General features: G+C 67.7%; 114 protein-coding genes and 1 pseudogene. 79 read left to right on the top strand and 36 right to left on the bottom strand.

Going from position 1 to position 95,884, the window contains the following annotated elements; translation table 11 throughout:
• The first annotated feature begins 674 nt into the window (after positions 1-674).
• Both ABZ195_RS21595 and ABZ195_RS21590 read left to right on the top strand, forming a co-directional pair.
• Positions 675-1,160 (top strand): DNA-binding protein, encoded by a 486-nt coding sequence (locus ABZ195_RS21595; RefSeq protein WP_355221374.1) that lies wholly within the window; start codon positions 675-677, stop codon positions 1,158-1,160.
• Between the two features lie 291 nt (positions 1,161-1,451).
• On the top strand, positions 1,452-1,622 hold the full coding sequence (locus tag ABZ195_RS21590; RefSeq protein WP_355221372.1) for a hypothetical protein: 171 nt from the start codon (positions 1,452-1,454) through the stop codon (positions 1,620-1,622).
• 22 nt (positions 1,623-1,644) lie between these two features.
• Here ABZ195_RS21590 and ABZ195_RS21585 read toward each other — a convergent pair whose 3' ends face one another.
• The 8 genes from ABZ195_RS21585 to ABZ195_RS21550 form a co-directional block, all read right to left on the bottom strand.
• Positions 1,645-2,079 carry a hypothetical protein gene (locus ABZ195_RS21585; RefSeq protein WP_355221370.1) on the bottom strand — a complete coding sequence of 145 codons (435 nt, stop codon included), beginning with the start codon at positions 2,077-2,079 and terminating at the stop codon, positions 1,645-1,647.
• Between the two features lie 10 nt (positions 2,080-2,089).
• Positions 2,090-2,404: a hypothetical protein gene (locus ABZ195_RS21580; RefSeq protein WP_355221369.1), complete on the bottom strand. Its 315-nt coding sequence runs from the start codon at positions 2,402-2,404 to the stop codon at positions 2,090-2,092.
• Between the two features lie 142 nt (positions 2,405-2,546).
• A complete protein-coding gene (locus tag ABZ195_RS21575; protein WP_355221367.1) occupies positions 2,547-2,840 on the bottom strand; it encodes a hypothetical protein in 294 nt (97 codons plus the stop codon).
• Positions 2,837-3,049, bottom strand: coding sequence for a hypothetical protein (locus ABZ195_RS21570; RefSeq protein WP_355221365.1), 213 nt, complete (start codon positions 3,047-3,049; stop codon positions 2,837-2,839). Before ABZ195_RS21570 ends, ABZ195_RS21575 begins: the two co-directional genes overlap by 4 nt.
• 75 nt (positions 3,050-3,124) lie before the next feature.
• A complete protein-coding gene (locus tag ABZ195_RS21565; RefSeq protein ID WP_355221363.1) occupies positions 3,125-3,406 on the bottom strand; it encodes a hypothetical protein in 282 nt (93 codons plus the stop codon).
• Positions 3,407-3,552: 146 nt separating this feature from the next.
• Positions 3,553-4,815, bottom strand: a complete 1,263-nt coding sequence (locus ABZ195_RS21560) for a hypothetical protein (RefSeq protein ID WP_355221362.1) — start codon at positions 4,813-4,815, stop codon at positions 3,553-3,555.
• Positions 4,816-4,820: 5 nt separating this feature from the next.
• Positions 4,821-5,810, bottom strand: coding sequence for a hypothetical protein (locus ABZ195_RS21555; protein WP_355221360.1), 990 nt, complete (start codon positions 5,808-5,810; stop codon positions 4,821-4,823).
• 379 nt (positions 5,811-6,189) lie between these two features.
• Positions 6,190-6,609, bottom strand: coding sequence for a hypothetical protein (locus tag ABZ195_RS21550; RefSeq protein WP_355221358.1), 420 nt, complete (start codon positions 6,607-6,609; stop codon positions 6,190-6,192).
• Between the two features lie 287 nt (positions 6,610-6,896).
• On the opposite strand from ABZ195_RS21550, the gene ABZ195_RS21545 reads away from it, so the two are divergent.
• A complete protein-coding gene (locus ABZ195_RS21545) occupies positions 6,897-7,088 on the top strand; it encodes a hypothetical protein (RefSeq protein WP_355221356.1) in 192 nt (63 codons plus the stop codon).
• Positions 7,089-7,115: 27 nt separating this feature from the next.
• Here ABZ195_RS21545 and ABZ195_RS21540 read toward each other — a convergent pair whose 3' ends face one another.
• From ABZ195_RS21540 to ABZ195_RS21530, 3 genes are all read right to left on the bottom strand, one after another.
• The gene (locus ABZ195_RS21540; RefSeq protein WP_355221354.1) at positions 7,116-7,547 is read right to left on the bottom strand and encodes a hypothetical protein; all 432 of its coding nucleotides are present in this window, start codon (positions 7,545-7,547) and stop codon (positions 7,116-7,118) included.
• 275 nt (positions 7,548-7,822) lie between these two features.
• On the bottom strand, positions 7,823-8,671 hold the full coding sequence (locus ABZ195_RS21535; RefSeq protein WP_355221352.1) for a hypothetical protein: 849 nt from the start codon (positions 8,669-8,671) through the stop codon (positions 7,823-7,825).
• A gap of 930 nt (positions 8,672-9,601) precedes the next feature.
• Positions 9,602-10,024 carry a hypothetical protein gene (locus tag ABZ195_RS21530; RefSeq protein WP_355221351.1) on the bottom strand — a complete coding sequence of 141 codons (423 nt, stop codon included), beginning with the start codon at positions 10,022-10,024 and terminating at the stop codon, positions 9,602-9,604.
• A 1,076-nt stretch (positions 10,025-11,100) separates the two neighbouring features.
• On the opposite strand from ABZ195_RS21530, the gene ABZ195_RS21525 reads away from it, so the two are divergent.
• The 4 genes from ABZ195_RS21525 (at position 11,101) to ABZ195_RS21510 (ending at position 15,575) form a co-directional block, all read left to right on the top strand.
• A complete protein-coding gene (locus ABZ195_RS21525) occupies positions 11,101-11,622 on the top strand; it encodes a helix-turn-helix transcriptional regulator (protein ID WP_355221349.1) in 522 nt (173 codons plus the stop codon).
• 1,227 nt (positions 11,623-12,849) lie between these two features.
• Positions 12,850-13,020: a hypothetical protein gene (locus tag ABZ195_RS21520; RefSeq protein ID WP_355221347.1), complete on the top strand. Its 171-nt coding sequence runs from the start codon at positions 12,850-12,852 to the stop codon at positions 13,018-13,020.
• Positions 13,021-13,059: 39 nt separating this feature from the next.
• Complete coding sequence (locus ABZ195_RS21515) at positions 13,060-13,773, top strand: hypothetical protein (RefSeq protein WP_355221346.1); 714 nt, start codon at positions 13,060-13,062, stop codon at positions 13,771-13,773.
• Positions 13,770-15,575 carry a hypothetical protein gene (locus ABZ195_RS21510; protein ID WP_355221344.1) on the top strand — a complete coding sequence of 602 codons (1,806 nt, stop codon included), beginning with the start codon at positions 13,770-13,772 and terminating at the stop codon, positions 15,573-15,575. The genes ABZ195_RS21515 and ABZ195_RS21510 overlap by 4 nt, the downstream gene beginning before the upstream one ends.
• 46 nt (positions 15,576-15,621) lie before the next feature.
• Here the strand turns inward: ABZ195_RS21510 and ABZ195_RS21505 are convergent, their stop codons facing one another.
• From ABZ195_RS21505 to ABZ195_RS21495, 3 genes are all read right to left on the bottom strand, one after another.
• Positions 15,622-16,302, bottom strand: coding sequence for a hypothetical protein (locus ABZ195_RS21505; protein WP_355221342.1), 681 nt, complete (start codon positions 16,300-16,302; stop codon positions 15,622-15,624).
• Between the two features lie 29 nt (positions 16,303-16,331).
• Positions 16,332-17,480, bottom strand: coding sequence for a hypothetical protein (locus ABZ195_RS21500; RefSeq protein ID WP_355221340.1), 1,149 nt, complete (start codon positions 17,478-17,480; stop codon positions 16,332-16,334).
• Between the two features lie 98 nt (positions 17,481-17,578).
• On the bottom strand, positions 17,579-18,364 hold the full coding sequence (locus ABZ195_RS21495) for a hypothetical protein (protein ID WP_355221338.1): 786 nt from the start codon (positions 18,362-18,364) through the stop codon (positions 17,579-17,581).
• A 764-nt stretch (positions 18,365-19,128) separates the two neighbouring features.
• Between ABZ195_RS21495 and ABZ195_RS21490 the strand changes: the two genes are divergently transcribed.
• From ABZ195_RS21490 to ABZ195_RS21400, 19 genes and pseudogenes are all read left to right on the top strand, one after another.
• On the top strand, positions 19,129-19,362 hold the full coding sequence (locus ABZ195_RS21490; protein WP_099025044.1) for a hypothetical protein: 234 nt from the start codon (positions 19,129-19,131) through the stop codon (positions 19,360-19,362).
• Between the two features lie 6 nt (positions 19,363-19,368).
• The gene (locus ABZ195_RS21485) at positions 19,369-20,337 is read left to right on the top strand and encodes a conjugal transfer protein (RefSeq protein WP_355221336.1); all 969 of its coding nucleotides are present in this window, start codon (positions 19,369-19,371) and stop codon (positions 20,335-20,337) included.
• 31 nt (positions 20,338-20,368) lie between these two features.
• Positions 20,369-20,686 (top strand): hypothetical protein, encoded by a 318-nt coding sequence (locus ABZ195_RS21480; protein WP_355221334.1) that lies wholly within the window; start codon positions 20,369-20,371, stop codon positions 20,684-20,686.
• Positions 20,683-21,084: a hypothetical protein gene (locus tag ABZ195_RS21475; RefSeq protein WP_355221332.1), complete on the top strand. Its 402-nt coding sequence runs from the start codon at positions 20,683-20,685 to the stop codon at positions 21,082-21,084. The genes ABZ195_RS21480 and ABZ195_RS21475 overlap by 4 nt, the downstream gene beginning before the upstream one ends.
• 45 nt (positions 21,085-21,129) lie before the next feature.
• Positions 21,130-23,571 (top strand): ATP-binding protein, encoded by a 2,442-nt coding sequence (locus ABZ195_RS21470; RefSeq protein WP_355221330.1) that lies wholly within the window; start codon positions 21,130-21,132, stop codon positions 23,569-23,571.
• Entirely contained in the window at positions 23,571-25,787 is a 2,217-nt protein-coding gene (locus ABZ195_RS21465; RefSeq protein ID WP_355221328.1) for a hypothetical protein, read from the top strand. The genes ABZ195_RS21470 and ABZ195_RS21465 overlap by 1 nt, the downstream gene beginning before the upstream one ends.
• The gene (locus ABZ195_RS21460) at positions 25,784-26,776 is read left to right on the top strand and encodes a hypothetical protein (RefSeq protein ID WP_355221326.1); all 993 of its coding nucleotides are present in this window, start codon (positions 25,784-25,786) and stop codon (positions 26,774-26,776) included. The genes ABZ195_RS21465 and ABZ195_RS21460 overlap by 4 nt, the downstream gene beginning before the upstream one ends.
• Positions 26,773-28,164: a DUF4226 domain-containing protein gene (locus ABZ195_RS21455; RefSeq protein ID WP_355221324.1), complete on the top strand. Its 1,392-nt coding sequence runs from the start codon at positions 26,773-26,775 to the stop codon at positions 28,162-28,164. Before ABZ195_RS21460 ends, ABZ195_RS21455 begins: the two co-directional genes overlap by 4 nt.
• A 1-nt stretch (position 28,165) precedes the next feature.
• Positions 28,166-30,514 (top strand): FtsK/SpoIIIE domain-containing protein, encoded by a 2,349-nt coding sequence (locus ABZ195_RS21450; protein ID WP_355221323.1) that lies wholly within the window; start codon positions 28,166-28,168, stop codon positions 30,512-30,514.
• A gap of 111 nt (positions 30,515-30,625) precedes the next feature.
• Positions 30,626-30,961, top strand: a complete 336-nt coding sequence (locus ABZ195_RS21445; protein WP_355221321.1) for a hypothetical protein — start codon at positions 30,626-30,628, stop codon at positions 30,959-30,961.
• Positions 30,962-31,681: 720 nt separating this feature from the next.
• Positions 31,682-32,080 (top strand): annotated as a pseudogene (locus ABZ195_RS21440) (hypothetical protein); the annotation flags it as partial.
• 63 nt (positions 32,081-32,143) lie between these two features.
• A complete protein-coding gene (locus ABZ195_RS21435; RefSeq protein WP_355221319.1) occupies positions 32,144-34,498 on the top strand; it encodes a hypothetical protein in 2,355 nt (784 codons plus the stop codon).
• A 33-nt stretch (positions 34,499-34,531) separates the two neighbouring features.
• Complete coding sequence (locus ABZ195_RS21430) at positions 34,532-35,323, top strand: hypothetical protein (protein WP_355221317.1); 792 nt, start codon at positions 34,532-34,534, stop codon at positions 35,321-35,323.
• 23 nt (positions 35,324-35,346) lie between these two features.
• On the top strand, positions 35,347-35,976 hold the full coding sequence (locus tag ABZ195_RS21425) for a type VII secretion target (RefSeq protein ID WP_355221315.1): 630 nt from the start codon (positions 35,347-35,349) through the stop codon (positions 35,974-35,976).
• Between the two features lie 9 nt (positions 35,977-35,985).
• A complete protein-coding gene (locus ABZ195_RS21420) occupies positions 35,986-36,363 on the top strand; it encodes a hypothetical protein (RefSeq protein WP_355221313.1) in 378 nt (125 codons plus the stop codon).
• Positions 36,364-36,373: 10 nt separating this feature from the next.
• Positions 36,374-38,353 (top strand): hypothetical protein, encoded by a 1,980-nt coding sequence (locus ABZ195_RS21415; protein WP_355221311.1) that lies wholly within the window; start codon positions 36,374-36,376, stop codon positions 38,351-38,353.
• A gap of 23 nt (positions 38,354-38,376) precedes the next feature.
• Positions 38,377-38,712: a hypothetical protein gene (locus ABZ195_RS21410; RefSeq protein WP_355221309.1), complete on the top strand. Its 336-nt coding sequence runs from the start codon at positions 38,377-38,379 to the stop codon at positions 38,710-38,712.
• A 2-nt stretch (positions 38,713-38,714) separates the two neighbouring features.
• Positions 38,715-39,353, top strand: a complete 639-nt coding sequence (locus ABZ195_RS21405; protein WP_355221307.1) for a hypothetical protein — start codon at positions 38,715-38,717, stop codon at positions 39,351-39,353.
• Positions 39,354-39,382: 29 nt separating this feature from the next.
• Entirely contained in the window at positions 39,383-39,586 is a 204-nt protein-coding gene (locus ABZ195_RS21400; protein ID WP_355221305.1) for a hypothetical protein, read from the top strand.
• Positions 39,587-39,601: 15 nt separating this feature from the next.
• Here ABZ195_RS21400 and ABZ195_RS21395 read toward each other — a convergent pair whose 3' ends face one another.
• A complete protein-coding gene (locus ABZ195_RS21395) occupies positions 39,602-40,288 on the bottom strand; it encodes a hypothetical protein (RefSeq protein WP_355221303.1) in 687 nt (228 codons plus the stop codon).
• Between the two features lie 205 nt (positions 40,289-40,493).
• On the opposite strand from ABZ195_RS21395, the gene ABZ195_RS21390 reads away from it, so the two are divergent.
• Complete coding sequence (locus ABZ195_RS21390) at positions 40,494-40,832, top strand: hypothetical protein (protein ID WP_355221302.1); 339 nt, start codon at positions 40,494-40,496, stop codon at positions 40,830-40,832.
• Between the two features lie 14 nt (positions 40,833-40,846).
• On the opposite strand, the gene ABZ195_RS21385 is transcribed toward ABZ195_RS21390, so the two are convergent.
• Entirely contained in the window at positions 40,847-41,917 is a 1,071-nt protein-coding gene (locus ABZ195_RS21385; protein ID WP_355221300.1) for an ADP-ribosylglycohydrolase family protein, read from the bottom strand.
• A 201-nt stretch (positions 41,918-42,118) separates the two neighbouring features.
• Here ABZ195_RS21385 and ABZ195_RS21380 point away from each other — a divergent pair, with 201 nt between their 5' ends.
• The 5 genes from ABZ195_RS21380 (at position 42,119) to ABZ195_RS21360 (ending at position 45,901) form a co-directional block, all read left to right on the top strand.
• Entirely contained in the window at positions 42,119-42,862 is a 744-nt protein-coding gene (locus tag ABZ195_RS21380; protein ID WP_355221298.1) for a hypothetical protein, read from the top strand.
• A gap of 296 nt (positions 42,863-43,158) precedes the next feature.
• Positions 43,159-44,199 carry an ImmA/IrrE family metallo-endopeptidase gene (locus ABZ195_RS21375; RefSeq protein ID WP_355221296.1) on the top strand — a complete coding sequence of 347 codons (1,041 nt, stop codon included), beginning with the start codon at positions 43,159-43,161 and terminating at the stop codon, positions 44,197-44,199.
• Positions 44,200-44,212: 13 nt separating this feature from the next.
• Complete coding sequence (locus ABZ195_RS21370; protein ID WP_355221294.1) at positions 44,213-44,371, top strand: hypothetical protein; 159 nt, start codon at positions 44,213-44,215, stop codon at positions 44,369-44,371.
• On the top strand, positions 44,364-44,978 hold the full coding sequence (locus ABZ195_RS21365) for a hypothetical protein (protein ID WP_355221292.1): 615 nt from the start codon (positions 44,364-44,366) through the stop codon (positions 44,976-44,978). Before ABZ195_RS21370 ends, ABZ195_RS21365 begins: the two co-directional genes overlap by 8 nt.
• Positions 44,975-45,901, top strand: coding sequence for a hypothetical protein (locus ABZ195_RS21360; protein WP_355221290.1), 927 nt, complete (start codon positions 44,975-44,977; stop codon positions 45,899-45,901). The genes ABZ195_RS21365 and ABZ195_RS21360 overlap by 4 nt, the downstream gene beginning before the upstream one ends.
• A gap of 18 nt (positions 45,902-45,919) precedes the next feature.
• Here the strand turns inward: ABZ195_RS21360 and ABZ195_RS21355 are convergent, their stop codons facing one another.
• From ABZ195_RS21355 to ABZ195_RS21330, 6 genes are all read right to left on the bottom strand, one after another.
• A complete protein-coding gene (locus tag ABZ195_RS21355) occupies positions 45,920-46,144 on the bottom strand; it encodes a hypothetical protein (protein ID WP_355221289.1) in 225 nt (74 codons plus the stop codon).
• A 143-nt stretch (positions 46,145-46,287) separates the two neighbouring features.
• Positions 46,288-47,232, bottom strand: a complete 945-nt coding sequence (locus ABZ195_RS21350) for a nucleotidyl transferase AbiEii/AbiGii toxin family protein (RefSeq protein WP_355221287.1) — start codon at positions 47,230-47,232, stop codon at positions 46,288-46,290.
• Between the two features lie 158 nt (positions 47,233-47,390).
• Positions 47,391-47,771, bottom strand: a complete 381-nt coding sequence (locus ABZ195_RS21345) for a helix-turn-helix domain-containing protein (RefSeq protein ID WP_355221285.1) — start codon at positions 47,769-47,771, stop codon at positions 47,391-47,393.
• The gene (locus ABZ195_RS21340) at positions 47,764-48,159 is read right to left on the bottom strand and encodes a hypothetical protein (protein ID WP_355221283.1); all 396 of its coding nucleotides are present in this window, start codon (positions 48,157-48,159) and stop codon (positions 47,764-47,766) included. Before ABZ195_RS21340 ends, ABZ195_RS21345 begins: the two co-directional genes overlap by 8 nt.
• 42 nt (positions 48,160-48,201) lie before the next feature.
• Entirely contained in the window at positions 48,202-48,870 is a 669-nt protein-coding gene (locus tag ABZ195_RS21335; protein ID WP_355221282.1) for a type IV toxin-antitoxin system AbiEi family antitoxin domain-containing protein, read from the bottom strand.
• Between the two features lie 80 nt (positions 48,871-48,950).
• Positions 48,951-49,343: a hypothetical protein gene (locus tag ABZ195_RS21330; RefSeq protein WP_355221280.1), complete on the bottom strand. Its 393-nt coding sequence runs from the start codon at positions 49,341-49,343 to the stop codon at positions 48,951-48,953.
• 158 nt (positions 49,344-49,501) lie between these two features.
• Between ABZ195_RS21330 and ABZ195_RS21325 the strand changes: the two genes are divergently transcribed.
• The 4 genes from ABZ195_RS21325 to ABZ195_RS21310 are packed head-to-tail and all read left to right on the top strand — an operon-like array spanning position 49,502 to position 51,568.
• Positions 49,502-49,891, top strand: a complete 390-nt coding sequence (locus ABZ195_RS21325) for a DUF2510 domain-containing protein (RefSeq protein ID WP_355221279.1) — start codon at positions 49,502-49,504, stop codon at positions 49,889-49,891.
• Positions 49,892-49,912: 21 nt separating this feature from the next.
• Positions 49,913-50,152 carry a hypothetical protein gene (locus ABZ195_RS21320; protein WP_355221277.1) on the top strand — a complete coding sequence of 80 codons (240 nt, stop codon included), beginning with the start codon at positions 49,913-49,915 and terminating at the stop codon, positions 50,150-50,152.
• A complete protein-coding gene (locus tag ABZ195_RS21315) occupies positions 50,152-51,036 on the top strand; it encodes a hypothetical protein (RefSeq protein WP_355221275.1) in 885 nt (294 codons plus the stop codon). The genes ABZ195_RS21320 and ABZ195_RS21315 overlap by 1 nt, the downstream gene beginning before the upstream one ends.
• 58 nt (positions 51,037-51,094) lie before the next feature.
• The gene (locus ABZ195_RS21310; RefSeq protein ID WP_355221273.1) at positions 51,095-51,568 is read left to right on the top strand and encodes a transcriptional regulator; all 474 of its coding nucleotides are present in this window, start codon (positions 51,095-51,097) and stop codon (positions 51,566-51,568) included.
• 590 nt (positions 51,569-52,158) lie between these two features.
• Here ABZ195_RS21310 and ligD read toward each other — a convergent pair.
• From ligD to ABZ195_RS21295, 3 genes are all read right to left on the bottom strand, one after another.
• Complete coding sequence (gene ligD, locus ABZ195_RS21305; RefSeq protein ID WP_355221271.1) at positions 52,159-53,082, bottom strand: non-homologous end-joining DNA ligase; 924 nt, start codon at positions 53,080-53,082, stop codon at positions 52,159-52,161.
• 149 nt (positions 53,083-53,231) lie between these two features.
• Complete coding sequence (locus ABZ195_RS21300; protein WP_355221269.1) at positions 53,232-53,705, bottom strand: hypothetical protein; 474 nt, start codon at positions 53,703-53,705, stop codon at positions 53,232-53,234.
• Positions 53,706-53,709: 4 nt separating this feature from the next.
• Entirely contained in the window at positions 53,710-54,498 is a 789-nt protein-coding gene (locus ABZ195_RS21295; RefSeq protein WP_355221268.1) for a hypothetical protein, read from the bottom strand.
• A gap of 513 nt (positions 54,499-55,011) precedes the next feature.
• Here ABZ195_RS21295 and ABZ195_RS21290 point away from each other — a divergent pair.
• Positions 55,012-56,736, top strand: a complete 1,725-nt coding sequence (locus tag ABZ195_RS21290; RefSeq protein ID WP_355221266.1) for a hypothetical protein — start codon at positions 55,012-55,014, stop codon at positions 56,734-56,736.
• Between the two features lie 163 nt (positions 56,737-56,899).
• On the opposite strand, the gene ABZ195_RS21285 is transcribed toward ABZ195_RS21290, so the two are convergent.
• Positions 56,900-57,208: a hypothetical protein gene (locus tag ABZ195_RS21285; protein ID WP_355221264.1), complete on the bottom strand. Its 309-nt coding sequence runs from the start codon at positions 57,206-57,208 to the stop codon at positions 56,900-56,902.
• 305 nt (positions 57,209-57,513) lie between these two features.
• On the opposite strand from ABZ195_RS21285, the gene ABZ195_RS21280 reads away from it, so the two are divergent.
• The 8 genes from ABZ195_RS21280 to ABZ195_RS21245 all read left to right on the top strand — a co-directional run bounded on the left by ABZ195_RS21280 (position 57,514) and on the right by ABZ195_RS21245 (position 65,565).
• Positions 57,514-58,518: an FtsK/SpoIIIE domain-containing protein gene (locus ABZ195_RS21280; RefSeq protein WP_355221262.1), complete on the top strand. Its 1,005-nt coding sequence runs from the start codon at positions 57,514-57,516 to the stop codon at positions 58,516-58,518.
• 218 nt (positions 58,519-58,736) lie between these two features.
• Positions 58,737-59,180: a hypothetical protein gene (locus tag ABZ195_RS21275; RefSeq protein ID WP_355221261.1), complete on the top strand. Its 444-nt coding sequence runs from the start codon at positions 58,737-58,739 to the stop codon at positions 59,178-59,180.
• Positions 59,180-61,063, top strand: coding sequence for a hypothetical protein (locus ABZ195_RS21270; protein WP_355221260.1), 1,884 nt, complete (start codon positions 59,180-59,182; stop codon positions 61,061-61,063). Before ABZ195_RS21275 ends, ABZ195_RS21270 begins: the two co-directional genes overlap by 1 nt.
• Before the next feature lie 109 nt (positions 61,064-61,172).
• Positions 61,173-61,625 carry a hypothetical protein gene (locus tag ABZ195_RS21265; RefSeq protein WP_355221258.1) on the top strand — a complete coding sequence of 151 codons (453 nt, stop codon included), beginning with the start codon at positions 61,173-61,175 and terminating at the stop codon, positions 61,623-61,625.
• A complete protein-coding gene (locus tag ABZ195_RS21260) occupies positions 61,613-62,632 on the top strand; it encodes a hypothetical protein (RefSeq protein ID WP_355221257.1) in 1,020 nt (339 codons plus the stop codon). The genes ABZ195_RS21265 and ABZ195_RS21260 overlap by 13 nt, the downstream gene beginning before the upstream one ends.
• Positions 62,625-62,933, top strand: coding sequence for a hypothetical protein (locus tag ABZ195_RS21255; protein WP_355221255.1), 309 nt, complete (start codon positions 62,625-62,627; stop codon positions 62,931-62,933). Before ABZ195_RS21260 ends, ABZ195_RS21255 begins: the two co-directional genes overlap by 8 nt.
• Complete coding sequence (locus ABZ195_RS21250; protein WP_355221253.1) at positions 62,917-63,318, top strand: hypothetical protein; 402 nt, start codon at positions 62,917-62,919, stop codon at positions 63,316-63,318. Before ABZ195_RS21255 ends, ABZ195_RS21250 begins: the two co-directional genes overlap by 17 nt.
• A 270-nt stretch (positions 63,319-63,588) precedes the next feature.
• Entirely contained in the window at positions 63,589-65,565 is a 1,977-nt protein-coding gene (locus ABZ195_RS21245) for a hypothetical protein (protein WP_355221251.1), read from the top strand.
• Positions 65,566-65,640: 75 nt separating this feature from the next.
• Here the strand turns inward: ABZ195_RS21245 and ABZ195_RS21240 are convergent, their stop codons facing one another.
• Positions 65,641-66,729, bottom strand: coding sequence for a hypothetical protein (locus ABZ195_RS21240; RefSeq protein WP_355221249.1), 1,089 nt, complete (start codon positions 66,727-66,729; stop codon positions 65,641-65,643).
• 34 nt (positions 66,730-66,763) lie between these two features.
• Here ABZ195_RS21240 and ABZ195_RS21235 point away from each other — a divergent pair, with 34 nt between their 5' ends.
• Positions 66,764-67,012, top strand: coding sequence for a type II toxin-antitoxin system prevent-host-death family antitoxin (locus tag ABZ195_RS21235; RefSeq protein ID WP_355221247.1), 249 nt, complete (start codon positions 66,764-66,766; stop codon positions 67,010-67,012).
• On the top strand, positions 67,009-67,389 hold the full coding sequence (locus tag ABZ195_RS21230; RefSeq protein ID WP_355221245.1) for a type II toxin-antitoxin system VapC family toxin: 381 nt from the start codon (positions 67,009-67,011) through the stop codon (positions 67,387-67,389). Before ABZ195_RS21235 ends, ABZ195_RS21230 begins: the two co-directional genes overlap by 4 nt.
• A 44-nt stretch (positions 67,390-67,433) precedes the next feature.
• Here the strand turns inward: ABZ195_RS21230 and ABZ195_RS21225 are convergent, their stop codons facing one another.
• Positions 67,434-67,817 carry a hypothetical protein gene (locus ABZ195_RS21225; protein ID WP_355221243.1) on the bottom strand — a complete coding sequence of 128 codons (384 nt, stop codon included), beginning with the start codon at positions 67,815-67,817 and terminating at the stop codon, positions 67,434-67,436.
• A gap of 137 nt (positions 67,818-67,954) precedes the next feature.
• Between ABZ195_RS21225 and ABZ195_RS21220 the strand changes: the two genes are divergently transcribed.
• From ABZ195_RS21220 to ABZ195_RS21200, 5 genes are all read left to right on the top strand, one after another.
• Positions 67,955-68,224, top strand: a complete 270-nt coding sequence (locus tag ABZ195_RS21220) for a hypothetical protein (RefSeq protein WP_355221241.1) — start codon at positions 67,955-67,957, stop codon at positions 68,222-68,224.
• A gap of 11 nt (positions 68,225-68,235) precedes the next feature.
• A complete protein-coding gene (locus ABZ195_RS21215; RefSeq protein WP_355221239.1) occupies positions 68,236-69,720 on the top strand; it encodes an RNA-guided endonuclease TnpB family protein in 1,485 nt (494 codons plus the stop codon).
• Positions 69,721-69,939: 219 nt separating this feature from the next.
• Positions 69,940-70,947 (top strand): hypothetical protein, encoded by a 1,008-nt coding sequence (locus ABZ195_RS21210; RefSeq protein ID WP_355221237.1) that lies wholly within the window; start codon positions 69,940-69,942, stop codon positions 70,945-70,947.
• Positions 70,948-71,104: 157 nt separating this feature from the next.
• Entirely contained in the window at positions 71,105-71,974 is an 870-nt protein-coding gene (locus ABZ195_RS21205) for a DUF2637 domain-containing protein (RefSeq protein WP_355221235.1), read from the top strand.
• 222 nt (positions 71,975-72,196) lie between these two features.
• Positions 72,197-72,859 carry an HNH endonuclease family protein gene (locus ABZ195_RS21200; protein WP_355221234.1) on the top strand — a complete coding sequence of 221 codons (663 nt, stop codon included), beginning with the start codon at positions 72,197-72,199 and terminating at the stop codon, positions 72,857-72,859.
• A gap of 426 nt (positions 72,860-73,285) precedes the next feature.
• Here ABZ195_RS21200 and ABZ195_RS21195 read toward each other — a convergent pair whose 3' ends face one another.
• A complete protein-coding gene (locus ABZ195_RS21195; protein WP_355221232.1) occupies positions 73,286-74,200 on the bottom strand; it encodes a hypothetical protein in 915 nt (304 codons plus the stop codon).
• Positions 74,201-75,985: 1,785 nt separating this feature from the next.
• Complete coding sequence (locus ABZ195_RS21190; RefSeq protein ID WP_355221230.1) at positions 75,986-76,546, bottom strand: hypothetical protein; 561 nt, start codon at positions 76,544-76,546, stop codon at positions 75,986-75,988.
• Between the two features lie 416 nt (positions 76,547-76,962).
• Between ABZ195_RS21190 and ABZ195_RS21185 the strand changes: the two genes are divergently transcribed.
• The 13 genes from ABZ195_RS21185 to ABZ195_RS21125 all read left to right on the top strand — a co-directional run bounded on the left by ABZ195_RS21185 (position 76,963) and on the right by ABZ195_RS21125 (position 82,861).
• Positions 76,963-77,856 (top strand): MPT63 family protein, encoded by an 894-nt coding sequence (locus tag ABZ195_RS21185; protein ID WP_355221229.1) that lies wholly within the window; start codon positions 76,963-76,965, stop codon positions 77,854-77,856.
• 33 nt (positions 77,857-77,889) lie between these two features.
• Positions 77,890-78,111, top strand: a complete 222-nt coding sequence (locus ABZ195_RS21180) for an antitoxin (protein WP_355221227.1) — start codon at positions 77,890-77,892, stop codon at positions 78,109-78,111.
• A 5-nt stretch (positions 78,112-78,116) separates the two neighbouring features.
• Positions 78,117-78,491: a type II toxin-antitoxin system VapC family toxin gene (locus ABZ195_RS21175; RefSeq protein WP_355221381.1), complete on the top strand. Its 375-nt coding sequence runs from the start codon at positions 78,117-78,119 to the stop codon at positions 78,489-78,491.
• 20 nt (positions 78,492-78,511) lie between these two features.
• Positions 78,512-78,733, top strand: coding sequence for a hypothetical protein (locus ABZ195_RS21170; protein WP_355221225.1), 222 nt, complete (start codon positions 78,512-78,514; stop codon positions 78,731-78,733).
• Positions 78,734-78,739: 6 nt separating this feature from the next.
• Positions 78,740-79,246 carry an NUDIX domain-containing protein gene (locus ABZ195_RS21165; RefSeq protein WP_355221223.1) on the top strand — a complete coding sequence of 169 codons (507 nt, stop codon included), beginning with the start codon at positions 78,740-78,742 and terminating at the stop codon, positions 79,244-79,246.
• Between the two features lie 90 nt (positions 79,247-79,336).
• Positions 79,337-79,933: a hypothetical protein gene (locus ABZ195_RS21160; protein WP_355221222.1), complete on the top strand. Its 597-nt coding sequence runs from the start codon at positions 79,337-79,339 to the stop codon at positions 79,931-79,933.
• 2 nt (positions 79,934-79,935) lie between these two features.
• On the top strand, positions 79,936-80,367 hold the full coding sequence (locus ABZ195_RS21155) for a hypothetical protein (protein WP_355221220.1): 432 nt from the start codon (positions 79,936-79,938) through the stop codon (positions 80,365-80,367).
• On the top strand, positions 80,351-80,623 hold the full coding sequence (locus ABZ195_RS21150; protein ID WP_355221218.1) for a hypothetical protein: 273 nt from the start codon (positions 80,351-80,353) through the stop codon (positions 80,621-80,623). The genes ABZ195_RS21155 and ABZ195_RS21150 overlap by 17 nt, the downstream gene beginning before the upstream one ends.
• Before the next feature lie 23 nt (positions 80,624-80,646).
• Positions 80,647-81,009, top strand: a complete 363-nt coding sequence (locus ABZ195_RS21145; protein ID WP_355221216.1) for a hypothetical protein — start codon at positions 80,647-80,649, stop codon at positions 81,007-81,009.
• A 26-nt stretch (positions 81,010-81,035) separates the two neighbouring features.
• Complete coding sequence (locus ABZ195_RS21140) at positions 81,036-81,329, top strand: hypothetical protein (protein WP_355221214.1); 294 nt, start codon at positions 81,036-81,038, stop codon at positions 81,327-81,329.
• Positions 81,322-81,864: a hypothetical protein gene (locus tag ABZ195_RS21135; RefSeq protein WP_355221212.1), complete on the top strand. Its 543-nt coding sequence runs from the start codon at positions 81,322-81,324 to the stop codon at positions 81,862-81,864. The genes ABZ195_RS21140 and ABZ195_RS21135 overlap by 8 nt, the downstream gene beginning before the upstream one ends.
• Before the next feature lie 317 nt (positions 81,865-82,181).
• Complete coding sequence (locus tag ABZ195_RS21130) at positions 82,182-82,445, top strand: type II toxin-antitoxin system VapB family antitoxin (RefSeq protein ID WP_355221211.1); 264 nt, start codon at positions 82,182-82,184, stop codon at positions 82,443-82,445.
• A gap of 5 nt (positions 82,446-82,450) precedes the next feature.
• Positions 82,451-82,861 carry a type II toxin-antitoxin system VapC family toxin gene (locus tag ABZ195_RS21125; RefSeq protein ID WP_355221209.1) on the top strand — a complete coding sequence of 137 codons (411 nt, stop codon included), beginning with the start codon at positions 82,451-82,453 and terminating at the stop codon, positions 82,859-82,861.
• A 96-nt stretch (positions 82,862-82,957) separates the two neighbouring features.
• Here ABZ195_RS21125 and ABZ195_RS21120 read toward each other — a convergent pair whose 3' ends face one another.
• Positions 82,958-83,122 (bottom strand): hypothetical protein, encoded by a 165-nt coding sequence (locus tag ABZ195_RS21120; protein WP_355221207.1) that lies wholly within the window; start codon positions 83,120-83,122, stop codon positions 82,958-82,960.
• Here ABZ195_RS21120 and ABZ195_RS21115 point away from each other — a divergent pair.
• Positions 83,109-83,591: a hypothetical protein gene (locus tag ABZ195_RS21115; protein ID WP_355221205.1), complete on the top strand. Its 483-nt coding sequence runs from the start codon at positions 83,109-83,111 to the stop codon at positions 83,589-83,591. The two genes, ABZ195_RS21120 and ABZ195_RS21115, sit on opposite strands and share 14 nt — an antisense overlap.
• 143 nt (positions 83,592-83,734) lie before the next feature.
• On the opposite strand, the gene ABZ195_RS21110 is transcribed toward ABZ195_RS21115, so the two are convergent.
• The 5 genes from ABZ195_RS21110 to ABZ195_RS21090 are packed head-to-tail and all read right to left on the bottom strand — an operon-like array spanning position 83,735 to position 87,902.
• Positions 83,735-84,418, bottom strand: coding sequence for a Crp/Fnr family transcriptional regulator (locus ABZ195_RS21110; RefSeq protein WP_355221204.1), 684 nt, complete (start codon positions 84,416-84,418; stop codon positions 83,735-83,737).
• Positions 84,419-84,425: 7 nt separating this feature from the next.
• Positions 84,426-85,826 carry a cytochrome P450 gene (locus tag ABZ195_RS21105; RefSeq protein ID WP_355221202.1) on the bottom strand — a complete coding sequence of 467 codons (1,401 nt, stop codon included), beginning with the start codon at positions 85,824-85,826 and terminating at the stop codon, positions 84,426-84,428.
• A gap of 2 nt (positions 85,827-85,828) precedes the next feature.
• A complete protein-coding gene (locus ABZ195_RS21100) occupies positions 85,829-87,025 on the bottom strand; it encodes an MAB_1171c family putative transporter (RefSeq protein ID WP_355221200.1) in 1,197 nt (398 codons plus the stop codon).
• Positions 87,022-87,501 (bottom strand): hypothetical protein, encoded by a 480-nt coding sequence (locus tag ABZ195_RS21095; protein ID WP_355221379.1) that lies wholly within the window; start codon positions 87,499-87,501, stop codon positions 87,022-87,024. The genes ABZ195_RS21100 and ABZ195_RS21095 overlap by 4 nt, the downstream gene beginning before the upstream one ends.
• Positions 87,502-87,527: 26 nt before the next feature.
• Positions 87,528-87,902: a helix-turn-helix transcriptional regulator gene (locus tag ABZ195_RS21090; protein ID WP_355221376.1), complete on the bottom strand. Its 375-nt coding sequence runs from the start codon at positions 87,900-87,902 to the stop codon at positions 87,528-87,530.
• A gap of 284 nt (positions 87,903-88,186) precedes the next feature.
• On the opposite strand from ABZ195_RS21090, the gene ABZ195_RS21085 reads away from it, so the two are divergent.
• The 13 genes from ABZ195_RS21085 (at position 88,187) to ABZ195_RS21025 (ending at position 95,683) form a co-directional block, all read left to right on the top strand.
• Entirely contained in the window at positions 88,187-88,462 is a 276-nt protein-coding gene (locus ABZ195_RS21085) for a hypothetical protein (RefSeq protein WP_355221198.1), read from the top strand.
• A gap of 288 nt (positions 88,463-88,750) precedes the next feature.
• Positions 88,751-89,302, top strand: coding sequence for a hypothetical protein (locus tag ABZ195_RS21080; protein WP_355221196.1), 552 nt, complete (start codon positions 88,751-88,753; stop codon positions 89,300-89,302).
• A complete protein-coding gene (locus tag ABZ195_RS21075; RefSeq protein WP_355221194.1) occupies positions 89,299-89,832 on the top strand; it encodes a hypothetical protein in 534 nt (177 codons plus the stop codon). The genes ABZ195_RS21080 and ABZ195_RS21075 overlap by 4 nt, the downstream gene beginning before the upstream one ends.
• Positions 89,825-90,571: a hypothetical protein gene (locus tag ABZ195_RS21070; protein ID WP_355221192.1), complete on the top strand. Its 747-nt coding sequence runs from the start codon at positions 89,825-89,827 to the stop codon at positions 90,569-90,571. Before ABZ195_RS21075 ends, ABZ195_RS21070 begins: the two co-directional genes overlap by 8 nt.
• The gene (locus ABZ195_RS21065; RefSeq protein WP_355221190.1) at positions 90,558-90,803 is read left to right on the top strand and encodes a hypothetical protein; all 246 of its coding nucleotides are present in this window, start codon (positions 90,558-90,560) and stop codon (positions 90,801-90,803) included. Before ABZ195_RS21070 ends, ABZ195_RS21065 begins: the two co-directional genes overlap by 14 nt.
• Entirely contained in the window at positions 90,803-91,942 is a 1,140-nt protein-coding gene (locus ABZ195_RS21060) for a phage Gp37/Gp68 family protein (protein ID WP_355221188.1), read from the top strand. Before ABZ195_RS21065 ends, ABZ195_RS21060 begins: the two co-directional genes overlap by 1 nt.
• Positions 91,939-92,319, top strand: coding sequence for a hypothetical protein (locus ABZ195_RS21055; RefSeq protein ID WP_355221186.1), 381 nt, complete (start codon positions 91,939-91,941; stop codon positions 92,317-92,319). Before ABZ195_RS21060 ends, ABZ195_RS21055 begins: the two co-directional genes overlap by 4 nt.
• Positions 92,320-92,325: 6 nt before the next feature.
• A complete protein-coding gene (locus ABZ195_RS21050; RefSeq protein WP_355221184.1) occupies positions 92,326-93,225 on the top strand; it encodes a hypothetical protein in 900 nt (299 codons plus the stop codon).
• 13 nt (positions 93,226-93,238) lie between these two features.
• Complete coding sequence (locus tag ABZ195_RS21045) at positions 93,239-94,210, top strand: alpha/beta hydrolase (protein WP_355221182.1); 972 nt, start codon at positions 93,239-93,241, stop codon at positions 94,208-94,210.
• Positions 94,207-94,554 carry a DUF4031 domain-containing protein gene (locus ABZ195_RS21040; RefSeq protein WP_355221181.1) on the top strand — a complete coding sequence of 116 codons (348 nt, stop codon included), beginning with the start codon at positions 94,207-94,209 and terminating at the stop codon, positions 94,552-94,554. Before ABZ195_RS21045 ends, ABZ195_RS21040 begins: the two co-directional genes overlap by 4 nt.
• Entirely contained in the window at positions 94,547-94,945 is a 399-nt protein-coding gene (locus tag ABZ195_RS21035; RefSeq protein ID WP_355221179.1) for a hypothetical protein, read from the top strand. The genes ABZ195_RS21040 and ABZ195_RS21035 overlap by 8 nt, the downstream gene beginning before the upstream one ends.
• Positions 94,946-95,108: 163 nt before the next feature.
• Positions 95,109-95,324 carry a hypothetical protein gene (locus tag ABZ195_RS21030; RefSeq protein ID WP_355221177.1) on the top strand — a complete coding sequence of 72 codons (216 nt, stop codon included), beginning with the start codon at positions 95,109-95,111 and terminating at the stop codon, positions 95,322-95,324.
• Positions 95,325-95,344: 20 nt separating this feature from the next.
• Entirely contained in the window at positions 95,345-95,683 is a 339-nt protein-coding gene (locus tag ABZ195_RS21025; protein WP_355221175.1) for a hypothetical protein, read from the top strand.
• The last annotated feature ends 201 nt before the right edge of the window (positions 95,684-95,884 follow it).

Genomic DNA, 95,884 nt, shown 5'->3' with positions numbered 1-95,884 from the left:
ACCCCGCATTTCGATGGATTCGCGGGTATCCGGCGCGAATTCCGGGCGCCCGCGGGTGCGGCTCGCAGTAGCGGGAAGGCCGGCGCCTGGCGGCGCCTATGTGCCGGGTTCAGTATCGTTGTTAGACAACGGTTTTCGACTTCTCGGGTTGGGCGAGATGGCCTGCGGCCATCGTTGGCGGTCGCTTATCGTTGTGGTGCAACGGTTTTGGCATCCCGTTCATGGTGATGGCTTTGCCATTGGTCATATCTCAATCGTACTGTATTGCAGTGTGTTTCGGTTGTGTCGTCTCGGCTTCGCCTCGACCAGTGTGGTGGGGTTGCGGTACCCGGCCGGCGGACTCGACTCGAGGTCGTTGCGCGCCTTCGCATCTCGACTCACGTCCGGGCTGCGCCCTCAAATGTGATATGCATTGTGTAGCAGCAGTATTCGACTATTACGTCATTGCGCGCCTCCGGCGCTTCACCCCCGCAACTCAGAGGCCTGGACCACGGCAGTCAGGCAACGCCGCCACCGACGCTCCCATAGCTACAATCTAAACTAGCTGTAATACCTGAGGGTCAACGGCTGTCCGAGCCCCTGCCCCCTGCACACAACCGATCGCGCGGACGTCTGCACCACCGAGGCCGTCAGCTGGGATGCTCGTAGTCCACCACGCGCAGGAGGGCCCACCGTTGACCGAGGCACACCACGTGAAGCTCTCCGAGGTGGCCCACACCGCCGGCATCCCGACCGACATCCTCAAGATGATGGTCGCCGACGACCTCCTTGCCGGCGCCGTGCGCGGCCGCGGGGGTCACATCTACTTCCGTGACGGTGAGATCCCGACGTGGAGCGACTGCATCGAGCTGCTACGTGAGCAACGCGATCGGCACCTCCGGCGGGCGGCGGCGGCATTGCGGCGCCTGGAGACCGAATTGGAGGCCGTACGCAACGACATCAACGAAGCCCGCGAGCATCCCCGAGACACTCTCGGCATCGACATGATGAGCTTCGGACACTGGCCACACGACCGTATTCAGTCATCGCTGCGTGGCCAACCCCTCATCACCGCGGTCCTGGAGCAGTTCACGATCGAGCGCCTCGCGATCGTCCGCTACCACGATGCGTACCTCGACGCCCTGTCCTCCGAGAGCAAGCTCCCGCCGGCCGACGCCTAACTCCTCGGGCTTACACGGCCTCATCCTCTGCGTGCCCCTCTCGGTGGCAGTTGGCGTCGCCGCCGTCTCGACCTAACTCGGAGATCGTCAACGCAGATGGCCCGTCAGGGCCCAAGTCGCCCAGGTTTGGCTTGAGGTGGCCTCAGCACACGAACAAGTCCGCCGGAATCTCGTTCGACACCCTGTAATCCGCCGGCGCTCAGCCCCAGAAGAGTTGGACCACCTTATTCCGTTCACCGGGGCCGCGTGGTCAGTGCTCCTGCGGGGCGCTGCCCCGAACGGAGCACCATCATGAACATCTGGGCCACCATCGCCATTGTCGGCGTCGTTGCCGTCGTCGGCTACTACCTCACTGCGGCGTTCATCGTCGCCAAGACCGGATCCACTGCCGGCATCGGTGACCTGGCGCGTGGAGCCGCGGAGATCGTCACGGCGCTGTTCTCCTCCGGGGGCGACAGCTAGACCCTCACCGCGCTTTTGGCGTTCACCTCAGCTCCGCCGGTGCTGATGATCGCGCTCCACGGCGCATGTGCAAGATCCACCCCACCAACCACGCAGGTCCGGGCTCCCGGCGGAGCACCTGCATCTGACGCTGCGTCAGTCCGTCCGGGTGATCGCCGCGACGTCCCGTGACCAGGGCGGGCCCGCGCAGCAGCGGAACGGTCCGCGCAGAGAACTCCGATACCGCCAGCAGGTTGAGGGTGGCCATCCGGTTCACCGGGAGATTGCCTGCGCCGGCGTCGAACCAGAACACGAGCCCGTCGGCGGTGGTGACCGATTCCGCGGAGGCTCCGACGTGTGTTTCCACCACACCGCGGGTGACGTGGACCAGGCGCATGGTCTCGTCGGCCGGCATGAGAAGCCCTACCGGGACTTGGGCCTCCAGTAGCGCGACGTCCTCGGGACTGAGGTCACTCACCCGGCGCCCCTCACCGCGTTGCCCGGCGCACGGTGTAGCTGGTCCACCCGGTGAGCTCGCGCATGATGACCGGCTCGCGGCCGGTCTGAGTGCAGATCACCTGCAGCACACCCCCGCTGACGACAGCGACCACATCGACATCGGCGGGCAGATAGCGGGTGGCTGAGACGATCTCGGTGTTGTGGTCGTCGAGCTCGACCTCGACGCTGGCCGCGCCGGCGATCTGGCACTCGCGGTAGTACTCGACGGGCATCGGTTCCAGCAGCTCGGCCGCGGGATGGTTAAACACAAACAGCTTGGTCGTGAGCGCGGTGTCGGTCGTCATCGGGATAGGCCCTCTCTTCGTGTCCGCGCGATGGGTTCGCGCAGTTGGTCCTACCGTAAGAAACGACCGTGCAGACCTTCCGGCCACAACGTTCTGACCTGCGCCGATATACATATCCAGCGCTGGACCACCAACGCGCGGGTCAGGCTTTGCGTCCGAACATCTCCGAGGCCGGCAGGGTCCGCTCCACCACGCACCACGCTCCCCACAGGTGGGGCTGCACGTGCAGTGTGGTGGTGTCCATCATGTTGGCGAAGCGGATCTCGACGTCGACGAACTCGCCGGGCTTGGCCGCCTTGAGTTCGGCTTCGACCCGCTCGGCGGCGTCGGCGGAATTGTCGGCCAGGCCGTACATCATGAACTGGTCTGGTGGGGCGGTGGTGCTTTGAAGGGCCAACGCCCACGCATTCACCACGCCCTCGAAGTTCGGGTTCATCGGTTCTCTTCCAGTGACTGCTGCAGCGCCTTCACCACCACCGCGCTCAGGGCGGGCACGTTAGCCGGCTCCGCCATTTCAGCATCCAGGGCCGTGTCGGACAGGCCGCGCAGACGTGCCTCTTCCTCCTCGGATAGCCCTGTCACGTGAAGGAGCAGTTGAATCGCGGCGTCGCGAGGCAGTTCAAGACGCATGCTCTGGCTCGTCATGGCTATTGGTGGTCCTTTCTGTCGGCGAACGGTGTCTATCCGCCCTGCCATCTCGTCACATGGCGTGAATTACGTTCAGAGGCTCTTGCGGAGGACTTCGTAGAAGCCGGCGGGAATCACGTCATCGAGTGTGAAGCCGTAGGGCTCGATGACCGCCAGGAGTTGCTCTCGGGTCGCCTCAGGGTCGATTTCGTCGTCTTCGTCGGCGTCGTCGATGGTGAGCCCTTGGAGGTAGCGACGAAATGTGATGTCCGGCCCAGTGTTCGACGCCTTGTACAGCCCGCCGATGAGGTTCTTCGTCGCTTTTTCGAAGGCGTCGAAGCTCTCTTCAAAGCTCCGGGGTTCTTGGTTCTCCATCTGATCGGCTCTCTTTCCACTACTCGGGACCTCATCGTGGTGGCCACTCGGTCTTGTCCGGCACTATGCCAAAAGCGTGGGACATGCTGACGTGTTGAAGTGTTGCTGCGAAAACTCCTGTTCAAGGCCAAATCCTGCGGCGTCGCTCAAGCGTTGGGCTCTGCGTCGAGGGCTTCGAACTTGGTGGCCCGTGTGATCACGGTCTGGTCGACGTCGCGGTAGGTTTCGTGGGCCTTGACCGTGGCCGCAGCAATGGTGAATCGCTGACCTACCTCGATGTCGAGCGCGCGATGGGCCTTCCATACGAGGGTGTGCCCGTCTTCGGCGATCGCGACGAGGAAAGTAGTTGTGCCCCAATTACCTTCGTCGTATTTCACGGTTTTGGCGGTAGCCGTGATGTCCTTGATGCGTTGTCCAACCTCGCCGAGGTAGCCGGCGACGACGGGGTGGGCCTTGCGCTCGGCTTCGATCTGCTGTTGGCGGGCGTAGACCTTGACCAGTGAGCCGAGGATGCCGACGTTCTTGCCGGTGACGTTCTTGCCGGCGAGCAGGACCCGCAGGTTGCGGCCGTAGTCGCTGTCCTCGGCGGTCTCGGTCACCGAAGCCTTGATCGCGGCGAGCAGTTCGGTGTCGGCGAGGTGGCCGGCCGCTTCGGCGGCCTTGGTGCGGTAGTACTCCCGGTCGGCATCCCTGAGCTTGTTGATGTCGAAGAACAGGCTGGTGCGCACCCTGCTGACCGTGGAGGTCTCGGAGTACATGCCGGACGGGATGTAGGCGCGGCCCTTGTCGGAGTGGGCGAATGCGTAGGCCAGCACGACGTCGATTGAGGCGCCGTAATGCCGAGGCCCGAAACCGCCGTCGACGTCGTTGCGGGTGAAGGCTTGCAGTTCCTCGTCGAAGGTCAGAGACCACAAGCCCTTGGGGCTGACACCGGTGTACAGCTCGATGCAGGAGTGCCCGAGCTGGATGATGGCGCCGTCGCGATCGTCGCGGACGAGGTAGAGCCGGGACCTGCTGCGCTCAACCTGGCAGTGGTCGCAAGCGTTGTCGCCGCGGGGGCTGTAGCCACCGAGTTCCTGTCCGGGCGCCGAGTGCACGGTGGTGCCGGCCTCTTCGGGCACCAGACGGGCAACGAACGTGAAGTGGCCGTGCCGCAGGGTGAGAGGACCGGTCAGCGTCGCGCGAACCCAGGGCTCGTAGACGTAGACCGGTTCGTGGTTACTCGCCACCGCCAGATCGGCCTGGGCGATGTTCTTCTGGCGCTCGAACTCCTCGTAGGCCAGCTCGAAGCGGGCGTCGAGGCTTGCTCGCTCCAGGCGCTTGTTGGCCTGGGAGATCTTGGCTTTGAACGCGTCGAGCTTGTAGGACGGAATCTCCCACTGATGGGTCTCGACGGTCTGCAATTCCATAGCGATCATGCTGTCCCCCTGGGGGATTGGGTGACCTGACGCGCACGCCTGGCCGGCTTCTTTGTTGTAAACCACTTTACACCATCGGCGGCATTCCGCCTATTGGTTTCTGCGCTCCTCCCCCGGTTCTGTTGAAAGTACGCACGTGCCGCAGCACGTGCGGCAGCACTGGCCGGTACCACCGCCTCGACCTCGGGCCTGGGCGCGGCCAGCTGCTGCCGTCGCGTCACCACCGGCCGCTCAGGCAACCGCCGGAGCCGCGACGCCAGGAACGCACCCGGATTCTCGATGAGGTTCGGCCAGGACCAACCACGTTGGCGCATATCGGCGTTGAGCGCCGCGGTGATCTGGTCGGCCGTCCAGGCCTCCAGGTCCAGGCCCGAGCGGGTGAGGGCATCGCACACGTGCCCGATGTGCCCGCGGCCAAGTCCTGCGCAGAGTCCCCGCCTGCCGTATTCGTTACCGACGAGCTCGTCGGCCAGTCTCTGCACGTGCAGGGGCCGCAGCGCGCAGCGCCGGGCCCGCCGTGGGGGTCTCGTCGAGGATTTTTGTGACTGCGGCGCGCGCGTGCGCGTGCTTGGTGATGTCTTACCAACAGGACTTACCCGCCTATCCCTTCGGGATGGCGGTAGGTCGCAAACGCGGGGGTTATCCACAGGCTTCTTGCGGCTCACCAGGTGCCACACCGAGGGCTTCCTCAGGTCGATCGGCGCCAGGGCCGATCCGGTGCCGCGGCGGATCTCGACGGCAAACCCGGCTTCGGCGAGCAGCCGGCGCACCGTGGTCACCGTGCGAGGCGAGCAGCCGGCGGCCGCGGCGGCCGCGGCGTTGGTGACGGCGCAGTGCCGACCGCTGCCGTGATCGGCGTGGGCGGCGAGCACCTCGGCGACCCTCATCAGCATGGCCGGGCGCAGATGAACCCGACTGCGGACGGCCTCGCCCTCCTCGGTGGTGAGCCACCGCTCGAGTTCGGCGATCCATTCCGACCGGCTCACCCAAACCGGCATCGACGCGGGCGCGTGCCCGCACTCGACGATCCAGCGGCGCCGGGCTCGGCGCCGCTGCGCACGCGCTGAACGCGGCGTGCGCGACGGTGAATTATCACGATTTAGCTCACGGAATAGCGCGTCATGTGGACCCGATTTTGGGTGTGCGCTACCGTGGCACCTGTCCGCCAAGACAAGTCCCTTCGGGGATGGGCGCAAGCCCAACGAGACGAGTTCGTACCTCGGCTCGACAACTTCAGATCGAAGCCCTTAGCCCTGCCAGGCTGAGGGCTTCGATGTTTCTCAGACCCTCCGTTGACGGTGTGGGTCTTGCGCCGCGTATTCAGATGTCGTATTCGGCCCCCCTGCCAGAAAGGGCCCACATCTCCTACATCGCCAGCGGCAGCCCCTCCTTGCGTCCAAGTTCGACCACGAGGTCTTCGCGGCCGACATGCATCGCGAGCACGTCAGCGACGTACTGACTGACTGAGGACACCCCGGCCGCCTTCTGCCGTTGGTGAATCGCGGTCCACACCTCGCGGTGGGGGCGCGTCTGCACCAGAGTGCGTCGACCGGGGTACGGGCCGGGCGCCGTCTCCATGTCCTCGTCGAGAGGCAGAGACTGCCGATGCCCGAGATCGGTCACGAGATCCTCACGACCCACATGGATCGCCAGGACGTCGGCGAGATACGGGCTCAGTTCCTTGATGCCGGCAGCGTGCTGCCGACCGATGACGAGATGGAGCACCTCGTCGAACGGGCGAGTCTGAATGAGCGCCCGGTCTCCTTTGTGTCGTCGGCCAGCCATGGCGTTCACCCTCTCACTCAAGATCGCAAATCTGATTCGGACACGCCGGTGACGGGCCCTGCAATCCGTAACATCCCACTCCCCCACCGCCGGTCCGATCGCCTGGGAGTTCGCGTTGCTCGTTGCCCTCTGACGGGGAATCACGACCACGGAGCACCGGGTCTGTGCACCGCCACCCTGTAGGAATCGGCACGAACTTTCCGAATACGTGCCACCTGCGATCAGCACGGTGGCCGCAGAGCCTCTCACCGGCGGCTCCGCGCGAACCGACCTCCCAGGAGGACCTCGTGGCCAAGACCTCGAAACCTCGACCGTTGTTCACCGTGCGGACCGCCGTGGTACTGCTGATCGCGCTTCTGCTCGCCGCGGTCGCCGGCAGTCTCACGTTCTGGGGCACCATGAACCCGCCCTTCGCGGTGCTCGCCGCCGTCAGCGGGTTCTTGGGCGGGACGCGGTGGGCCCACCGGCTCATCGAGTGACGCCGGACGGAGAGGGCCCCTGCGCGGTTAGTGAGCGTTGGGACAGCCACTGTTGGCATGCTGCAGCGCGGTGCCGGCTTGTCCGTACCCGCCGGGTGGGCTGATCTGTGCATGGCATCCCGGACAGAAGACCGACCACGTGTGCAGCCCGCGGTATCGCGTGGGCACCACACGAGGTTTGTGCACGCCGGCGGCGTACTCCTTCGCCATCTGGTCCGACTCGGCGGCCGACATCGGGGCGTAGGGCTCGTCAGCGCCGATGCCGGCCAAGGCCGATTGAGCTGGCGCACAATCCGAGGCCGCGTAGGCCTGCGCCCACTGGTGAGCATCGGCGGGACTGGTGAAACCACCCTCGGGAGTCACGAAACCGTCGCACCCACCGCAGTGCGCGCCGAACGTGCGCAACCCGTACCACCTGGTCTTCAGGACCCGCAGGACATGCCCCGCGGCGGACGTCATCGGCTCGAACAGTGATTCGTCGGCCTCCACACGCAGTGCAGCTTCTACGCGCTCCAGTGCTGACAGATCCGCCGTTGATCGCTCCAGGGTCGCGCGAGCATCGCCGCTGCACCGTCTGGGGCCGCCGGTCTCATGGGCTGCCTTGCACATCAGTACTTCCCCTTCCCTGCTGTGTCCGCCCCCTCAAAGCGAGGGAAGGTGGTCAAACAGGAAGTACCGGCCGATGTCGGTGATTCCGTCAGGCGCCTGGGAGCCAGACAGATCCTCGCTGCGCTCTACCCGCTCGACCCGAGTTGCGGGTGACCGGTAAAGGCGAGCTCGGCGATCGAGATTGCGGAGTAGCCGCGCAGCACCGCGCGGGCGTGCGCGGCGGTCTCAGCCAGGTCAATCGGCTCGTGGTCCCCACCTGCGACCACCGCGGTAAGCCACCCCCGATAGAGCTCGGCACAGTCCTGCACGTCCTCGCGCGCACTCCCGTACGCCGACGCCCACTGCAGGACCGACGAGTTGAGCGCGGCGGCCGCGGCCGCCACGTCGGTTGCCAGCCACTCCGCGAAACGATCCAGCATCGCCGCCGGACGTTCTCCACTGCTCATGGCCGCGCGCAGCGCGCGCGCCCCGCTGCGCAGCTCACCTGCGGCCGCGCGTAGGTGCGCGACGTCAACTGGCGGCTGTGCGCCGGTCTCCGACCCCTGGGAGAGGAGTACCGCCTGACTCAGTGCGGCATGGAGGTCGTTCGAGAATTCGGGCGGCGAGGTGGGAGAGCCCGCAAGTCGAGCGGACCGTTGGGCGCTTGGCTCGCTGGACGGGTTGAAGACGTCGATCTCCAGGCCCATCAGAGCCAGCTCGGTTCGCCGAACAAGTGTCGCAGCGTCATGCGCGTAGGCCAGGACGCCTTCTGCGACGCGGGCCAACTCATCAGCTGCCGACTCCAGGGAGTAGGCGAGCCGCCGCGACTCCTGGCATGTGCGACGGCAGAGGTGAATGGTGATGGCGTCGGTGGCCGGCGTCATGACGGGCAGCCGAAGGCGCACTCCTTGAAGCGCGAGGTCGCCGGCCACGTCAGCGACTTGTGCCGCGGCCTCGCGGACCGCAGACAAGTTGAGTTGTAGCGTGGTGGGCATGTGCCCCATCTTGCCCCTGCCGGAGCGTGGATCGGGCTGTGGCGACCCCTCAACCTGCATGAACTTGCTCGCACAATGCATTCACAAACATTATGAACGCTTCGTGATCAACATTCACAAAACACGAATATGAACATCACGTTGGTCGCACGATCACCTGACAATCAGTGCATGGAACTCGCACGAAAGTGTTAGATGAGCTTCACGTGATGGCGATGACAGCTCGTTGTGAAGCTGACATTGAGTATGGATGATCGTCACGCGAGCATCATGTACAACTGTCGTTGGCCTGACATGTGGCAAACATTGAATTCTTGACAAAGTCACGTTTGCGACACGTTTGAATCGCATGGCCCTCACATGCCTTGCATCTAGACCACACATCTAGATCACTCAACAATCACCACACATGTACATCACGCACACACAACATTGATGGTATGAGTTCGGAAGAATCACGTTATGTCTTCAGCACTTGATCTCGGCGCGATCCGTCACTGTGACAGTAGTGAATTGTTCACGCTTCATATGAAGGTCACATTGACTCCATGATCATTTGGCGATCACCTGGCGTCGACCGCTGATCGGCCGTGCGCTGATTACTCGTAGATTGTGCGTTGATCATTCTCATAATCGGCGCACAATGATTATGTGCTGTGAGGGGATCGATAACCCCCTTGAGCAGCGGCAATAACTTCGAGACGGGTTAGCTAAGGAGATTTGATCGGCCTGCATTGGCGTCTAGCTGCGCCGCTACCGGCCGCAGGCGCCCGAGGGGTACCGGATACATGCCCCCGGCGCTTCTAGGCGCTCTACGGGGCTCTCAGACGGTTGTTCCTGAAGGAAGGCTTGAACCACCTCGGCGTTCGACGTCTGGAATCCGAGGCGCCGACGGTTCGCTTGGTCGGGCAAGGAGGCGGTCTGAACAGGTCAAACGTGTGATTCAGGGGCCCGCGCGGGGCGTCGAAGTCTGCGGGAGAGGATCTCGCGGATGCTGCGCTGGGCTTCGAGCCGTGCGGCAGACGGCTCCGAGGGCGGCCGAGGAGCGGGGGAGGGGGCGGCAGCATCGACGGCCTGGATGACGAACGCCGGTCTCGCTTGGATGGGCGGCGTCGGTCGTGCCGGGAGATTGCGAAGTCGATGGGCCAAGAACGGACCGGGCCGGGTGATCTCGTTGGGCCAGGTGAAGCCGCGTTGGCGCATGTCGTCATTGAGGGCCTGGACGAGCTGGGGTCCGGTCCACGACGTCAGCTCCAGGTGGCTGGCGTGCAAGGCGTCGCAGAGCTGCCCCACCACGTGGTGACCGGTACGCGCCCCGAGGCCGGTCGACGTCGAGGCCAACCATCCGGCCAAGCGCTGCGTGTGCAGCGGCCGCGGTTCGCGGCGCCGTCGCTGTTTTTTGGCAGATCGATCTCGCTGCGGGGCGCTGTGCGCCTCGCTTGGAGATGTCGAACCCACAGGACAAGACCCCGTAACCCTTCGGGAACGGGGTAGGTCGCAAAATCCGGCTTTGTCCACAGGCCGGCGGCGCGAGGTGAGGTGCCATACCGACGGGCGGCGCTGGTGAACGGGGGTGGTGGGTGATCCGGTACCGCGGCGCACCTCGACGGCGAACTCTGCTGCGGCGAGGACCCCACGCACCGTGGTGACGCTTCGTGGGCTGCAGCCCGCCGATCGGGCGACGCGAGCATTGGTCACTGCGCAGTGCCGACCGCTGGTGCCGTCGGCGAATCGCGCGAGCGCGGCGGTGACCCGTGTGAACAGGCGTTGTGTCACGTGGGCCTGGCGGAGGACCTGACGGCCGGCGGTGCTGGCTGCCCAGGCGGCGACTTCGCAGGTCCAGGTGGTCCGAGAGGTCCACATCGGGGTGGTGGGGGAGACGACGCCGGCTGCGCGGATCCAGTTGCGGCGGCGGATGCGGAAGTCGGCCTGTTCGAGGCGGTCGCTGCGGACCGTCGTCGACGGCGTGGCGAAGGGCGAACCGTGACGGTCTTGTGACCGTGCGGGCGCACTTTCGTCGCATCCAACGTTTGCCAAACGTGCTGGTAGCACGCTAAAATGGCGGTGTCGCCAAGACATCCGCTTCCCTTCGGGGGAGCCCGCCGGTTGGTAGTGCCAGCTACCAACCGGTTTTTGGTTTTCTGGGTGAGGTTTTCAGTTGTCCGGACGCTGCCAGGCGTCCGATGAACGCAAATCGTGCCACGCGTTACCACCAGCGGCAATGTTCGTCGTTGCAACTAGCCGCTGTGAGGGGCCCCGTTTCCGCCAAATCTGATATGGCTGACCAGCGGTTTTCGACGCGTGTGACAGGAGTGAAATTCGTCCGCGTCGGCGTGTTGCGTCACCGCGGTACCTGTGCCGGGAACATTGGGGCGGTTATAGTCGACGTGCCAGAGAGATCGTCGGGTCAGGGAAGGGAGGACGCGCTCATGCGTTCCACACCGGCAGGCATGCCCGGGGTCTTCAAGTACCGCAAGATGCAGGACCTGGCCAAGAAGCAGGGTCTGACCAATCGCGCCCTCGCAGCGGCCGTGGATGTCAACCAGGGCACGGTTACGCGCTGGGTCAAGGGTGAAGCGGCGCCGTCGCCGAAGTACATCGCACGGCTGGCTGAGCTGCTTGGCGTTGACGCCAGTGAGCTGTACGTCGTCACCGAGACTGCTCGTAATCTTGCCTACTACCGCATTTTGGCTGGTTACAGCCTTGCGCAGCTGGCACCTCTGATCGGAACCAGCCCAGTGCACCTGGGTCGGATGGAAGCCGGCCGCAGCTCGATTCCTCCGCAGGTGCGCGACAAGCTCAAAGAGCACTTGAACATCGACGAGGATCGTTTGGCAAAGGCCATTCGCCGGTCGCAGACGCGCCGCCACCGGCAGGTCGCACGCCCGCTGGAGCCGTACGAGTTCGTGCCGGCGACTCCTCCGTCGACCCGCGAACTCATCGGCGCCTAAACGAATCGATCGACCGCGCGGACGTCTTTGGGTCCGCGCGATGTTGTCGTCCTCCGGGTAAGCCCGACCGCCGCCTCCCGGTAAGCGCGAACGCGCCGCCGAGTTTCCCGCCACGGGGAACTTTCCTCACCAACGAAATCCGCAACGAACCCGGCAGGCGATCGGCCGCATCGAGTTGCCGGCAAGGCATCCTGGGCAGCGCACGCCGCGGCGCAAGATCCATCACCCGCGGTGTTGACTAGCGCGGCGCCCGTGACGACCATTCGCACGCCGACTGAGGGCAAGGGCGTCGGATCGCGGCGATTCACCGTGACGCAGGGGCGGGCGTCCGAGTAGCCCGAGGTAGTGAATTCTTCGCTCGGGTAACAATATTCAAATAGACCTTTACGCAATCGGTCCCACGCGAACCTCCAAACGGGGATCGTCTGTCGACTGTGCGACATGCCCGCTTTGGCGGCGCCCTGGTCGGTGGCGGATAAGCTTCAGCCGTGCCCGCTGCGCCGGCCATCACTTGCGAGGAGTGACCGCCTGCGGCTCCACCCACAGCTGCATACGCAGCCGGGACTGGCCGTTGGCGCTTGTTGGCCAGCAAACGCAGTTGGCGAGCCAGCCGCCATCCGCTCGACGCACCCATGCGACTAGGCGGCCGGGGACCTCCAGCTCCAACCGCACCCCGCAGGCGCGCACCCACAACGGCAGCTCGTCCTGTCGCCGGGTGACGTCTCCGAGGCCGGGGAACGCGCGAGTGAGATCAATGCATACCTCGCGGTCCACCCTGAACAGGGTCGGGTACGTCGGCGAGGAGACCCATTCCTCAAACGTCGGGTCCATGGCCGTCCGGCAAAGAATCGTCTGGCTGTTCCATCGGCCGCTGATCCATCTCGCGTAACTCGCAACGCGGGCCCAGGTCGGGCAGGTAGGCCACGAAGTCACATGAGCGGCAGCGGTGGGTGCGGTGCATCCGCCCGCAAACACAGTGCGCAACCCCCACAAGAACCTGGAAAGGGCCCAGGCGGTGGCCACAGCGCCGACAGACCGAGGGCCGCGGCTCCGCCCATCCCCGGCGTGTACGGCGCAGCTTCACAACCGCGAATCGTACATGTGTTCGAATATGTGGCACCTTTGGCGAGAAGATTCTGGGCCCGGCATTTACGCGAGGTCCGGCTGGGGCGACGTGCGCGTGCAGAGCCTGCACGAGCCCGGCGAGGACTTCGACAGGACGGGGGAGTGTTGACGGTCTCGACCAGTCAGCAGGCCGCGACCGGGCTGTGCTCGTATGCGCTGACCGCCGCCTCGCCCGTCATCATCGACGTCCTCACCTGCTCCGGTGATGCACAGTCCGCCTTGACCGCCGCCACCGTCGCTGCGCAGATCGCGGCCCACGCGACCAGCCAGTGAGCCCACGAGTCGGACTGCAGGCCTGCGAGAATCGTTGCGATGGCCGCAACCCCACTGACAGAGATCCATCTGCCCACGCGGGCCGTGTCCGAGTTGTCCGGCGTCGACGAGGATCAGTGGATCCACGAACACGCGATCAGCGTCGGCCGGCCGTGGTGGACTCGAACACTGACCGAGCACGGCCTCGCCGACACCTTGGCCGGGGAGGCGATCCGCCGCGCCGACATCTTCGCGCTGGCCGACGTCGCCACCGACGATCCCGAGGCCGCTCTGACTCTGTTGTGGAACGCATTGGCCTGGGGCAGCGGCAACAAGCGTCGCAACAACAAAGCCCGCGTAGCCGCCGTGGCGGCCGATCGCGACACCGCGGCCGCGCTCCTGCAGCGGGCCGCCTCACTGAGCCGCACCGACCCGCAGGCCGCCTACGAACTGCTCTACCCACGCAACCGAGCCGCCATCGCCGGTCTGGGGCCGGCGTTCTTCACCAAGTACCTCTACTTCGCCGGCGGCGGCCAGCCGCACCACCCGTGCGCGATCCTCGACGAGAACGTCGCCCTGGCCCTGCAGAGGCACTGCGGCTGGGTCTCGCTGCCGCTCAGCGGCTGGCTGTCCACCGCCTACCAGCGCTACGCCACCCTGCTCGGCACCTGGGCCGACCAGCACCACCTCCGGCGCCGCGACTCGATCGAACGGTGGCTGTTCGAGGCGGGCAAAACCACACCACGGCGCCCCATCCCCGACCACCCGGCATGACCGACGTCGATGACGAGCACGTCGACAACGACACCTGGTGGAACACCGCCTACACCGAGGACACCCTCGACACACCCGTGTCCCGCCTGATCGCCGGCTTCGACGAGATCGCCGCACAACCGATCCACTACAACTGGCTTCCCCCTCGCGCCCGCACCTTCTACGGCACCCGCTTTGTCACCTTCGGCGACCTCGCCGACGAATCCATCGCCACACTTCTCGACCACCCCCAATGCGGCGTCGGCACGGTCAAATCGGTCCTCGCCGCCGCCCGCGACGCGATCCACCTCGCCCGCACAACCCCGCCCGGCGGAGTTGACGAACACCTCGCCACGGCCGTCGGACGCATAATCGACCGCCTCTCCGACTACGACCGCACCGTGCTCGCCGCCCGCGGATGGGCACTGGACCCGCAGACGATCCCGATGACCGCCGCCCAGCTCGGCGTCGCACCGGTCAACGTTCAGCGCAACCAACCCCGCGCCCACCGCCGCCTGACCGATCTACTCACCGATCCCTCCAACGCCGCGATCGTCGCCGCCGGCGTCGAACTACGCCACCGGCTCGGCCCCCTCACCCGCGAGCTGACCGCGCGCCGCGCCCTCGACGAGCTGGGCCTGGATCTGGACACCGATACCGGGCAGCTGCTCCTGCACATCGCCGGCCCCTACGCGCGCAACGGTGCGTGGCTGGAGGACGCCCGCGCCGCAGGCCTGAGCGCCGCCGTCCGTGCCGTTGACGCCACCGTCGCCGAGCACGGGGCACCCACCCATGAGCAGCTCACCCGCGCGCTACTCGAGATCGGCATCCCGACACCCACCGCCAACGCGTTGATCGACACTCAAACCAGCCTGCGCCGGTTCGGCGACAAGTGGGTGCGCTGGGGGGCGACCACCGCGGAGAAGGCAGAAGCCGGTTTGCACCTCATCGGGGTCCCGTCCCTGCCGACAGAGATTGCCCACACCATCGGCGAACACTCCGAGCGCGCGATACGCGAAGCGCTCTACGGTGACGGCCGGTTCGTCCGTACCACCAAGCAGAACTGGGCACTGCGCCGGTGGGGCCTACCTGAATACACCGGGGTGTTCGCCGAGATCGCGCTGCGCCTGAAAGCACACGGAAAACCGGTGAGCACCCAGGCCATCGTCGACGACATCACCGCCACCTTCCCCGACGTCGCCGAAGCCTCGGTCCGATCCTACCTCAGCGCACCCGGATTCATCATCGAGGACGGCAAGGTTCGCCGCCGCACCAAACGCGACGGCTGGCCCGCCGTCGCCGCCTTGAACACCGTGCGCGGCGTCTTTCGCAACGGCGTCGACGAGATCCGGGTCGCCGTGCCCGTGACCGCCGACCTGCTCCGCGGGTCCGGCCAGAAGATCGCTCCAGCCCTCGCGACCGCCTTGGGTGTCCAACCCAAGCAGCGACGGAAGTTCACCGGTCCGCTGACCGACCTCACGCTGTTCTGGCGGGAGAGTGCAACCAACGGCGCCAGCGTCGGATCGCTCCGCAGCGTGGCGACCGCCCTGGACGCCGCACTCGGCGACACCATCGTGCTCATCTTCGACACCGCAGACAGCACCGTCGACGCGGCCCTATTGCGCGTCGACCACGATGACGCCACCGAACTGGAAACGCTTCTGGGAACGTCAGCGCCCAACCCCGCCGCCGCGCTCACGCGGGCGCTCACGTGCACCCGCGCACAGTTGCTTCCTCTTCTGCAGCGGCGTGGAGAGACCGGCTTACTGGCAGCGCGTACCGGCGCCGCGGTGAACACCGCACCGACGCAGCGCTCCACGTAGCGCGAATACGGGACGCCCGGCGCCGCCAGCAGCAGGCGGGCTCCATTCAGTCCCCGGCCGCGGCCCACTCCTCCAAACGCTCAGGCCGCAGCCTGCCCCGGTCGAACCGCAGCTGCTTGCCCTTGTTCAGGTCGACCGCGATCTGGCGCAGCTCCTCGGCGCCGCTGCCTCCCCACTCATTGCGCAGCGCCTCCACCATTAACGCGTCCGGATCGAGCGCGAAGCCACGACTGCGCAGAAACGTCAGCGCGTGAATGACTTCGGAGCGCTCACGCTTGTCAAGCAGTCCCTGGTTGCCCACCGCGATTCCGGTGAGCCCCTCGATGGCGGCGCGCAGTGCGGCCGGCGCCGCCGTCACGGGCGCGATCTCCTGGCCGCCAAGATGCTCCGGGGCGAACGCGGTTACCCACGGTCCGTGATGCGGCACCCCTGGAAATCTCGACGGTCCCTGTGCGCCGACCACCACGAGGCCATTGACGTCACTGCGTTCGACATCCAAGACCTCGGCCAGGTTCAAGAAGAAGCCAACGACGGTGCCCCGCGGCAGATCGTGGTACCGCGACTTCGACGATGGCGAGGTAACCGGCAGGCCGAGCTGATCGAGCTTGTTCTCCTCGACGCTGCGGGTGTCGGGGGCGTGAATGGTGGCATCCTCACCGGCCCACCGCAGAGCCAGCGCCAGAGCGCGGGGGAGAGGTTCATGGGATTCGACGTACGCGCGGCGCATCCTTCGACCCTAGAGCCGAGCAGCGACACTCAGGCGGCGCGGTGCCCGATGATGCTGATCGAGGACACCGCGAAGTCCTTCAGGTCACCGGTCTTGGGTGTGTCCGAGGCGATGACCCCGCCCTGGCCCGGAATGGTCGTAGTGTCCGCCACCGGTCCGGTCGGCGTACCGAACTCGGTGATCGTGATCGTCATCGCCGACGCCAACACCGGCGGCTGAACGGGCGTGACCACTTCGTCGCGAAGATTGTTGGTCGGCTGAGTCAGGCGCGTCTCGTCCGGATCGTTGAACTGGTACTCCACCGTCGCCGCGGTCTTGTGCTTCAGCCACTCATCCGAGCCGTCCGGATTGGCGCGATTCCATCCCGGCACGATGGAGACGCCGGTGACGACGTACCAATTGTCGAACTCCACGCGCAGCACCGTGCCGGGAACGCCGTACGCCGGAACGCACATCCACGCGGTGTTGACGTCCGAGTCGAAGGCCTGCATCGGATCGGTCGACCCGGCGGTGCACCGGCTCGCCGCGGACTTGATTCCGATCGGTCCGTCAGCGCCGGGCATGCCAGGGTCAGCCGGCGCCGACGAGGCGGGAGGCTGCGCAGTCATCGTTGGCACCGAATAGGCAGGTGTTGTCGGGGCGGTCGTCGCGGACTTCTCCTGCTCGCCGCCAGGCAAGACCAGAACCACGACGGCGAGAACCACCACGACCACCGCGGCAATCGCGCCGAGCCGGTGCGAGCGGCGGCCCGCGTCGAACCATCCGAACCGCCACCACGGCTTGTCGCCGGCCGGTACGTCGACTGCTCCGGCGTTCACGTCGTCGGGCACCACGATGTCGTCATCGTCGGAATGGACGTACGCCCCACGACCGGTGCCCGACAACAGGCCCTGATCCGGGGCGCCCGTCATCACTCGGTTCAACTCGTCGAGATCGGACTGCTCGTCCGCGGTGAGATCGCGATGATGGCGGTCCTCGTCGCCGTAGCCCGCATAGGCCGCGTCGTACTCATCGGCGCCGCCGCTCCCGTCGGCGCCATCCTCGTCGCCGGGCATCCACTCGCCGTAGCCTTCGTCGGAGTTCGACGCGAACTCAGCACTCACGTCTTCGAACAAGTCCGGGTCGGCGAGCAAGTCATCGGCGATCGCGTCTGCATGACGGTGATACAGATCGGACATATCGACATCACTTTCGGGGCTTGGAGCCGCACGCCACTCCGAGTCGAGCGCGTTGCCAGCGTCGCTGAATTTTATCCCGTCGGCATCGGAGAACCCGGTCATGCGGCCACACCAGTTCGCAGGGCTCCAACGGCGTCCTCACGGCCCCACCGCGCGGCAACACATGCGCGATCGAGGTCGTCACGGTCGGACTCCACGGCATCACGCAACCGCGTGAGTGCGCGCCGCAGACGTGACTCCAGTTTGTTCTCCGTGACGCCCATCAGCGCCGCGACTTCACGCACCGGCACCGCGGCGTCACCGCCGAACCGAATCTTGAGTGCACGGTGGTCCTGCTCAGCCAGAACGCCGCGAGACAGCGCCCAATCCAGAAGCACGTCGGCGGTCAAATAGCTGTCCGCCTCGGCGTGAACATCCTCACCGGCAACGTCCTCGAACGACGGTTCCGCCGAGCACATCGGCGCCTCGTGCATCTTCGTGACAGTGCGCAACGTGATCCAGTAAAGCTGCGCATCGGCGTGCTTGTGCGAGGGTCTCACCGCCGGCAGTGCGCGCGACAAGAACGCATCCACGGTGACCTGGAAGCGCTCCTCCAGGCAGTCACCGGGAGCGTGCCGGGCGACCGAGGAGAGCATCACCGCCTTGGCGCCGAGCAGCAGTGTCGCGGCCAGGCCGACACCGCGGCGGTGCTCCGAGAGCAACAGTGCAGTCGACGTGGTGTCCCGGCCGCCGAGCGCGTCGAGGAGTTGCTCGACGCCGGCGACGTCGGCGGCGCGCAACCAGCCGTCGACGAGCGCGCGGTGCGAGCGCAGGCCGGCGGTGCGCAGTGCGTGCTCGCGAAGCGCGGCGGCCGGGCGGGGGAGGGCAAGAGGTTGAGTGGTCATCGCCGGTTCTCCTGAAGGAGTCGTTGAGCGCCAGTGCGGCGCATCTGATGACCTCAGCCTCGGAACGAGTTGTGAGCTAACCGTCAGCTACGACGTGAGGGGCGCCGTGACAGGTTCCCGGCAGCACCTGTCACAAGTGTGATCTACGCCACTCTTTGAGTCGTCACACTGCCTGGAGCTGCGAGCATGCGATGCCTGAGGGTTGCGCGAACGCGATTCGGAGTTCTCACGCGACGGAAATCTAGCCGCGCTGTTTTCACGCTCACAGCACACTGATCTCGGGTGTGCACGCATCGTGCGCGCCGATGAGCGGCCAGTGTGCACTCGGTCGTGCGCGTCATGTGCGCGGAACGTGCGCGGCTCCGCCGATAGCTGATCACGCGGCATGTGCGCGGGTCGTGAGCGGTCGCGCACAATTCATGTGCGCGACCTGCGAGGAAGTCTTCGGCGACGGTTGTGAGGTCACATTCACACGGTTGACCTGCGAAAATAGCGCGAGCAAAGATCCGTCCAGTGATTTACGCTGGCCTTATCGCTCCGCTGCACAGCCAGCGTAAGCCCCCTGTCAAGGGGGTAAGGCAAATCTGATATTTCGACAGAACGAAGATCTGGGGGACGCGCTACTCGCGATAGCGCGTTAGCTGCACGGGCCCGGAACGAAAATCGACGCCCAGGCGCACGACGGAAACCACCCCCGCGGTCGGTACTTCACGGATAGAGGCGGCATTCAGGTCCGCTCCCCGTTCCCAAGAAGGACACCCACCATGGCGACCTCCGCATCAGCCCGCTCGCGCAACGTCGACATCAGCCCCGCCATCGCCGCTGTGCGCGCCTACTCGCGCGCGGTGAAGATCGCCTGCGATGAACTGCACGACGATCCTTTCGACGTGAACGCCCGCGCCGCTCTTCTCAAATTGATCGTCGATGACAGCCCCGAAGCGGACGCCGCATTGCCCCGTGCGCTCGCCGAGAATGGCGCCGGGACTGTGGGAGACTGATTTACCGTGACAGGTAAAGTTCCCAGTAAAAGGAAGCACTTCGACGAGCTGGTCAAGCCCCTCGATCGCGGCCTGATCATGCGCAGAGCCGTCAACGTGCTCGGCGTCATAGGCGGACTCTTCGCCGTCATCTCACTTCTCACATCGCTGTGGCCCGACGCCGCGCAGACCGACGCAACCCCCGGCAACGCGTCCGTGCCGGCGTCCACCCTCGTCACCGGTTTCGCCCGCGATTACGTCACCACATACCTCACCGCCAAAGCCGGAGACGAGGACAAGCTCGCGCGATACGTCACCCTCAAAGACATCAAGCTGCCGCCCATTGCGGGACAGTTCACCGACACCGACATCGCGTTCGCCAAGCAGATCACCACCACCGACGACGGCGTTGCACTGTGGACGGTCACCGTCTCCGGTCTCGTCAACGGCGCCACCACCACCGCGCCGCAACGCACCTACTACCGCGTCCCGATCACCGTCCTCGACGGCGCTCCGCGAGCCACCGCCCTGCCGATGCAAGTGGCCGGCCCCGGTGTCGGCGTGGACTTCCGACTGGGTTACCGCTACACCGTCGCCCCGGACTCGCCACTGGCGACGACCGCCGCCGGATTCGTTCGCTCCTACCTCACCGGTGGCGCCGACTTCGCTCGCTACGTCACCGCCGACGCCACCGACAAGCCGATCCAACCGGCGCCCTACGCGAAGGTCGACACCATCACCGTGGACGCGAACGTCAGCGGCAACGGCAGCGGCGCCGACAGCGCCGAGGTCTACATCACCGTGGCAGCGCGCACCAAGAACTACACCCTCACCCAGCTCGCCTACCCGCTCACGCTCAAGTCCGTCGAAGGGCAGTGGCAAGTGGTCTCGATCGCCTCGGTACCGCTACTGCAGACCCGCCCCGACAACCCGCAAGAAGCCACCAACACCACCACCACCCCAACGACTCCGCCGCCAACGCCGACGCGCGGCTGACCCACCAACTGAGAACGAAAGGACCGCTCCAATGACCGACATCCAAGTCCTCCTGGAGAACATCCGCGTCGTCGCCGTCGGGTGCGCCGGCACGCTGCTGCTGCTCTGGGGCATCTACTACTTCTTCCGAAACCTGTTCGGCGAAGCAGGCCGCAACCCCGTGAAGATCGCGGTCTCGGCCCTGGCGATCACCGGCGCCGCCGGCGTGTTCGCGATGATCCCGTCGCTCATCAGCGCCGGCAGCAGCACCGGCGAGCAGATCGGTGGCGGCGGTGGCTACTCGATGCCCGCCCCGGCTCCGCTCCTGCCCGCATCCGGTAACGTAACCGGCCAGTCGGCGGCCGCATGACCTGGGTGCGCTGGGTACGAGTCGCGACCTCGGGTCGACGATTCCGCACCTACGTCGGCCGCCTTCCCGGCGGCCGGAAACTGCCCGGCGGCGCGCGTCCCATCGAGCAGATCGTCGGATTCACCGCGACGCTCGTCGCGACCATCTTCGCCACCCGATTGCTGCCCTACAACGCGGTCGCCGTCTTCGGTACCGGCGTCATCCTGGCGTTCGCGGTGACCGCCGCCCTGAGCCTGATCAAGTACGACGGAGTGCCGGTCCTGGGCAAGACCGCACGCCTGGTGAGTCTCGTCGTCGACCGCAAGCCGACCGTTCTGGCCCGCGAGGAACTCGATCGACAAGCCCAGACGAACCCTCACGCATTCGTCATCGACGACACCCCCATCGACGCCGCCTAACCCGCCGCCACGGCACACCCCGCACACGAAGGACCCGAGCGCCCCGTGAAGCTCCGACAACCGACCGCAGCCCGCCGCCACCATCTGCAGTGGACCCACCACGGCGGCGTCTTCGCCACCTACTTCGTCGAGGCCCTCGACTACGGCCTGCGCCAACCCGAAGACAAAGCCGGCGTCGCGGACGCGCACGAATCGCTCATCCTCAACTGCCCCGACAACACCCTGCTGCTGAGCTTGCAGGCCCCCCTGGATCTCGTCGACGTCATGAACCGCTCACTGGATCGGGTCGACCTCCACCGCACCCCGGACTACATCAAGGAAGCCGTCGCCGGGTACAAGCGCATCGCCGAGATCGCACCGCTCACCCGCATCTACACGATCACCTTCCCACTCGGGAAGAGCGCACTGACCGGTGAGCCCACCGCGCGCGACGTCGCCGAGCAACTCGCCGCCGCCGACGAGCTGCTCACCGTCATCGACCCGGAATCGAACTTCCGGCTCCAACCCGTCCCCGAGGGGCTGCTGCCCTTCATCTGGAATCACAACCTCATGCGGGGATCGGCACTCGAACACGCCCCACACAACCCGGCGAACGCCTCACCGAGCACAGCGGCGCCCACCCCCTACTTCCTTCCGGGCATCCTCGACGAAGGAGCCCGCACCGAGAAATCATTCCGCCGCAGCTTCGACCCCATGCTCAAGGCCATGATCCGGCTCGACGAGGGCGAGGTCATCAACAGCTACCAAGCCATGCTGACCCCGATGTCGTTCCCGCCGGCCATGGGATTCCCCGGCCATTCCGAGTTCCTCTCCGTGCTCGACGGCATCCCTGACGTCAGCGTCGACTGGGCCATGCGCGTGCGCCGCCGCGACCGCGAATCTGCCATGCAACAAAACGAGAAGGTCCTCGGCAAGCTCGGCGTCCAGCTCGGCGAACGCGACAGCGACGTCGGCTTCCACACCCAGGAGCTGCGCCGCAAAGTCGACACGCTCGCCGCCTACAACGACAGCCTCGCCACCAACGAGAACGCCGAAGAGGTCGAGTTCACCACCGTCCTGGCCGTCGGCGCTCCCACCCAAACCGAGCTCACCCGCAGCGTCGGAACCCTCAAAGCCAAGTTCCGCCGCCTCGGCATCCGCGTCGACGCCCCGCGCGGAGCACAACGCAAGCTGTGGATGATGCTCAACCCCGGCGCGCCGGCCGACAGCGTGTACACCGACTACCAACACGTCACCGCCACCCCCGACTGGGCAGGGTTCGTCCCCTTCACCACCGCGCGACTGCTCGACGACACCGGACCCATCATCGGCGTCAACCTGCTGTCCGGACTCTTCGAGCCGCTGCACTTCAACTTCCTGAACAAGGTGCTCTCCGACATCAGCCCTGCCATCGCCATCGCGGGCGAGCTCGGGTCGGGCAAGAGCTACTTCACCAAGACACTGATCAGCATCATCGCCGACCTCCTCGGACAGTTCCTGGTCATCGACCGCTCCCAGCAAGGCGAATACATCCCGCTGCTGGAATCGATCCCCGGCTCGACCCTAATCACCCTCGACGAGCCGAAGTTCACCCTCGATCCGCTGCGCCTGTTCGACGATCCCCACAAATCGCGGCGCATCGCCCTCGACACCATCCTGCCGCTACTCAACATCCCCGTCGTCTCCGCACCGGGCGTGCTGCTGGCCGAGACCCTGCAACCCGAACACCGCGGCGCACACAACCTGCGCTCACTGGCCGACGTCCGCGACCACCTGGCCTACCGGGCCGCCCGCTCCCATGGCCGCGACGCCGACGATCAGCAGACCCTCGTGCGTGCAATGGACGCCGTGGAGGCGCCGGTGCTGTTCGACCGAGCGCTGCCACCGATGCCGCTGTCGGCCACGGCGACCGTCGTGCGGACCCACACCCTGGCCCTGCCCACCGTCGACGAGCTGACGCTGACCCACGCCTACGCGAACCTGCCCTGGCGCAAACGCCTCGGACACACGCTCTACGAGCTGGTCGGACTCCTGGCCCGCGATCAGTTCCTCAAGCCGGGCCGCTTCGGCGCCCTGGTCGTCGACGAGGCCTACCACTTCACCGCCACCACCGTCGGCAAGCAGATCGTCGAGGAGTTCGTCCGAGACGGCCGCAAGCACGCTGCCGGCATCATCTTGTCCTCGCAGGACCCGAAGGCCGACTACGCGTCCACCGCGCACAACCTCATCCCGAACCGGTTCGCCTTCCGTCAGCGCCACACCACCCTGGCGGCCAACAGCCTGGAGTGGCTCGGTGTGGACATCGAGCGCGACGCCTACTTGATCAAGCAGCTTCGTGAGAACACCTCACCGCCGGTGGGCCGAGGGGAAACCGTCGCCCCCAATCGCCGCGGCGAGTGCTTCATCGCCGACGGCCGCGGGCGCATCGGGCGAGGGAAGATCTTCGGGCCCGCCCGCGAAGACCGGGCCCGCGCGGTGTCCACGACACCTGAGCAGGTGACCATCTGATGCTCGCCGCCGCTTTCCTCCCCGCAGGCTGGGACCCCGCCCTGCCCACGCTGAGCCAGCTGTTCGCCCGCGGTTGGGCGCTGTCGAGCACCACCCGGTTGCGCAAATTCATCCTGCTGCCGATCTACCTGCAGCTGTGCCTGTGCCTGATCGCGTTGGCGTTTCCTGCCGAAGCCCACGCTGCGATCGGACCGCAGAGCCCGGTGCTCTACGTCCTCGGGGTCACCGACTCCTACGGGGTCCCGTTGTCGCGCTACGCCATCTCCACCGACTACGGATCGGTCCTCGACGGGGGATCTCAAGCGGTCCTGGCGACCCTGCTCGAAGCCGAGGCCGGACTGTTCGTCGTCATCGGCGGCGTCGCCATCTGGTTCCTCATGTACGTCATCAGCTTCGGGTTCCTGCCCGACCTCGTACAGCCCGTCGCCTCCGTCGTCCAGGACTACGCCGGACAGATCCTGCCCGGCGTCGCGGCGATCGCCGCGATCATCGCCGCCACCTTCGTCGCCCTGAACATCCTGCGCGGCAACCTGCCCCGTGCCGCCTCCCAGGGCGCCGCCGCTGTGCTGGTCGCACTCATCGGCGGCGCCCTTGTCTACTCACCGATCAGCTGGGTCATCTCCGACTCCGGGCCCCTGGCACAGGGACGCGACGTGGCCGTCAGCCTGGGCTCCAACTCCGTGGCCGGTCTCGACAACACCACCGACACCCTCAACCGGCTGGAGGGGACGCTGGCCACCTCGTTCGTCCGCCGGCCGTTGCAGACCTGGAATTTCGCCGGCCAGCCCGACAGCACGCCCAGTTGCGCGGCGGCTTGGAGCGACGGAGTGAACTCCGGGGACCCCGACAACATCAAGGACGGCATCCGGGCCTGCGGCGCCTCCGACTCGGCCGCGATGAAAGCCACCGCCGACAACCCCAGCCCCGGACAACTGGGCACCGGTGTCCTGATGCTGATGTTCATCGGCATCTTCGCGCTGTTCTGCGTGGTCCTCGGCTTCCACATCGTGCTCGAGTTCTTCCGGGCCGTGGCCAACGCCTTCAAACTCCTGTGGGGCTTCGCCGTCGGCGTCATCCCCGGCGGGCCTCAGGCCTCCCTGGTCAACACGTTCGTCGCCATGCTGTTCTCCGGGGTGGCCATGTTCGGCTACATCACCATGACGATCTTCATCGGGGAGATCGTGACCGTCGTCTTCCGCCAACAAGGCAACGGCGTCGTCGCGATGCTCTCCGCGCTGATCCTGATGATGGTGGCCATCCGCCTGATCTTCGCGATGTCGAAGAACCTCAAGCAGACCAGCGCCAACGTCGCATCCGGAGTCATCAACAGCGTCGGTGCCGCACCGCCCCCACCGACTACGAACATCCTGCAGGAGAAGGCCGGCGGATTCCTGCGCGACAGCACCGTGGTCGCCGCTGGTGTCGGCGCAACCATGGCCGGCGGCGTGATCGCGGCCCGTTCCCCGTCGGCCGCGCACGCCCTGAGCGTGGTGGCACCGTTCGTCCGTGGGGGACGAACCTCGATGGTCCGCCACCTCGACCGCGGCGCCGACATCTACAACCGCAAGCAGGACGCCGAGGAACGCGAACGGGCCCGCCAGGAAAGGGAAGCCGCGAAGGCGGCGACCGAGCAGGCCAAGACCGAGAGTGCACCGCCAACCGCATCCACGGCGACGGCACCCGACACCACCGCCAGCGCCGCCGCAGGCAACGGCGGGGGACCGCCTCCAGCTCCCTCGGCACCGCCGGGACCGTCGGCGCCGCCGGCGGGAACGGCTCCGCCCACCACGCAGTTCAGCGCCGCGCCTGCTGGCCGGGACGTCCCGCCATCACGGCCGACGCCGCTGAGCGCCAACGACCTTCAATCGCCCCCGGCCTCGTCGCCACCGTCTACCAGCGGTTACGGCACGTCCCCAGGGCCCACGCCGAACGGCGCCGGCCCCCAGGGTGGACCACCCACGGCTCCCCGAACCGGCTCCGGGGCACCACTTCCCGACTGGAACAACCCCACCACCAGCGGCGATGACACGTCCCCGCCCTCAGGGCCGCGGCACGGGTCCGCCGGCGCCGACGCGGCGCCGCCCTCGCCGTTCGAGCAGCCGGCAGATCCGACCCCACCCGCCGCGCCACCTGCGCCGCCGGCCACCGGATCCACCCGGCCCCTGCCCCCGCCGGCCGGGCCTCGACACAGCGACGATGAGAAGGGAGCCCCGTGAGCTCACCGAACACCGAACCGCCTCGCCAGTCGATCCTGCGCGGGCTGGCGGGCGCCGCAGCAGCTCAGGGGATCCGCAAGGTCACCGTCTCCGCCGGCTCCGCGGTAGTCGGCGCCGTCGGATGGCCGGTCATCCTCGCAGTCGCCGCGGTCGTGATCCTCCTGGTCCTGGTCCTGGTCATCACCGCGATCGTGGCACTCAGCCGGATGTCCGATCAGCAGCACAACTTCGCCTACCAGTGCGAATCCCGGCTGGGCTACTCCGTCGGCAACACCGCAGCCCTGGCCGTCGTCCCCCGCCTGGCCACCTCCGTGCCGATCGATCAAGCTCCGGTGACCGCCTGGGAGACCACCGCCCTGCAGCCGGCGACCACCACGCCCACCACAGCACCGGTCACCACCACCTCGACCCCCGCCACTGCCACCACCACCACGACGACCAGCGCAAACAGCACGTCCCCCACCAACCCGTACGCCACCCTCACCCCGCCCCCCACCGCCGACGCCAACACCACCGCATGTGCAAACGCCGTGCGTACTGGCGATGTCGTCGGCCCGCCCCTGACCACACCGGGCACCGAAGTCGGCCGGCAAGCCGCCGCCCTGGCCAACAACCAGGTGGGCCTACTGGCAACCGATGCCGACGGAAGTACCGCTGGCCCCACGAACGACGCCTTTTCGGCAGCTAACTTGGTCAGATACGCGTACTACCAGGCCACACGGGGAGAGGTCACGTTGCCCAAGGACGTCGCAGCCCAGATTGACAGTGGCGATCGCGTCGACCCGAGCGCGATTAGCCCCGGCGATCTCGTCTTCTTCAACTTCACCCCCAGCCACGGGCCGACGGCCGTCATGATCGCGATCACGCCAACGCTGGGCATCGACGCCACCACCATCAATCAACCGATCGCCGTGGGAGTCCTGCCCACCGGCAACGTCATCGTCAAACGACCCCGCACACAGTCCGACCAGGAGGTGCCGACCCCGTGAGCGAAGAGCAGCTCGCCGACGCCTCCGCACCCCCGCTGCCCCCCGGTATCGGCACCCACACCGACACTGGCTCGCGCGACAACCGCCGGGCCCCGATCCTGCCGATCACGCCGCGAATGCCCGGCAGCCCCACCACAGCACCGCCGCAGCAGTCCGCCGCCCCCACCCCTGCCGCCCCCGCGGCCCCGCAGACAGCAACCAGCAACACCCCGACACCAGCGCAACCAGCCCCGACCCCGCCGCCGGGGACACCGGGCGCCACCCCCGCACCGGCCGCCAGCGACCCCGCTGCAGCCGGACCCGGCAGCGGCACAGACGATCACGGCCACGACCACGCCGAGGGCGGCGCCGACGGCTCGCCCTCCACCCCCGACGACGCCGCCGACCCCGCCGCGGCCGCCAAACCACCGATCAGCCCGCAAGACGCCGCCGGCATGCTCTCCGGTCTGGCGGAACCCTTGGCCGGCCTACCGTCTGCGCTGATGGGCATCGGGTCGGGCCTCCTCGCTCCGTTCGGGCAAATTCTCAACCAGTTCGGCCAAGGCAACCCGGCCATGCCGAACTCCAGCGGCTTCCCCGCAGGAGTGCTCGATCGCCTCGGCTCCACCGACGCCAGCACCGGCATCCAGGGACAAGCCGGCGACGCCTACCAATCCGACGTCGACAAGCAGGCCAACCAAGCCCGCGCCATGGACAACCTGGAACGCAAACTCCGTTCCTCCCTGGAGGATTCGGCTGCCAACTCCACCTTGGGCCGCGACAAGATCGAACAGATCGTCAACCAGGTCAAGACGGCCCTGCAGGCGATGGGTCCCATCGCCAACACCCCGATGGGTCAACTCGGTGTGCTCACCACCATCGCCCAGGGGCTGCAGCAGGCCGGCGCGGTGCTCACCGATGCCGTCGGCAAGGACTCGCTCAACGCCGGCACCATCAAGTCGATGTCCGCCGACTATCTCAAGGACCTCAACGCCAGCGGACCAGACGACCAGGAACAGCAGCACCTGCTCGCCGCCGGCGGACCCAAAGCGTGGGCCATCAAGGCCCTCGCCGCCAACGGCATCACCGATCCTCGCGCCGTCGCCAAGTGGCTACCCGGTCTCCTGACCATGGGACAGCGCGAGTCGGGCAACAACCCCCGCGCGGTCAACGGCTGGGACAGCAACGCCTCCAAGGGAACCCCCTCGATGGGGTGGCTCCAAACGATTCGCCCCACCTTCGAGGCCCACTGGCGTCCGGGAACCTCCCGCGACATCCTCGATCCCGTCGCCAACGCCGCGGCCGCCATCCACTACGTCATGACCAGATACTCGGTCTCCGCCGACGGATCCGACCTCATGTCCAAGGTGCAGCAAGCCAACCCCTACGCACCGCCGAAGGGCTACTGACATGGCCAAAACTGAAACAGCACAACGCAATCCGGGAATCGTCGCCGTCCTCGCGGTCCCTGTGGTGCTCGGCGCCCTGTGGTTCAGCGGCGCCGCCACCGCCACCTCGTGGGCGCTGCGCCACGGGTACTTCACCACCCGCAACCCGCTGCTGGCCCTACCCGGCGCCAACCCTCGCGGCGCGGGGCCCACCCTGCTGGCCGTCGCCGCGCTGGCCGCCATCGCCATCGGCATCGTCGCCGCGGTGATGATCGGGGTCCGGATGGCCGCACCGGTCCAGCACGACCCCGACGACCGCCGTCCCGTCCCGCCGGTGGCGGCTCCCGTCGTAGCCGCCACCGCACTCATCGGCGGCATCCTCATCCTCGCGCTGATCCCCGTCATCCCCGACCTGATCGCCGCAGCCATCGGTGTCATCGCCGCCTACGCCGCGGCCGACCTGCTCACCGAGAAGCTGCGCGAACGCCGCGAGCGTGCCCGCTACCTCAACGAAATCGAGTGGGCGCTCTACCCGTACCTCGGCTACGACGAGCTGCCACGCCGCCGCCTGGTCGCGATCACCGAATGGGACGAGGAGGTCGACGGCCAACCCGAGAAACCCAAGACCATCGTGCTGGCCTACCGCGGACGCCGCGAAGAACTCAAACCAGAGCTCAGCCGCCGCCTCGACGATGCCGTCGGCTCCCACTACACGCTGTCCTACGCCACCACCGATCAGCTGATCACCGCCAACCTGGCCAGCGTCAACACCGAGACCCCCACCGTGCGTGGACTGCGCGAGCAGATCGCCAGCACCGAGCTGTTCGGCTCCGGAGCCACGGTCACCGACCTGCAGTACACCGAAAGCGGCGACCTCGTACAATTCACCGTTCACCATCAAATCGGCGCGAAACTGTCTGGCACAGACCGTATCCGGTCGATCGCCCGCAAGATCAGCGACCTGCTGCCCGGCCGGTGGCGCGCCACCCGCTTCGACCATCTCGCCGGCACCGCCATCTTCGAACAGCGCCCCGAGCTGCCCACCAAGGTCTACCCACCCGTACAGGCGCCCGTGTCCACCGTGGAGCAGGCCTGCGCCACCTACGACCACGCCGCCATCCCGCTGGCCGTCGACGAAGAGGGCACCGTCATCGAATGGAACCTCAAGGTCAACCCGCACATGCTGCTGATGGGACCCACCGGCACCGGCAAGACCGCCACCATCCACAACGCGATCGTGCAGGCCGCGCGGTTGGGCGTGCGCATCTTCATCATCGACTTCAAGGGCGGTGAATTCACCAGCTACCGCACCTATCCCAATGTCGTCGCCGTCCTCACCGAGCCGCACGAGGCGATCGCCTTGGTCAACACCATCTACAAGGAGATGCAGCAGCGCTACAACCTCTACAAGCGCAACCGCCGCGCACTATCGACCAAAGAACCCTTCATGATCGTCTTCGACGAGTACACCGAGTTCCAGGACGCCATCAAGACCTTCTACGCCAACACCAAGGGCAAGGGCGCCCCCCGAGACTGCCCAACCCTGCGACAGTTCTCCTCACTGCTGCGCCTGGGCCGCACCAGCCGCTTCCACTGCGTGGCCGCCCTCCAGCGAGCTGACGCAGACTTCCTCAAGGGCGAAGCGAAAGACAACTTCACACAACGTCTTTCGCTGGGCAAGCTGTCCACCCAGGCCGCGATGATGATCCACAACGACGCCAACGCCGGCCGCACCGTCCCCATTGGCGTCCGCGGCCGCGGCACCGCTCTCAACCGCGCCGGCTGGCCCACCGAAGTGCAGGCCTTCTACGTGCCCGACCCCTCCGACCCGGCCGACGAGGACGAGAAGCAGATCGTCGAGGAGTTGCGCCCCCCGGTGGCACTCTACGAACGCGGCATCATCATGCCGCCAGAGACCGACCCGACAACCCAACCCGAGGATTTCGGCGTCTACCAGAATCTGCCCCTGCTCAAGGCCGCCGACTACCCGCACTTCGACCCGCACGCCGCCGGCTACGCACCGCCGGGATGGCTCGACTTCCAGGACCGCGGCGTGGAGTCGATCTTCGGCAGCGCCCCCGGCGGTCCCCGCCCGGCGTCCTCGGAGGAGCTCGCGCACAGCTACGTCGACCTCGACGCCGAGAGCCGGCACGTCACCGTCGACCAGCTGGAGATCGGCGACTACGTGTGCCAGCCCGAGACAGGGGAGTGGGCCATCCTCGACGAAGAGCCCAGCCCCGGCCCCGATCCGGACACCACGGTGCTCATCCTGCGCGACGCCATCTCCGGGGAGCGCGAGGAGACAGAGGTCGCTAGCGACGCGATGATCGAGGTCAGGGACCTCGCCGAAACCCACCTGGCGGCCGTGTGAGCACCCACAATCGACTCGGCGAATCGAACCACCAAGAAAACACATGCTGACGTGCAGAAAATCGCCGAGTATCGCCAATAATGGAAACATCAGGGAAAGGAACCCCCACCGGTGGCTAAGAAGAACGACTTCACCAAGCGCGCCAACGAGCTGCTCGCGGCGCGTCTGGATTCGGTGAAACGCCTCGGCGAACTGCTCGACGCCAAGGCCGTGAAGGAAGCCGAACTCCAGAGCCTGGACTCCGACATAGAGAAGGCCGCTCAGTCGTGCGTCGAGGCGGGCTGGAAACCCGCCGAGCTGGTCGACCTCGGCGTCCCCAGGGCGGCGCTCCCACGCCGCCAGACCCGCACTGCGGCCCTGGAACCCCGCAACCCCGACGGCAACGCCGAATCCGGCGGAGAGGGCGGCGGGGCCGAAGGCGGCACCGCACCGGAGCCCACTTCGTAGATGACGTCGGGCGGCGCAACTCGTGACGAGATCACAGCGATCCTCAACCAACTCCGAGGTCTCCTCGGAGAGGGGACGCCCGTGACTGCGCCGCTGCCCTCGACCATCCCCGATGACGTCGGCCAGCGCCTGGAGGCACTGCCCAACGGCCTCGGCGACTTCATCGAGCACCTGGTGCTCTCCCGCAAGAGTCAGGCTCAGATCAGTGCAGCGCTGGCCGAGGTCGACCCGTCGTTGGTGCCGGTCGTCGACGAGTCGGGTCAGCACGTCAACGCCGGACGCGAGGACATCGACAACACGACCAACCAGTACGTCAGCCGCGACGACGCCCTTGCGCCAGTCGAGGGCACCCCGATGGGTGCACTGGCGTCCCTGCAGAACAAGGCCGACGCCGTGGCCAACGGCTCGAACGCGGTGCGCACCCAGATGCCGCCGGCCGAAATGCGCCGCGTCCTCGTCGACTCGCTGGCCCAGAAGTACTACCAGCAGGCCAAGGCCGCCGCATCCGGTGGAGGAATGGGCGGCGGGTCCGGTGGCGGCATGGGCGGCGGGTCCGGTGGCGGCATGGGTGGCGGCTCAGGAGGTGGCGGCGGTAACCCGCTGAGTGCACTGTCCGGGCTGTCCTCGGCGCCGGCCAGCATGCTGTCATCACTCGGTTCGGGCAAGGGAGGGGATTCCGAGGGCACCCGCCTGGCCGCCCGCGCCACCCCCAACGGCGCACTTCCGCCGGGGGTGGCATCCGAGAAAGGGTTGCAGCGCAACACGATTCTGTTGGCACGTGCGATCAGCGCCGCGTTCCCCGAGATCTCCGACATCGGCGGCGTCCGGCCGGACTCCCTCAAGTGGCACCCCAACGGCCTGGCGATCGACGTCATGATCCCGAACTACTCCAGCGCCGACGGCAAGGCCCTCGGTGACCGCGTACTCGCCTTCGCCATGCAGAACGCCCCGAAATACGGCCTAGATCATGCGATTTGGCGACAGACGATTTACACGGAGGGATCGTCACCACGGCCGATGGAGAACCGCGGCGGCATCACCGCGAACCACTTCGACCACGTGCACATCGCCACCACCGGTGGTGGCTACCCGACCGGAGGCGAAACCTATGCCCTCTAGCCACCCCATCCCACCCGACTCTCACGCTCACCGCTTCACCGCACCCGGAGGTATCACGACACGATGACTGGCACCAAGTTCGACGGGCAGACGACGTGGGAGCCGACCGACGGATTGCGCTTCACCTGGAACGGCGGCTGGGAGGCGCCGGGCCAGGACTTCGTGATCGACAAGGAGGACCTGTACTGGACCACCAACCTCGACAAGGCTCAGCGCGCCTACGGCGACCCCAACATCCACTACAACACCGACGACAACGGCGCCGAGCGCTACCTGGTCTTCGGTGACGGCACCCGAGTGCCCGCCGACGGCACCCTGGCCTACCGGGACAGCGCCAGCAATCAGAACTGGATCAACAACGGCGACGGCACCTTCACCAAGGCCGATCAGAACTTCAAGCCGGTAGGGCAAGCGTTCGCGCCCGCCGGCTACCGCCGGATGGGCGACGGCAGATACGCACCGATCGACTCCCGCGGCAACCAGGTCGGCCCGCTCAACGACCAGCCGGCCAACTACCCCGGCAGCCCCGGCTGGCACGAATCGCCCAACGGGGTGTTCACGCCGCTGAACACCAACGGCGACTACTACCAAATCGACCCCGCCACAGGGCAACACAAGTACTTCGACAAGAACGGCAACCCGATCAGCAAGGAGAAGTACCTCGCCGGGACACCCGTCCCGCAGCAGACACCCGACGGCAGGCCCGCACCGCCGGCGCCGGGCAACAAGCCGCCGCTGCAGAGCACCCAGGTCAACGTGCCCGACGGGATGAGCACCCCCGAGTACCCGGCCTGGGCCACCGACGTCGACCCCGACATCCCCAACCAGATGACCGGCGTCGTCGTCCGTCTCTACGAACTGTTCGGCAGTGGTTCGCCGGCGACCAGCGAGCTGCCCGAGTTCCCGTTCAGCACCGACACCGGTGAACGGTCCGGCATCGACGCCTATGACGACGTCAAACCCGACTTCAAGCGCATTGAGTCTGAATTCGACGCCGCAGCAAAGGCATTCAAGACCGCCGTGGAGAACTCGGCCAACGTGACCAAGGCCGGCCGCGATGCCATCAACAACGCGATCGGAACTTTCAACTCCACTGCCAAGGCCCTCGAAGAGGGCGACTGGGACGGACTGCTGCAGGCTGAGTCCACCCTGCTGGACACCGTGAAGACCGCTGTGGAGAAGGCGGCCAACACCCAGCAGGACGTGCCGGCCAACCCGGCCGGCGGGCCTCCGACACCGATGGGCCCGGCCGGTGACCCACCACCGGCGATCCCGTCCGCCGGGGACCCCTCGCTGAGCGCTCCGCCGGCCGACGACAAGGGGCTGGAGGACCTGCTCAACAGCGGATCACCGTTCGGTGGCGGCATGCCGATGGGCGGCAACCCCCTCGGAGGCTTGGGCGGCATGAACCCCTTGGGCGGCCTCGGCGGTGGCGGCAACCCGATGGGCGGGGGCGGAAACCCGCTGTCCCCGCTGTCGGAAGCGGTCAAGCCGTTGAGCAAGCTCGCCGAGACCGACGCCGACAAGCCCGAGGACAAGAAGTCCCCGATCACCCCCCTCAACGCGGGGCCCGCGAATGCGGCGCCGCCTCCTTCCGCGCCGGGTGCCACGCCGGCTGAACCGGCCGCGGTCGCCGGGACGGCCCCGCCCGTCGCGGGCAACCAGGCGGCCACGGCCACGCCCGCGGGTAACTCCAGCGGCTCCAAACCCACGGTCACCCTTCCCGACGGCAAGGTCGTCGAGGCGCCGAACAAGCAGGCCGCCGACGCGGCCCAGAACGCCATCGACAAGGCTTCACCCGGCGGGGACGCCGCCCAGAAGGCCTACAGTCCAACGGGTTTGGATCTGCCGGGAGACGGCAAGAACCTCGGCGCCAAGGTCGATCCCTCCGACATGCAGCCGGGGGACGTGCTGAAGTGGCAGGACAAGACCATGGTCGCGGTCGCGCCGGGGCTGGTCGCCGACCCGAGCGAAGCCGGCAAGATCCACACACTGGAGGAGGTGTTCAAGGATCAGAAGGGCTTCGAAGGCGTGTTCCGCCCCACCGAAACCGACCCCACCCTGTCCACGCACACCTCGGCGCCGCCGCTGACCGATCCCCAGGTTCCACCGCAGCAGCCGCAGCCGGGTCACACGCCGCCCGGCGCCGCGCCGCCGCCATCCAACGAGGCGCCGCATCCGGCTCCGCAGCCGCCGTCCACCTCGGTTCCGGCCGAGCCGCCACCGGATAGCGTCCCGCTGTCCGGGCCCGGACCTGCCGGCGCTGCGGCGCCCCAACAGGCCCCGCCCCAACAGCCCGCCTCGCAACCCAGCTCCACGGTGCCGCAGGCCGCCCCACCGTCGCCGTTCGAGAACGACGCCCCGCCGCCGGCGACACGCACCACCAAGCACGAACGCATCGCAGCAGGCTTGGAATAACCCCATGAGCACCCCTGAGGAATGGAGAGTTTCGTGACCACCTTCGACATCGCCGATGTGGTCGAACAGGACCCCAACGCACTCGGCCCGAACAGCTATCAGGAACTGCTGCCGGGCCTATGGATCCCCGACCCGAGCGTCAACCAGATCAGGCCGGGATCGGTCACCGACAAAGACGTCCGGATGCCGCTCTACGCCAGCGACATTCAGGTCACTGCACCCGGCGCACTCGGGCCCTACGGCATGCAGGAGCTCGGGAGGGGCACCGGGGTGTGGATTCCCAGCCCCCGCGCCAACGAGTTCCACCCCGGCTCCTACACCCCGCCCAAGGGGGAGAAGCCCATCCAGATCGAAGACATCAAGTTCCTGAGGCCCGGCGATCTGGGTCCGCGTGGCTACATCCCCCTCGGCGACAGCGGAGTGTGGATCCCCGGCCCCGACGCCGTGAAGAAGGGTGTGCGGCCGGCCAGCAACACCACCGAGACCGACGGCGAACACACCCAGTCCGACAAGGACGTCTTCGCGGTCAACTACCACCAGCTGGAGGGGTTCGCGCAGAACCACGACCAGCAGGCGGATCAGGTGACGCAATGGGCCAAAACCGACACCGACTTCGCCGAACGTCTGCTGGCCACTCACGGCAAAGTCGCCTACGCCACGTACCTGAACGTCAAGGGTTACAACGACAGTCGCGCAGTCGAGGCGGGCGCGTACGCCCAGCGCAACGCCGACACCGCCGTCGCCCTGCGCGGATCGATCGCCTCCACGAAAGCTACCGACGAGGCCTCCGCCAGCGCATTCCGCGCCCCGACCACCACCACCTAGACACTGCGAGGATGTGAGATCTCATGTCAGACTTCTGGCCAGACGACGACTTCAACGCTCCGGGCTGGCACGACAACAACGAAGTGATCGATCCCGGTGGCGCCGCCGCCGGCCCCGGCGCGATCGGCCCCATTCCCGCTCAGCTGGTCAGCAGCAGCGTTCCTGGCGGCTACCACGTCGAGTACGACGACAACGGGCTCATGATGATGGTGCCCGACGTCGAGCCCCTCGACCCCGGCGGTGCCTCCGCCGGCCCCGGCGCCGGCGGAGGCCTGGCCCCGATCAGCAACACCACCAATGCCGATGGCACACCGGCCGGTAATCCTCCCGGCGCGGCCTCGGGGGCTCCGTTCCAAATCAACTACGCAGAGTTGGAGAAATTCGCCGAGGAACACGACCTCAACGCCCAAGAACTGGCGGACTGGGCGTCGGGGGACCCGGACTTCGCCGAAAGATACCTGGCCACCCACGGCAAGGTGAACTTCGGCACCTACCTGAAGATCAAGGAGTTCATGGCCAGCAAGCAAATCGCCGGCACGGCCTTCGCCCAGCACAACGCGCAGACCTCCACCGCACTCCGCTCCTCCATCGCCTCGACCAAGGCGCAGGAAGAAGCCAACGCGAGGGCCATCGACGCGACGAGGATGGTGTAGGAATCCCTCATGCCCGTCATTCACCCCGATGTGAAAAACACGCTGGCGTACGCCGATACGGTCTACGACCACCTCCTCAGGCACATCGAGAAGATGAAAGGCATCGCCGCAGAGCGCCTTTCAGAGGACAAGGACATCGCCGTCAAGGTCGACATGAACGGGCAGCTGCTCGATCTGTGGCTCAAGCCCGGAATCCTGGACCGTAAGACCGCAGCCGAGATCGCTAAGGAGATCACCCGACTCGTCACCACGGCCGGGCAGGAGACCTCCGAGCAGATCGCCGCGCTCTACCAGTCGGCACACGACCTGCCCGACTTCGACGAGGTGGTCGCCCAGCAGGAAAACGCCCCCGGCGCGGAGCCCGAAACAGGCCCCCAGCCTCGATAGACTCACCTGCGTGAACGAGCAAGCAGCCAAGCTGACACGGTGGCTGCTTGCTGGAAACGGCGCACTGAAGAACGTCGCCCAATTGCTGATCGAGGCGTTCGGGCCCGCCGGCGCGGTCGCGGCGTCCATCGACGCCTCCACGATCACCGCCTACCCGGTCGACCCGGCGACCGAACCCGAAGGGGAGCGCTGGACCCGCGCCGAGCAGGGGTGGTCTCATCCGCTGCGCTCGCAGTGGCTGCCGCGCAGCAACTCGGCCTCGCACCACGTCGTCGCCGGCATCACCTCCCGCAACGAGGTCCTGGTCATCAACCTCGCCGCGGCGAGTTACCTCGGCATCGAGGGCGCCAACCCCGCCCTGAGCATGCGGTCATGGCTGATGCAGGCATTGTCGAAGACGCCCGAGGCGATCATCGCGATCACCGACTCCTCACTTGCCGTGCCCGGCGCGGAGCGACTGCACCTCGTCGACGACCCGCACCTGATCCCCGAGGCGACATCGCTGCTCTTCAGCATGGAACACACCAGCGCCCCCCTCGCCGGGCAGCCGCACCCGATCATCGTGTCCTCGCAGGCCGTCGACGCAGCCAACGTCGTGCTCTGCAACGAGGCGGTGGCCGGCATCTACCTGGCCAATCGTTACTGGCCGATCTGGCGACGGATGGAAGTCGCCGATCACCAGTGGCAACACCTCAAGAACGTCCTCGCCCCCGCCGCTGCGCCGTCGACCGCGGGCATCGACGAGAACCCGGAGGCGGACAGCAACCCGTTCGCCGCCGAGGCCCGCAGCGACCTGCTCGAGCAGGTGCCCCCGGCGGAAACACCGGAAATGGCCCCGACCAGCGGCGATGACATGTCCCCGGCACCACCTCCGGCGCCGTCGCCGACGGCGGCCGAGCCGCAAAACGACCCGCTGAGCAGCGCAAACGGCGCGTCCCCGACCCCCGCCCCCATCGCGGATCTCACCTCCACCTCCGTCATCCGAGCTCCACTGCCCGGTCCAGAAGAGCCCGCCGAACCCGGCCCGGCAGAGCCCGAACAATCCGCACCCCAATCCGCCCCCGAAACCGTTCTCACCAGCACAGACGACACGTCCCCGGATCAAGGCGGCCCCGCCGGATCCGTGCCGGTCGAGCCCACCCCGGCAGTCCCCACAGCACCGCCCAACGGCGGCCCCGTGCTCCTTCCCGCCGTCCCGGCTCCACTGGCCGGCCTGACCGACGACACCGACGACGGCCCCGACGACGAGATCGCGGCGCTACCCGGCCGGCCCACCGAAGAACCCACCGAGCCCGGCCTCTACGTCCTGGGCCCGGTCTACGCCATCGGCCGAGACGCCGAGACCAACGAACCGGTCAAACACTCCGCGGTCACCCGCCAAGGCGTCCGCAAACCCGTCAAAGCGCTGATGGCGCTGGCCACCTCCAACGGCGTCACCTCCACGGAGTGGGAGGAGAAAATCCTTCAGGTCACCCCGTCCAACCGCCGCCAGCTGCGCACCCAGATCCGCAAGATGATGGGCGGAAGCGACCCCATCCGCAACGACAACCGCGGCCTGCTCATCGTCGACATGTTCTGCGACTGGAAGGAATTCAACCGCCTCGTCGGCCACACCCCGGAAAGCGCCAGCACCGAAGCGCTCACCGCCGCAGTGCACCTCATCCGCGGAGCCCCATTCGAAGACGTCCCCGACGAGGACTACGCCTGGCGATCGGTCCAGCTACTCAAAGACGAACTCATCGACCGCTGCAGCACCGCCGCCGCCGAACTGGCGCAACGGCAACAAGCAGCCGGCGCACTCGCCGCGGCCTACCAGACCGCCCGCCTCGGCCTGCGGGTCTACTCCCAGCGTGAGGACCTCTGGCTCGTCGCCGCCGGCTCGGTCACCGACACCGACCGCAAAGCTCTGATTTGGGACCTCAAGCAAGCCATCCCCGTGCCCACCCACCCCGAACTGCGCCAACTGCTCGCCGCATCCCGCGCATCATGACCTCACCCGTCAGGAGACAACCCATGTCCACACCCCACGACCAGACCCCGCAGCCCGACCGCTACGAGATCTTCAACCGCAACCGCACCATCGGCGTCTCCACCATCCCCGGCGGCGCCGTCAACGGCATCTTCCTGCATGAGAACGTCCGAAAGATGAACGAACGCAACCTGACCCGCGAGATCCTCGCCGTCGCCAGCGTCGCCTCGATGCGCGGCCGACTCGGCGTGCGTGAACGCATGGAGGCGGCCGCGGCCGCCAACGGCACCACCGTCCCCGCCTCAGCCTTCGAGGTCCTGCCCGACGCGCCGACCCCCGAGGCGTACGAGCAGTACAAACGAGAAACCCTGCGGTACTGACGATGCGCCGAATACTGACCGCTGCGGCGGCGGCCCTGATGGCCACCATCACCGCCTTGACCACAGCCACCCCAGCCAACGCCCTGGCCATCACCGCCGGCTTCATGATCACCAGCGGCGGCCGCTGGTGCACCGTCAGCTTCCCCGACCCCAAGAACCCCAGCATCGTCTACACCGCCGGCCACTGCTACAAGGACGGCATCACCGAAGTCAGCCTCGGCAACATCAAAATCGGCCAGTTCATACCCGAGATCCACGATCCCGCAACCGATCTGATCGCCATCCGGCTCTACTCCAACATCCCCAGCGAGTACAGCCTCATGTCACGCGAACCCCTCCTCAACCCCTGGGTCCCCAACGAAGGCTCCACAGTCTGCAAATACGGCGCAACCACCCAGGAGACCTGCGGCACAGTCCTATCCGTCGACGACACCAAGTTCGCCGTCCAGATGCCCGCCGACCACGGCGACAGCGGCGCCCCCATCTACGAACGCCTCAAACCAGGCAGCAAGGGCGTCCACGTCGTCGGCACCGTCATCTCCGAGGACCCACGCCGACCCGGCGTCATCTACTGCTCCACCATCGGAGCCATCAACAACTTCCTCTCCCGAACCTGGGGAACCGACTGGGACATGGACTAACCACCACCAACCGCGGGAGGATCGACAACATGAGCCACACGACCGAGGCGCAGGCCCGCCAGGCCGGCGAGATCGTCTTCCGCGCCCCCGGCGGCCAACAGGCTTGGTGCCTGTGCGCCCCCTGCACCGCTCGACACGCCAGCGCGAACAAGCGACGCACCCGACACGACCGATGGGCAATCAACGGCCAAGACTGGCGAATCCGCGACGACCTCGCCCGACACGCAGCCTGAACGCCACGTCCCCCATCAATCGACACCCGGCGGCGCGACCGCACCCAGGTCAGCGAGCTCGGGCAGCCAGCGCCCGAGATCGATCAACTCCACGTGAGCGGCCGGGCCCGCGGTGAACTCCGCGATCGTCATCGACAGGTCGAAGCGCGCCGCCACCCGCTCCCGCGTGCGCTCGGACGCTCGGGCAAGGACCCTGCCGACCGAGCTCCGCGTAGTCCGCAGGTAACGAGCAGGCCGCGGCCCCACGACATAGAGCTGCGCCCGGCGGCCGGACTCGTCCATCGCGAGGTGCACGAGATCGCTGAGCAACGTGCGCTGCCGCCACGAGTCGCTTCCATTCCACTGTGCCGCCTTGAATTCGGCGATACGGCGATCGGTTTCGAGATCGAAGGGACGCGAGGGATCGTTGCCGGCACCCAAGGAGGGGCGCACCGCGATCTGCTCACCGGGTTCGAGGATGTGCGGAAGCGCCAGCGCGATGGTGCATGCGTGAATGACGTCGCTGAGTCGACCGATCTGTGAACGCACCGTTAGCGCCGCGGCGAGCATCTCACCGGTGAGTCCGCGATCAGCGGCCGCCTCCGCGCCCGCCACTCCAGACCGACCCACCAGATCTTCCTCGACCGCAGCCAGACGATCAGTCAGCCCCTCGGCTCGCAGGAAGCCGATGAGGGCGGCCACCGCGGCCAGGTCGTGCTCCACGGGATACGTGTCTACTCCACATGCCGGCGTGTGCGGCGAGGGGCCGGCTGGGGACCCGGACTCGGCCGAAACTGGCGCCACCGCGAGGACAGGCCCGTCACGAAGCGCCTGTCCGTTGTGGTGGCGACTTCGCCCAGCGCAAAGAGTTGAAGGAATCCGAACGACCGGCGACGGAAATCGCCAGACACCGCGGTACTCGAAGGGTATGACCAAACTCCTCACGCTCTTCGCGCTTCATGGCTGGATGATGCTCGCGTCCAGCACCCTGCTCATCGGCGCTCTGACATTCGCACTCTGGGGCGCACCCCGCCTCGATGCGAACATCGCTGAGCAGCCGCTGCCGATCTCGATCACACGCGCCGCGTACGGAATGCTCGGCCTGTCTTTCGTCCTGGTACTCGCCTACGTCTGCGCGACCGCGTTCCCCATCTCGGGGCCATCGGCCATCCCGACGGGATTGGTCACCGCAGTCGCAATCATCAGCGTCTCGGTCTGCGCTCCGGCCCCGTGGCTTCTGCTGCTGCTCAACGTCATACGGCGCTGATCCTCGGGGCGATGTCAGCCAGCGTTGAGGAAACTCCGTGCGGCTCCCGGCGCCTGGCGCAGGGCCTTGGCGTACCGCGCCTCGAACCGCGGGGTCATCTTCACCCCAGCCCAGTAGCTTGCGCCGGTGTGGGAAGCCCCGATAACGGCCCCGGCGATGCTCGCGATCGAATCCGAGTCCCCGTTACTCGTAGCCGCCCACGCCAGGGCCTCCCGCCCGTTGATGGCAGCGCGCCGCCGCTCAGGAGCGGTCGCCATATCGGCCACAAGCAGCGCGACCGCCACGGCCGACCCGGACTCCCAGCCCTCCCCGATGCCGGTGCATGGATCGCCGTAAACGGCCGGCGACAGGGCGGCCAGCTCCTGCTTGACCGCGTAGGCGTCCAGCAGCGCATCGAGCAGCGTGTCACGCACACCGTCGGCGAGCATGCCGGCCACGTCGGAGGTCATGGGGGAGAGCACGGCGATCAGGAAGTCATCACGCAGCCAGGGGCTTTCGCCGGTCACGATCGCCATCGCCGCGCTGATCGCATGTTCGAGGAAGTGCCCACGCACCCGAGTGGCCGAACGGATCGCGTCGGCGAGCACCAGAGAGGCCGCGATCGCCCGCGGATGCTTGTGGGTGAGGACCGCCTGCAGCGCGGTGATACCCAGCCACACGTCATCCGGGCACAGCGCGGCCGGCAGCAACCGCATGACCGCCCCGCAGCCCGGCCGCGGCAGTGCGCCGCCGGCGTCATGCCAGTGCGCACCGTGACGGAGCCGGGTCAGCGACCCCATGCAGGTGGTGCCGGGGGCCCGGTTGTTGTCCCGATCGACCTGCCACTCCAGGAAGCGGGCGGTGATGGCCTTGGTCACGACGTCGATGTCGTCGAGCTGATCGGCGACGTCGACGAGCGCGTCGTGCAGCGCCAGCGTCATCTGCGTGTCGTCGGAGATCCGCCACACCTTCTTGGGTGCCGGCACCGGGTAGGCGGGCATGTTCGCGTACTTGCGGAATTCGACCTGGTAGCCCCAGGCGTCACCGGCGGCCAAGCCGATCAGAGCGTTGCGGTAGCGGACCTGCGTCGCAGTTCGAGTCGTCATCGTGCACCTCACCTTCCCTTACTAATGTAAAGCACTTTACAACGGTACGCAAGAGGCTTACATCGGGTGCCCGGTCGCCGGCGACACATGCAGGGGACAGAAGGCGTCGTTACCCTCGCCTCAACGCAGGCCCGGCCCACATTGGCGTGCGCCGCGGGCTGGCCACCAACACCCCGGTGACGGACACGCAGGAGAACGACTATGGCGGCGATCGACCTCGACGAATTCGTCACGACTTTCGACACGACCCGCGCCACCGTCGAAATGTTCAGCCCGGCACTGCATTTGGAGACCGCCGACAGTGTTTGGGACTCCGGAACGGTGCTGTGGCAGGCCGCCATCACCATGACCCATCTCGACTCCCGGATGGGTGACCCCGACGTCGTGATCGGCCAGGCGCACTTCGTCATGGCGCGTACCGGCACCGACGGCCTCGCTCAGGAGCTGCTCGACCGCGAAAAGTTCCACAAGCTACGCACCGACCGCTTCGCCTCACTCTTCGACGACCACCAGATCGGAACCGATCTCGCGCACCAGTTCCCCGAGCCCGTCGAAGTCGTCATGCTGGCGCTCTGGATCGTCATCGACCCCGCCCTGCGTGGCCACCGAATCGGCGCATGGGCCCTGTGCCAAGCCATCGACACCATGATCCCCACCTCCGCGGGACTGGTCCTCGTGCACCCGCACTGGGACGCCGAAGCCGATGAGGCTCCCTCCGTCGAGCAGCTGGAGGCGGTCGAACGCCTCAACCGGTATTGGAAGACCGCCGGGCTGGTACCGCTGGAAGCGGCGCCGCAGTTCCTCGGCCAGCACACCAGCAGCCTCACGTTGGAAACCGCCCTGCACGACAACCGTCAACGATTCTTCGGCGATGACGACCACCTGGTCGAGGTCTCGCTGGATGCGATCCGCCAACGCATCCGCGACGGTGGCGACTTCGTGTGACAGCCGGCGCCACCGCGGCGCCGAATGGACGCGGGGACATGACGTCCATGCAGCTAGACGCGCTGGTGCCGCGAGGGCCGTCCGGGGCCGCCGACGCCCGTGAGCACTGACCTGGAGAAGCCTGCAGCGCCGATTCGCAGGGAGTACTCGGCGCGAAACGCAATCCGGGTCCCCATGACATGACGGAAACACCCGCCCACGCCGGTACTTCAGGGATAGGACGCACACCAGCTCTTCTTGCCGGGCTGGCGCTATCGCGATAGCGGTCCCGCGTCCACGCCCGAGGAGGTACCACCGTGTGTCGCGCCACCACAGACCCAGGAGGGCCGCGCCGCTGCTCCGGGGACACCCGAGCCGCCTACAGCCACTCCGCCCACGCCGTCGAGGTCCTGGAGGAGGCTGAGGCGGTCCTCAAGTCCGCGCTCGCCGACACCGCGGCCGCGCCGGCGCCGCCCACCCCACCCAAAACGGTCAGCTTCGCCGACAAGAGCACGCGCCTGGAGGACATCCGCCGCGAGATCGACGACGCGATCGCCAACCTCAACACCGGCGAGCAGTGGCAGGACTGGCTGCACTACGCCAGCCAGTTCCACCACTACTCGCTGCAGAACCAGCTGCTCATCAAAATGCAGCGCCCCGACGCCACCTTCGTCGGCGGCCTGAAGAAGGTCTGGAACAAGAAGTTCAACCGCAACCTCGTCGCCGGCTCGAAGGCGATCTGGGTCCGCGCACCCCAGATCGTCAAGAAGAAGAAGGCCGACGGCACCGACGAGGAAGTCCTGGTGGGTTGGCTCAGCGTCCCGGTCTACGACGTAGGCGACACCACCGGACCGCCCCTGCCGCAACGCCCCGAGGTCACCTACACCCGCGAAACAGGGGAAGCGCCCCCGGAGATGCACACCGAACTCGAGAAGCAGCTCGCCGCACACGGCTACACCGTGGAGCGCATCGAACTACCCGAGGACGGGCCGGAGGGCTACACCCAGGACAAGCCCACCAAGAAGGTCGTGGTGAGCACCCGCTACAGCGACGCCCACCAGGCCAGCGTGCTCGCTCACGAGCTGGCACACGTCCAGATGGGGCACATGGAACGCCACCACGACTACCACAGCGGTCCCGGCGGGCAGCGCCCCACGATGGAGGTCGAAGCCGAAAGCGTCGCCTACGTCATCGGCCGGTACTACGGACTCAAGCCCGGCGGCAGCGCGTTCGCCTACATCGACGGCTGGGCCAAAGGTGATCCCAAGAAGGTGCAGGCGACCGCCGATCGCGTCAACAAGGCCTGCAAGGCCATCATCGGCGCACTCCCGCAGACCGCCCCCGCGGTCGTGAAGTAGAAGGACACCCACCATGAACACCCCCGAGCAGCACGCCCAGGTCGAGATCGAAGTCGAAGACCCCGACACCGGCGAGCGACACAGCTTCACCGCGGCCACCGAAGAGGAGGCCACCGCCGCCGCCGAGGACTTCTTCGGCGTCAACGAAGCCCAGGAGCGAGACAATGACTGACACCATGACCCAGGCCGAACCCACCCGCGAAGAGCTGCTCCGCGAACTCGCAAAAGTCCAGTCCAAGCTGGACAAGGCGCGTCGCCGCCGCGACGCCGACGCGATCGCGTACGCCTCCACCCCCGACGGCGCCGCCGAGACCTTCCGCCGCTACGAACTCAGCCGAGACGACAGCGAACGCAAAGAGCTCAAGACCACCTACCTGGCCGGGCTCGCCATGGCCGGCGAAGAGTACGAAGAACGCCTGCGCCGCGGCAACGCCAGCGACAACGACGGACCCCTGGCCGTCGTCCCCGTCGGAACCTTCCGTGACCCACTCGTCAAAATCCTTGTCGAACAACGCATCATGGGCACGTTCCGCACCACCACCGCCTCGGTGGACACCAACACCGTCACCGTCACCCTGCTGCGCCTGCTGCCCGACCTGCAGACCCGCAAGAGACTCCGACTGGACACCACCGCAGAATTCGGCGTCCTGACTGCAGACCTCGCCGACGTCATCGCCACCGCATGGCAGGACCCGGACACCAGGAAACGCGTGAGCGCCTTCCTCGACGACGCCGCCACCCTCGTCGACACCGCGATCACGCAGCGAGACCAGCGATGAGCGCCGAACTCATCTTCCAGGAACCCGGCATCATCGAAACCCGCCAAGAGCGCGCCCTGCGCCGAGCCGAACAGCTGCACAACGCCTTCCAAACAGCGTTCGAGGTCCTCGCCGAGATCTACCGCGACGAAGACTGGCGCTACATCAACGACGGCGCCGGCCGCCCCTACATCGGCTTCACCGCCTTCGTCCAAGACCAACTCGGATGCGCCGCCTCCAACGCCCGCCGCTACCAGCAGGGCATCGTCGGGCTCATCCTTCCCCTCCAGGAACTCACCACCCCCGGAACCCGCATCCCCGTCACGTCCTCCGACGTCGCCCGCCTCGGCATCACCGGTGCCCGCGTCGTCATCGAGCAAGCCCCCACCGCCCTGGAAGGCATCACCGAGCCCGACGCCCAAACCGACGCCCTGCGCGAACTGATCGACTCCGTTACGCAACGCACCACCGACCCCGGCTTCGGACCCATCACCGAAACCGTCACCCCTGCAACGCAATCCCCACTCGGCGCGCTCGTTCCGGCGTCCGTGCCCGACGACGACACCGACCACCACACCCCCAGTGCGACCGATGGCTACAGCTGGGACCAGGTGCCGTCAGACACCCCACCCTGGGACGACGAACCCTCCACCGCCGACGACACACCCGCCCCGCCTTCCGGCGGCCAGCCACCGACCCACTCGGAAGCCACCCCCGCCGGGGCGACGCAGCCGGCCGCGCCGCCGCACGCCACCGAACCGGCCGCAGCCGCCCAGGTCCTGATCGACCTGGAAGCCGCGATCGCCGCCGTCATGGCCGCCGGCGAACCCACCGCCCTCGCCGAGCAGCTCTCCGGCGGACCGGCCGCCGCCCTCGCCCCGAAATGCCTGGCGTCCGGCCAGCGCCTCGTCCGACTCGGCCAACTCCTGCGCAGCCTCACCTGAGCCCCCAACGCCGGCGCCTCACCACGTCCACTTCGCCGCCGCAGCGCCAAGCACAATGCCCACACGGTCGAGATAGAGAGCCAACTGCTCCTGGCCAGCCGGCGTGTCCAGAAACGGCCCAAGCCGGGCGACCTCAACCGGAATCGCGCGGGAAAGCCACCGATCAGGCAGCAACCCGGCTAGCTCGAAAAGCTCTGCGATGACACGCAATTGCTGGGCCTGAAAGTGCAGAAACCGGTTCATGGCGGGGACGATACGAACGCGACGACCTCAGAGTCCACCACCAGAGCCACATTCGTCTCCGATTGCCTTTCCCTCGGCGATCCCCGACCCGGATCTCCAGCCGGCTCCCACGACGGGGACATGCCATCACGCCAGCTAGCGACCTACAACGGCAGCCACGATCGGCGATCGGGATCCCAGGTACCCGACCGAACCCGACCATCTAGCACCGCACCCACGAACCGGTCCGCCTCCACGAGCGCAGCATCGGCATCCCGCAACTCCGCAGGTAACCCAGCCCCCATAACCCGCGCCGGATAGCTGCGCCGCCACTGCTCAGTGGGCAAGGACAGGGGAGTGGGCACCACAACACCGCGGCGCTGCTCCTGCCCGCGAACCGCAGCACGCAGCTCCTCGGCGTCGACGCGCGCGCACCGCGACAAGATCACGATGTCGGCCAGATCGTGGGAACGCGTCGACGGCGACTCACCGCTGCTGCCATGCAGCTCGTACATCGCCGCGACCTTATCCGCGACATGGGAGCTGACCGAGTACGTCCGAACCGCCGACATCGGCCGCACGTCGTCGATCGCCACCACAGGATCGGGGACCAGCGTGTCGGGCTCAAACGGAAACTGCCGCCCCGCAGCGACATCCAACTTGGCCACCGAGAACCGCGACCCGTTCAGCAGGTAGGTGATCTTGCCGGTGAACGCTCCAGGGCCACTACCCGGACTCACCGACACCACGAACTCACCGTGCTCGCCCGCGCGGCGCCGCGACGCCGCCGTCAACGCCGCCGTCAGGTCCTCGACACCACGAGTCGCAGCCAGGTCCAGATCCGCCGTCGCCCTCGCCTCAGCCGTCCGGAACTGCAACGCCGTGCCCCCGGTCACCAGCCACGACTCCGGATCCCGATCGAACAGACGAGACACGAACTGCTGCAATGCGAACCGCCGCGCCACCTCAGCGGAATCAACACCGGACGACCGCGCGACCTCCCGGATCCGCGTGTTCAGCGCGGCCCGGAAAGCAGCCTCAGATCCGTACGTGCGCCGCTCGTCGAGTAGCTCCTCGATCTCGCGCTCACGCCGCTCCAGCGCCGCCACCCGGTCACGGGACTCCTGCGCTCGGGCCCGCATGTCGGCCGAACAGCGTTTCGGTCCGCCGCGCTCGTTACTGGCCTTGCACATGCGCCGCGTTACACCACCGCCGCCGCGCGCCGCCGGAGGTGCTCAAAGTCGTTGTCCCGTCGCACGAAGAGGGCTCAAGGCGACAGCGCCGGCGGCTCGGACACGGCAGGTGCTGCGTCACCCGACGAGAGTGCGAGCTCGACGACGTTATCCCCCAGCCGCGCCGTGATCATCACGTCCCGCGCGCCGACCGCTTCGAGGTAACTCGCCAATGTCGACAACAGCAGATCCTCTCGGTTCTCCATGCCAGACAACGCAGCCTGACCGATCCCCATGCGGTTCGCCAGTTCGACCTGAGTCAGATTCGCTGCCTGGCGCACCGCGGCCAAGCCCATCTTGTGTGCACGATCAGCCTGGCGCATCTGCGTTCGGATTACATCGACACGTGCGCGCCGCTTCGGGTCGGCGAGTGCCTTGGCCAACCGATCGTTGCCCCGCACGAAGTCCTCACTCATCTCTGCGCCTCTCCCTCTCGGTTTGCATCTTCCACGAATCGATCGCCGCGTCAGCGCGCGTTCCGACGCTGTCGTAGAACACGTCGCCCATGTTCGCCTTGTCGGCCGAGAACAGGGCGACGACCACTTCCCGGTCCGACGGGAACCACACGATCAGCCGAACCGCGAACCCGGATACGAACGGATGCGCCACGCGCCACACCGGGTAGCGACGTGACTGCCGAACCCGCTTGACGGTCGCGGTGTCCTCAGCCGGCGCACCGTCGAGGTCTGCGAGCACCTCCAGCTCCGCGTACAGCAGATCAAGCCTGCGTTGATCGTCGGCGAGATCCGACTCCTCCAGCCGCGTGAGGTAGGCGTCGAACTCACCCGACCAGTCGATCAACACACCGAGAATATTACTCAGAAACGATATTACGCGCAAGCGATATTACGTGGTCAAAGCAGGCGCCAAGCGTCCCGCCTCGGCGACGAATCGCCGAGCCAACGCCACCCCGCCGCCCTCGCTCCAGCGGCTTGCAAACGGGTCCAGGCGAGCGCCCACCTCGTGCAACGTCAGCAGGCCCTGGTCGAGGACGTCGGCGATGACCGCGCCCTGATGGGAGCCGTCCAGATCGTCGCGCGCCAGGTCGGCGATGATTCGGCCGGGCGTGGCCACGGGAAGGCCTTCCGTGATGTCCCAGTCGACTCCTCGGGCGCCGATCTCGCGCCGGTAGGCGTGCACTCGCGGCGACCGCGTGTTGATGCGCCGCGGGCCGGTCAGAAACAATCCGCGTGCGACGACCGTGCCCAGATCGCGGATCACCGCGGCGCTGTCGTGGCTGATCACGCAATCCGGATCCGCGCGCCGCAACTCCACGTCGTCCTCCGGCCGCAGCGCCAGCCACTGTGCCGCCCAGTCTTCGAAGGCGAACATGTCGGCCGCGTCCTCGGTGAACCCGTACACGCCGTGGTGTGCCCGGTACAACTCACCGGAACCGACCCGGCGGGCCAGCTCATAGCGCGCGACACCCTGGTGACGGGCCTGGGCCGCCGTGAAGAGCCCGAACTGCCCGGCCGCCAGAGCATGCAGCCGGCCCCACACCTGCCCGTCGGCCATGCAGCAATAGTAGCAATCCAGGGACGTGGTATCGCCGCTGCTCAGCGCCGCTTTCGCGCGCCGCCACACCCTCTGCGACCTCACCCGCCGCCTCGTTTCCGCGGACGCGTGGACCCCTCGCCCAGCCAGGAGTCCAACGTCGGGCGCGAAACGCCCAGCGCCTCGATGATCTCGCGCTTGCTCCGGCCCTCCTTGAAGTACTGCTGCGCCAACTTCCGGGCGGCGTCCTTCTCCGCGCCAAGCCGAGACTCCGCCTCCGAGAGGCGCCGTCCCTGCTCGGCCAGCCTGCCCAGGCTGCGCTCGACCACGCGTGCGTGAACGTAGGGCTCGCCGACGACCTCCGGCCCGCTTCGTTGCACGGGCTCGGCGGCGGCCGCGGCGGCCAGGACCTCGGCATCGGTGGCGCTGTCGTCGAGATCGGGCAGGTCGTACTCGGCGACCAATTCCGCCGGCGTCCGCAGAATCACCCTCACAACGAGCCTCCTGTTCGTGGAACGCGCGAGCGCGCCCGATCACCCGCCGGCCGACTACCCGGCGGCATCACAGTACTTCTCAACTCGAGTCACGCAAACCACTTTACAACGTATGTAAATCAGTTTACAGTAGGGAGGTCGAGAACTTGGGAGGCACGATGACCAACACCACCCCGCCCGCCGGCTGGTACCCCGACCCCACAGGCGCTGCCCAACAACGCTATTGGGACGGACAGCAGTGGACCGAGGCCCTGGCCGCACCCACCGTCATCCACGTCCCCGTCGCCGTCGCGCCGACCACCAAGGACTGGTTCCAGCGCCACCCCGCGTGGACCACCCTCATCGTGTTCTGGATCGCCTGCATGATCTGGCAGTGGGAATGGCTGGTCCCCACCATCGCCGTCGTGGCCGCCATCGTGTTCGCCGTCCGCTGGATCGAACGCCGCAACACCCGCCTCGCCGCCGACGCCGATCGCCAGAACGAGCTCGCCGCCCAAGGAGACGAACGCGGCATCTTCGGCGACTACCCGCCCGCCGACGCCGCCTGACCAACGAGAAGGAGAAACCCCATGCGAAGCACCCCGAGCTGCCACTTCCGCGCCGGCGACTACCTCACCGCCGGACAAGCCCACGAGGACGCCATCGGCCGCCTCGACGCGTTCGGCGACACCGCCAAGATCGTCGCCTGCAACGCCGTCACCGAACTGATCGAGCTGCAGCGCGGCACCATCACCTGTAACCAGGTCGCCGTGATCGCCAGCGCCATCGCCAACGCCCTGCAGGGCAACACCTACGGAGCGACCCTCTGATGACCGACCTCACCGCACAGACACCCGCCCAAATCGACGCCATCCTCAACGAACTGGGATTCCAACGCGCCAAACTGATCTCCCACGCCGACAGCCTGCGTAGCTCCGCACGCCACGCCCGCACCGGCCGCCACCCCGACCCCGCCCGCGCCGCACGACTCGACGCCCAGGCTGACGACTACGCACCCAAAATCGCAGCCATCACCGAGCAGATGCGCCCCTACAACGACGAATACGACCGCCGAGGCGGTTGGACCCGAGCCTTCCTCGTCCAGAACACCGGCGGCCACGTCCACAGCTCGATGGGCTGCGCCACCTGCTGGCCGACTACCCGCTACGCCTGGCTCACCGACTACAGCGGACACAACGAAGACCAGATCGTCTACGCCGCAGGGGAACTCGCCTGCACAACCTGCTACCCCTCAGCGCCAACTGAAGTTCTCGCGCGCGTCGGCGAGATCCGCCGCCCCACCGACCTCCAACGCGAACAACGCGCCGCCGAGAAGGCCACCAAGGCCACCGCCGCCGCGGCGGCCGCGGTCACCGACCCCGACACCGGCAAGACGCTCTACAAGACCGAGCGCGCCGCGACCAACGCCATCGCCACAGCGCTGGGCGATCTGCACTGGTACGGCGACGACCACCCCTCCGCCGACGAATGGCGCCGCACCGTCAACGCCGCCGTCGCGGCCCTGGCGGCCAAACACGACCGCACCCCCGAGGCCATCATGGCCGAGTGCCGCGAACGGGCCGACAAGAAGTTCGCCTCCACGGCCCGCAAAACGTTGCGTGAACTCAAGCGACAGCGCGGCGGCGACATCAACGTCGCCGACCTCATGCCCGGACTACAAACCTGGATCGCACAGAACGGAATCCCCGCCTAATGCTCATCGCCACAGCGGCATCCGATCGGTGGGCCCACCTCGAAAGGGGAGTGTCGTCATGCCCGTGACGTATCGAATCCGTGCGCTGGGATCGTTGCCCTGGCCGTCCGGCCTCGGCAAGCACGGCGGCCGCTACGGCAACCTCGAACACGAGCTGCGAGCACTTCTCGGCGACGACGACTTCTGGGACCCCGAGGCGCATCGCCGCGCCCTCGTCAGCGGTGACCCCGACTACCGACGGACCGTCCTCAAAGAACTCAGGCAACTGCCCTGGAGCGCTGATCTGGTCGCCGGCGTGGACGCCGCAACCGCCCTGGCACGATCGTCGCCGCTGCTCAACCAACCACTCGACTCGGAGGCGCCATGGCTGAACTGGGCCGCACCGCACCGCACCGACTACCCGGTATGGGCGTGGCTGACCAACGGACTGAACGCGAGCGACACAGCGATCGGCGACGGCCGCCACCGGCTGACCTACCTGCGCTACCACTGCCCACCCGAACACGAAGTACTCGTCCGTATCGAAAGCTGACGGCACCGGAGCAACGGTTTCGACACACCTCAATGGAAGGATGAAGCGCATGAAGGGTAAGGACCGCGCGCCGCGATATGAACGGGCAACTCGACTCATGGCGGTCATCGCTGGGGGAGTGATTCTCGGCTGCTCTATAGCGGCGATGGTAAAGCTCTTCGGTCTCTTCGAGGCGTCTGCTGGGCCAGTCGACACGTGGGAGGTGCTGCTCGGGGTACTCGTCGTCAGCGGACTGGTCGCCGCCGCCGTGATCGCTTGGCGCGTCTACGACCAGGGGCTGGCCGGTGCTCGGCAGGTCGGTGCATGGCTCACGGAAACGACGGGCGGAAAGATACTCAACGGCCTGGTGTGCATTGCGCTCGCAGCCAACACCTTCCTGTACGGGTTGACCGCCGGCGGGTGGTCCCACGTTTCGTCCCTAGCAGTCGCGGCGCTGTGGTCGACCGTCGGTGTGCACTGCCTGCACAACGCTTGGCGACAATGGCTACGCAACGCCAACTCTCGCGTTACAGCCCTGATGCCGAATGCAATCCGGAGTAGCGCCCGCATCGGCTCATCACGCCGCGTAGGCAATCCCCTGAGACGTCCAGCTAGATCACGAGCGGCAGCTGTGTCCCGTGCGCGTCGACCTCACGCAGGCCCTTCCAGCTGGCGTGCCGAAGGCCACGACCCGGCACCCACTCTCGAAACGCCACCTCACCCACGAGCAGCGGCTCCACCCACCGCCAACCCTGTTGCTCAACAGGAGGATTCGCCACCGGGGCCACCGCGCGCACAAGCGGGTGCAAAGCCTCGAACAGATGCCGGCGCATCACCGCGCTGAACCCCGTACCGACCTGCCCGACCAACTCCAACACGCCATCCTCGCGGTGCCCGGCCACCAACAGCGCTCCCACCCGTCCAGGCGGGCCCGCGAACGCCACCACCGCAAGCTCCGCCGTCTGCCGCACCGGCGTTTTCACCCACCACGGCGAGCGACCCTCCCGGTACGAAGAGTCCACCCTCTTGGCGACTATCCCCTCCATCTGATGTTGAGCGGCGACCTCCAACATGTCCGCGGCCGGCACACCGAAGAACGCCTTGGGCACCGTCACCACCCCGGTCTCCTCGACGACGATCGACTCCAGGATCTCGCGGCGCTTCACATACGGCTCGTCAGTGAGATCCCGCCCATCGATCGAGATCACGTCAAAAGCCATGAGTTTCACGGGAACTGATCGGAGAAGGTCAGGTTTCGGGCGGCGCTGCTGGGGCCACCGTCGCTGCAGCCGCGTGAACGACGGGCGCCCCTGCGCGTCGAGCGCCACGATCTCACCGTCGAGCACCACCGACCGACCCCCCACAGCCTCACCCACCGACGCCATCTCCGGGAAGGTCAAGGACACATCGGCACCGTTCCGCGAGAACGTGACGACCGCGCCGCGATCCACGATCAGGCTGGCCCGCTGGCCGTCGAACTTCCACTCCACCGCCCATCGATCACCAGACGGCGGCGGGCCAAGGGTGGCCAGCATCGGCGCCGGCGTCGCCCGCCGGCGCACCACGGAACGCGCAGCGGCCACGACTCGACGCTACGTTGACCTTGCCGATCGCCCGAATCCGTCAGAGCGCTGCAACGACCCTTTGTCCAGTAGTCGGGGGAACCGCTGAAGGTGCGACTGGTCTACCGCTGTGCGGTGAGATCCGGTGAACTGCGTTCGGCAGCGGAGAGCTCGCTGTCACCGAGGCCCGCATCGCGCATGGCGCCACGCAGAACCTCGAACACATCCGGGACGCTGTAGGGCCGGCCGGCCGACGCGCTGAGCAGCTCGCCGAACCGGCGCAGCAAGCTGCGGAACAGCCGCACGTCAGTGCGCCACGCCCAGACGAACAGGCGCCCGGTGTCGACGCCGGCGCCAGAGCCCGCGCGCTCCTGGCTGAGCGCTTCGGCTTCGCTGCGCAGCAGTGCCGTCGCCATCGCCATCAACAACGCGTCCTGGTCGATGATCCGTGCCGTTGATGGCACCAGATGGGCAACCACCTCCGAACCCTTCACGATGTGCGTCATGCGCCCTTCGCGCACATCCGCCAACAGCACACTGAAGCCGTTCCTGGCCTCGGTGATGTTGACCAGGCGGTCGGAGCTAATGAAGACCACGCCGCTACACCCCTCTGGTGAGGGTGAAGTCGGTCAGCACGCTGTGTCCCCATCGGTCGCTCGTGCGCAGCGTCCAGTGGCCCTGGCCGCGGTCCACGATCGTCGCCGACGCCATGCTGGCCAGCAGCCCGTTCCGAGCCACCGCGGCGCGCACGACGCGATCGAACGCCACGGCCGGGGACATGGCATCGGCTGAGGTCACAGCGGTGGGTTGCGCGATCGGCGTCCCCACCACGATGTCGATGCCAGCAGAACGGCCCACTCGCAGCCACCGCGCCAACGCCTCCGAGCGCGCCCAGGCGCCATCGTGGTCGTCGATCAGCACCACCGTCGTCGGCACCGGGTGACCGCGGCCGCAGGCATCCTTGATGTCGAGCGCGTCGATCGACCGGAAGAGTTCGATCCGGGACGCCAGCAGCTCGTTGACGACATCTGCCAGCTCATCTGCGACGACTCTGCGGTGCACCACGTCGAGCCGCGTGTCCTCGCCCGCGCAGACCACCAACTCGAGATCACCGGGGGATTGGCCTGCGGCGAGCCCGGTGGCCAGCACGGTCAGCAGTGACGACACCTCGTCACCAGCGACCATGCAGTGCGGGCCGCTGCCGCCGTCGCTCAGCCAGTCCAGGTTCACCTCAACCGGCCGCCCGTCGACACCGGTGCCGAGAACAGCTGTCAGCGGCCGCCGGATCCGCTTCTTGGCGACCTGCCGCAGAGCACGCGTGTAGGACGTGCCCGGATTGGCCGCCTGGAATTCGCGCGCAGCACGCTTGCGGGATTCGTTGTCAGACAAGGGAATCTCCCATCCAAAGTCGTATCCTCCGCGTCGCCCCACATCTGCGCGGAAGTGCCTTTGCTGGGTAGCTGCACGGGAACCCGTCGGGTCTTGTCCCGGTCTGATGTGACTGGCCGATGTGGGCGGCGGCAGTCGATGCCGAGATTCACGCCACCATGCGCGGCGATACACGAAAGTCTAGATCCACTCAGCGACCGAATCGGCGGCCCGCCGCCGCTGAATTCGAGCCGCGAATGTGAGGCGCCCCCAGCCGCAGGGGGGAGGAGCGGCCGGGGGCGTAGAGACGTCCTCCGGGGGGTCGAGGACGCACTTTCACGCTAACAGCGGGCAGTGACCAAACCGGGCGCCGAAACCCGGCGAAATCCCGCAGCGACGACCCCACGCGCCGGACCCCGCCAACATTTCGCCGGCCTCGACGACGGAAACCACCCCGCCCGCCGGTACTTCCCCATCGACGACCACAGAAGGAGAACAGGTGTCCGGCGACCGCGACGCACCCCAGCACTGACCATGTGCCTGGCCACCAACGACCCCGGCGGGCCCCGCCGATGCTCAGGGGACACCCGCGCCGCCTATGAGAGATCCGCGGCCGCCACCGACGCCCTCACCGCCCAGCACCAGCAGCTGCACGCCCAGCTGACCGCCCACACGGTCACCGAATACCTCGCCGCCGCACCCAGCCCCCAGCGTGACGAGCTGCTCGCCAACCTCACCGACACCGACGTCGACGCGCTCATCACCGCCCGCCGCACCAATATCCGCCCCGACGTCGACGCCGCCTTGGCAGCCCTGCCGGCGTACCTGACCGGCGCCGTCCGCGACACCACGATCACCGAGCGCGCCGAAATCCCCATCCATCGACCCGGCGGCTCCGTCGACACCACGTCGGCGACCCTGCTCGACGCCGACACCGCGGTGTACCGGACACGCCGCGGCGACTACGCAGTCGCGCTCCGCGACGGCCAGGCCTACCGCACCCTGGCCACCGCATCCACCTACAAGACCGCCATCACGATGGCCAACCGCATTCCCGTCCTCACCCCACTCGACCACCCTCCAGGCGGCATCGACGATCTCCAGCAGCAGGCGTACCGATCCCACGCCGACATCACGCTGCAGCTGGCCACACAGGCGGCCTACGGCCGGCTCCCCACTCCCGACGAGCAGCAGGCGTTCCTGGCAGAACACCTGACCCATGCGCGGGACGAGATCGTCGATGCCGCCGCCGCGGCGCCGCTGCGCACCGAGCTGCTCGACGCCACCGCACGACATCGCCACCGCCAGCGCCTGGCCGCCGCGGAGACCGCCGGCCAGGCCGCCCGCCGCGTCGCCAGCCTGTCCGGGGACGACCCCGATCAGGCGTACACGACCGCCTACCGCCACGCGCTGGGAACACCGACCCGCGGCGGTGCACACATCCCGCACTTCGAGCACCACACCCTGCCCGCACCCAGCCTCGGCGCCGCAACCCACACCCTGCTGGCGCACAGCGGAATCCGTTCCTACGGACCGGAATCCGCCCGCGACTACACCGTCATCACCCGAAGGGGCGGTGACCTCACAGCGTGGGGCCTGCACGACGTCTACGGCACACTGCGCACCACCCCGATCGGCAACCTCGCCAAGACCCACGCCCGCTTCGTCAACACGGTGCTGACCGCCGACGAGCGTGATGCGCTGCGCACCTACACCAGCGGCCGGCACATCGGCTCCGGGGCCTACATCCAGATCAACGACGTCTTCACCGGCCGCACCAGCTCACCGACGCCGGCGATCGCCAACACCTGCACCCATCTGCGCAGCGCCTTCGACAAGTACGCCCGCCACAACGCCTCCCGCGAACCCGTCACCGTCGTCCGCGGCACCCGCGTCCCCGCCGGCTACACCGGCCCGCCCGCCGACTACCTCGCCACCGCGTTCCCCGTCGGCGCGAAAGTCGAAGTGGGCCAGATCGCCTCAGCCACCACCCGCACCGCCACGGCCACCCGATTCGCCGACCGCGGGCCCGGCTCCTACCTGATGGCCATCCGCACCCGCGACGGCCTGCCGGTCAAGGCGATCTCCGCTAACGCCGGCGAGGACGAGGTGATCATTCCGCCCGGCACCGCGCTGCGTTGCGTGCGCGTCGAACCCGCATCCGGAGTCGAACGCCGACCGACGGTCTACCTGGTCGCCGAGGACCTGGTGGCCGAAGCCGAAGCCCAGGCCCTTACGGCCATCGCAAAGGCATCCTGACCAGCCGGGACGCCACGTCCCCGCACTGTGCCGGGTCGAGCCGGGCCCGCTGCCGAACACCCACCATCGATCGAGCCGCGCCGCAGCAGCCGCCGCGCAGGCGCCGCGGCCGGATCCAGCGTCGCCACACGGCGGGGACATGCCATCGCCGCAGGCAGGGCGGCTACGGGGCAAGCGTCAACGGGGGAGCGCCGCGGCCGCCGGCCTCCAACAACGCCACCAACACCTCACCCGCAGCTCCACCGACTTCGACCGGCCGCCCACTGCGCCGCCACACCGCGTGCTCAGCCGAGTACCGCCACGGCCGGCGGAAGAACTCCACGACGTCGACCGGGGACACCAAGTACTCGACCGCGACGAGGACCTCCGCGAACCGACACAGCTCGTCGAAGTCGGCGAACCACCGCCCATCGAGCTGCGCCGCGATCGCACGGGCCTGCTCCGCCAACACCGCCTCATCTCCCATCGGCACCACGCAACCACCGAGCCCTCCAAGCGCACCAATCCGCCGCTGAGAAGCCCCCTTATCAGTGACCGAAACACACCACCGACCAGCGGCGATGCCACGTCCCCGGCGTCTGCCGCCGCCCACCGCCCTACGATGACCCCATGCCGCCGGCGTGCGGCTGCACTCCTCGAACGGACGCCCCACACCGGCACCGACGACAGGACAACGCCCTCCGGGCGCCGCGCCCAGGAATGCCCGTTGCACCGCGACCGCCGCGGAAGGTGTGGATCCGCACCCACGGCCGCGCACACAACGAGGAGCCAAACCCCATGACCCCCAACGCGCGCAAGAACGCCGCACGCGCCTACCAGCGCCAACACCACGTCCCCTACACCGAGGCACTCCGCGCGGTCACCGCCACCGCCGCCGACGCCCTCGACGACGCAAACCCCCACGGCGACCCCTTGTCTCGGGCCGACCGCCGACTCCTCGACGCCCTTCAGATCACCGACCCCGCCGCCATGACGTGGCCGGCCTCATGGCGCCAGCACGCGACGGATCACGACCTGACCGTCCCGATCGCCACCCCGATCGACGAACCCACCATCGCCACCCTGCAGCTGAATTCCGCCAACAGCGTCACCGCCGTCCTCGGCGTCCCCGGCGCCGGCAAGACCGCCGCGCTGAGGACCATCACGCTGGCGATGTGCGCCCTCTACCCACCCGAGCGCATCACCTTCGCCTGCGCCGGCGGCAAATGGGGACTCCTACACTCCATCACCGCACTTCCACACCTCGCCACCCAGTGCTTCGACAGGTGGGACTACCGCGACGACGACGTTCACCCCGACGTCGCGCGCTGGTGCGCCTACCTCGACGCCGAGATCGACAGCCGGACAGCCACTTCGCCGAAGCGGGACCGTGAACCGGAACTCGTGGTCGTCATCGACGACCTCGACGAGTTCCTGGACTTCAACCCCGTCGCCGCCGCCACCGTTCAGCGGATCATCGACCACGGCCGCGACCTCGGGATTCACCTCATCGTGTCCCTCAAGCAGCTCCACACCACCGACCGCTGGACCGTGCCCGTCCCCGGCCGGCCCCACGAGACGGTGCGCTTCCGGCCGGACACGGTGATCGCCTTCCACACGTTCCGCCGCGAGGAGTCGACGCTCGCCCTCGGCCACCCCGGCGCCTGGAGCCTGGCGCCGGGTCTCGGCCACGCCCACATCGCACCACCCACCGCCCTCGGCGACACCCCCGTGCACATCCTCACCGTCCTCGACGACGACGCAGCAGCTCTTTCAAGGCGAATAGCCGCTGACCAGCAATGACAGCACGTCCCCCCAACTCGTTCGCGCCAGGCCGGTGGGCCGCCGGCCAGGTCCTCGGAATGGGGAGCCGGTGCGGGACCACCCAGGCCAAGGTCCTCTGACCAGCGGAGATAGCACGTCCCGTGCAGGGGTCGACCCACCCACCCCGCAGGGCGAGCGGTCATCGCCCTCTTCGTCAGTCCCGTGGCCCGTCGGAACCACATGAGAAGGTGCAAGACATGGACGGCACCGATCCCAGCGAACTGACACCCCAGCGTCGGGACGCGCTCAAAGCAGAGCTCGCCCAACTAGAGCGCCAACTCGCCGCCGCCACCCGCAGCCCGGTCGACCCCGCCACCCTCATCGCCGCAATCGACCAAGCCGAACGCGACCGCGACGCGCTCACCAGCCCCGCGGTGGAATCGCTCCGCGAAACCGTCGAAGACCTCTGCGCCGACCTCGAACACACCTGGAGCGGCTGCACCCAGGCCATCATCAACGCCGAACAGGTGGCCCAGAAGGAGCCCACGGTCCGGCAACCACCATCCCTGCTGCCGGCGATCGAAGCCGTCATCCACGCCCACGACCACACCACCGCACGCCTGGCCGCCGCCCACATCGACTACCTCAACCTGTCCCAAATCCCCGCCCACCCACACCTCGAACCGGGGGAGCACCGCTGATGGCGCGCGGAAAGTACAAGGGACGCAAAACCAATCGCGACAACCTTGCCCTTGCCGCCGAGATCGAGTCGTTGACCGCCAGCATCGCAACCGCCCGCACGGCCCTGGCCGCCGCCCAAGAACACGCCAGAGCCCGCGACGAACTGGAAACCAAGCTCGCCGAGCACCGAGCTGAACGCGACGCCGCCGTCGCCGACGAACAAGCGCGACTCACCACCGACATCGAAGTCCTCACCGCAACCCTGCGCGACGCCCACCACGTCCACGCCCAGCTCGACGACGCCTGGAAGGCCTACTTCGCCAACATCGTCAAGCACTACGGCTCCAGCCCCGAGACCTTCGACCGCATCATCGGCATCATCGGCGACGACCCCGACGGTGTGATGATGGCGTGGGAAGAATCCCCAACCCGCGAAAAGCTCGGCGTCACAGCCAATCTGCGCATCGACCAGGCCCGCGGCCACCGCAGAGCTCAACCCAACAGGGGACGCCCGCGGGCGCACACCCTGGCCGACGCCGCGCCCCTGGCGCCCAGACACCTACGCAGCGAGTGGGCGCAATGGATGCGCGCACGCACCGACCAGAACATCGCCGACCCGCCGCCCAGCGACATCGCCGAACTCCTCGACGCCTGGCTGACCGCCAAAGTCCACACGTTGACACCCATCGTCGCCCTAGCCGGCCACCCCAACCCCTACGTCGATCCCCGCATCAACCCAGACCACCCCGTCGCCCGACTGCTCGGCGCCGAGCTCACCGGCCCACCGACCGCCTCTCCGCGCACCCAAGCACCACCCGTTGACCCGCTCCTGTCCGACCGAGCCTGGTACGCGCTGCGCGACCCCTGGGCAGCCGCGGAAAGCCTTCTCCCGCACTGGCGCCGCAGCCGCGACATCATCCCCACGGCCGGGCGTATCCCCACCCCCATGCATCCACCGTCACGGCACCCCGCACCCGCGGACGCAGTAGCCCTGCGCCACTGGTACGCCCTGGCCGCCGCCGGCACCTGGGCGCGCACCGACCCCGACCCCGCCATGCCGGCCTACGGGGAGATCGCCGTAGCCCTGGCCGCCTCGTCGACCTATTGGATGCCCGCCGGACAAGTCCACGGCTACCTCGATTCCGACCCCATCACCGCCGAAGACAGGGACCGGATCCGCCTCGCCTACCCCAACGTGTTCCTCGCCCTCGGCAAGCCGATCATCCTCGACCCCCAACCCGACGCCCCCACCCTCGACCTCGGCCCCCTCGACCGCTTCAACGTGCACTGGCTGCGCTACGGCGACGTCAACAACCATCAGGACTGGATCCTGGCCAAGCCCCACGCCATCAACCACGTCACCCTCACCGACCTGATCGCCGTCCGCGGCGCGCTCATCGAGGGCGTGATCCTTCTCGCCGACACCGACGGCAACCCCAACGGCCGCTTCGCCTGGTGTCTGGCCGTGCCCGGCCTCTACGGAGTACTCGGCCGCTGGATCGTCCCCGCCCACCGAGACCGCACCATCTACGCCGACCAGATCGACGCGCTCCTTGCCGTCGCCGCCTGGGCCGACTGGCACCAGCCACCCGACGTCGACACCCCCACCACGACCACCCACCAGCGCAGCGCGGCCCTGCACCGCGCCGCGGCCGCCGGCCACGTGCACGTCCTCAACGCCGCCCGCACCGCCTCGGCCTCCACCCGCTCACACCCCACCGGACGGACGGTGACCGCGCACCTGCGCCGCGGACACTGGCGCCGTCAACCAGTCGGAGTCGGCCGCTCCGAGATCCGGATGGTCCGAGTCGCTCCCGCTGTCGTCGGCGCCGGCAACGGAACCCGACCCTTGAGCACCCCCATCTATCGCCTTCCCCGAGTCGCCGACAAGGCCACACCCTAAAAACGTCAGCAACCAGCACAAACGGCATGTCCCACCGCGGTCGGGCCCCGCGCGCGCATGCCGCGTTACGTTTGCTGTAGCTGCAAACCCACGGACAAAGGGCCCGAGCATGATCCAAGTACTCCACGCCAGCCACAACGGCGAGCTGTACAAGCGCCGCGTCCGATCCGTCGCCGACATCGCCGACGTCATCCGCGAATCACACCTAGAGACCCTGACCAACCGATCCGGGATCGACTTCTGGTTCACGCCGTCCACGCACCGAGCCCACCGATGCGTCAACCGCAAAGCGACCGAGATGTTCCTCGCGACAACACGATTCACCGCCGCCAACGTGCCACTGCTGCGGGGAATCGTCGTCCTGGCCGCCCACGACGGCGCCGGCGAGCCAGCCGCCCTCGACGACACCCAGATCGACACTCTCGCCGCGACGATCGGCAGCCTGTCCTGGCGCGAGGACCTGGTGCTTTCGCATCGGATTGCCACCGATCGGCGCCGTCGGCTCCGCGCCAGCCGGACGACCTCCCGAACCGAAGCGGCCCGCCTGTCATGGATGACCTAGATCCGGCCGCGCCGCAGCCGCTGCTGCAGGCCGCTCACCAAGAGCCCCAACGGGTTCAGCAGCTGGCCACTCAACGCACCCAGCAGATGAACCAGCCAGCCCGACCGGACGACACCACCCCAGCCCCGTGCGGGCATCGCGGCTGCCGGCTCAAACGCAGCGAGGTGCGGGCGCAGCTGGTGGCCGCCGCGGTGCTCGACGACCCCGACCTCACCCGCATCTGCGACCAGGATCCGACATTCACCACGGGCGGACCCATCCCGGACTTCGCCTCGCAACGCCACGTCGTCGAGGTCAAGGAGCTGACGAGTCAAGCGCTGCGCCGATTCATCAACCTCTACGAGGCGCTGCCGAACCGATACGTCCCCGTCGACGGTTTGCGCCACCTGTGGGCGGTATCAGTCGATGTGTCACGCGCGGCTGCGACCTACGACCGGAACCGCAAGACCCCGGAGGTGAAGACGTTGATCGCGACGCTCACCCAGATCATCACCGATCTCGAGTCCCGCGGCATCACCAACGCCTTCACCGACCACGACAACTTCCCCAAGTACGCGCAAGCGCTCGGCTTCTACTTCGACTGCGCCGTCCTGCCCGACACCACGTTGGAACCGGGAATCCTGCTGACCGGCACCATCACCGAGCATCCGCGCACCCTCGACCTCGACGGTGATGTCGCCGCACCCCTGGCGAAGTGGCTGAAGTCCGACCAGGCGGAGAACGCGGAGCAGTCGCTGGCCGGCCGCCCCGGAACCCACGTGCTCGTCCTCATGGCCAGCCTCGACGGCCCCGCCGCGGGACTGGTCCACGCCCTGCACGAGACACCCGGCGAGGTCCCCACGAGCGCGCTGACGCTGCCCGAAGACATCGACGTGCTGATCGTCGCCACCGACTACGACGTCGTGTGCTTCACACCGCACGACGGGTGGTCGCGCCACACCGCGCCGCCGCACCCCGAGCCGGACGGAGGTGTCGGTGGCCACCCCCAGAATGGGTCAGATGAGTGAAGAGGCCTACCGCCACGTCGTGCAGAAGCCGCGCAAGCGGACCACACCCGTCGAGGTCTCCGACTTCACCATGCTCGTGAAGGTGCCGGGCCGCCCAGCCGAGATCAGGGTCTACACCGACGACGAAGCCGACGAAGCCCGCGCGTACGCCGAGGCGACCGGCGGAACCATTGTGCCGCTGCCACTTCCGCCGCCAGACGGCTACACCACCAACGAGCGCGGCCACCTCGTACCCCTGCCGCCACCCACCTGCGCCGGAATGGCCGACCCGCCGGAACCCGCCGATGGCGTCGCCGACTGACGGCCAGCAGGCCAGCCTGGACCTGTGGCCGCGCCAGCACGACCTGCCACCACGCTGGGACGGTCTGCCCGTGCAGTGGGGCGACTGGTCCGACACCGCCGACATGTTCGTCTGCCCGCCGCCTCGGCGCCCCGAGCGGTGCGGGCGCTGCGGCTCCAACGCGGCCGCACTGATCAACACCGGCCGGATCTTCACCGACCCGGCCAGCGCCCCGCCGGCGATCGGCCGCGCCCGCCTCCACGCAGGCCGGCACCCGGTGGGCGTGCTCTCGGCGTTCCGCTGCCCGAGCTGCAGCCACGATCGCGTGCTCGACCCGGCCGGCCAGGAATGGGATCTCGACGACACCGACTACACCGACGACGGCTCATTCGACAACGCCATCTGACAAAACGCCGCTGACCTGCGGCGATAACACGTCCCCGCGCCGCGGCGCACCGCCAGGTCAGGCGCGGATCCACGCACCCTTCTTGTCCGCACACCGGCTCTGACCTGCGGCGACGACATGGCCCCTGGCCGGCCGCCGAGCGACAAGCGGTCCATTCGGCGCATGAACGCGATCCGCACTCCTCGGCAAACCCGGACGCCAGTCACCGCCATTGGTAAATTTCCCTCACCAGGTAAAAATCTGGAGCCCGCCCGCTCGCAGGAGACCCCGATGGCCATGCACGCCGCCGCTACCCGCCGCTCACCCCTTCCCGCGCTCGCCCTGACCACTGCTGCCGCATTCACCCTGACGCCACTGGTCCTACCGCCGACAGCGCCGCTGCACCTCTCGCTGCCTCACATCTCAGCCCCACGCGTCGAGCTGACCGCCGCCATCAACCCAGCCGACGTCACCGCCCTGATCAACAACCTCAACGCCGCCCTGCAGTCCGCCTCCACCACCGTCACCGGCCTCGTCGGAACCCCCGGCCAAACCCTCGCCGGCGCCCTGGGCTCCGCCGCCACCTTCAACAACACGCTGTGGGACGTCCTCATCGCCGCCACCGACAACCGCACCCTCGCCGCGATCCTCACCACACTCAAAAACACCGCAGGAAACGGACTTTCACGCCTCTCCTATTCCGTCGACGCCGCCAACGGCACCATCGTGCTCACCAGCGGCCAGCTCGCCGACCTCCTGACCTCCACCCTCACCGGCTCCCTCGGCACCGCCCTGCACGCCGTCGCCACCGTCATCAACAACCCGCTCGCGCTACCCAGCTACACCGGCCTGCTCAACACACCCATCGACATCGCCGGCCTACTCGTCAACAAGGGCCTCGGCGCCGTCAACACCCTCGGCGCCAACGCCCTCACCGTCACCCACACCGTCGTCACCGGAGTCACCACCCAGGTCGACAACGCCCTCAACACCTTCAACGGCCTCCTCAACGCCGGCAAGACCCTCACCGACATCGACCTCATCAACGGCCTACTGACCGCCGTCCAAGGCATCGTCTCCGCCCCCGTCACCGCCGCGATCGCCGGCGTCAACGGCGCCTCCACCACCATCACCAACGCCGCCACCACCGTCCTCGACAAGATCACCGACGGCGCCTCCGACACGATCGCCACCTGGATCGGCAACGGCACCCGCCCCGGCGCCATCCAGGACGTCATCAACACCATCGGCACCGCACCACTGAGCCCCGCCAGCTACACCAACGCCGTGTCCATCCTCGTCGGCGCCGGCATCACCACCGTCACCAAGATCGGCCACACCGCCAGCTCCCTGGCCTCCGTCCCCTTCAGCGCCGCGGCCGACATCACCAACGCATCGGCCAACGTCATCACCGCGCTCACAACAGGACTGGCCACCGCCGCCAGCGGCATCATGCAAGCCGCCGGACTGCCCTCCCTCGTCTACAACCTGCCCCACGCCATGGCCGCCACCGTCAACACCGTCGTCAACGCCGCAGCCTTCACCACCGCGGCCGGCCTCCGCACCATCGCCGCGGCCCTCGACTTCGGCTCCTCCATCACCGGCACGCTCACCGCCGCCGCACCCAGCTCCAAGGCCGTCACCCTCACCCTCGCCGCCGACACCACGACCGCCAAGGACGCCGAGCCAACAGCGGGGGACACCACGGAGCGACCCGCCCACAACACCGAAACAGACTCCGCGGAAACCGAACACATCGCCGGAACGAGCAGCGCGCCAGTCACCGCCGAAGCACCCGCGGCCGCCGAGCTCGACGAAGCCACCGCTGTCGACGCCACCACACCCACCCCCGACACCCCGCCCGCAGCGGCCACGCCGGACACCCACACTGCAACCACCCCGTCCGACAACGCGGAGACCAAGCCGGACACCACCAAACCAGCGGCCGAGGTCAAGCCGGACACCGAGGCGTCACCAGCAGAGACCAAGCCCGCCACCGGAAAGAAGCCCGCCACCGGAAAGAAGCCCACCACCACGGGGGACGACTCAACAAGTACCGCCACCGACAAACCGGCCGCCCCGCCCAAGAAGCCCCGCGTCCGCGACGCCGACAAGAACGACAACGCCACCAGCGCGACCGGGCAGAGCTCCCCGGACCGCGACACCGCCGCGAGCAGCTCGACCAAGACACCCAAGCACGCGTCCGACACCTCCCCGCGCCACGCCGCAGCGAGTACCGACACCCCGAAACACGCCGCCGCGGCATAACCCGGCCCAACCAACAGTGGCGGCCCACGGATCACCCCGTGGGCCGCCACTGCCGCGTCCGACGTCCGAACGCTCTCACGCCATCAGCGCCGCCGCCCACCGCTCAGCATCACACAGCACATCCACGCTCAAGCCCGTAAACGCCTGCAACGCGCCCGGATACACCCGCTCATACATCGCATTCCACCGCGTCGCCATCGCCGGAGGCGTCAACATCCACTCCGCAGCCGCCTCGACCACATACCAACGGCCGCCCTCTCGCGTCGCCGAGAGCAGACCCCGCCGGCACAGGCCCTCCCACAACGCTTCCATCCGCGCCGTGTGCGGCTGCAGCGGCCTCGCCAACCGCTCCACATGCACCCGGCCCAGCACCCACGGCAGGCCCCACACCCGAGCAGCATGCGCACGATGAGTTCCACGCAGAACCTCATAGACCGGGCCCGCCGGCCCCTCCAACCGGTGCAACAACATCGGATCGTGGGCGAACATCTCACTCAGCCACTCATCGACCGTCCCGGCCGAGACCGCCGTGCGCAGCCACTCGGCCACCTGCACGATCGTGTCCCGCCGCGGGCTCCGATCAATGTCACCCCACGTCTCGGCGTTCGTCGACGTCAACAATCGCGCCGGCACCCACTCCGCCCACGTCGCCCACCCGCGCATCGCCGCATCCTCGACCCCGAACGCGCCGCAATCGGCAGCATTCCACGGCGGCGCGAACACCCGGTGCGAACCCACCTGCGGGACAGTCCCATTCAGCTCCGCGGCCCGAGCCCGCGCGAGGATCTCCCGCTCACCCGCACTCTCCGGAACACCGGCAGCCACCGCTGCCAGATGCTCCACCAAGCCGTCCGGTCGACCAGACCCCAGCTGGCGTACGAAGTCCGCGTCGAGGTCAGCGGCTGCCTCCGACGCCTCCGACGTCCATCCGAAATCGACCACCTCGGTATTCGGCCGCGCCCGGTACACCGAGCCGTCAGCCTCCAGGACCCCGCCGCGGCGCAATAGCTCGGCCACAGCCTCGGCATCACCGGCCACACCCCGAACCGTCACACCATCGCAGCGCTGCACGCGGAAGGACCCATCCGCGCGCCACTGCAACGCACCGTCGCCGTCGAGGCCTCGGAGGTCGACGCTGCCAAATAGCAACTCACGCAATGCCATAACCAGAATGTAGCACATGTGCTACCGTGCTGGTATGGAAACCGTGGGAGTCCGCGAACTGCGCCAGAACGCATCCGACCTCGTGCGCCGCGTCCAAGACGGCGAGGAAATCGTCATCACGGTCTCCGGCCGCCCCGGCGCCCGCCTCGTACCCGCAAACCCCCGCACCTGGCGCCAGTGGTCCGACGTCGCCGAACTGTTCAACGGCCCCGCAGACCCCGACTGGGACACCGACCGCGACCTCATCGACCAGCAGATCGCCGACCCCTGGACGCCACGATGAAAGCAATCCTCGACACCAGCGTCGTCATCGCCACGGACGTCAACCCCCTCGAAGGCGACCTCGCCATCAGCGCAATCACACTGGCTGAACTGCACTTCGGCGTCCTCGTCGCTAAAACCCAACGAGTGCGAGCAGAACGACTCCGCCGACTCCTCGCCATCCAACGCGACTTCGACCCCCTCCCAATGGATCACACAGTCGCCGCCAGCTACGGACAGATCGCCGCCGCCGTCGTCGACGCCGGCCGTCAACCCCGAGCCCGCGCCATGGACCTCCTCGTCGCAGCCACCGCACACGCCCACTCGGCTCGCCTCTACACCCGCAACGCCGACGACTTCCGCGGCCTCGAAGACCTCATCGACATCAGCCCGATCTAACCCGCCGACCCGCGGCCGAATAAATGAAACTTTGAAACAAAATGTCAGCGGCGGCGGACGATCTCGGCGTACCGCGAGTTCTGGTATAGCGCCTGCTGGGACACTCCCAAAGCCTTGGCGATCGCCGCGGCCGTCACCCCTCGATCGCGGGCGTCCTGCATAGCTGGGGCAGGATCAGCCACCGGAGCCAGGATCCGGATAACCAAGGTCGCCCAGGGCTTCTCGAATGCGCGCAGTAGCTCGTAGCGGCCATCCGCGGAGTCACGCGCGAGAAGGACGTCCACGGCGGTTGCTGCGTCGCCGGCACCGCCCCCAGGCCCTCGAACGAGATGATCGGCGGCCAATAGGCGCGCGGAGTGCAGAGCGTCGGCCGCGACACGGCTCGTGGCGAGCGCCAGGTCCTCGTCGCTGAGGTCGTCGAATGCCACCTGGGCAGACTAGCTGCTCCACTCAACTCCGATGGGTATCTGTTGACAACGCGCCTTGAATACTCGCTATAGTGACAACTGAAGTTGAGTATGCGAATCAACTGTAATTGTGATCGCGAGACGGGGCAGGAGCAGAGATGGCAGACACGCTCTCTCACCAGATCCAAGAGGCCTGCGACGACCTCTACTGCTCCCCGCTGGACCCCGTGGCCCAAGCCAATGCCCGTGATCTTCTTCGACAATCGACACCCGCCCTGGACGAGCGGGCCCTCGCCCGTCGGATCCGGATCGCGTGCGACGAGCTGCACGACGACCCGAACGACCTTGACGCCCGCCACACCCTGCTGGCGCTGATCGACCCGAGATCTCCTGCGGCGAGCCGCTCGATTGTCACCTCCCGGACTTAGCATCACCGGCAATGGCTGAGCAGCTGCGCGCGTACCGGTTCGCGCTGGACCTCACCGAGGCCCAGGCGTCCGCGGTTGCGCAGCACGCCGGCGCGGCACGGTGGGCGTACAACCACGCACTCGCGGCCAAGTTTGCCGCCCTCGACGAGCGCAAGACAGCCATCAAGTTGGCGGTGGACGTCGGCGTGGATCGAGCCGGCGCCGCAAAGCGAGTACCGAAAGTGCCTGGCCACTTTGCCATTCAGAAGGCGCTCAACGCTGCGAAGGGCGACGACCGCTGTGGCCAGGGCGGCCTGTGCCCGTGGTGGCACACCGTGAGCACGTATGCCTTCCAATCAGCCTTCGCCGATGCGGACCGCGCCTGGAAGAACTGGCTCGACTCCCTCACGGGAAAACGGAAAGGCCGCCAAGTTGGCAGGCCGCGGTTCAAGACCAAACACCGCAGCCGCGACAGCTTCCGCATCCACCACGACGTCAAGAACCCGACAATCCGGCCGGACACCGGCTACCGCCGGATCATCGTCCCCCGCCTGGGCTCCCTGCGCGTGCACTCGTCAACCAAGCTGCTCTGCCGTGCCCTCGGCCGCGGTGCTGTCATCCAGTCAGTGACGATTTCCCGTGGCGGCCACCGTTGGTACGCCAGCATTCTCGTCAAGCAACCCCTAACCGAGGACACCCCCACGCGTCGTCAACGGCGGGCGGGCACCGTCGGGGTCGACCTCGGCGTCCATACCCTCGCGGCGCTGTCCACTGGCGAGACGATTGACAACCCCCGGCACGTGAACGCCGCACAAGCCCGCCTTACGAAGGCCCAGCGAGCCCTCTCGCGGACCAAGAAGGGCTCGAACCGGCGACACCGAGCAGCCCGCCTCATCGGCCGCCGACACCACGAAGCCGCCGAACGCCGCTCCACAACCTTGCACACCCTCACCAAGGCGCTGGCCACTGGGTGGTCGACGATCGCAATCGAGGACCTCAACGTTGCTGGCATGACCCGCTCAGCGCGCGGCACACTCGACAAACCCGGCACTAACGTCCGAGCGAAGTCAGGACTCAACCGCGCCATCCTCGACGTCGCCCCCGGAGAAGTGCGCCGCCAACTCGAGTACAAGACCCGCTGGTACGGCAGCACCCTCACCGTCGTCGACCGCTTCTTTCCATCCACTCAAACGTGTTCAGCGTGCGGAGCGAAAGCCAAGCTCACCCTCGCCGAACGCGTATACCGTTGCACTGCATGCGGGTTCACCGCAGACAGAGACGTCAACGCAGCCATCAACATCGCCGCCCAGGCGGCTGTCGCCCCCGGCGCGGGGGAGACATTAAACGCCCGTCGAGCCGCCGACGACCACCCGCTACCCGCGGGGCCACGGTCGACGGCAGTGATGAAGCGGGAAGGCCACCACCACACTGTGATGGCCACTCCAGCCCGGCAACGGGGTGGTCACCCATCCGAAGCGGAACCCGACCAAACCAGCGCTTGTGTGCTGTTCAACTAGGGTCGGCTCCACGCGCGGACGGGTGAGCCCATCGACACTTACATCGGTGTGCGTGTGGTGGTCGGTCGGGACGGCTGCGTCGGCTCCACGCGCGGACGGGCGAGTGTCCTCACCAGGCACGCGCAAGAGTGGGCGCCCTAAGCGTCGGCCGCTAGAAAGGTATTGTGATCGGCGCAGGCTCGGAGCTGTTTCTGCAGATAAACTCACCCTATGGAGCCGATGAGGTTTGAGATCCCGGCCTTCAAGGGTGGATCCAGCGCGATGGGGCAGCAGGGCCAGCAGGCCGGATCGGACCTGCAGACTGGTGTGTCCTCGGCGCTGTCCCCACCTGGGGCATCGAGCCCGGTCGGCAATCAGATCTCGATGCTGACGGGCAGTCTGCAGGCGGGCCTGTCGCCGGCGGGCCCGGCACTGTCCAGCGGCGCGCAGGACCTCAACAACACGACGCAGGGCGCGATGTCGAGCATCGAGAGCCAGGACGCCCAGAATGCCGCCGGCTTCCAGAACGGCGGCACTCCCGGTCAGGGACTGGCTGGTTCGAATGTTCCGGGGCAGTTGGATCCGGAGTCGATCGACCAGGAAGCCAAGGACAAGGCCCAGGAGATGCTTGGCGGCGATCAGTCCCAGCAGATGATGCAGCAGATGATGCAGATGGGAATGCAGACCGGCACCCAGATCGCCCAGCAGGTCTCGCAGCAGCTGTCGCAGATCGCCAGCAAGATGGGTGAGGCGGTCGGCAAGGCAGGCGAGCAAGTCGGGCAGCTGGTCGGGAAGGTCGCCGAGCAGGCCACGAAGTCCGCGAGCGAATCAGCCACGCCGGACCTCGGGCTCGATGGTCTCGGTGGCGGGGGCGGCGGATTTGGCGGCGGGGGCGGTGGCGGCATGGACCCCGGCACCACGATGCCGGCCGGTCTGGAGACCCCAGTCACCCCCATGAACACCTCCAGCGCCTTGCAGGGCAGTGCGCTGCAACCTCCCGGCGCCGGCACGGGCGCCGGCGCCGCCGCCAGTCGGCCGATGATGCCGATGATGCCGATGCACGGCATGCACGGCGGCGGCAACAAGGGCAACGGGGAGAGCACCAAACGCGATCCCGCGATCTTCCCAGAGGACAAGATTTACGACGCCCCCGGAGGCGTCGAGCAGACGTTCGGCGCGATCCCCGAGATCGAGTCCGAGGAACCGCCGTTCGGAAACGCCGGCGGCTCGCACGCATCGGGTCACTAGCGGGGCACTGTCGTTTCCGGTGGTCGCCGCGGCCGGTGAGTTGGTTGTGGCGGTGTTAGGCTTCTGCGTACGAGGATGAGCATCGGCGTTGTGCGCCAGCAATATTCGGCTCATTCGACCCGAATTGCACACGATTTCACAGAGCCCTGAGGACGCCATGACTGTCGTCGACGACGCCCCGCTGGACACCCACCCCGCCCGCAACGGTGCCGCGCTGCCGTCGCCCACGGCGCCGATCGCGACAATGCCCAGCCTGTCGGCGACGCTGCCGCCTCGCGATGACGATCTCGTCTTCGCTGACGGTGAAGAGGTCCTGGCCGCGCCGGGATCGGCGAAGATGCTGCGCGCCACCCGCTTTGCCGCGGTGGCGATCACCGCTGTCATCGGCGTCGCGTCGTTCGTCCTCAGCTTCGCGTCGCTCACCGACCTCGCGATCCGCGCCGGCTATCCGCGCAACCTCGCCCCGTTGTGGCCGATCATCGTCGATGGGACGATCCTGGCGTCCACCATGGCTGTGCTCGCGCTGGGCGCGTACGGTGCTCAGCAGCGCGCAAATCGGCGGTTCTTCTGGACGGTGCTGGCCTTGTCCGCGATGGTCAGCGTCGGAGCCAACGCGCTGCACGCGACCATCGAGCCCGGCACCGGGCTCGCGCCCTGGCTCAAGGCAGCGATCGGTGTCGTGCCTCCCCTGTCACTTCTCGCCGTCGCTCATGGCTCTGCGATCTTGTCGCGAGTGCGCCCGATGACGGTGAAAGCTGTTCGGCTACAACAGGAAGTGCAGCAGGTGCAGCAGGAAGAGGACCGTCGACGCTACTGGATCGAAGCTGCACGCACGATTCAGCAGCAGAACCCGACGGTCAAGGCCATCGCCGACCGCCCGGTCGAGCAGATCGCCGAGGTGCTGGAGGCCACCCACAACGGAGTCTCGCAGCGGGGCATCAACAGCGCCACCGGTCTGCATCACGAAACGATCCGGAAAGTCCAGCAAGCCGCAGTTGCTGCCGGCTTCGGCGGCGAGTCGACCTAGCGCCGGGGCCCCATCCTTCGGTGCTCGCTCGCTCGCCCGTAGTCGGGGACGTGTCATCACCCGAGGTCACGACCGTCATCGACTAAAACCGCTATATGGCAGCGTGATTCGCCTATCGGCGCAGCCAGAATTGTCGGAATGCGCCGATAGGCTGAGCTGGCAGAACACGGTATCGGGAGGCATGGCATGCGGTTCAAGCGGAGGAGCGGGGCAGTAGCCCTCATGGGTGTGGCCATCGCGATCGGGGCCTGGCTGAACCCGAGCTTCGACCTCGGCTACCGCGGTGACACCGTGGCGATCGCCGCCCCCGTAACGACCGGAGATCTGGCCTCACTGCTCGATCAGGTCAAGGTGGTCGACCGCATCGACGATGTGCCCGGCTACGAGCGCAGCTGCAAGAAGGGCGACGCCTGCTCCTTCGGTCCCGCGTGGAACGATCCCAGCGACACCTCGGGTTGTGATACCCGCAACCGGGTGATTTCCAGCCAATTACGCGATGTGAGCTTCAAGCCCGGCACCCGAAACTGCAAGGTGATCGCGGGTTGGCTCCAAGACCCCTACAGCGGCGAGCGAGTCGACCTGAGCGACGTCCAAATCGATCACACCGTGGCTCTTCACCACGTCTGGAATGCCGGTGCCTGGCAATGGGATTCACGCAAGCGCCAGATTTTCGCGAACGACCCTATCGAACTGCGTGCGTTGTCATCCCGAGTCAACCGCGACAAGAGCGACAAATCGTTGGAAGAGTGGAGTCCCGAGCTACCACAAGCCCGGTGCCCCTTCGCCGTTGACTACCTGACCATCATGGTCAAGTACGAGCTGCCCATTACCGTCAGCGAGAAGAACGCCGCCGTCGCCGCTTGCGCCGCCGCGCCCCTGAGCTGAACGCGCGCCGCGCATACCCTGCACGCGCAAGACGTCCCGCACAGCGACCATAAGGCCGTCGAGGCTGCGCTCGCTGCAGGCGGCGGTGTCGACTAGTCCGGATGCGTAATCGTCTCGATGAGGCCAGATTTCGATGATCCAGTCATCCGGCGCCGCCGCTGGCCGAGCCAGCTTCCTCAGCCCGAACCCGCGGTGATCCGACACGTGCAGTAGCTGACCATCGCTGAGCAGGCACTCGATGACGTACCGTGCCGACGGCGGCCCCGGCAGCTCGTCAGGGCCCAGCACCCGCGCAGGGTACGGCTCCTCGGCATCAGCCGGACCTACGCGCACAACATCGGCGGCGCGCGTCTCCTCACGCAGGCGGTCCAGCAGCGAGGAGTACTTCGACGACAGCAGCGCGCACGTCAGCGCGACGCTGGTCACTTAACGTCCTGCGAGCTGCGGCGGGGCAGACGTCGGCTCAGCTGACTGGACGTCGAGCAGCATGCTCCACGAGTAGGTGGCATCCGCCAACGCCCTTGGGGCGACGGGATTTCGCATCGCCAGCGCAGCCTCGGTGGCATACGCCTGCGCCAGCAGTTGCCGGCACGCACCACCCTCGGTGTCCAGCTGCCCGAGCGGAATGTCACGGACGTCGACGCGGGCCGCGCGCTCCTGGACGCACAGCTCGTGGTGCTCCTCTTCCAGCTGCTCCCACGGCAACGACGCCACCCAGCGAGGCTGATCGATCCGGCCGAGGTTCGAGCTGCACAGCGATAGCAACTTGTGCCGAGTCGAGGACGAGCCGGCCTTCTCGTCGGCGCTGAACGCCAGCCACAGCACTTGTTCTCGCTGCTTGACCGGATCGACGATGTGCTTGACCGCGCGCCGGCGCGCATCGGACACCTGCAGCTCGAACCGGGTGACCACAGGCCCGCTCAGAAGCTCCGGATGCGCGCTCACGGTCCCATCCACGTAGGCCCATGGCAGGCCGGCGGTGACGGCCGGGGCGCTGGACATTGTGGACGCCAAGGCCGTCAGCCGCCCACTGACTGCGGCGGCGTACTCGGCAATGACCCGTGCCGGATCCAGCGTGCCCTCCCAGCGGGAGGACTCCTCGTGGGACCACGGCATGACCACATCTGCTGGCAAGAAGGATTCCGCGGGAACCCAGCCGCGGCCGCGGTCCGATGTCACCACAACCTGTCGGCGGCCGCTCGTCACGACCATGCCGGCGGCCCAATGAACCGCCGACGCGCCGCCGGCAGCTTCGACGACATAGCGGACGGTGGCCAGATCCTGGTCATCCGGCAGGACAAGGGGATTGACGGGGGCGGTAAAGATGGCTGGCGCGATCAAGGGATCGGACGCGCTGAGCGGAGCGATGATCGGACCGCTGACACCGCCGCCGCCGACCGGACCGGCTGAGGGCGGCAAAGACGGATCCGGATTCTGCTGCGACGACGAGTTATTGGACACCGGCGTCGACGACGGCGGAGCCGTGTGTGCACCAGGTGCAGGTCCAGGAGCCGGTCCGTGACTCGGAGCGGGAGAGGGCGCAGGAGCCGGTGCAGGGCCCGGCACTGCGGTCGCCGGCACACCAGCCGCCGGCGGAGGAGCCGCCATGGTCGGCGGTGGCGGGGGCACTGCCCCGGCAGGTGCTGCCGGCGACAGGGGAGCTAACGGTGATGGTGGCGGCGCGGGAGGCGGCGCGGGGACGGCGCCCGCTGCCGCTGAAGCTAGCGGAGCGGCCGCCGACGCCAATGGTGCGGCCGACATCGGCGCCGCAGCAGCCGGGGCTGCTGCCGGCGCGGCCGCCGCCGACACAGGACCAGCGACAGCCGCGGCAGGAGCCGCCGAACCCGACGCGGTAGTTGAAGCTGCTTCTGTATGCACGGGTGCCGCAGCAGCCGGCGCCTCACCCGATGCCGGCGCCGACGATTGCGAGACAGGCTGCGCTCCGCCCGAAGCGCCACCGCCAGATGCCGCGCCTGAGGCTGATGAGCTGCCCTCGGTGCCAGCGCCGCCGATGCCGGCCGGCGACGTGCCGGACGAAGACGAAACCGGCGAGCTCGCCGGAGAAGGTGAAGTCGCCGGTGAACCTGCCGATCCGGCGGCCGTCGACGTCCCGCCGCCGCCCGAGGCGCCCGCTCCTGAAGCGGCACCGCCGCCCGAGGCGCCCGCTCCCGAAGCACCACCGCCACCCGAGCCGCCAAGCCCAGAGCCGCCTGCTGACGGACCCCCACTTGTTCCGGCTGTCCCGGTGCTGGAGATTGGCTGAACCCCGGCATTGGGGCCCGCGCCGGTTCCGGCGGTGCCGGTGTTCGACGCTGGCTGTGCGGCGGCGTTGGGTCCTGCGTCGGTTCCGGCGGTGCCGGTGCCGGTGGTGTTCGACGCTGGTTGTGCGGCGGCGTTGGGTCCTGCGTCGGTTCCGGCGGTGCCGGTGCCGGTGGTGTTCGACGCCGGCTGCGAGGCGGCGTTCGGTCCTGCGTCAGACCCGGCAGTTCCGGTCGAAGTTTGGCCAGCGGTCGACCCCGGTTCCGTCCCAGCTGCACCCGTGGGCGACTGACCTTCCCCGCCAGGTAGGCCGCTGGTCATCGGCGGCGTGGTCGGGACGCTGGCCGCCCAGGACGGAACAGCGGCGAGTGCCCCCATCGCGGCGCCCGAGATCGCCATGACCTGCTGTTTAGCTTCGTTCTTGACCTGCTCAATGAGCCCGTCGACGTCCATGCCAGCCATCTCTTCCGCGACACGGGCGGCCTCGAACGCGAAGATCGCTGCTTCTGCCCAGCCGACGACGGCGGCCATCTCCGACAGCATCGCACCAAGCGTGGTGGCCCAGGCCTCCAAGCATGCGGCTGCCTGGCCGACCTGGGCCCCCACGACGCCGACTTTCATGAAGTACTGGGCCCACGCGCCCGAGATGACTTCGGCGAGTCCGCCCTGTCCGTAATTGAGCAGCTGGACGGCCGCGACCTGTCCGTCTTGAGCAGCAGCGACGAGCTGTCCCGACAGCTTCGTCAGCTCCACTGACCGCCGCATCAAATCTGCAGGCTGAAGAGAGTCCTCCCAGAAATTTTGCAGGATCTCAGAGGCGTGCGGCGTGGTCGGTTTCGGCGTCACTGGCTCGCGTACCGCCTGGCGTCAGCTGGTGCCGCAGACGGCATCGAGCTTCGCCAGTGCGACATTGCCAGGGACGCCATCGGCGGTGGTGTAGGTGTGGTCTACCAACTTCTGCATCGCCTGGCGTCGCTCCGAGATGTACGTGTTCGCCGCCGCGACTACATCCGACGGATCGCCGGCCGCGATGTCGGCCTCAAAAAGGTCGAGGGCCTTATTCACGGCTGCGCTCTGATTCGAGATGTACACGTTGATATTCGGCGTCTCCCAGTTCCACCCCGCCGGGAGGGCAGGGATGGAGTTGAGCGCGGCCTTCGTGGAGGGCCAGGCCTTGCACGTGCTGTTGGTCGCGTCGGCGCCCTGGGCGGGCGCGTTCTGCGCAGCCGTGGGGGCCGGGCCGGCGGGTGCGGCGGTGTCGGGTGCGCGGCTCAGGAGTACAGCGGCGATGACCGCGGTGGCGATGATGATGGCCGCGACGATGATGGCGACGGGGAGCCACCGCCGTGCCGGCTTGGCAGGCGGGTAGTACGGCGGCCACTGGGGCGGGGGCCCGGGCGGCGCGGCGATCGGGCGATTTCCCTCCATGGGGGAATGGTAGCGCGGCAGGGTCGCTACGTCACTGCTGATCGGGGCGTCAAGCTGCGCATTTCGTGCCATGGCGAACCCCCTTCCTTGCTAATTGGTCCGGTGTGGGAGTGGCCGGACTCCTGTCGTATCGGTGTGATAGCACCATGCTAGCACAATGCAACATGGGGCGGTAAGACGATATTTCCGCTGCAAGCGGCACGTGCTGCGCCGGCTCGGCGACGCGTCGATCGAGCTTATGGCTGGGAAGCGGGGTCACCGGGGCCTGCTGCGGGACATGTCATCGGTGCTGATAGAGCGCGTGCGGCTGCCGGTAATTTTCCCGCGCACGGTAAATTTCATGGCGCGCGGCAGGCCGATTTTTCGCCCCACGCTGTTAGCTTGCTGATGTAGACACGTCGAGTCAGGGGATTTGCATGTGGAATCGGAATCTGGTGGCCGCCTCGGCCGCTGTGGTGTGCCTTGGTCTGGTCGGGGCTCCGACCGCGGCCGCGGATGACGCGGTGGTGCACACCCTCGGTCAGCCCGCTGAGCTGGTCAACGGCGATGTCGTGCAGGCCTGGACGGTCACGAATCTGAAGCCCAGCGCCGACGTCATTCCCTACCGGGTGGCCGGGACGCTCTGGGAGGCGACCGCCACAGATACCGCGGTCCGCGGCACTGTTCAGCCGGTCGTGTCGAACCTGAACGCGCGTGCGCGCAGTGGCCAGACCTACCGGGTGTTGTTTGGGGTGGCGACGCCGCAGGGAGTGAACCCGGCTGTGCTCGCTCAGGGGCAGCAGACGTCGGGGAAGGTGTATTTCGACGTCACCGGTGACGTGCCGGACAGTGTGGTGTACAGCGCGGGTGGCCCGGATTTGGCGGTGTGGGTGCAGCCGCCGCCGGCTCCGCCGCGGCTTGCGTCGTCGGGGCGTGGTTCGTCGGGTGCGTCGAGCTCGGGGTCTGAGGCGGCGGCTCCGGCGGAGGTTGTGCCGGCGGTGCCGGGTGCTGCGCCTGCTGCGGTGGGAAGCGAGGCGGTGCCGGGCAGCGTGGGAACGCCGGTGGCTCCTGGTGGTGTCGGTACTCCTGTGGAGCCGGGTAGTGCGGGTACGCCGCTGCCGGGTAGTTCGGGTACGCCGCTGCCGTCGAGTGTCGGGACGCCGGTGCCGCCGACGGCTGGGTCTGCGGTTCCGAGTGCGCCGGCTGCGACTCCTGCGGCTGCTCCGGCGGAGGTGCCGGTGGCGCCTGCGGGGAGTTCGGGGACGCCGGTGCCGCATGGTCAGGGTGGTCAGGTTGTGGCGCCGTCGACGACGGTGGTGCCAACCCCCTAGCAGGAGTGTTGCACTCTGCTAGCATTGTGCAACATGGCGACTGTGTACCTACGTGACGTCCCCCAGGACGTCGCAGACCGGCTCGCGCTCCTGGCGGCCCGAGAGCGCATCTCGGTGAACGCCTACGCCGCGCGGGAACTGGCCGAATCTGCTCGACGCGCCGACAACGCCGACCTGCTGGCCGCGTTGCCGGACCTCGGTGTCGCCGCTGAGGAGATCGTCGCCGCGGTCGACGAAGGCCGCGCGAGGACGTGATCGTCATGGACGCCTCGGCGGCCGTGGCCGCTCTACTCAACGACGGTCAGGCTCGTGAACGCCTGGCCGCCGAGCGCGTGTGGGCGCCCGAGGTGATCGACGTCGAGGTGGTCAACGGCCTGCTCGGCTGCCTGGCCAAGGGGCGGATCGACGAGTGTGCGGCGCAGGCCGCGTTCGAGGCGTGGCAGGGCCTGGGGGTCCGGCGCGTCAGCGGCCGTGGGCTGCTGAAGCGGGTGTGGGAGTTGCGTGAGGTCCTCGACACCGCCGCCGCGTCGTATGTGGCGCTGGCCGAAGCGCTCGACTGTGCGGTTGTGACCGCTGATGCGAAGCTCAGCGCGGTCACTGCGGCACGCTGCCCGGTACTGCGTGTAGCGAACTAGATGACAAGGAGGTGGAGAAGGTGTTGAACATACTGCAGCGCAACGTGATCCGCGGCTTCCTGGATGAGGGTATGGAGCCGCAGGAGATCGCCGACTATCTGGGCAGACTGAATGACCTGGGGCCCCTGGAGATCGTCACGATCCGCTCGGCTGCCTTCGACATGCTCAACGAGAAGCCCGCCGAGGCGCCGGAGACGGTCGGGCCGCCTGCGCTGACGCTCATCGCCGGCGGCGCCGCCTAAACGTCGATGCCCGATGATGCCGCCAGTCGTCAGCGCGTCGCGGCCTACGTCATTCGTCAGCGGGGGCGTCGTAGCGAGCTGCTCGTCTTTGAGCAGGAGGGTATGCCGGAGGCCGGCACCCAGATCCCTGCCGGCGGTATCAGGGCGGGCGAGTCGGCCGAGGGTGCGGTTGTGCGTGAGGTCGCCGAGGAGACGGGTCTGATCGGGGTTGCGGTCCGCGCGCGGCTGCACACCGAGGATAAGCCGCACCCCGTTACGAGGCAGCCGCGGTCTACGACGTTCTTCGTGGTCGATGCCCCGTCTGATGTCCCAGATGCGTGGTCGCACAGAGTGTCTGGGCGCGACGCTGATGCGGGACTGTCTTTCCATTGCCGTTTCGTGGCTCTGCCGCTGCAGGTGTCGCTTGCCGATGGGCAGGACATATGGCTCGGGCTAGTTGACCCCGCGTTCGCCACCACGCAGGCGGCTCGCGCACAGTGCGCGGAAGTGCTTCGGTCGCGTCACCTGCAGTGACGGCGCGTCCCTTGATTGGGTGTGCGCCGGGCCCGGTTTGACGACGTGGCGGCGCCCATACTCGAACAAGCGCGAGTGAAGGGAGCTGTCATGGCGGACGGCGCGACACCGGTTTATGGAATGTCGTTGGAGCAGGCGCTCATTCACGTCTGGTACGACGGATTCACCTCGGGGGCTTCGACGGGCTGCAATCTCTTCCTGCCGGCGGAGGCGGCCGATGCGAAGGCCGACGAGCTGGTGGCGGCGGCGAGTGAGTCGCCGGAGCTGCGGGCCCAGGTGCAGGTAGAAGTACGCGAGCGGATCACCTCGTTGATGCAGGAGGTGATGGCCAAGGGCCCCCTTCCGGGGGTTTCTGCGGAGGACATTCGGCGCCAGTCGACCGAGGCGCCTGGATGTGTCGGCCCCGCGGCGGACAATCACGCACAACCGGAAGGAGTCGACATGGCGAACGAGACACTGGTGCGGCCGGCGGCCGACGAGTTCTTCCCCGACGATGCGCTGCCGATCCACCACCTCGACGAGGACCGTGATGGGCAGCAGCGTGGAGTGTGCCCGCACTCGGGTGGCAGCCGCACCGACGGCGGTGGTTGTCCCCGCGGATGCGAGGGAGCCACCGAGCACTACTCGAACGACGGGCACCGGGAGTGCTACGACCCGGCGCCGATCCGCCCGCGGGCTGGAGCGTAGCGATGAGTACGGGTACCGACCACGCCGGCATCTGGGCCTACGAGTCGGCGGCCTGCGAGCCGACCGAGTGGGAGCGCTGGATCGATGCGGTCGAGTCGATCCTCGGTCACTCCGCGGACGGTGACGGCGAGGCCGACGGGTACTCGCTCGACGAGTTCTACGACACCTGGAAGCAGGGCTTGTCGCCGGATGTGGCAGCCGCGGGCATCCGGGACGTCGTGACCCGCGACGGTCATCAGTACTGGCTGCGGAAGTCCCCTGGCGGCGAATTCTTCGTCAACCGGGCGAACCCCCGGAGCCCGGAGTGGTCGGGTGAACCGTGGTGGACGCAGATCGGCGGGCCCTTCGCCACACGGCATCTGGCGTGCGAGTGGCTGACGGAGGCGGGCGGGGCTGTTGCGGAGACCGGAAGCGCGGATGGTGTTGGTCGGTAGTGGTCACGAGGTCGTCGACCTGGACCACGATGCGATCCGTCCGCCGGATGACTCGGCCGAATGCGGTTGCGGGGTCCGCCGGACGATCCTGCGGCATAACGCGATCTCGCCGTGCGCCGGTCGCGCGCTGGCGAGGCTGAAGGCCGCTCATCCCGACGAGTACGCCGGGTATCTGGCAGAGCAGAAGGCGGAAGCGTTGGCGGAGTTCGGGGCGACGTGGCAGCGTCACCTCGCCGGCGACCACACCCCGCGGTAGAGGGAACAGTCATGGGAGAACCGATGAGCGCCACAGTGGGATGGGCCGACGACCGAACGGTTTCCGCTGTCGCGCAGGCGATCTGCATCGAGCGGTTCAGGGATCGGCAGCTGACCGGAGAGCCCACGGACGCTGACGTCGACCAGGTACGCCACCTCGCCGAGGCGGCCCTGCGGGTAATCGCGGATCTCAGGACCGTCGCGGACGCCGCCGACGTCCCGGTCCGCGCCGTGGCGTTCAACAAGGCCGACGGGTCGATCGTGGCGCGGTTCGACGACGAGCACGGGGTCGTCTTCGGCGACGACCGGCCCTTCCCCTGGAGCAGCAAGTACTTGCGCGGTCCGCTGGTCCTGCTGTGGCACCCACACGACGGGCTGTCCGCGTAACAGGCACGGATGTGGGGATCGAGGGCATGACGACGGGACCGTTGAATTGGTCGCAGCGCGTAACCATGCGCATGATCGCCGACGGCCGCTCGCCTGCTGGTGGCGACAGCTACCTTGACACCACCGGTCTGGGCATTCCTGGGTCGACGATTCGCTCACTGAGGCAGCGCGGGCTCATCGAGCCGTACTCGTGGGGGCAGCCGCGCGGCTGGGTTCTCACCGCGGCCGGGGTGGCCGCGATCAACAGCGGATCGTGCGACGAACCAGACGACCTGAAGGACAAGGGGTCTGATCGCGATCCGGCGGCCGGGCATGGGTAGGCCCTCGCCGCAGACCGTTGCCCTGCGCGACCGGATCGTGACCGCGCTGCGCGCCGAGGGGTCGACGCCGGCCTCCACACGGCGCGTGTGCGAGCTACTGGGTGCCCGCCGCTACGACGAGACCGGCTACCGGATCTATCCGCAACTGTGCGCGCTCGACCGGCTGGGCGTGGTCGAGCGCATCCGCCCCGGCGGCGACTGCCAGGACGTGTTCTGGCGGTTCCTGGGTGATCCGACGGACGCGGAGATGGACACAGCCGTGGACCTCGACGGGGTGCAGACGGGTGGCGTCGGCGAGGAGGCTCCGAGTTTCCCGGTGGTGTTGGCGCGCCTGGATGCGCTCGGGGCGGCGTTGGCGGCCGCCCGGTCGATTCGCGACGCGGGGGTCGCCGGCAGGGCGCTGGATGCCAACCTTGCCGAACTCCGCGAGATCCGACGTCTGCTCGATCAGGCGGTGCGGGCTGGCGGGGCCGGGCTGGTTCGCGACGGGCGTCGGGTGTCTTCGCGGTCGACGAGATCGGTTACGACACAGTGACACCAGCCGTTCGGCGGCGTCCAGCTAGGAAGCTGTGTCCGGGCAGTGATGCCATACCTCCGTCGCCTCCCGATTTGGCGGATCAGTGGTGTCCCGCGTGTGGAGAGGAGATCGGTGTCGGCGACAACGGGTGCATCGTTGCGCACCCGATGAGCTATGCCGCGATCGTGGCGCACATGGCGCATGTCGTGACCGAACTCGAGCGTGGGTGGTGGGAGCCGATCTGGGCGCAGCCGAAGCGGCCGGGGTGACTCCCGTGGGTTGGGCGGTTCGTTTCGCCGATGGTACCACGTACCGTTTCGAGGTACCATGTACCTATGGCATTCAACGTGAAGGACGAGGAAGTCACGCGGCTCGCTGACGAACTCGCACGGCGCCTCCACCTACCAAGCCGGATCGACGCGATCAGGCACGCATTGCGCGCGCAGATCGAGCTCACCCAGGCGCGTCGGGGTGATCGCGCCGAGGAACTGCTGTCGGTGTTGCGGACGGAAGTGTGGCCGCTCGTCGGGGACCGCTCACCGATCAGCAAGCAGGAGCGCGAGCAGGCACTCGGCTACGACGCAGAGACGGGGGTGTAGCCGCCATGATCATCGATACCAGTGCTGTGGTCGCGCTCATTCAAGGCGAGACGCCGTACGCCGAGCAGGTGGCTGGGGCGCTCGCCGGTGATCGGAGTCCGGTGATGGCGGCGCCGAGTGTCGTCGAGTGTCTCATCGTGTTGACGGCTCGTCATGGACCGATCGGCCGGACCTTGTTCGATCGTGTGCGTACTGAAATCAATTTGGGCGTTGGGCATTTCACTGAAGAACATGCTGTGGTGGCTCATCGTGCGTACCTGGAGTACGGCAAGGGGCGGCATCCGGCGGCGTTGAACTTCGGTGATGCCATGACGTATGCGGCCGCGAAGGTTTCCGGTGAGTCGCTCATCGCGGTCGGTGATGACTTTCCGAGGACCGACCTCGTGTTCGACGGCGTGATCGGCCACTGGAAGTGAGGGGGGATAGGTGAGCGACGATTCGTCTCGCACGCTCAGGTGGACGGTCATCGGGGCGTTGGGCACCGTGGGTGCTCTGGTCTGGGCCGTGGTCACCTACGTGTATCCACCGGGATCGTTGGGTGGCAGTGGGAGCACCTCGACGACGAGTTCGACCAGTCCGTCCAGTACGAGTTCCTCACCGTCGTCAACGTCGACCTCTGAACCCCCGCCGGCTCCGCCGCCGGCTGCGCCGCCGGACGCCACGATGGCTGACGTCAACGTCGTTCAGCACGCCCTCCTTGAAGGGCCAAGGGGGCAAGGCCAAGTCAAGGTCAAGGTGAACGTCCACAATCGCAGCGACGTCGCGCTCAACGCCTCGATCGCCAACATGCGGTTGCTGCTGCGCGGAGACACCCTGCCGGGGCAGTGGACCCCGCGATCTCCGACCGCCGACTGGTCGGTCGTTGAGGTCGGCGGCAACCGATACGCTGCGATTCCGGCCAACGCGAACAACCAGTGGGAGCCCGAGTTCGCGACTTTCGCGTCGTTTTGGCGGGGAGGAACCCTGATGCCCGGTGAAAGCTATTCCGGCGCAGGCAAAGACAACGGTGATCTCGTCTTCTATGCGCCCGCCGACCCGTCGGGCAGCATCCCGTTCGGTGGTATTGCCCTGGTGAGCAACGATGGAAGCACGGTTTTGGGCTGGACCGATCACCTCGGCGACGAAGCGGACCCGCGGACGTTCTGACTCCTGGGGTAGCTGCGCAGTCGAGGCGATGCTTGCCCATGTGCCACTTCGCGCGGCGAAGCCGCTGGTGGGGCTGTCGAGGTGTTCTGCCGTGGGGCGATTTGCTGGACAGAGCCCCGGCAGGTGTGAGTTCCGCCGAGGCCTCATCGTCGGGCGCGGTGGGCCAGCTGTTGCGGGTCGACGATCAGGACGGTCTTGCCGGTGACGCGGATCCAGCCGCGATCGGCGAAGGTGGACAGAGCCTTATTGACGGTCTCGCGTGAGGAGCCGACGAGTTGGGCAATCTCGGCCTGGGTGAGGTCGTGGTCGATGCGCAGTGCGTCGCCGGTGCGGACGCCGAATCGCTGTGCGAGGTGGAGGAGTTGGCCGGCGACGCGACCGGGGACGTCGGTGAAGATGATGTCGCACAGGATGTCGTTGGTGCGGCGCAGGCGGCGGGCCAGTACGCGCAGGAGTTGTTCGCCGATCTCGGGGTGGGTGTGGATCCAGTGGGTGAGTGCGGTGCGGTCGGCGGCGACGGCTTCGACGTCGGTGAGGGTGGTGACCGTGGATGTGCGTGGGCCGGGGTCGAAGAGGGCGAGTTCGCCGAACATGTCGGCGGGTCCCATGATGGCCAGGAGGCTTTCGCGGCCGTCGGGTGTGGTGTGGCCGATCTTCACCTTGCCGTCGATGATGATGTAGAGGCGGTCGCCGGGGTCGCCTTCGGCGAAAATGGTTCGCCCGTCGGGAAAGTGGATGGGTTCGAGTTGGGCGGCGAGGGTGGCGATGGTGTCGTGGGTGAGGCCTTGGAAGATGCCGGCTCGGGCGAGGACCTCGATGCCGTGCATGCTCGGGTTACCTCCGGTGTAGGCGTAGTCGTAGCTCGTCGGGCTTGAGGGTAAGGGTCTCGGAGACCTTGAGTTGGTAGCCGCGCTCGGGTTCGAGGGTGAACTGGTGCAGGACTGCGGCCAGGGTCAGCATGATCTCGTGGAGGGCGAACTGGCGGCCGATGCAGGCGCGGGCGCCGGTGCCGAACGGTTTGTAGATGTGGGGCGGCAGGGCGCGGATGCTCTCGGGGAGGAAGCGGTCCGGGCGGAACTGGTCGGCGTCGGGGCCCCAGGTGGTGGTGTCGCGGTGGGCGGCGACCAAGAGGACGAAAACCCAGTCGCCCTTGGCGAAGTGGTACTTGCCGTCGCCGATGGTGGTGTCGGTTTTGGCTTGCCGGAAGTAGCCGGGGGCGACGGGCCACATTCGGAGGGTCTCGTCGACGACGCGACGGAGGTAACGCAGGCGGGCTACGTCGTCGAAGGCGATGTCGGGGAAGGACCGCTGGGGCCAGCGCTGGTCGATCTCGGCCTGGGCGGCGGCGGCGATGTCGGGGTTGTTGGCCAGGTAGTGCAGTGCGAAGCCGATGGCGTTGGCTGAGGTCTCGCTGCCAGCGACGAGCAGGGTCAGGATCTGGTTGGTGATGTTGGCGTCGTCGAGGGTCGCGCCGGTGGCGGGGTCGGCGGTGTTGAGCATGTGGTCGAGCATGTCGGCGGGCCCGGTGTGGGGGCCGGCGTTGCGGCGGTCGTTGATGATGGTCGCGATCTGCTCGCGCAGCCACTTCTTGTCCTGCTGGTGTTGCGCGCGTTGTCCTTTGCCGAAGAGCTTCTCGTAGAACGGAATGGCGTCGGTGCGACGATTGGCGTACTTGAGCTCGCGCAGCACCGTGGTGATGAAGGGGTCGTCGCTGGTGTCGTCGAGCTTGTTGAACGAGTGGCCGATGCCGGCGCGGGCGACGAGCTCGGTGGTGAGCCTGTTGGCTTCTGCGGGGATGTCGATCCAGGCGTCGGTGTCGGCGCGGGTGCTCCAGGCGTCGATCAGTTCGGCGACGGTGGCGGTCATGGTGGGGTGATAGGACTCCATGGCCGCCTTGGTGAACGCGGGCATGAGGATGGCGTGGGCGGCGGCCCAGTTCGGCTCGTCGTTGTAGGCGGTGAAGAGGCCGTCGCCGGCGACGGGGCGCAGCTTGCGCAGTGAGTGCCCGACGTGTTTCTCCCAGGTGCTCTCGTCGTTGACGTCGTTGACCAGGCCGGTGTCGGACAAGACGATGACGGGGAAGTCGAAGATGCGTTGCTCGACGATGCCGTTGTGGGCGGTGATGTCACGGGCCAGGCCCTGGGTGGGCTTGGCGAGGTCGATGGTGAGCAAGTCGCCGATGATCGGCATCCGCCAGCGGGGGTGAGGAAGTGTGGCAGAGGTGTTGGTGGGCATGGCTATTCGCTCATCTCCTTCGCCCAGCTGTGCTGGGCCTCTTGTCGGGCGTGGGACCACCACCGGGCCAGGCGGAGCAGCTCGGCGGTTTCCTGTTCGAGGTTGGTCGATCGGGACTGCAGGATGACAGCGGTGTCGACCGGGACCGGGGAGGCGCCGGCTTGCTTGGCGTGGACGGCGTGGGCCAGCTGCAGTGCCGACAGGGCGGCGTCGCGGTGGCTCGGGGCGATCGCGTAGCGCTGAACGTAGGAGGCGGCCTGCGACTGGCTGGCGTCCTGGAAGTAGGCGCGCAGTTGAAGGATCGCGTCGCGGATCTGCACCGTCGTCTGGTGTAGGTCCAGGGGCGTCTTCTGGCGGCGGCTGCTGGAGGTGTGCAGCTCGAAAGCGATGGCGGGGACGGCGTGGATCATGTCCGCGCGCAGGGGTTGCAGCTGGCGCCAGTGGCGGCTGGTGGCGTCGAGTCCGATGCGTGCGGCGATGGCCTTGGCGGCTGGGACCGCGGCGATCAGGCTGACGCCCACGGTTTCCCAGAAGATGTTGGAGCCGTGCAGATTCAGGCGGAATTCGACGGTGTGGAGCCATCCGAGTTCTTCGAGGGCGGCGAGGATCACGGCGTCGATGCTGGTGCTGCCGACGGCGATGCCGATAGCGAACCCGCCGGCGGCCAGTAGGCGTTCGCGGGGTTTGGCGTCGGGTCGCAGCAGCTCCTTGATGGCCATCTTGAGCAGGCGATAGGCCAGGGCGATGAAGATGCCGGTGAGCAGGGCCCACGCGGCGACGCTGTACCAGCCGCCGAACTCTTCGAGGGTTCGGCCGGCGCGGCGGGCGGGGGTGGCGGCGATCAGGAAGGCGATGGCCAGTAGGGCCGCGGCGACGCGGTGGTAGCGCTGCCGTCGGCGGGTCAGCTCGGGTGAGCGCGAGGTCCAAAGGGTGACGAAGCCGAGGAATTCGGCTGCGGCGAAGATCATGACCGCCAGTGAGAGTTGTTGGGCCGCAGTGATGGACACCGGGGTGTGGTCGGCCAGCGCGTTTTGGATGGCGTGCTCGCGCAGCAGGTTGGAGGTGACCATCAGTGCCAGCGTGTGGTTGAGGTAGGTCTCGTACTGGCTGCTGTTGAAGAACGCGTAGCGGATCGCGACGACGACGACCATGAAGACCAGCAGCGGCCAGGTGAGGTAGGCCGGGACCGATGTGGTCATCTCGATCGGAAGAAGACGCTTCGCATCATCGACTGGTGGTCGGCGCGCTCGGCGGCGGCGATCATGAGGATGCTGGCGAACATCTCTGCATCGCGTTCCTGGTCGCTGGCGAAGTCGGTGCGGCCCAGGACCGCGTGGACCGCGGCGGGGTCGATGTCGGGCATCACTTTGCGGCACATCTCGATCTCGCGGTCGCGGTCGGCGCCGAAGGTGCGGTTGCGGCCGTGGCCGAGGACCATATGGCCGACCTCGTGTCCGACGATGTGGGCGATATGGTAAGCGCTGGTGCCCTTTTCGTGCAGGATCAGGTCGTCGTGATCGCGGGTGAGCCACAGTCCGCAGGGGCTGCCGGCCAGCGCTTCGGTCTCGGTCGGAATCAGGTGAATCGGGCGGCCTCGATGGGCTGCGAGATTGGCGATGAAGACGTCGAGATCCCAGGGGACGGGGATGGGCAGCTCGCGCGCCAACGCGAGCATGTCCTCATTCGATACCGCCATCGTGGCTATTCCCCCGGAGTGTTCACGGGCGGCAGCTGCTCCAACTGCCGCGCGTGATCGACCATAGCCCGCAGGCTGTTGAGGGCCTGTGGGGTGAGTCCGGAGGCGCGCATGGCGAGGTCGCGGACGCCGGCGTCGCGCATGGCTTGGAGCAGGTTGAGCTGGGCGTCGATCTCGGGGTCGATGCCTGGGTCGACGAGGTAGGAGGGGGCCACTCCGAAGAACTGCGCGATCGCGCGCAGATGAGTGACGGTGGGGTTGGTCTTCATTCCGCTGCGCAGTTGCCACAGGTAGGCGGCGCTGATGGAGACGCCGGTTTTGGTGGTGATGGCCTCGGCGGCCGCGGCGTTGGACAGGGGAGGGTCGGACGGCTTGCGCATCGTGTCAAAGAGCTTGTTGAGCTTGATCGCCAATTCGGACGGTTCAGCGTTCGCGGACGCCGTTACGTCAGTCAATATACTCTCGTTCCATATGTCGACCCTGGACGTGTACTGATGTTACTACAGAGTCAGTCTGGCCGCTTTAGTGCCGGTCGGAGGGTTTTCGTGGTGAGGATGGCGCTGCGCTGCAGGTGGTCCAAGAGGCTCCAAATGGCCCGCTTCAGGGCGGTCCGTTTACGTGAGTACACGTTGCAGCAATACGGAAGTATTGGTATGAATGCGACATGGCCAGTAAGTCGCCCCGCATCACGTCCTTGACGGCGCTCGGATCCTCCCGCGACAAGCCCACCGCCACGCGCGTCGTGCAACTGCCCACCGCGGACTCCGACATCGCCCTCGTGCGCGGATACTCCCGCGAACTCAAGATCGCCTGCGACGAGCTGCACGACGATCCGTTCAACCCGACCGCGCGCCAGGAGCTGATCCGGCTCATCCTGCGGGACAGCAAGAGCGCCGACGCGGCCAAGGAACGCCTTCACGGCGTCGCCGCCGGGCAGTAAGGACCTCCACCGCTCATTGCGATCAGCGGCCGATGGTGCCGCCGGTACTGATGGTCCTCTGCAACGCGTTGGACAGCCTCGACGCGGAGTGAGATCGCCGGCCTCGACTGGCGCGACGCGGCGTGGCTGGGGGACGTGACATCGCTGCTGGTAGGCACACCGCCACGGTCGGATAGATGCCCACTGATGGGAAAGCGCGCCGCGTATCGGATAAAAAGACCAGGCTGCGCCCCCTAAAAGTGTCCCATCGCGTTGTTACGATTTGCGGCATCCAAGGAGGTGCCGCCGATGCGCAACCGCAGCAGCCCCAACGCATACTCACCCAACGTGGCGCAGACCGCCGTCCGGGCCATCACGGTGCAGCAACCGTGGGCCTGGGCCATCGTGTCGGCAGCCAAGAACGTCGAGAACCGAACCCATCTGTGGACCCATCGCGGCCCACTGCTGATCCACGCCGGCGCGCGCTGGTCTGAGCGTGGCGGCCGGTCGGAACTGGTCCGCACGCAGTGGGCGCGTCAGCATCCCGGCAACAACGTCACCCAGCACGGAGCGCTGCCCAAGTGGCTGTTCGCGGCCGCCGCGGCGGAGCAGGTCGCTGGGGTAGCGGCGGGAGCTTTCGTCGGCGTCGTCGACCTCGTTGACGTCCACCCCGACATGGGGTGCTGCAAGCCGTGGGGGGAGTCGTCCTACACCGAGCACGGTGGGCGGGAACGCCGCCGCGTCGCGCACCTGGTTCTCGAGAACGCCCGCCCGCTGCCGGAACCCATCGCATGCCGCGGGGCGCAGGGGCTGTGGGTGCCTCCGCCGGACGTGGTGCAGCGCTGCGAGGTGGCTCAGTGAGTGTCGGTGTGGAGTTCGAGACGCACCGCGACGCGCTGTGCAGCGGTCTGGCCTGGCTGTACGAGACCGAGCAGCCCGAGGCGGCGATCCTGCAGCATCACGGGGACGGCCTCGCCTCGCACGGCAACCGGAGTGTGCGGTTCATCCCCGTGGGCTGGGGTGGTCGCGTCGTGATCGTCGTTGAGGTCACCAAGGTCGACTACCGCAGTGATCCGGGTGCGCGGGGTCCGCGCAATCCGCTGGCGGTCGACGAGCTCGACGCGTTCACCGCGCTGCTGGCCGATCTCGGTCACGCGGTGGTGCACAGGTGGAACGGTCACCCCGCCGCGACGGGCAGCCTCGCGCTGGCCGAACCTGCCCACCCGTCGCTGCGCGCGGCGGTAGCCCGGTATCACGCGGGCTGTCCACGGCATCGGTCTGTGCTGTGCCGGTGCGGCTGGTACGGCGAGGGTTACCGCCACGTGATCGGCGTGCGGGCTGTGCACGCCCAGGCCGAAACATGCGCGTTTGTAGGGGGTTTCGATGAGTAAGCAACGCGGTGCGGAAGGGGAGACGGTGGCCGGTTCCACGGAGATGTCGTTGGCTGACAGGTTCGGCGTCGGGCCGGGGCGCGATCGCCGCCACGCCGTGGATCTGTTGGAGGCGCTTCCGGCGATCGACGCCGGGGGGCGCACCGGGCGTATCGCGCGCGATGTCGAGGTGTTCGGCGTGTGCGGGGAGCGGGTGACGCTGGCACGCAAGTGGGGACGGTTCGAGTACGGGAACCCGCAGCTGAATTCGCGGCGGTGCGAGCGGTGCGGGTGGATCGTGGCCCTGCATCTGGGCAGCACGGGTCAGGAGATCGACTACTACCGCGCCGATCCCACCGACCGGGCTCTGATCATCATCGGCGGGCACGACCCCGATCTACTGCCCAAGGTTCTGTCCGCGGTCCTGGCGAGGTATCAGGAGCAGCTCCCGGATCCGGAGCCGGGGTTCCTGTCGGATCTGCTGGCCCACATCTGCCGGCACCGGCCGATCACGGTCATCTGTGAACGGTGCTGGGACGGCGGCACTGAGGAGGCGCACGGTCCGGGGGTCATGGTGTGCCCGGAGTCCGCCGTGACCTGCTGGTCGTGCACTTTCATCGCGGGGGCGTGGGCCGGAGAGCACGAAGGTGGGATCGGCTCGTGTGAGTGCGTGGTGGCCGCGCCGTGCTCAGTACTCACAGCGGTCGCCACCCACCACGGAATCAGTGTCACAGCAGGAGGACTCGATGAGCGACGTTGACTTCGAGCCCGCACTGGAGTTCGACGCCGGAGGCGTCGACACGGCCGGTGTGGTGGGTGTGCTGGCGTTCATCGGGTACCGCCGGCGTCAGGCCCAGTGCAGCTGCGGTTGGCGGGGTCCGGTGCGGTGGCTGCTGCCGAAACTGGCCGTGACGGACGCGCACTTTCACGCCGCCGGTCGCGGATGCATCCCGGCCTACCCGTTGGTGTCGAGGGTCGAGGGAGTGCGCTGATGGGTGCTCGAAGCAAGATCGAATGGACCGACTCGACGTGGCCCGTCGTCACCGGGTGTACGCCCATCTCGCCTGGTTGCGACAACTGCTACGCCGCCGCGCATGCTCGCCGATTCGCGGGAACCACGGCCTGGCCCAACGGATTCGAGGTCACCTTGTGGCCAGATCGGCTCGACCAGCCGATGCGGTGGCGGGCGCCGCGCAAGGTGTTCGTCTGCTCCACCGGAGACCTGTTCCACGACGACGTGCCCGATGAGTACATCGCCGAGGTGTTCGCCGTGATGCAGAGCTGCGCCACGCACACCTTCCAGGTGCTGACCAAGCGGCACGCCAGGATGCGGTCCCTGCTGAGAAGTCCGAAGTTCTGGTCCACCGTGACGGTGTTCGGAGAGGACGTGATGGCTCGGCGCCCGTCGCGGCAGCAGTACTGGCCCAATCACGGGCAGCGGCAAGGGTTTCTGCCGAACGTGTGGCTCGGTGTGAGCGTCGAGAGCCAGTACTGGGCCAACCGGCGCATCCCGGCCCTGCTGGACACCCCGGCAGCCGTGCGATACCTGTCGATGGAACCTCTACTCGAATACGTCGACCTGCGCGAGGCGTTCCGCAAATGGAATCCGCCGCAGGATCATCCGGCCTGGGATGGGCGGCGCCTGCAGGTGCGCGAGGTCCTGCACTGGGTCATCGCCGGTGGCGAATCCGGGCCCAAAGCGCATCCCCTGCATCCGGATTGGGCCCGCGGTGTGCGCGATCAATGCCTGCAGGCCGACGTCGCGTTCCACTTCAAGCAGTACGGCGAATACCGGCCGGTCCCGGTCGTCGACGACGACGCCTTCGCTTTCGGCCGGGCCTACGACCATCCCGCCGGCGGGCGGATGTCCCCGACGGTGCGCGTGCCCGCGCCGGGTGCGTCCGGCATGCGCGGCGCGCGCACGCGGCTGCTGGAGCCCGGAGAGCGCACCACCAACACCGTGATGCTCGACCGCGACACCATCGCGGTACGGGTCGGCAAGCGGCGCGCCGGCCGCGACCTGGACGGGCGGACCTGGGATCAGTACCCGGCGACGGTGACGGAAACGGTGCAGCAGGCCGGTACTAGCCCAGTGAAAGCACTCGCACACAGTCACGGAGGACCGTCATGACGACCGACACCATCACCAACGCCGAACGCAGCGCGCAGGGGTTGTACTACCAGGTCGAGCCGATGCCGGCGGTGGCGATGGCCGTCGGGCAGCGGGTCAGGCTGGGCCGGGAGCGGCAATGGTGGTCGGTGCGTGGGGTGGCCGGTGAAGCGGTCGTCGTGCTCACCCGGCAGGCGCCGTTTCGGCGGAGCGGTGCACTGGAGTACACGGTGCTGGATTGGCGGTCGGGGGTGCGTGGGCCGGTCAACGTCATCGGGCAGAGCTGGGGCGTGGACACCGACGAGCAATGCCAGGAACTTGCAGAGCTGGTCCGCGACGAGCGATGGCTCGTGTCGATGCGCAACTGGCTTCCGATCGACGTGACCGACGTGAGGTAGACGACGATGGCGGGCAAGCGCGCTAGCTCCACGATGACGGCCGGTGAGCTGCTGGGCCGACTGCGGCGCCACTACATCGAGCCGTCGCGGCGGCTTCCCGGCGGGATCTTCGTTCCCGAGGTCGGGATGAACGGCGGCTACGGTGCGGGGCGCCGCTGCGATGCCATCTACGTCGGGTTCACCACCACCAGCGGCCGGCAGCTCGTCGGTCACGAGATCAAGGTGTCGCGGTCTGACTGGATCGCCGAGCTGGGCCGTAAGACCGGTAAGGCCGCCGCGTGGGCCGACCAGTGCCATCAGTGGTGGCTGGTGGTTTCCGACCCGGACATCGTGCGTGCCGGGGAACTGCCCGAGGGCTGGGGGTTGATGTCGCCGGGGCGGTCGGTGACCCGGATGGCGATCCACCAGCCGGCGACGGTCAAGACCGATCACCACCCGGACTGGGACGCGGTGCGGTCGGTGTTCGCCCGGTACGACACGCTGCGGGCCGAAGCGGTGGACGCCGAGCAGAAGGCCGCGCGTGAGGTCGAGCAGCGGAAAGCGCGCGAGGAAGCCGACGCGCGGGTGGCGCGGCGCATCGCCGAGCTGCCCGATGCCACCGAGCTGGAGCGGCAGTTGGATTTGGTGCGTGAGGCGCTGGGGGCGCCCATCGACTTCACCTCGGCGGACGGGCCGCCGCGGCACGGCGCGATCGGGCTGCAGGCGCTGCGCGAGGTCGCGGCCATGGTGGCTGCGCACGGAAGCCTGGCTCGCGTTGCCCATCGGATCACCGAGGGGTTCGCCAACCCGCTCACCTCGGCGCAGAAGGCCGTCGATGACCTCGCCGGTGCGTTAGCCGCCGTGCAGGCCGCGGGGGAACGTTCGGAAAGCCATTGCAGTGCAGAGGATGTCAGGGCGTCGGCGTAGGAGGCGATGGGTCGTGAATACGGACATGGCGAGTGCGCGGCGGTGCCGCGAGGTCCTGGTGGCCATGGATGACGGTGTGCGGCTGTCGGTGCGCGACGTCGGCCGGCGCGGGGCCGGGCACACCGTGGTGTTCGTGCACGGGCTGTGCCTGTCTCAGCTGTGCTGGGCACGTCAGGTCGACGCTCTGGTGGATCGGTTCGGGGACGCGGTGCGGGTGATCAGTTACGACCACCGGGGCCACGGCCGGTCCGGTCAGGCGCCGATGTGCACCTATCGCATCGAGCGCCTCGCCGAGGACCTCGCGCAGGTGTTGGCGGCGATGCAGGTCGAGGGACCGGTGACGTTGGTCGGCCACTCCATGGGCGGGATGACCACGCTGGGCTACCTCGGCTTGCCGGCGTGCCGACGGCCTGTGGACCCGGCCGGTCTGGTGTTGTTGGCCACCGCGGCCGGCAGGCTGCGGCAGAGGGGCATGGGGCGGCTGTTGGGGACGCCGGCGACCGCGGCGTTGTTCGGGGTGGTCGACAGGGCCCCCGAGCAGGCGGTCAAGGCGCTGACCGGGCCGCTGTGCGCGACGTTGGGCCGGTGGAGGCGCGGTGCGGCGTCGGCGGCGACGGTGGCCGCGGTGGCCGCCGACGCGCTGGCTGCGGTGTCGGTGGCGACCGCAGTGGGTTTCCTGCCGGCGTTGCGGGACTACGACCAGTACCCGACGTTGGCCACGATCCGGGCTCGCACCGTCGTGGTATCCGGTGGGGATGATCCGCTGACCCCCGAGATCCACTCCCGTGACCTGGCTGCGGGGATTCCCGGCGCCGAGCACGTGCACGTGCCGGGGGCCGGGCACATGCTGCCGCAAGAAGCAGCAGCAGTTGTGCACCAAGCCATTCGACGTGCGTCGGGCCTCGACGGTGCGCTGCGCCCGAGCGCAGAGGTGCTTGCCCCCGAGTCCGCGGCCGTGCCGGTGCTGGCAGGGGTGGCGTCATGACGGTCTACGTCGACGATGCGCGGATCCCGGCCCGCGTGGGCCGCTTGAGTAGCATCTGGTCGCACCTGTTCGCCGACTCTCCAGAGGAGCTGCACGACTTCGCCGTACGTTTGGGGTTGCGGCGCAGCTGGTTTCAAGACCCCACCAAGACCGGCAAGCCGTTTAGGGCGAAGCCGGGGAGCCGTGCCGCGCAAAACTGGCACTACGACGTGACCGAGGGAAAGCGGCGGCAGGCGGTGGCCCTGGGTGCGGTCGAGGTGAGCAGCCGTGAGGCGGTGGCCATCATCAACGCCCGACACCAGGCCGCCCAGGACGCCGTGCACACCGGGAGTCGCGATGCGTGACGGGGGCGAGGCGTTCGAGGCGTGGCGCGAGGGTCTGCTCTCGCCGCGGGCGATCACTGCCGCTCTGGACCGCCGCGGGCTCTACGGGCCCGAGGTGGACCGCGCGTGCGGAGTGGAGGAGCCTGCGGTCGACCAGTGGGAGGCCGCGCAGCTGTATCCGAGTTGGGAGCAGCTGCAGGCGTTGTCGCGGCTGACCGGGGTCGGCGTGCACTACTTCACCCGCCCGTTCGACGGTGAGGTCACCGGTGGTTTCCTGTGCCGGCGCGGCGGACGGGGCCGGGGGTGTCGGCCGCTGTCGCCGGTGCGGGGACCCCGTGAGTTCCCCCGCGATGTCGTCGCCGCGACTCCCGGAACACGTTGGCACGTCGTTGAACTCAGTGACCAGCGGTGACGGCACGTCCCCGCGATACGGTGGCCGGTCGTTTCAATTGGCGCCGGGGGAGACGACCTCGATGCCGTGGTGCTTGGTGGGACGCACCGACGCGGCCCCGCCACGCGTGGCGACGCAAAGCCACGACCTCACAACGCATCTCGACTCGGGAATGAGGAAAACCATGTCGTTCGACTCTCTGTTCGGTGATGCCACGCAGATCAGCCCCGTCCTGATGGTGGCGCTCGGCGCCGTCGGGGTGCTCGTGGCGATGTCGCTGCTGCGGCTGCTGCGTCGGGTCCGCCGCATGATCTGGACTGCGGCAGTATTGGCTGCGGCGGGTAGTACGGGGGCCGGCGGTGGCTGGGCTGTCCTCGACGCGCTGAAGACCTGGCACTGACGAAGAGGGGCTGAACGAGCGTGAGCAACGACGACACCCGCACGGGCTGGCCGTACGCGCGCGCCGGAGGGGCTGGAGCCGTCGGCACGGGGGTGCCGACCGGCACGGGGGCATTCACCGGGGCCCGCGTGCTCGTACGCGAGCTCGCCGACATCACGACCTACGGCGGCCGTCGCGCGAACTTCGACGGCACGATCGGCTCCATCCGCGGCCTAGTGGCCGGCGCGGCCGTGGGCCTGGGGGTCGACGGGCAGGCATCCTCGGTGGCCGGCCCGACCAAGCTCGTCCTGGTCGACGACTTCGGGCAGGAGCATTGGTTCGAGTTCGGTGCGCACGACTACGTGACGCTGCTCGACTGAAACCCGCCCGGCCCGTGCGGGGACGTGTCATCGGCCCAGCGTGTGGCTGGTGATGATTGGTCTCCGGCTTGGACGAGGTGGTTCGAGATGTCGGAACGCGCTGCCGGAGTGGAGAGCAACCCGCGGCCGACCCCGCCGCGGCGGTTCGAAGTAGCCGCTCTTACAGCCGCCGCCCGCCGGGGACCTGCTATCGCCGCTGCT

This window comes from Mycobacterium sp. NPDC006124 (genome assembly GCF_040614235.1).
GTDB lineage: Bacteria > Actinomycetota > Actinomycetes > Mycobacteriales > Mycobacteriaceae > Mycobacterium.
Note: the sequence above shows the minus strand (reverse complement) of the source record. Positions and strands in the feature narration are given on the sequence as shown.

Coding starts and splice junctions, on each gene's coding strand:
- ABZ195_RS21275 (WP_355221261.1), top strand. CDS start 58,737: ATGGACGGCACCGATCCCAGCGAACTGACACCCCAGCGTCGGGACGCG.
- ABZ195_RS21230 (WP_355221245.1), top strand. CDS start 67,009: ATGAAAGCAATCCTCGACACCAGCGTCGTCATCGCCACGGACGTCAAC.
- ABZ195_RS21345 (WP_355221285.1), bottom strand. CDS start 47,771: ATGAGTGAGGACTTCGTGCGGGGCAACGATCGGTTGGCCAAGGCACTC.
- ABZ195_RS21030 (WP_355221177.1), top strand. CDS start 95,109: ATGTCGTTCGACTCTCTGTTCGGTGATGCCACGCAGATCAGCCCCGTC.
- ABZ195_RS21525 (WP_355221349.1), top strand. CDS start 11,101: ATGCGTTCCACACCGGCAGGCATGCCCGGGGTCTTCAAGTACCGCAAG.
- ABZ195_RS21130 (WP_355221211.1), top strand. CDS start 82,182: ATGGCATTCAACGTGAAGGACGAGGAAGTCACGCGGCTCGCTGACGAA.
- ABZ195_RS21565 (WP_355221363.1), bottom strand. CDS start 3,406: ATGGAGAACCAAGAACCCCGGAGCTTTGAAGAGAGCTTCGACGCCTTC.
- ABZ195_RS21240 (WP_355221249.1), bottom strand. CDS start 66,729: ATGGCATTGCGTGAGTTGCTATTTGGCAGCGTCGACCTCCGAGGCCTC.
- ABZ195_RS21360 (WP_355221290.1), top strand. CDS start 44,975: ATGAGCGCCGAACTCATCTTCCAGGAACCCGGCATCATCGAAACCCGC.
- ABZ195_RS21405 (WP_355221307.1), top strand. CDS start 38,715: ATGCGCCGAATACTGACCGCTGCGGCGGCGGCCCTGATGGCCACCATC.
- ABZ195_RS21040 (WP_355221181.1), top strand. CDS start 94,207: ATGACGGTCTACGTCGACGATGCGCGGATCCCGGCCCGCGTGGGCCGC.
- ABZ195_RS21475 (WP_355221332.1), top strand. CDS start 20,683: ATGACCTGGGTGCGCTGGGTACGAGTCGCGACCTCGGGTCGACGATTC.
- ABZ195_RS21150 (WP_355221218.1), top strand. CDS start 80,351: ATGGTGTTGGTCGGTAGTGGTCACGAGGTCGTCGACCTGGACCACGAT.
- ABZ195_RS21160 (WP_355221222.1), top strand. CDS start 79,337: ATGGCGGACGGCGCGACACCGGTTTATGGAATGTCGTTGGAGCAGGCG.
- ABZ195_RS21560 (WP_355221362.1), bottom strand. CDS start 4,815: ATGGAATTGCAGACCGTCGAGACCCATCAGTGGGAGATTCCGTCCTAC.
- ABZ195_RS21365 (WP_355221292.1), top strand. CDS start 44,364: ATGACTGACACCATGACCCAGGCCGAACCCACCCGCGAAGAGCTGCTC.
- ABZ195_RS21270 (WP_355221260.1), top strand. CDS start 59,180: ATGGCGCGCGGAAAGTACAAGGGACGCAAAACCAATCGCGACAACCTT.
- ABZ195_RS21250 (WP_355221253.1), top strand. CDS start 62,917: ATGGCGTCGCCGACTGACGGCCAGCAGGCCAGCCTGGACCTGTGGCCG.
- ABZ195_RS21200 (WP_355221234.1), top strand. CDS start 72,197: ATGGGTGTGGCCATCGCGATCGGGGCCTGGCTGAACCCGAGCTTCGAC.
- ABZ195_RS21050 (WP_355221184.1), top strand. CDS start 92,326: ATGGCGGGCAAGCGCGCTAGCTCCACGATGACGGCCGGTGAGCTGCTG.
- ABZ195_RS21110 (WP_355221204.1), bottom strand. CDS start 84,418: ATGCACGGCATCGAGGTCCTCGCCCGAGCCGGCATCTTCCAAGGCCTC.
- ABZ195_RS21255 (WP_355221255.1), top strand. CDS start 62,625: ATGAGTGAAGAGGCCTACCGCCACGTCGTGCAGAAGCCGCGCAAGCGG.
- ABZ195_RS21190 (WP_355221230.1), bottom strand. CDS start 76,546: ATGGAGGGAAATCGCCCGATCGCCGCGCCGCCCGGGCCCCCGCCCCAG.
- ABZ195_RS21165 (WP_355221223.1), top strand. CDS start 78,740: ATGCCCGATGATGCCGCCAGTCGTCAGCGCGTCGCGGCCTACGTCATT.
- ABZ195_RS21370 (WP_355221294.1), top strand. CDS start 44,213: ATGAACACCCCCGAGCAGCACGCCCAGGTCGAGATCGAAGTCGAAGAC.
- ABZ195_RS21450 (WP_355221323.1), top strand. CDS start 28,166: ATGGCCAAAACTGAAACAGCACAACGCAATCCGGGAATCGTCGCCGTC.
- ABZ195_RS21035 (WP_355221179.1), top strand. CDS start 94,547: ATGCGTGACGGGGGCGAGGCGTTCGAGGCGTGGCGCGAGGGTCTGCTC.
- ABZ195_RS21490 (WP_099025044.1), top strand. CDS start 19,129: ATGGCGACCTCCGCATCAGCCCGCTCGCGCAACGTCGACATCAGCCCC.
- ABZ195_RS21125 (WP_355221209.1), top strand. CDS start 82,451: ATGATCATCGATACCAGTGCTGTGGTCGCGCTCATTCAAGGCGAGACG.
- ABZ195_RS21380 (WP_355221298.1), top strand. CDS start 42,119: ATGGCGGCGATCGACCTCGACGAATTCGTCACGACTTTCGACACGACC.
- ABZ195_RS21175 (WP_355221381.1), top strand. CDS start 78,117: ATGGACGCCTCGGCGGCCGTGGCCGCTCTACTCAACGACGGTCAGGCT.
- ABZ195_RS21060 (WP_355221188.1), top strand. CDS start 90,803: ATGGGTGCTCGAAGCAAGATCGAATGGACCGACTCGACGTGGCCCGTC.
- ABZ195_RS21085 (WP_355221198.1), top strand. CDS start 88,187: ATGGCCAGTAAGTCGCCCCGCATCACGTCCTTGACGGCGCTCGGATCC.
- ABZ195_RS21280 (WP_355221262.1), top strand. CDS start 57,514: ATGACCCCCAACGCGCGCAAGAACGCCGCACGCGCCTACCAGCGCCAA.
- ABZ195_RS21505 (WP_355221342.1), bottom strand. CDS start 16,302: ATGCGCCGCGCGTACGTCGAATCCCATGAACCTCTCCCCCGCGCTCTG.
- ABZ195_RS21325 (WP_355221279.1), top strand. CDS start 49,502: ATGACCAACACCACCCCGCCCGCCGGCTGGTACCCCGACCCCACAGGC.
- ABZ195_RS21065 (WP_355221190.1), top strand. CDS start 90,558: ATGAGCGACGTTGACTTCGAGCCCGCACTGGAGTTCGACGCCGGAGGC.
- ABZ195_RS21590 (WP_355221372.1), top strand. CDS start 1,452: ATGAACATCTGGGCCACCATCGCCATTGTCGGCGTCGTTGCCGTCGTC.
- ABZ195_RS21320 (WP_355221277.1), top strand. CDS start 49,913: ATGCGAAGCACCCCGAGCTGCCACTTCCGCGCCGGCGACTACCTCACC.
- ABZ195_RS21315 (WP_355221275.1), top strand. CDS start 50,152: ATGACCGACCTCACCGCACAGACACCCGCCCAAATCGACGCCATCCTC.
- ABZ195_RS21480 (WP_355221334.1), top strand. CDS start 20,369: ATGACCGACATCCAAGTCCTCCTGGAGAACATCCGCGTCGTCGCCGTC.
- ABZ195_RS21090 (WP_355221376.1), bottom strand. CDS start 87,902: ATGCGCAAGCCGTCCGACCCTCCCCTGTCCAACGCCGCGGCCGCCGAG.
- ABZ195_RS21055 (WP_355221186.1), top strand. CDS start 91,939: ATGACGACCGACACCATCACCAACGCCGAACGCAGCGCGCAGGGGTTG.
- ABZ195_RS21465 (WP_355221328.1), top strand. CDS start 23,571: ATGCTCGCCGCCGCTTTCCTCCCCGCAGGCTGGGACCCCGCCCTGCCC.
- ABZ195_RS21205 (WP_355221235.1), top strand. CDS start 71,105: ATGACTGTCGTCGACGACGCCCCGCTGGACACCCACCCCGCCCGCAAC.
- ABZ195_RS21570 (WP_355221365.1), bottom strand. CDS start 3,049: ATGACGAGCCAGAGCATGCGTCTTGAACTGCCTCGCGACGCCGCGATT.
- ABZ195_RS21290 (WP_355221266.1), top strand. CDS start 55,012: ATGTGCCTGGCCACCAACGACCCCGGCGGGCCCCGCCGATGCTCAGGG.
- ABZ195_RS21495 (WP_355221338.1), bottom strand. CDS start 18,364: ATGACCACTCAACCTCTTGCCCTCCCCCGCCCGGCCGCCGCGCTTCGC.
- ABZ195_RS21070 (WP_355221192.1), top strand. CDS start 89,825: ATGAGTAAGCAACGCGGTGCGGAAGGGGAGACGGTGGCCGGTTCCACG.
- ABZ195_RS21115 (WP_355221205.1), top strand. CDS start 83,109: ATGGCTGACGTCAACGTCGTTCAGCACGCCCTCCTTGAAGGGCCAAGG.
- ABZ195_RS21535 (WP_355221352.1), bottom strand. CDS start 8,671: ATGCCCACCACGCTACAACTCAACTTGTCTGCGGTCCGCGAGGCCGCG.
- ABZ195_RS21580 (WP_355221369.1), bottom strand. CDS start 2,404: ATGACGACCGACACCGCGCTCACGACCAAGCTGTTTGTGTTTAACCAT.
- ABZ195_RS21335 (WP_355221282.1), bottom strand. CDS start 48,870: ATGGCCGACGGGCAGGTGTGGGGCCGGCTGCATGCTCTGGCGGCCGGG.
- ABZ195_RS21180 (WP_355221227.1), top strand. CDS start 77,890: ATGGCGACTGTGTACCTACGTGACGTCCCCCAGGACGTCGCAGACCGG.
- ABZ195_RS21215 (WP_355221239.1), top strand. CDS start 68,236: ATGGCTGAGCAGCTGCGCGCGTACCGGTTCGCGCTGGACCTCACCGAG.
- ABZ195_RS21385 (WP_355221300.1), bottom strand. CDS start 41,917: ATGACGACTCGAACTGCGACGCAGGTCCGCTACCGCAACGCTCTGATC.
- ABZ195_RS21410 (WP_355221309.1), top strand. CDS start 38,377: ATGTCCACACCCCACGACCAGACCCCGCAGCCCGACCGCTACGAGATC.
- ABZ195_RS21400 (WP_355221305.1), top strand. CDS start 39,383: ATGAGCCACACGACCGAGGCGCAGGCCCGCCAGGCCGGCGAGATCGTC.
- ABZ195_RS21420 (WP_355221313.1), top strand. CDS start 35,986: ATGCCCGTCATTCACCCCGATGTGAAAAACACGCTGGCGTACGCCGAT.
- ABZ195_RS21435 (WP_355221319.1), top strand. CDS start 32,144: ATGACTGGCACCAAGTTCGACGGGCAGACGACGTGGGAGCCGACCGAC.
- ABZ195_RS21425 (WP_355221315.1), top strand. CDS start 35,347: ATGTCAGACTTCTGGCCAGACGACGACTTCAACGCTCCGGGCTGGCAC.
- ABZ195_RS21355 (WP_355221289.1), bottom strand. CDS start 46,144: ATGAACCGGTTTCTGCACTTTCAGGCCCAGCAATTGCGTGTCATCGCA.
- ligD (WP_355221271.1), bottom strand. CDS start 53,082: ATGCTGGCCACCCTTGGCCCGCCGCCGTCTGGTGATCGATGGGCGGTG.
- ABZ195_RS21575 (WP_355221367.1), bottom strand. CDS start 2,840: ATGAACCCGAACTTCGAGGGCGTGGTGAATGCGTGGGCGTTGGCCCTT.
- ABZ195_RS21500 (WP_355221340.1), bottom strand. CDS start 17,480: ATGTCCGATCTGTATCACCGTCATGCAGACGCGATCGCCGATGACTTG.
- ABZ195_RS21245 (WP_355221251.1), top strand. CDS start 63,589: ATGGCCATGCACGCCGCCGCTACCCGCCGCTCACCCCTTCCCGCGCTC.
- ABZ195_RS21310 (WP_355221273.1), top strand. CDS start 51,095: ATGCCCGTGACGTATCGAATCCGTGCGCTGGGATCGTTGCCCTGGCCG.
- ABZ195_RS21515 (WP_355221346.1), top strand. CDS start 13,060: ATGGCCGCAACCCCACTGACAGAGATCCATCTGCCCACGCGGGCCGTG.
- ABZ195_RS21135 (WP_355221212.1), top strand. CDS start 81,322: ATGGGTAGGCCCTCGCCGCAGACCGTTGCCCTGCGCGACCGGATCGTG.
- ABZ195_RS21510 (WP_355221344.1), top strand. CDS start 13,770: ATGACCGACGTCGATGACGAGCACGTCGACAACGACACCTGGTGGAAC.
- ABZ195_RS21145 (WP_355221216.1), top strand. CDS start 80,647: ATGAGCGCCACAGTGGGATGGGCCGACGACCGAACGGTTTCCGCTGTC.
- ABZ195_RS21235 (WP_355221247.1), top strand. CDS start 66,764: ATGGAAACCGTGGGAGTCCGCGAACTGCGCCAGAACGCATCCGACCTC.
- ABZ195_RS21095 (WP_355221379.1), bottom strand. CDS start 87,501: ATGCTCGCGTTGGCGCGCGAGCTGCCCATCCCCGTCCCCTGGGATCTC.
- ABZ195_RS21140 (WP_355221214.1), top strand. CDS start 81,036: ATGACGACGGGACCGTTGAATTGGTCGCAGCGCGTAACCATGCGCATG.
- ABZ195_RS21185 (WP_355221229.1), top strand. CDS start 76,963: ATGTGGAATCGGAATCTGGTGGCCGCCTCGGCCGCTGTGGTGTGCCTT.
- ABZ195_RS21080 (WP_355221196.1), top strand. CDS start 88,751: ATGCGCAACCGCAGCAGCCCCAACGCATACTCACCCAACGTGGCGCAG.
- ABZ195_RS21210 (WP_355221237.1), top strand. CDS start 69,940: ATGAGGTTTGAGATCCCGGCCTTCAAGGGTGGATCCAGCGCGATGGGG.
- ABZ195_RS21390 (WP_355221302.1), top strand. CDS start 40,494: ATGACCAAACTCCTCACGCTCTTCGCGCTTCATGGCTGGATGATGCTC.
- ABZ195_RS21540 (WP_355221354.1), bottom strand. CDS start 7,547: ATGACGTCCGCCGCGGGGCATGTCCTGCGGGTCCTGAAGACCAGGTGG.
- ABZ195_RS21155 (WP_355221220.1), top strand. CDS start 79,936: ATGAGTACGGGTACCGACCACGCCGGCATCTGGGCCTACGAGTCGGCG.
- ABZ195_RS21550 (WP_355221358.1), bottom strand. CDS start 6,609: ATGGCTGGCCGACGACACAAAGGAGACCGGGCGCTCATTCAGACTCGC.
- ABZ195_RS21260 (WP_355221257.1), top strand. CDS start 61,613: ATGGATGACCTAGATCCGGCCGCGCCGCAGCCGCTGCTGCAGGCCGCT.
- ABZ195_RS21220 (WP_355221241.1), top strand. CDS start 67,955: ATGGCAGACACGCTCTCTCACCAGATCCAAGAGGCCTGCGACGACCTC.
- ABZ195_RS21105 (WP_355221202.1), bottom strand. CDS start 85,826: ATGCCCACCAACACCTCTGCCACACTTCCTCACCCCCGCTGGCGGATG.
- ABZ195_RS21265 (WP_355221258.1), top strand. CDS start 61,173: ATGATCCAAGTACTCCACGCCAGCCACAACGGCGAGCTGTACAAGCGC.
- ABZ195_RS21100 (WP_355221200.1), bottom strand. CDS start 87,025: ATGACCACATCGGTCCCGGCCTACCTCACCTGGCCGCTGCTGGTCTTC.